Origin of the sequence: Cedecea sp., from assembly GCF_036500665.1 — a bacterium.
Classification (GTDB): domain Bacteria; phylum Pseudomonadota; class Gammaproteobacteria; order Enterobacterales; family Enterobacteriaceae; genus Cedecea.
Window position 1 is genome coordinate 1 of the sequence record NZ_DASYBS010000029.1, and the last position, 104514, is coordinate 104514.

The window sequence follows — 104514 nt, forward strand, 5'->3', positions numbered from 1 at the left end:
TCGAGAGAAACCACGCTTACGATGGTATTCAAACTGCTGCAGTCAGCACAAAAAAACTGGAACCGGCTTCCGGGATTTAATCTGCTAACGCTGGTAGTGAATAACGTCCCGTTTAAGGACGGGGTACAGGTCCACGAAACATCAGATCAGATCGTTGCCTGATTGCTCCGTACACCAGATTTGACAATAACTCCCGTCACAGTACCAGCATCACAGAAATTAGTCTTGATAACAGTGCAATTTCATGGGATCAGGACTTTCTTATGGCGTCACGAGGCAGCATTGTCAGTCCGGATAGGACCATGATTTACCTTATCAGTGAACAAAAAGCTGAGATTGTATCTTTGCCAGAAAGAAGAGTTATTGACGAAACACCTCATTTTATTGATGGTTTTGCTCCAGTCACTGATAACAATGGTGACATCTATGGAACAAAGTATGATGAGCTCTTACCACAACCAAAATTAATAATGGCTAAAATTCAACCATTTTCTTCCTCGCCGGGTAAACTGTTATGGCAAATGTCATATCCAGATACTGGTTCTTCAGCTTATAAGAAATTAGTCCCCGGACCCGACGGGGCAATTTATGTCGATGGAGTATCAGAAACTGAAGGTGCCGGGATTCTGGTTTTTGATCAGAAATCGAACATTAAAAAAACCTTTATTCCATTCCCACCGGAAAACACGGTTACTACACCTTATGCTGTATCTCCTGTTGTTTTCGATAAAAACACCGGCCAGGGATATAGCTTTTCCTATTCGTTAAAAGAGTCTGAAAATGCCAGGGAGCGTAGCTATACTGTCTGGTCGTTTTCTCCAGAAACGAAAAAAACAAAAATTGTCTCCACCTTTAATACAGGGGATCATTTCCCCAGAGCGTTTAACTTTATTAATAATAAACTGGTTCTTCTTATAGAAGATACACTCCATATCCTCCCGCTGAGTACAGCCGGCGAAGAGTATGCAGACACCGGACTGGCCATCAGTGGCACACTACCAGAAGAGCAGGGCACTCCACTTCACAGCCACCGACATATCACCTGGCAGGTAAATTCTGCGGATGGTAAACCTCTGGATTCCGGCTCCCTGACGCTGCCTGCCGCTGACCCGGACATGCTGGGTATTACGGCCTGGCCGTTACGTCTGGCGGAAGCCATTAACCGCAGCGGTGGAGTACTGAAAGCCGGAGAAATGGAAAACGGGGTTATTACGCCACTGGCCAGTTCATACCGAAACCATTTCTGGTTGCCTGGAGGTGAGAAATGGCAGGGGGTCACTGTCCAGCTGACATTCCTTCCGGCTGAGGCAGCTAATGAAAAATGGCGCCTGAACAACCGGGCTGACAGCACGCTACCTGTCAGCATAATCACCAGTGAGCAGTCGACACTACCTGAAAAAATAGTGTTTCAGTTATTCAATAAAAGAAGTGGAGCCAGTTTTCCGCTTGAAATTGATGGACTGAATACGATGAACCGTTTCACATGGGCAATGGAAGTGGCACAAAAAGTTAACGAGAAGTCTGACGCTATGAAAATAGGGGAACTGTCTGCGGAGTCAGTCAATCCGCTGGCAAGTCAGTACCGTAACCGTCTGTGGGTTACGAGTGATGGTGATATCTCAGTGGTGGGTTGTACGCCTGCAATCTTTTGTCAAAAGGGAAATTAAGTGCTTTGCGTTGCTCTCCTTACAAGGAGAGTAACGGCCCATTCCCAGTTGAAATACGACAAAGCGACTCACTGTCCAGTGGAGCGCCCCGGTTTTCCTGGATAGTATTTTGCCTGAGTATTCAGGCTGCCACATCCTGCAAAACCAAAAAAGCGTAATAGGAGTTTGAGGGCCAATCGTGTAAAAACCACGCTAAGAAGATAATTCATTGTTTAAATTGAAATCTAATGGCATTAATTCTCCTTTCAGAATATTCTCCGGCAGGGTAAAAGTATAATGCTCCAGCATATTGATATGACCATGCATCAGTGGTGACTGGCAGGCAATATGCTCATCCTCTGGCGTTTCACCTGTTGAGCGAAGGTGTGTAAGCGTTCCTGTATATACAGAGAGTTCCACAATACGACTGTGTTAGTGACCAGACCCAGTGCCCCCAACTGATCTTCTTGGCCCTCACGGTAACGCTTTCTGATCTCCATGCTGACCATAGCAAATGGCTCAGGCTACGGCATGACGCCCCTCTCCCTGGTTCAGTTGGAACAGTAGCCCGCCTGCGGCGGGAGCTAAGTCTTTGTCAGGGAATTCTTTTTTCAGCTGCTGTAGCACGTTATAATCCCGCGCATGTATATTCTCAGACCCGCAAAACTTCTCTTCCTGATTGATGATGGCTGGGGTCAGCTCCTCGCTAAACACGGTGATTCCATCCCTTAATGCGACAGAGCCAGATAAATATCTCAGTCGTTACGATAAGTCTATCCGCTATTGTCTGACTAATCGATGCACGGTGGGATATTTCTCATAATTGCTGCGGAATGGATTAATATCTAAACCACCTCTGCGCGTATACCTTGCGAAAACACTAAGTTTAGCAGGGCTGCAGTAACGACTAATATCGTTGAAAATGCGCTCAACGCATTGTTCATGAAACTCATTATGCATTCTGAATGATATAATGTAGCGAAGTAATTTCTCCTGATTAATTTTTTTTCCTTCATAAGTGATTATCACACTTCCCCAGTCTGGCTGGTTGGTGACCAGACAGTTAGATTTTAACAAATTAGAGGAGAGTGTCTCACTTACATTTTCAGTGTCGGTGGCATCGATGAGGTATTCAGGATTAAAATCATAATTGTCGACACTGATGTCCAGCTGATCAATGCAATTTCCCGGCAGGGTGGCGATGGTCTGTGGGTAGAGATCAGGTTCAGTAAAAATTTTTACCTTAACATCACCATCCGCAGCCCGGCTAAGATCCTTAACTAATGTTGATATGACTTCCTCTGTCGTGCTGAACTTAGATTGATTGAAGCTATTGAGGTACAGTTTGAATGATTTTGATTCGATCATATTGCGGCTTGTTGCAGGGATCACAAATTCTGCAATGGCAACAACCGGTTTACCTTTTTTGTTTAACCATGAAAGCTCAAATCCTGTCCATAAATCAAAACCTGAAAATGGCAGGCTATCGGGTTCAATACCTATCGAACTCCGGTTTCTCGAACGTGGTAGTGCTTCAAGCAATTCAGGAGTGTATTGCTGAATATACTCTGTTGTATTACCCAACAACGTAATTTCACCTTTAATTTTCATAAGCATTCCTTTCTGTTTTGTGAGTTGATGTAACGTCTGAATAATTCACGCGTTGCGTAGATAGGTCCGACACCGACAATGGCATAAACTAATTTTATGATAAACTGAGACGCTATCATTGTTTTTATTACATCCATGCTTAGCACGTTGTAAAATGCCAGCATGCAAAATATGATGCTATCAATTGCTGATGCCATCACGGTACTGGTAATGACACGAATGAAAAGATATCTGGAATTGGTCAGTTCTTTTATTTTACATAATAAAAATGAATTGATGTTTTCAGAAACCAGATAAGAAACTGATGAAGCAAAAAGTACAGAAATAATACTGTTAACGAAAGACGTGTAAGATGCGGCCAGTTCCCACTCTGGTAACGCCGGGATTGTACTGGTAAACCATAATCCAGTGACAAAAAACATATTTGCTATGAAGGATATGAAAATTGTTCTCCTGGCCATTTTCAGACCATAGAATTCGTTGAGAATATCAACCAGTATAAATGATACCGGGTAGAAAAATATTGCAGGGGGAATGATAAAGTTGAATACTGGCAGGTGCACCGGTTTTACACCGCTCACAGTACAAAGGATATAGACCACAGTTAATATAAGGCTAATAATTAAATAGGCGTACCAAGAACGTTCATGTCTGTCGCCCAGTTCATAGGAAGTTACAGTATCTGTTTCACTATATAGCCGACGATAGAGCGCTTTGAGTTCATTTCTGTTAAAATCATCAGTTATTGTACTACTTTCAAGCTCCGACAACCCGATAGTCATAGATTTTCCCGTTGCGATAACCATAACGTTAGCTGTTATAGTATCCGAGCGTTCAAATCCGGTAAGTTTGTATTTTTTATTATGATGCATATAATATTCATCCTTAAATATTTCTGGATTGTTTACATAATTCTCTCTTCTACTACAGCCCCAAGTAATAATTCGCCGGGTAAATGAGTGTGACTAACTGAAATACTGTCCTTTTTAAAGAAAATACCTTTCCCTTCTGAGTGAAAGAGTGCGAGTTGTTTTTTTTCTGGGATGGATTTTCGCTTTATTATTAATATATCTCCTGGGTGGAATATATTTTCAATATTCTTTTCTACTAGCAGGGCAATCATGTTTGACACATCTCCGAAATACCAGGTAAGGGGATACTGAGTGACAAGGTGTCCAATCCTGTTTTCCATATGTGCTACAAACTCAGACTGTGGGATGACGGGGATGGCTGCTGGATTTTTATCACCCTGCGGCGATAAGGTTTTCTCGATGGATTCAATATGTTCGAGATCACTGTTTTCAATGACTTCACAGGAAACACCAAAAAAGTCAGCGATTCGGGTTATGGTTGAATGCTGAACGTTACTGACCTTGCCCTCAAGAATTTTATATAATGTTGCACGCGTCACCCCTGTACGGTTGGCAAAAGAAGCCTTGGTTTCGCCGCGGCTCTTTATCAAATACTCTATGTTGTTAATTATGTTCTCTTTTCTTTGTAATCCAGAAACTTTCATCAAAGATCTTCCTTGGTTGGGGGGGCATCAAAACATAAAATTTTAATATATTTTCTTTATCCTGACGATCTAGTGCAAAAAGATAGCATATAAAGAAACAAATCGCATTGTTTTGTGTGTTGTTGTTGCATAAAAAATTATCAATCTTAATCAATAGATTGTTTAATAATTGCCAATTGTGGATGCATATTTTGCATCGTTGTGTATTTTTTTGTGTTGACTTTCTGGGGCGCTGTAGCTAATTTAACCGTATTATAAACAGTCAAACGGATATCAACGATACGCTAAACACCAGGTAACATGGCAACACTAGGGAACCACCAAAAAAATAAATTTATATAGCAGATCTGCACTTTTTTGTTTTTTTTTATATTGAGTAATAAAATATGCGGCTGAATTTCATGGTTTCGTGATAGCACCAGCTTAAATAAATCAGGAAAAATAAATTTATTCCCGCGGGAAAAGGTTTTCCCGTAGCGCATGACGTTATGACCGGCCCAGTATGATGGCTGGTCGGGTAACTATGGAGCGTTGCTGATGTCATATTCTGATACGCCTGAACAGGCGGCTGTTATCGGCTGGGCGGGATACCGTCTGGTGGTCAGCGCGTTCGCCGGCACGGGGAAAACCTCCACGCTGGTGCGTTACGCACTCGCCAATCCTGACAGCAGGATGCTGTACCTGGCTTATAACCGGGCGGTCAGGGATGAAGCTGAGCAAAAATTTCCGTTCAATGTTGAATGCCGGACCTCTCACCAGCTGGCCTGGCCCGGGTTTGGCCGCCACTATCAACGACGTCTGGCCGGTAACCTGCGCATTACCGACGCTGCCCGTCAGCTCAACACCCGCTACTGGCCGTTGGCCCGCATGGCTGTCGCCACGCTCAGTGCTTTTCTCAGCAGCGCGGATACTGAAATCAGTCTTCAGCACCTGCCCGCTGAGGATGAGCGCAGCGGCCTGTCGGCAGAGAAGATACTGACTGCCGCGCAGCAGCTGTGGCGCGAGTCGGCCCGCCAGGATGGCACCCTCCCGGTCACGCACGACGTTTACCTCAAGCTGTATCAGCTCTCCCTGCCCGATTTATCTGAGCGCTGGCAGACGCTGCTGTTCGATGAGGCACAGGATGCCAACCCGGTGACGCAGGCGCTGGTGCTGACCCAGTCCTGCAACGTGGTGCTGGTCGGCGACCGTCATCAGCAAATCTACCGTTTCCGCGGAGCCGAAAATGCCCTTGATGCGCCGCTGCTGGCCGATGCCGACCGGCTTTTTCTTACCCACAGTTTTCGCTTTGGCCCTGCCGTAGCCAGGGTAGCTAACCTGCTGCTGGCCCGCCAGGGGGAGGCGCATCAGGTCGTGGGGAACGGTGGTGAGGACTGCGTGGTGGAGTCCCTGCCAGAAGAAGCTGAGCAAGGGCATCGCGCCATACTGAGCCGGACCGTAGCCGGTGTTATCGGTGCCGCACTGCAGGCGAGCCTGGACGGCAAAAAGGTGTTCTGGGTCGGCGGCATTGACGGCTACAAAACCGGGGAGCTGGAAGACCTGTTCTGGTTTTCAGCAGATATGCCGGAGCGCATGCAGTCGCCGCAGCTCGGGCGCGATTACCGGGATTTTGACGAATACATCGCGGTGGCCAGGGCAACCAGAGATGCTGAGATGAATCAGGCGCTGCGGCTGCTGGACCAGTACTTTCCGTTACCGCAGAAGCTGCAGGTAATGCGTGAACATGCCGTGACGGATGAATGTCAGGCACAGGTGACTGTTTCAACCGCGCACCGCAGCAAAGGGCTTGAGTGGCCAGTGGTGATGCTGGACGATGACTTCGCCGATATTACGGACCCGCTGATGACTGCAGCAGAGCGCACCGATGAAACCAATTTACTGTATGTCGCTGTGACCCGGGCACGCCGCATGCTTGTGATTAATGAGCTGCTGCAAATACTGCTATCAGCGGATGGCGGTGACGAATCCACCGCAGGCACCGCAAATAATGACAGCACCGACGAACCACAGTTCGGGGACACGTCATGCTGAAGGTAATCAGGCAGCTGTTTGGCGGTGCAGGAAATGAAACGGAGCAGAATGTTGCGAACCTGCATTCTTCCCTGGAAATTGCAGGCTATTTTATGCCGCGCACGGCCGCAGAGCTTCTCGCTCCCCCTTCGCGCAAACAGTGCCTGCAGCAGCTGTGGGAAAGCTGCGCGTTACCGAAAGACCTGTATGAAAGCTTCTGGCTGCAGCCGCTGCACTCACTGGTGTCGCTGATGCAGACGCTGCCGGCGGCACCACGGGGGGAATATGCCCTGGAAGGAGGACTGGTTGAAGTCATGCTGCGCACCACTACCTTTGCCGTGCGTCTGGCCAAAGGCCATATGCTGCCGCCGGGCGCAGCGCCGGAAGAGCAGGCGGCGCAAAACGTGCTGTGGAATACGGTGGTGTTTTATGCGGGGCTGTTCCATTTTCTCCCGCTGCTCAGCCAGTTTGAAGGAGAATACCAGAGTGGGCGGGCCTGGCTGCCGGGCATAACGGTGCCGGATGAACCGTTCCGTTTTCGTTTTCATGTCAGCCAACTCCGGACTGAACTCTCAGCATGCCAGAGTGCACTGACAGCCGCACGGTTGCTGCCGGCCGGGGCTCTGGCGTGGCTGTCGACGCTGCCGGCCGCGGTGAATGCCCTGACGCTGACCGTTGCAAGACAACCAGGGCCGCTGTCGGTGATTGATGAGCTGGTACGTGAGGCCGTGAAACTGGCGGGGGGAGGTAACTTGTCCGTGATGCTCCCGCCTGCATTAACGGCAGCCAGTCCTGCCACCTTATCGCCATGTAATCCGGGTGCCCCTCAAATTAAGGCTGCACCCTCTGATGTTCTCCTGTCCACTCCGGTAAATAACCTGCCAGCAGCCGATCACGACCTGTCGGGTAATGAGCATCAGGCTGGGATCACATCTAGGGCTCCCCAGTCTGTTGCTGAATTACACCTGAGCTCAGCGTTAGATACACCGGCGAATGACAGACCGCTGGCTGAGATAACAGTGGTGTCAGGGCCAGCAGCTGATACGGACGACGAAACACTGGCGCTACTGTCGTTGATGGCCGCAGACATTTCAGCACCAGCCACGCCGGATCTGCAAAAGAAAGATGGCAACATTCAGGAAGGAAAGATCACGGATGTTGACCGCCAGGCCTCTGCACGCGCACAGGGTACGGCAACGGAAAATAAACCAGGTGTGACTGAGGCGAACGTTCACGAAACGGCCACGCTGGTGCAGAACCCCCTTAACGTAGTGGCTGCGCCGTTGTGTCGGCCAGTGCCTCCGGAAGAACAGAGTCGGCCGGCCACGACTTCAGATGCCGCCCCAAATTCGGGTGAAATATTCTGGCAATGGCTTGCTGATGGTCTTAACAGCGGTGGCATCGCCGTAAATACGGCTGAGGCTCGCGTCCATCTGGTCTCAGGGTTTGTGTTTCTTGATGTTCCCGGGATTTTTTATCTTTATCTCAAACAGTCTGCGCCGGGTGGAGAGCAGAGGGAGGTGGTGCAGGATGCCTTTGAACGCCTTGACCGACATCGTCGCGTCAGGGGAAAGCGTTTCTGGTTTGCACATCTTTATAAAGTATCGGGCAGTACGGGTCCGCATAAACGTACGAAAGGGTATCTCATTAAAGCAAGCCTGCTTTACCGCGGCAAAACCGCACCCGGTGACAGCCCGGTTCTGGTGATGCCGTGACGGTGAGTATTCATGCAGAGTAAGGTCATGTGTCTTTATGTGAATGGGAGCAGATAAGCAATGAGAAAAGAAAGACTGATGGACTGGGATACGTTACTTGATGAGTACTTTTTCTCAAAAGCACTGCGCCCGGAAACGGAGAAAAGTTATCGCCGGGTCGTGAAGGTATTTCGTAAGTTTATCGGGGAAGCAGTGTTGCCGGATGAGGTGAAGCACCGTGATTTTCTGCTCTGGCGCCGGGATATGCTGGCGCGTGAGCTCACCGCCAGTACCTGGAATAACAAAGTGCGTCATCTGCGGGCGTTATACCATCAGGGTATCAGGAAAAAGTGGCTGGCACTCACTGAAAATCCATTGAATGAAACTCAGGTACCAGTGGGCAATAAGCGAAAAAAAACGCTCAGTCGCGATCAGCTTGTGCGCATCAATCTGGTGCTGGATCACTTTGCCGCTCAGGAAGAAGTACTGGCGGACAGAAAGCAAACATGCGCGTTATTGCCGGTGTGGTACTGGCGAACGGTAATTGATGTTTTACGTTCGACGGGGATGCGGCAGAATCAACTGCTGCATATCCGGCTCATGGATGTTGATCTGATTAATTACTCCATGCTGTTGTGTAAGGAAGGGAGTAAGACTCATCGGGAGTGGCAGGTGCCGATAGTTCGTTTTGCGCGCGAGCGAATGCGAATACTGGTGGAGAAGGCCCTCGCGCTTGGTGCCAGACCGGTTGATTGTCTGTTCGAGGTTGCACGTTTTACCGGACCGGTTGCAGAGCTGCCATCTGAACCGGCTATTCAACAGGTTCGCTCATTTTTCCGTCGGTTATCAAAAGAGTGCGGTTTTGTCGTTTCACCGCACCGTTTCCGGCATACGCTGGCCACCGAGATGATGAAATCACCGGATCGCAATCTGGCGATGGTTAAAGGGTTGCTTGGGCACCGTAGCGTCGCGACGACAATGGAGTATGTCGAGATTGACATTGAGGTAACGGGGAAGGCACTGGAGGAGGAGCTGTCCCTGTATATGGACGAGGCAAGAGATTGAGTCCCTGTCACGCCTTGACATAATTTAGGTAAGCTGTAAAAATCATCAGTGATCGAGAAAAGGACACCTGTGCTCGAACACAGGCGTCCTTCCGAGAGGGTTTCATTTTTCAATGTCAGGGTGTGTATAGGAATAATCACCACGCCTGCATCTATTTCTGAACCTCTGTATTAACGCCCGTCAGGTTTCTCATTTCCTGACCAGCGTGCTTCGATGCGTGGTGCCCGGAGGCGGAATCGAACCACCGACACGGGGATTTTCAATCCCCTGCTCTACCGACTGAGCTATCCGGGCAACGGGGCGCATTAAACCGTAAACCCCATTCCGCGTCAATGGCTTTGTTGCACCGTACGGCTCGTTTGCGTGATTTATGTGCGGACTGTTACAGACTTCAGGTTGAACCCCATGGCAGAAGGTGCCATGATTGCGCCAATTTCTCATCCACTACGGGGCGCCTTGATGTTCACTCTCAATTCCCACGCATCTTTCGGGATGGCGCTCCTCCTTGCCGTGATTACCTTTCGAAGTCCCTTGCTCACCATGCGGTGAGGGCAACGTATGCTCGCTGCAGGATATCAGTAAGGTCAGGGATTGCCTGATTTTACTGATGTCTGGCGGTCGAAGTGGATTCACACCCTAAGACCCTCAGAACGCCTTCACCGGGGAATCTTCCCTTTGCCGTGCCGGTTGGCACTCACTCATCCTTGAAGACGGGGATTTGTGCTTATGAAATCACTGAAAATTGCCGCCAGCCACGATGTGGCTGCATTACTCTCAACGCATCGCGAAGTGGTCACGCTTGACGATACTGACTTCACCGATGTGGCGGCAGTTGTCATTTCCGTTGCGGATAGCCGCAGCGGTATTCTGGCTTTGCTTAAACGCACGGGTTTCAATCTGCCGGTGTTCATTTTTAGCGAAGTTGCCGTTGACGGCTTGCCTGCGGTAACCGGCGTGATAACCGGGAAAGCGCAGGATTATCTGGAGCTGGAAACCGCGGCCAGTGATTACGAGGAAGACCTGCTGCCGCCGTTCTTCAACACGCTGACAAAGTATGTTGCGATGGATAACAGCACCTTCGCCTGCCCCGGTCATCAACACGGTGAGTTCTTCAAAAAGCATCCGGCGGGGCGTCAGTTTTATGATTTCTTCGGTGAGAACGTGTTCCGTGCCGACATGTGTAACGCCGACGTCAAACTCGGGGATTTATTGATTCACGAAGGCTCCGCCAAGCACGCGCAGAAGTTTGCCGCTAAGATCTTCCATGCTGACAAAACCTATTTCGTGCTTAACGGCACTTCTGCGGCGAACAAAGTGGTGACCAACGCGCTGCTGACGCGCGGTGACCTGGTGTTATTTGACCGCAACAACCACAAATCAAACCACCACGGGGCGCTCATCCAGGCCGGTGCGACGCCGGTTTACCTGGAAGCTTCCCGTAATCCCTTTGGCTTTATCGGCGGCATTGACGCGCACTGTTTTGATGAGAAATACCTGCGGGAGCTGATTGCGGAAGTGGCGCCCGAGCGTGCCCAGGAAGCAAGGCCGTTCCGCCTGGCGGTTATCCAGCTAGGTACCTATGACGGCACGATTTATAACGCCCGCCAGGTGGTGGATAACATCGGCCATCTGTGCGATTACATCCTCTTCGACTCGGCATGGGTCGGCTACGAGCAGTTTATACCGATGATGGCGGACTGTTCGCCGCTGCTGCTGGATCTGAACGAAAACGATCCGGGGATCTTTGTTACCCAGTCGGTTCACAAGCAGCAGGCCGGGTTCTCCCAGACCTCGCAGATCCATAAGAAAGATAACCACCTTAGGGGCCAGGCGCGCTTCTGCCCGCACAAGCGGCTGAACAATGCTTTTATGCTCCATGCCTCAACCAGCCCGTTCTATCCGCTGTTTGCCGCGCTGGACATAAACGCCAAGATTCATGAGGGGGAAAGCGGCCGTCGCCTGTGGGCGGAATGCGTGGCAATGGGCATTGAGGCCCGCAAGGCGATTATCGCCAACTGTAAGATGATCAAGCCGTTTATTCCGCCGGAGGTGGCCGGGCGCCCGTGGCAGGATCATCCGACGGAGAAGATCGCTCAGGAGCGCCGTTTCTTCAGCTTTGAGCCGGGCGAGCGCTGGCACGGTTTTGAAGGCTATGCGAAAGACGAATACTTTGTCGATCCCTGCAAGCTGCTGTTAACCACGCCGGGTATTGATCCACAAACCGGCAGCTATACCGAGTTCGGTGTGCCCGCGGCGATCCTTGCTAACTATCTGCGTGAGAACGGCATTGTGCCGGAGAAATCGGATCTTAACTCGATCCTGTTCCTGCTTACTCCGGCAGAAAGCGCCGAGAAAATGGCTCAGTTGGTGGCGATGCTGGCGCAGTTTGAACAGCACATCGAGGACGACACGCCGCTGGCGGACGTGCTGCCAACGATTTATCAGAAATACCCGGTGCGCTACAAAGGCTACACGCTGCGTCAGCTTTGCCAGGAGATGCACGACCTGTACGTGAGCTTTGAAGTTAAAGAGCTGCAGAAGGCGATGTTCCGCAAGCAAAGCCTGCCTGCCGTGGTGATGAACCCGCAGGACGCCAACATCGAGTTTATTCGTGGCAACGTGGAGCTGGTGCGCCTGAGCGAGGCCGAAGGACGTATCGCGGCGGAAGGGGCATTGCCTTATCCACCAGGCGTGCTTTGTGTGGTGCCGGGAGAAGTATGGGGCGGGGCGGCGCTGCGTTATTTCCTCGCGCTGGAAGAGGGCGTGAACATGCTGCCGGGCTTCTCGCCTGAGCTGCAGGGCGTTTACAGTGAGACGGATGCGGACGGTATTAAGCGGCTGTACGGCTATATGTTGAAGTAAGAGGGAATGCCCCCTCACCCCGGCCCTCTCCCCAAGGGGGCGAGGGAGAAAATAAGGTAAAAATCCCCTCTCCCTTTTAGGGAGAGGGTTAGGGTGAGGATAAACTAGCGCCGACGGTAACTCTTCTGCGCGGTATTCACCTTATACAGATAACGACGAGACTCAGCGGAAGGGTGCCGCGTTGTCAGCGTCTGGTAGACGTCTCCCGGCCCCATGCTGTTAATCAGGCTGAATGCCTGAGTTTTGTCGTTTGAAAACACGCGCAGGACGCTGCCAGCACCGCCGTTATAAGCGGTAATCACCGCATAGCGACGTGACGTTGGGTTATCAATCTGCCCAAGATAGCTGTTCTGCAGAATCGCCAGATAAGCCGTACCGGTATCGATATTGCTTTCCGGATCGAACAGGAAGCTGCGGCTTGGTTTACCCCATTTTCCCTGAGCCTTAAACACATCAACCCCGGCGCTGTGCTGGACGACCTGCATCAGGCCCAGCGCATCCGCATGGCTTACCGCATACGGGTTAAAGCTCGATTCCGTCTGCATGATCGCCAGGATCAGCGACTCTTCTACGCCGTATTTTTTCGAGGCTTTACGCACCATGCCAAGGTACTTATGGGCACGTTTGTCGAGGTGGTTAGGCACAAGATTGATGGTGACGCTGTAGACGATTTTCAGCCCGGTGCTGCGCTTCTGCAGACGTGTTTGCAGCAGGTAGTCAGCAAACTTTGTCGCCCGGCCTTCCCAGCGAATCGGCTGGCCTGTGTTATCCACGACCTGCCCATAAAGGAATGGCTCTTTGGAAATCAGGACGTCGTTGGCGTCAGAATAGAGGTCAATTGAGCCAGGATCGTCACCCATCAGCAGGGTGGTAACGATCGCCTGGCGCAGATGCGCGGCCGGATCGGTTCCCGCGATGGTCTCAACGGTGATGGTACCTTCGTCGAAGTTAATGTGGCTACGTGTCAGATACTGGTCAGTATATTTGACGTAATCTTTCGGGCCTGCGATCAGGACTTCTTTGATACCCCAGATATTTTCAATGTTATTGGCAAATTGCCCCATCAAAATATCGAACCCGTTGGTGTCCTTGATAAACGCGTCGTTATAGGCGTCGTCGTTTTTTTTACTGGAACAGGAGATCAGCAACGGGGCCACGAGAGCCAGCGCGAGAAATTTTTTCATCATTCCGTGTATGCGTGTTGTGTTTGCAAAAAGGTGCCGACGATTACTGTTTGTCTGGCGGGGTGAAGCCTTCGATATGGACCTCTTTCCCTTCAAACAGGAAGTTGACCATCTCGTTTTCCAGCTCTTTGCGGTGCTCCGGGTTCATCATGCTCATTTTTCTTTCATTGATAAGCATAGTTTGCTTGGCCTGCCACAGTGCCCAGGCTTCTTTGGATATTTCGTTATAGATACGCTTGCCCAGCTCACCAGGGTAGAGCTGGAAATCCTGGCCTTCAGCATCGCGCTGCAGGTAAGTACAAAAAATCGTTCTGCTCATGACTATTCCTCTTCTTCGGCGCGAACGGGAGCTAAGGTAACCGGTTCGGCACGTAATTGTTGTAGCAGGCGCTCTACGGGAGCGGCCAGCCCGACAGATTGTGGCTGGGCTAAGTTATACCAGAGAGCGGTGCCTTCATCCATGCAGCCGCCCAGGGACGACACCGGAAGCCACATAGGCACAATATCCAGGTGGAAATGACTAAAGGTATGGCGAAAGGCGGTTAACTGCGTGAGATTATCAGCAGGAATACCGCGTTGCTCCAGCCAGTTATGCAGTTCCTGCTCGTCAGAGAATTGCGGGAAGCAAAATAACCCTCCCCACAGCCCCACCGCCGGACGCTGGGCGAGGAATACCTCATTGCCTTGCTGCATCATCAGCATATAGCCGGTGCGTTCCGGCAGCGTCACTTTTGGCTTTTTGCCTGGGTAGTTGGCCCAAGTGTGGTTAGCATAGGCTATGCAGCCGTTGCTCAGGGGGCAAAGCTCACACTTAGGTTTTGAACGTGTGCAGACCATGGCACCCAGATCCATCATGGCCTGGTTAAACTGGCTAACGCCCTGTGCGGGTGTGACCTGCTCACTTATCTCCCACAGGCGTTTTTCGACCTCTTTTTTACCCGGCCAGCCCGGCACCGCATAGCAACGGGCGAGCACACGCTTAACGTTGCCGTCGAGAATAGGGAAGTGCTTACCCAGTGAAAGAGACAAAATTGCGCCTGCGGTTGAGCGTCCAACGCCCGGCAAATCCGCGACTTCTTCATACGCTTGTGGGAAAACGCCACCGTGTTTATCGGCAACCTGTTGCGCGGCTTTATGCAGATTACGGGCGCGGGCGTAATAGCCCAAACCGGTCCACAGATGCAGCACTTCATCCAACGGCGCTTGAGCAAGATCGGTAACGGTGGGGAAGCGCGCCATAAAGCGCTCAAAGTAGGGAATAACCGTCGCGACCTGAGTTTGTTGCAACATCACTTCAGAGAGCCATACTTTATAAGGCGTTTTCTCCTGCTGCCACGGCAGGGTTTTACGCCCATATTTGTGGTACCAGTCGAGTACTTGTTGGGCAAATTGAGGTGCTTGCATCGTCAACGCGGGATATCCGGCAATGGTGTAATAAGGGTGCCGATTCCAGCACAGAGCCGTAAAGCTGTAAACCGGAACTTTCCGGTGCTTGCTTCTCACCCTTAACTTTGGATAATGCCCGTTTCCCGAACACTAAGCGAAGCGTTAAGAAAACCATGAAGAATGACGTCATTTCACCGGAATTTAATGAAGAAGGCCGTGTGCTGCGCCGTATCCGCAGCTTTGTCCGTCGCCAGGGGCGACTGACGAAAGGTCAGCAGCACGCGCTGGATAACTACTGGCCGGTGATGGGCGTTGAATTCCAGGCCGAACCTGCCGATTTGACCAAGATTTTTGGCCGCGAAGCGCCGGTCACGCTGGAAATCGGTTTTGGTATGGGTACTTCGCTGGTAGCCATGGCGGAAACCAATCCTCAGCACAACTACCTCGGCATCGAAGTGCACTCACCGGGCGTGGGCGCCTGCCTGAGCACCGCGCATGAAGCCAGCGTTGAGAACCTCCGTGTGATGTGCCACGACGCGGTGGAAGTGCTGGAAAACATGATTCCTGACAATTCTTTGAACATGGTTCAGCTGTTTTTCCCTGATCCATGGCATAAAGCACGTCATAATAAACGCCGTATCGTTCAGGTACCGTTTGCTGACCTTGTTAAGCGTAAGCTGAAGCTGGGCGGCGTGTTCCATATGGCAACCGACTGGGAACCTTATGCCGAACATATGCTCGAAGTGATGTCCTCTATCGAAGGGTATAAAAACCAGTCGGAGAGTAACGACTACGTACCGCGTCCGGACTCACGTCCGGTGACCAAATTTGAACAACGTGGCCATCGTCTTGGCCACGGCGTATGGGACTTAATGTTCGAGAGGGTGAAATAATGGCAAAGAATCGTAGCCGTCGTCTGCGTAAGAAAATGCATATTGAAGAGTTCCAGGAACTGGGATTCTCGATTGCCTGGCGCTTCCCGGAGGGCACTTCCGAAGAGCAAATCGATAAAACCGTTGATGAACTGATCGCCGAAGTGATTGCGCCGAACAAGCTGGCGTTTGACGGCAGCGGTTACCTGGTCTGGGAAGGCCTGGTGTGCATGGAAGAGATTGGTAAATGCACCGAAGAGCATCAGGCGCTGGTGCGTAAATGGTTAGAAGACCGCAAGCTCGAAGATGTTCGCATTAGCGATCTGTTCGACGTCTGGTGGGACTAAGCTTTAGCAAAAAACGGGCTGGTTAATTAACCGGCCTTTTTTTCAGGAGCTGATTTTTCAGGAGAAAATATGATCCGTAAGGTTCTTTTAGGCGCGCTACTGGTCACCGCTGCTTCTGCGCATGCTGACTACCAGTGCAGCGTAAATCCACGCGATGACGTGGTCATTAGCCCGCAGTCCGTTCAGGTTGTTGGTGAAAACGGCAATCTGGTGATTGCGCCTGACGGCAGCGTCAAATACAACGGCGCTCAGAAGACGTTGAGCGCCGGACAGCGCCAGCAGGCGTTGAATTACCAAAAAGCATTACGCACGGATTTACCGTGGATTGATAACGGTGCTCGTTCCCGAGTAGAAAAAAGCCGCGTAGCGCTGGACGGCATCATTGCGAAGCAGGTCGGGGAGAGCAGCAGCATGCGCGGCCGCCTGACCAAGCTGGATGCTCAGCTGAAAGATCAGATGAACCGCATTATTGAACATCGCCAGGATGGCCTGACGTTTCACTATAAAGCTATCGATCGGGTACGTGCTGATGGTCAACAGCTGGTGAATCAGGCGCTGGGCGGCATTTTGCAGGACAGCATTAATGAGATGGGCGCGCAGGCGGTGCTGAAAGGCGGCGGCAACCCGCTTCAGGGCGTGCTGGGAAGTCTGGGGGGCCTGCAAACGGCGATTCAGAATGAATGGAATAATCAGCAGGCTGATTTTGAGCAGTTCGGCCACGAGGTATGCAACCGTGTGGTGTCCCTGGAAAATCAGCGCAAAGGTCTTGTGGGCACGCTGAAGTAATTTTCCCCTCACCCTAACTCTCTCCCCACAGGGGAGAGGGTGCTACGATGGTTTTCTCCCTCTCCTTTCCAGGGAGAGTGCCGGGGGGAGGGTTAAACGACTCACGCCTCGTCAGCTAAAAACAGCTCCAGCAGGGAATTCAAAAACAGCTTCCCGTGCTCGGTTATCTGCCAGTACTCATCCGTCTCAGTCATATAGTTTTTTACCATCGCCTCATTCAGCTGCGGGCGAATCGTCGCTTCATCTAAGCCGGTATAGAGCGTGAACTCGCTGCGTGGCGCGGCTTCCAACAGGCGGAAGCGGTTCATAAAGAACTCGAACGGTTTATCTTCCTGCGCCACATCATGCTGGCGGTCGAGATATTTTCCTTCCATATAGCCGCGTGGGTGACGCGTTTTTGCCGTGCGCGTAATGCGCCCGTCCGGGAAAGTGATTTTACCGTGTGCGCCACAGCCAATCCCCAGATAGTCGCCAAAGCGCCAGTAGTTCAGGTTGTGCTGGCACTGGTAGCCCGGCTTCGCATAGGCGGAAGTTTCGTATTGCTGGTAGCCTGCTTCGGTGAGCAGTTTGTCGCCCTGCTCGAAGATATCCCACAATGCGTCGTCATCCGGCAGCTTTGGCGGACGTGAGCCAAAGAGCGTATTCGGCTCGATAGTCAGCTGATACCAGGACAGATGCGGAGGATTAAGAGCAATGGCCTGGCGCAGGTCGTCAAGCGCCTCTTCCAGGGACTGATCCGGCAGGCCATGCATTAAGTCCAGGTTAAAACTCCGCAGACCCAGGCTGCTTGCCAGGTTTGCGGCACGCTTAGCTTCACCTGAATCATGAATACGGCCAAGGCGCTTTAGTTTGGGCTCGCTAAAGCTCTGCACACCGATGGAAATACGGTTCACGCCCGCTTTCTGGTAGCCTACAAAGCGGTCAGCTTCAACCGTGCCGGGGTTGGCTTCCATGGTGATTTCCGCATCATCCGCAAGCGTTAAGCGCGAGCGTACGCCGTCCAGGAGCGTTTGCATTGCTTCGCTGGACAGCAGGCTTGGGGTACCACCACCAATAAAAATGGTCTTTATTTCACGTCCTTGAGCCAGCGGTACGTCGCGATCGAGATCGCGTAGCAGATGGCTTACATATTCGTCGTGCGGCACGTCGCCTTTTAGCGCGTGGGAATTGAAGTCACAGTACGGGCACTTCTGTACGCACCACGGGATGTGAATGTAGAGACTCAGAGGTGGCAAATTAGCCATTACGCATTGCTTCCAGTAACAGTTTCAGCGCTTGCCCACGGTGGGAAATCGCGCGCTTTTCATCACGGGTCAGCTCCGCCGCGGTTTTTCCCTCGGACGGAACATAGAAAATAGGATCGTAGCCAAAGCCACCTTGACCGGCGGGTGCGTGAGTAACCACACCCGGCCAGCAGCCGTGGAACACCAGCGGCGTTGGGTCTTCCGCGTGACGCATATAGACCAGTACGCAGTGGAATTGAGCCTGGCGTTTATCGTCCGGCACGCCTTTCAGCGCCTGCAGAAGCTTTTCGAGATTCTGCAGGTCACTCGCATCTTCGCCCGCATAGCGTGCGGAGTAGATACCCGGTGCGCCGCCCAGAGCATCGACCGCCAGGCCAGAGTCGTCGGCCAGCGCCGGAAGTCCGGTCACTTTAGCCGCATGGCGGGCCTTGAGAATGGCGTTCTCAATAAAGGTCAGGCCGGTCTCTTCTACCGACTCCACGTTTAGCTCGGTTTGCGCGACCACATCGAGGCCAAAATCCGCCAGTAAATCGGCGAGTTCACGCACTTTACCGGCGTTACCGGTAGCTAATACGACTTTTTGCATAGCCAGTCCTGTCGTTATTCGAGGGGTTCAATCAATGCCGCGACTTCCGTCGGGATCTGCTGTGGGTCGATAATTTTAACTTGCTTATGACGGCCAAGGTCACCTTTCTCGATAACCACCTGGCCTTTAGCGACCCGGAACTGCTTTGCCAGATATTTAACCAGGTGGGCGTTCGCCTGACCGTCAACCGGCGGCGCGGTGATGGCAACTTTTAATTCGTCGCCATGTACACCGACCAGACTGTCACGGCTGGCCTTCGGCTGGATATACAGCCGCAGCACCAGCCCATCGGGCAGTTGGGTCACTGGATTCAAAGCGCGTACCAGAGACCCGGGAACAGATCCATGCCGAGATAGTTCAGCGCGTAGAGGATCAGAATAACCACCATCGCCGAGAAATCAATGCCACCCATGGCTGGCAAAATACGGCGAATCGGCGCCATCATTGGCTCGGTCATCTGCATGAGCACGTATTCAATTGGGCTTCGGCCCTGGCTTATCCAGCTCATCAGAGAGCGGACAATAATCACCCAGAACACCAGTGTCCCGGCAGACTTCAGCAGCGACAGGACGCCAATCACTAAATTGAAGGGATCGAGCGACAGCCCGCCAGACTGGATCAGCAACAGGATCGGGAATTTCAGGGTGGTAAGGATAAATGCCACAAGAAGTGATGATGTATCGATAGGCCCAATTGACGGAAGCACGCGGCGAAGCGGCCCAACAACTGGCTGAGTGATTTTGACAATAAACTGGGCAAACGGATTATAGAAATCACAGCGTGCCCACTGCATCCAGATGCGGATAAGCAGCACCATTACGTACAGCTCAATCAGGGTTTTGACCAAAAAAGTCAACGTTAGCATGGTGTTCCTCAAAAATAATGGTGATTAACGAGCGGAATAATCCCGCGCGCCGAAAATAGCGGTTCCAATGCGCACCATGGTGCTGCCTGCGGCAATCGCGGCTTCCATGTCATCGGTCATGCCGAGAGACAACGTATCGACCGTTGTATAGCGGTCTTTGAGTGCATTCCAGGCCTCTGCCATTTTACGGCAAACGGCAAGCTGGCACTCATAATCCGGTTCCGGTGCAGGAATAGCCATCAATCCCCGCAGCGTCAAACCCGGTAAGGCCGCTACTTCAGCGGCCAGGGGGGCCAGTTCGCTTAACGCGATGCCGGATTTACTGTTTTCGTCGCTGATATTGATTTGAATCAGCACGTTTAGCGGCGGTCGCGTTGACGGGCGCTGCTCGCTTAATCTGCTGGCAATACGCAGCCGATCGACCGTATGACACCAGTCAAAATTCTCCGCTACCAGGCGACTTTTGTTCGACTGCAGCGGCCCGATAAAGTGCCATTCCAGTCCATCCACACCCTGCTCAGAGAAGTGGTGAATTTTATCCACGCCTTCTTGCACATAGTTTTCGCCAAAGGCACGCTGCCCGGCGGCGATCGCTTCTGCGATGGCGCTCGCAGGCTTAGTTTTGCTGACTGCAAGCAGAGTAACTTCTTCAGGACTTCTGCCGCAGCGTGCCGCCGCGGCTGAGATTTTCCCGTGAACCTGTGCCAGATTGTGCGCTATCTCATTCATGATCGTTGGAAGTGATATGGATATCGAAGAAATTGTGGCCCTTAGTGTAAAGCATAATGTCTCCGATCTACACCTGTGCGCACGCCAGGCGGCACGCTGGCGAAAGCGCGGCAGGTTGGCGCTGTGCCCGGAGGCTGCACCAGCAGTCGAAGAGGTGATTGACGCATGGCTTAATGAAGAGCAGAAGTCACAGCTCAAACGCGCCGGGCAGCTGGACTTTTCCCTTACGCTTGCGAGCGGCGTAAGGTTAAGGGGAAATGCCTTTTTGCACCGGGAAGGGCACTCGTTGGCGCTGAGATTGCTCGCGTCGTCTTGCCCGACGCTGGAAGCATTGAAAACGCCGGCTCATATTAACGGGTTGTTGCGCGAAAGCGAGGGGCTGATACTGGTTACCGGGGCCACCGGCAGCGGGAAATCTACAACGCTTGCCGCGATGATTAAGCACCTTAACCAGCAGCTTGATGGCCACGTGCTGACGCTGGAAGACCCCATCGAATTTATTCATTCCTCTGGCCGTTGCCTGATTCAGCAGCGTGAGCCGGGTCGCCACTGTGAAAGCTATGCCTCGGCTTTAAAAGCCGCTCTGAGGGAAGACCCTGACGTCATCCTGCTGGGGGAGCTGCGTGATAGCGAAACGATAAGCCTTGCGCTGACTGCGGCAGAAACAGGGCATTTAGTGCTGGCGACGTTGCATACGCGCGGCGCGGCTCAGGCCGTAGAGCGTCTGGTGGATGTGTTCCCCGCGCAAGATAAAAGCCTGATTCGCACCCAGCTTGCCGGGAGCCTTAAAGCCGTGCTGGCGCAGAAGCTGGTACCGTCTCGTGACGGTGGTCGGGTGGCACTTTACGAACTGCTGGTTAACACCTCCGCGGTGGCAAACCTGATTCGTGAAGGGAAAACGCATCAACTGCCTGGCGTGCTGCAAACCGGTCAGCAGCAAGGCATGCAAAGTTTCGCTCAAAGCGAGGCGCAGCGACTGCGTGAAGGCAGGATTGGCGAGGGCGACCTGGCAGTCATTGGGCCATGGGAGGTTCCACTTTGAACGCTCTTGTTGCTTCTGTGTGTGTTGGTGTGTATATTCCTTATCAGCCAGGGAGATCATGATGACCTCAGCCGAGCTAATTAAGGAATTGAGGGCCGCAGGGTGTGAACCCGTCAGGCGTTCCGGGGGGAGTCACTGGATCTGGTGGTCGCCCGCAACCGGAAAAACTTTCCCCATTCCGCATCCCAAAAAGGATTTGCCCATCGGTACCGTCAAATCCATACGCAAAATGGCAGGGATTTAGCCTGCACAGCCGGAGGTTAAAAATGTTTTTTTCTGTTGGTGTAGAGTTACCGGCAACTGAAAACGAAGCGTTTGGCCTGGTTGTACCCGCGCTATGCAACGATGACTTTGGCTGCGTATCCGCGGCGGATAGCCAGGCTGATATCGCACCGATGGTGCAGGACGCAGTGCTGTCGATTGTCGATTTAATGGTAGAAAGCGGAAAAGATATTACGCAGCTTCGTGATGCCGGGCCTTTTGCTTATGCCGTCGACCCGGAGTACGCCTACTGCCAGCAATGGCTGCTGGTTGATGTCGATTTATCTGCGCTGGAAGGAAGACAGCAGCGATTAAATATCACGCTGCCGGACGCGCTGCTGCGCCGTATTGATTCCCGTGTAAAGCAGCCTTCATCAGGCTACCGGGACCGCAGCCATTTTCTGGCGATTGCCGCGAGGCATGAGCTGCTGAGTGCAGGAAGCGAAGCCCCCAACAGCTAATTCCTTTACGGGTGATATTCGAACCAGCTCTCGAGGATGATAACGGCCGAAGCGGAGTCAATGCTGCCTTTGTTCAGGGCGCGGAAACCACCGTGTTCGAACAGTCCTGCGCGGGCCTCAACGGTGCTCAGGCGCTCGTCCTGCAGAGAAACCTTCACCCCAAAGCGGCCGTGCAGGCGGTTGGCGAATTTGCGGGCGCGTGCCGTCAGAGGTTGCTCGGTGCCGTCCATATTGAGCGGTAAACCAACCACCACTTCTTCCGGTTGCCACTCTTTCAGGATTTTTTCTACCGCGTTCCAGTCCGGTGTACCGTCCTGCGCTTTAAGCGCGGTCAAAGGCCGGGCTGTGCCGGTAATGCGCTGGCCGATAGCGACACCGATACTTTTGGTCCCGAAGTCAAAGGCCATTAAGGTTCCGCTGCTCATCAGGCATGCCCCGCTTCGCTTGGCATATTATGAATGTCGATGCCAATAAGACGCGCGGCTTCACGCCAGCGATCCGCGATTGGTGTATGGAACAGGATCTCCGCCGAAGCCGGTGCCGTTAGCCATGAGTTTTCCAGAATCTCTTGCTCAAGCTGGCCTTTTTCCCAGGAGGAGTAGCCCAGTGCCACAATGACCTCTTTCGGCTGCTTCGCCGTACCTAAGGTTTCCAGCACGTCGCGGGAAGTGGTAACCACCGTATCGTCGGAAATACGAATACTCGAGCCGAAGCTGTCCGGCGGGGAATGCAGGATAAAGCCGCGGTCATCTGCCAGCGGGCCACCAATAAACACGGGTTTATCCAGACGAATGGTGGTATCCCGAGGTTCGGGTTCAATTTTTAGCTTTTCAAGTACGCCTTCAACCTGAAGGTTTTCCAGCGGTTTATTGATGATAATCCCCATCGCGCCCTCATCGTTGTATTCGCAAATATAGACTACGGAGCGCTTAAATAAGGGGTCCTGAAGAGCCGGCATGGCAATAAGAAAGTGATGCTGTAAATTCATTGTCAGAGGTTCTGATCCCGGTTGATAAAAGCGGCAGTGGCTGCGCGAAGAGTAGCCAGCTTACCACTAATGAAGGAGGGTGGGCTACCCGGCCCGCCTGGAGCCATCGAAGGGTAGCGGCGGGTAATATGCTACCCGCCTTAGTGCTCTTAATGTGCGAGGCGTTTTTCGATGGCATCCAACAGCATACCGGTAATCGAAACCGGGAATTCGGCTTCGATTTCACGGATGCAGGTTGGGCTGGTGACATTAATCTCGGTCAGGCGATCGCCGATGATATCCAAGCCAACAAAAATCAGGCCCTTAGCCTTCAGCGTAGGCCCAACGCGGCGGGCAATTTCCCAGTCGCTTTCGGTCAGCGGACGAGGTTCGCCACGGCCACCGGCGGCCAGGTTGCCACGAGTCTCGCCGCCCTGCGGAATACGCGCCAGGCAGTAAGGCACCGGTTCGCCGTCTACAACCAGCACACGCTTGTCGCCGTCTTTAATCGCCGGCAGGTAGTTCTGCGCCATGCAGTAGCGGGTGCCCAGCTCGGTGAGGGTTTCGGCAATAACGCCGATGTTCGGGTCATCTTGTTTCACGCGGAAGATAGAGGCGCCGCCCATACCGTCCAGTGGTTTCATGATGATGTCGCCGTGCTGCTGCCAGAAGGCTTTAAGCTGCGCTTTGTTGCGGGTCACCAGGGTTTCCGGCGTAAGGTCGGCAAACCACGCGGTGAACAGTTTTTCGTTACAGTCTCGCAGGCTCTGTGGCTTGTTAACGATCAACGTGCCTTTCTCTTCCGCACGTTCAAGAATGTAAGTTGCGTAGATAAATTCAGTGTCAAACGGCGGGTCTTTACGCATCAAAACGACGTTAAGGTCGGCAAGAGCAATATCCTGCTCCGAGTCAAACTCGTACCACTTATCGTAGTTCTGCTCGACGCTGAGCAGACGAGTGCGCGCGCGAGCCTCACCGTTATTCAGATACAGATCGGCCATTTCCATGTAGTGCAGTTCGTAACCACGACGCTGCGCTTCCAGCAGCATGGCAAAGCTGGAGTCTTTTTTGATGTTGATGTGTGCGATGGGGTCCATCACGATGCCGAGCTTGATCATTGTTGTTCTCCTTTAGCCCAGGTCGCCAAAGCGCACCTGCAGTGCGGTGATGGCGGTGAGCGCGGTGGTCTCAGTACGCAGAACGCGCGGTCCCAAAAGAATATCAGTAAATTGGTGGTCAGCGGTCATGGCAATCTCATCCGCCGACAGGCCGCCTTCCGGGCCAATGAGCAAACGTACTCGCTCGACCGGCTGTGGCAGCGTGTTGATGCTGGCGCTGGCTCGCGGGTGGAGGTTGAGCCTCAGGGCTTCATCTGGTTCAGCGCACCAGGCTTCCAGCTCCATTGCCGGGCGGACTTCCGGAACCCGGTTACGACCGCATTGCTCGCAGGCGGCGATAGCAATCTTCTGCCACTGCTGGAGCTTTTTATTCAGCCTTTCGGTATCCAGTTTTACCCCACAGCGCTCGGAAAACAATGGGGTAATGACATTCACGCCCAGTTCCACCGCTTTCTGAATGGTAAATTCCATTTTTTCTCCGCGCGACATAACCTGGCCGAGATGGAGCCAGAGTGGGGACTCCCGATCGTCTTCGTTACCCGCCAGCACTTTTACGCGCACGGTTTTTTTATCCGCCTGAACAATTTCCGCGTCAAATACCTGATTGCTGCCGTCGAACAGCTGAATAGCCTGACCTGCGCCCATACGCAGTACCCGTCCTACATGGTTAGCAGAATCTTCGCTCAGGGCAACGTCCTGGCCAACGGAAAGATTTTCAGGATGGTGAATGCGGGGTATACGCATGAAGTTAGTTCCGATTAGTTGCGCTGCGATGCTCTTCCAGGAACGCCCTCTTCTTTTAAGGAGAGGGCGGGAGTGAGGATAAATCCTCGCAGCAAATAAAGAATTGCCGCTAGTGTAGGTTAGCTGTTTCGCGCCTGGCAAGCCCGTAGCACATATGGGTTATGGTTGCCCTGAACTCTCGCAATACGTTCATCTCGCTCGCACTCCCAGTCGTTAACCGGGTAGCGTTTGTCCCAGGCCAGGAATAGCTGGGTCTGCTGGCGCGAAAGCGAAAGCTGGTACTGGTCGCGCATATAGAAATAGGTACGGGCAATCGCGCCGCGAGCGCGTTCCGGCGGTTCGGCTACTTTATCTTTGAAATCAACCTTCATTGCACACTGGCCATATTGCCCTTCACCGCCGTTCCACTGGCTGTACATGAAGTTATTTCTGTCGGCGTTAACCTCGCCGACGGCAGGCTGCAGGTTGTGCATATCGCTTTCGATTTTGCGGTAGACAGGGTCTTTGGCGCAGTTTTTACGCCCGCCGTCCTGCCAGCATTGCAGCAGGTGCCCGAACTGCCAGGCCGGCATGACGTGCTCCCACTCAATGCGGGTGGCACGGTTTTCATTCTTCCGCACTTTATAGCCGCAGGATTCAAGATCCGGGATACCTTTTTTACCCTGCCAGCTGATTTTACAGCCGCAGTAGAAGTCGCCTGGAGCATCGGCGTTGACCTTTACGCCTGCGGTTTTGGCCTGGGCGAAGCTGTTGATGCCGGTGCTGAATGCGGGAAGCGAGCCGAGGGCTGCAACGAATGCAACAGCCCAAGAAATTTTGCGAGACATTTCCAGAATCCTTACTAAAACGTGCCCGCACCCTACCTGATCGAATATCCAGTTTCAATCGGCGATGGCGTAAAAATTCCAGAAATAAATGATTAATTACATGGGGTTGTAACGTCGGGTTTTAATAACTGGCCGCAATGAGTGCAGCGATATTCGGCTTCGCCACGCAGAACCCGATTGTGGCGGCGCACGGTGAGCTGATGCTGTTGGCAGGGGCAGCGGTAGGGGAAGGTATTTTTGCGTACCGAATCGACTTCAAACTTATGCGTGCGGCGGGCCGGGACGCCGAGCACGGTTTCCATCATCCATTTCCACTCTCTGCCGTGAGGGGCAACGCGGCCAAAATGCTTCCAGACCAGCAGATGAGCCAGTTCATGGGGCACAACTTCGTCGACAAAAGCCTGCTGATTTTCCATCAGCAGCACCGGATTGAGGCGAATTTCGTAGCTTTCCAGCCAGGCGGTTCCGGCGGCGGTGCCGCGCTGCTGATAGACCATTTTGGGCTCAGGATAATGGGTGCCTAAATGCGAGTTGGCCTGCTGAAGTTTTTCACGCAGGCAGCGCATCACGGCTTGCTGGATGGCGATAGGGAGTCGGGGGGCTTTCATAAAGGCAGAGAATAATGGGGCGGGAAGCGGGGTGCAAGCCCCTCCCGCTACCGGGAAGGGCCATTCGGGCTTAGTCGTGCGCGCCGATTTCGCGTAATTTACGGCCTTTCATCAGGTTACGTTCGATGTGTTCCAGCGAGACGTGTTTTGTCTCAGGAATAAGCCACAGCGTCAGGACGATGAAGAACAGGTTCAGCGCCGCATAAACCCAGAAGGTATTGGCGTTGCCCAGCGTGTTCAGCATGGTCAGGAAGGTGGCACCGACTATCATGTTGGCAATCCAGTTGGTGGCGGTGGAACAGGTGATGCCGAAATCACGCCCTTTGAGTGGCTGGATTTCGGAGCACAGTACCCAAATCAGCGGGCCTGCGCTCATGGCGAAGCCAACGATAAACATCAGCAGCATGGCAATCGCGAAGTACTGCGCGCCCTGAGAGTGGATACCGATGTGCAGCATGGTGCCCAACACGCCCATCCCAACGGCCATGACCAGGAAGCCGAGCACCAGCGTAGGTTTACGCCCCCAGCGATCCACCAGGCCGATAGCGATGAAGGTTGCCAGCACGTTAATCAGGCCGACGATCACGGTGCCCCACATTTGCTGCGTGGTGTTGGCGAATCCGGCAATTTCAAAGATTTTTGGCGCGTAGTACATGATGACGTTCATGCCGGTGAACTGCTGCATGACCTGCAGCAGCACGCCAAGAAAGACCGCACGACGGAAGTTAGCGTTGTCCTTAAATAACGCCCAGCCGCTCTGTTTGACCTTCAGGCTTTCGCGGATTTCTTCCAGCTCACGTTTCGCCTCTGCGCTGGTATCGCGCAGGCGCAGCAGCACGCGTTCAGCATCGTGGAAACGGCGCTTGGCGGCAAACCAGCGCGGACTGTCCGGCAGGAAGAAAACGCCGACAAGCAGCAGCAGAGCGGGAAGGGTGATCACGCCCAGCATCCAGCGCCAGGATTCGGTGTAGCTGAAAGCGGTATCGGAGAGATAGGCGCCCAGAATACCGATGGTGATCATCAGCTGGTACATGGAGATCATGCTGCCGCGGATCTTCTCCGGCGCAATTTCTGACAGGTAAAGCGGGGCGGTGTAGGAAGCGACGCCGACGGCCAGGCCCAGCAGAACTCGAGAAACGATTAACACTTCAACGTTGGGCGCAAAGGCCGAGAACAGGGAACCAAGCACAAACAGCACGGCACCGATCATCAGGCTGTATTTTCGCCCCAGTTTGAAGGAGAGCCAGCCGCTGCCGACGGCACCGACGGCAGCGCCGAACATCATCGAGCTCACCACCCATTCCTGGGTGTGGGAGGTGATGGCGAAGTCTTTGGCGATAAACGGCAGCGCACCGGCAATCACGCCGATATCCAGGCCAAACAGCAGGCCGGCGAGTGCGGCGAGGAAGCAGACGAAAAAGGTCATGCTTTTGTTTGAGCGCCCGGATTTTTTATTGTCAGGCATAACGCCCTCCACGTGGGTTATTCGGATTTGACGGTTTTAAGGGTAGGTCAGCGAAAGGCAAAAGTGTGTGATGATAATCACAGCTATGTAATCGGTTACACTAACAATACGGATTAAAAAGAGGCGGCATGATGATAAAACATGAGATTGATGGTGACTAAAGTCCATGGCACGGTCAAAAATCAGCTTAATCTGAAGCGTTATGTAACAAATGATGTGTCTGAGCTGAAGGCCGATCAAAAGGGATGGCAGAAGTCTTTATTTTTGGGTGTAATCGGTTTCACGATGACGGGGAACGACTAGGGGAACGGGAAAAAAGAGGCGTGCTGACGCAGCGCCAGAAAGCAAAAGGCCAGCATAAGCTGGCCTTTAAAGCACAAAGCGGTGGCGAGTTATTTCAGGCCAGCGGCTTCACGCAGCAGTGCGGCTTTGTCGGTTTTTTCCCATGGGAAATGTTCACGACCAAAGTGACCGTAAGCGGCGGTCTCTTTGTAGATTGGGTGCAGCAGATCCAGCATCTGGATCAGGCCGTACGGACGCAGGTCGAAGAACTCGCGTACCAACAGAGTCAGCTGCTCGGTAGAGATTTTTTCGGTACCGAAGGTTTCCACCATGATGGAGGTCGGTTCTGCCACGCCGATAGCGTAGGACACCTGAATCTCACAGCGGTCAGCCAGGCCTGCAGCCACGATGTTTTTCGCAACATAACGCGCAGCGTAGGCAGCAGAACGGTCTACTTTAGACGGATCTTTACCGGAGAATGCGCCGCCACCGTGGCGAGCCATGCCGCCGTAGGTATCAACGATGATTTTACGCCCGGTCAGACCGCAGTCACCCATTGGGCCGCCGATAACAAAACGGCCGGTTGGGTTGATGTGGTATTTGGTGGATGCATTCAGCCACTCGCCCGGCAGAACAGGTTTGATGATCTCTTCCATCACCGCTTCCTGCAGGTCTTTCAGCGCGACGTCTTCGGAATGCTGAGTAGACAGCACCACCGCATCGATACCGACGATTTTACCGTCGTCATACTGGAAGGTGATCTGGCTTTTCGCATCCGGACGCAGCCAAGGCAGGGAGCCGTTTTTACGCACTTCAGCCTGACGCTGCACCAGACGGTGGGCGTAGGTGATTGGCGCCGGCATCAGCACGTCGGTTTCGTTAGTCGCGTAGCCAAACATCAGGCCCTGGTCGCCCGCGCCCTGCTCCAGCGGATCGGTACGGTCAACGCCCTGGTTGATGTCCGGGGATTGCTTACCAATCGCGCTCAGAACGGCACAGGAGTTGGCATCAAAGCCCATATCTGAATGCACATAGCCGATCTCACGCACAGTGTTGCGGGTGATTTCTTCGATATCAACCCACGCGCTGGTGGTGATTTCGCCGCCAACCAGAACCATGCCGGTTTTAACGTAGGTCTCACAGGCTACGCGTGCTTTCGGATCCTGCTCGAGGATAGCGTCAAGGACGGCGTCGGAGATTTGGTCAGCGATTTTATCAGGATGCCCTTCAGATACAGACTCGGACGTAAAAAGGTGTTTAGCCATATTTTCTTCACCCTAAAAGGATTTATTTAGTTCAGGCTGCTGCTCTGCGCCGGAATTGCGGCGAGATAGACCAACCCGGGAACTTATTGCCACAGATTGAAAAACAGGCAGTCTAACAGTTAATCAGTATAGATGGATTAACATCTGGACGGCCATTTTAGATTAGACAATCGGCAGATAGCCAGATTTTTTTAAGCTAACGGCAACATGTGATAAATCTTAGGTGGAAAGTGTTGCTGACACTGCTGGCAATTTACGCATTTTTGTTTTGCTTTTTACCCCTTATATGGGTATAAAGCGGCGCGCGCGGCTTACATCAAAAGCACACGATTTGTGTTGCCCACTTCCAGCCGGGTTGAGCAATTATTTAGAGCCTGTCAGGTACAGTGTTCGCAGCTTTGGCTTGTCGCATACATGTTCAACGTATGCGTGGAGGTGATACGAGTAATGAACCGCCGTCATTCAATTAACCTGGCCCGCCGTTCTGGCGCGCATATGCTCCTCGCAGCCTGCATCTCATGTTTTCAAACTTGCCGATGTTTTACCCATCTCGGCGCTTCTCAGGATCCCCGGGCCGGTCTGTAATCCGCCGTGGTCACTGAACAAGGGCGCTCTTGTAATACAAGAGTTTTCTCGTGGTTTCGCCGTCCTGTCATACAGGGTTCGGATACGTGTTTTACAATGATATGAAAATGAAACCGGTCGCACAGCCTGGCTGTCAGCGTCTTGTGCTGTCAATACGCGCTGTTAATGGGTTGTTATTGCAGGATACCCCTGCGATAGTAGTCAACTGTTTTGCACAATCGACAAAATTTGAGGTTCGCCATGACTGACAAAATCACTTCTGTTTCGGGTTCGTCAGTGGGCGAGCAGGATGTACATCGTTCCATTCAGGAGGTTGCCATGAGCTCCGAGGAAGCCAGCAAGATGCTGCGTACATACAATATTGCCTGGTGGGGCAATAACTATTACGACGTCAACGAACTGGGCCACATCAGCGTTTGCCCGGATCCGGACGTTCCTGAAGCTCGCGTGGATCTCGCCGAGCTGGTGAAAGCCCGCGAAGCTCAGGGCCAGCGCCTACCTGCGCTGTTCTGCTTCCCACAGATCCTGCAGCACCGCCTGCGTTCAATTAACGCCGCCTTTAAGCGTGCGCGTGAATCCTACGGCTATAACGGCGATTACTTCCTGGTTTACCCGATCAAAGTTAACCAGCACCGCCGCGTAATTGAGTCACTGATCCATTCCGGCGAGCCGCTGGGCCTGGAAGCAGGCTCTAAAGCCGAGCTGATGGCGGTGCTGGCGCACGCTGGCATGACCCGTTCTGTTATTGTTTGTAACGGCTATAAAGACCGCGAATACATCCGCCTGGCGCTGATCGGCGAGAAGATGGGCCACAAGGTCTACCTGGTTATCGAGAAGATGTCCGAGATAGGGATCGTGCTCGAAGAAGCTGAGCGCCTGAACGTAATTCCTCGCCTGGGCGTTCGTGCACGTCTGGCTTCCCAGGGCTCCGGTAAGTGGCAGTCCTCCGGCGGTGAGAAATCCAAATTCGGCCTGGCGGCAAACCAGGTTCTGCAACTGGTGGAAATCCTGCGTGAACGCGGCCGCCTGGACAGCATTCAGCTTCTGCACTTCCACCTCGGTTCGCAGATGGCGAACATTCGCGATATCGCCACCGGCGTTCGTGAGTCCGCGCGTTTCTACGTTGAGCTGCATAAGCTGGGCGTGAACATCCAGTGCTTCGACGTTGGCGGTGGCCTGGGCGTGGACTACGAAGGGACGCGTTCCCAGTCCGATTGCTCCGTTAACTACGGCCTGAATGAATACGCGAACAACATTATTTGGGCAATCGGCGATGCCTGCGAAGAGAATGGCCTGCCGCACCCGACGGTGATTACCGAGTCCGGCCGCGCCGTGACCGCGCACCACACCGTACTGGTTTCCAACATCATCGGCGTTGAGCGTAACGAATACACCGAAGCGACCCCGCCTGCGGATGACGCGCCGCGCGCGCTGCAAAGCATGTGGGAAACCTGGCTTGAAATGCACCAGCCGGGCACGCGCCGTTCGCTGCGTGAATGGTTGCACGACAGCCAGATGGACCTGCACGATATTCACGTCGGCTACTCCTCCGGGGCGTATAGCCTGCAGGAACGTGCCTGGGCCGAGCAGCTCTACCTGAACATGTGCCACGACGTGCAGAAGCAGCTTGATCCGAGCAACCGCGCGCATCGTCCAATCATCGACGAGCTGCAGGAGCGCATGGCGGACAAAATGTACGTCAACTTCTCGCTGTTCCAGTCGATGCCGGACGCATGGGGCATCGATCAGCTGTTCCCGGTGATGCCACTGGAAGGGCTGAACCACGCGCCTGAGCGCCGTGCCGTGCTGCTGGATATCACCTGTGACTCCGACGGTGCAATCGACCACTATGTGGACGGCGACGGTATCGCAACGACCATGCCAATGCCGGAATACGACCCGGAGAACCCGCCAATGCTGGGCTTCTTTATGGTAGGCGCGTATCAGGAAATTTTGGGCAACATGCACAACCTGTTCGGCGACACCGAAGCGGTGGACGTCTTCGTCTTCCCTGACGGTTCTGTGGAAGTTGAGCTGTCCGACGAAGGCGATACCGTGGCGGATATGCTGCAGTACGTGCAGCTCGATCCGAACAAACTGTTGACCCAGTTCCGTGACCAGGTGAAGAACACCGGCCTTGACGATGCGCTGCAGCAGCAGTTCCTCGAAGAGTTTGAAGCCGGCCTGTACGGTTATACGTATCTGGAAGACGAGTAAGTTATCGCTTTCCCTCTCCTCTTTGAGGAGAGGGGCAAAGACGGTTCGATAGCCTATACTCTCTTGAACCCGTATGAATTAGCGGCGATAATCCGCTCAATAAATAGCAGTCCCCCAATCCAATCCCTTCCTCGTCGGGTTTAACGACGCGGAGGGGATTTTTTTTAGGCTTTTTTAACCCCAACCGAGAGGTCAGACAATGAGCACCTTAGGCCACAAATACGATAACTCCCTGGTATCTAATGCCTTTGGTTTTTTACGTTTCCCGCTGAACTTCCAGCCGTACGATAGCGATGCAGACTGGGTGATCACCGGCGTTCCGTTTGATGCGGCAACTTCCGGTCGCGCAGGTGGCCGCCACGGCCCGGCAGCGATTCGTCAGGTGTCTACCAACCTGGCATGGGAAGGCAACCGCTTCCCGTGGAACTTCGACATGCGCGAGCGTCTGAACGTTGTGGACTGCGGCGACCTGGTCTACGCCTTCGGCGATGCCCGTGAAATGAGCGAAAATCTCCAGGCGCACGCCGAGCGTCTGCTGGCTGCCGGCAAGCGTATGCTCTCCTTCGGTGGTGACCACTTCGTCACTCTGCCGCTGCTGCGCGCGCACGCTAAGCACTTCGGCAAAATGGCGCTGGTTCACTTCGATGCCCACACCGATACCTACGCGAACGGCTGCGAGTTCGACCACGGCACCATGTTCTACACTGCGCCAAACGAAGGCCTGATCGATCCGAATCACTCCGTGCAGATCGGTATTCGCACCGAGTTCGACAAAGATAACGGCTTCACCGTGCTGGATGCCTGCCAGGTTAACGATCGTGGCGTAGACGATATCATTGCCCAGGTTAAGCAGATCGTCGGTGACATGCCGGTTTACCTGACCTTCGACATCGACTGCTTGGATCCCGCGTTTGCGCCAGGTACTGGTACGCCGGTGATTGGCGGCCTGACCTCTGACCGTGCTATCAAGCTGGTTCGTGGTCTGAAAGATCTGAGCATCGTGGGGATGGACGTGGTGGAAGTGGCTCCGGCCTACGACCAGTCTGAAATCACCGCGTTGGCTGCGGCAACTCTGGCACTGGAAATGTTGTATATCCAGGCAGCCAAGAAAGGCGAATAAGCCCTACGCGCTGATTGCTGCTGCGCAGGGCCTGTGCAGCAGCATTCCGGGATATCACTCTCATGCAGTGGCACCCGCCGCCACTGTGTGCTGAGCAGCCAGTTCTGTGGCATGGCTTAACAGCAAGGCGCTGGCTCTCGGAACCAGCAATATCCTGACTATGCTATTCGCCGTATTTTTCTTTCAGGCGAGCAATAATTCTATCCATCGCCTCGCGCTCTCGGGCAAAGCTTTGTGCATAGCGAGTTTTCCCCTGCAGCCCCAGCATTGGCCGCCAGACCTGCGGTGGGTTATGTTCCGCTCCTTTGTTGACCGGGTCGTTTACATCCGGCTGACAGGCTGCAGCCACCTCCGCTGGCCATACCGGAATTTTACTGGTCGCCATCACCAGCCAGCGCGGAAAACTGATCACAAAGAAAACGGGCAACTGAAGAGCATTCACCAGCAGACCAAGCCGCCCGAACAGCTGCTTGCTGAGATAGAGCAGCCCAAACAGCCAGCCCTCTTTCTGTTTTTCCACCGGTGAGCACCAGGGAACGGTATCCACCAGGTCCGGGAGATACTCATCGCCTTCTTCCATATAACAGCGGATAAATTCCCAGTACATGAGCATGACCTCAGGCCCCTGGCTCAAATCAATCGGAAGGGGAATCGCCTTCGCGACCGTGTCCCCGTCCTCTTCCGTGGTACATCCCACAATGGTCCATTGTGTTGAGAATCCCATCTTTGCTGAAGTCAGGACAAAGTGGATATCCCTCCACGGTACAGACAGCACCGTTCCGCCGGACTGATATACATACACCATCCCGTTTTTACGGTTGAAACGGATCGGATAGTAGGTACTGAAAAACGCCTCAGATGTCATTACTCGATATGCTACCCAAGAGAGCGGAAGTGATATTAAGCACCAGACCACAATCAAACATATCCAGGTCTGCAGCGGATACCCACCCTCCCAGAGCATAGGAACTATCAATGAGAGAAAGGTGCCTATAAATATCAGACAAAAAAAGAATGCCCCTGCCAGCGTCCATGTTCCGCGCCAGTTATAAAACCGATCAACCAGTTCTAGGTACGTCGAGTTCAGCCGCACCACGCTGTCAAATCCAGAAATTCCTTTCACATCCGTGTCGCCTGTTTTCTGTGAATAAACCCGGGAGACGCCTTTATCACTGAGACGAAGAAAACCTTTGTTGAACCGCTTTGACGGGTCAGCTGGAAGTCGCTTCAGAGGATTAAACATGCGCCGCCCCCTGTGCGTTCAGGGCCATATAGCCGTCCTTTTCCATACGTGCATCCGGATAGATACCCGGAATATCACCCTCGTCCGGTGGCATCCGCCGCCACTGCGTGCTGAGCAGCCAGTTCTGTATGTTGTTCCGGGTATGGCTTAACAGCCAGGCGCTGGCTCCCAGAACCATCCTGACTATGCTATTCGCCATATTTTGTCTTCAGACGAGCAATAATTCTATCCATCGCCTCGCGCTCTCGGGCAAAGCTTTGTGCATAGCGAGTTTTCCCCTGCAGCCCCAGCATTGGGCGCCAGACCTGCGGTGGGTTATGCTCCGCCCCTTTGTTGACCGGGTCGTTTACATCCGGCTGACAGGCAGCAGTCACCTCCGCTGGCCATACCGGAATCTTACTGGTCGCCATCACCAGCCAGCGTGGAAAACTGATCACAAAAAAAACAGGCAACTGCAGCGCATTCACCAGCAGACCAAGCCGCCCGAACAGCTGCTTGCTGAGATAGAGCAGCCCGAACAGCCAGCCCTCTTTCTGTTTTTCCACCGGTGGGCACCAGGGAACGGTATCCACCAGGTCCGGGAGATACTCATCGCCTTCTTCCATATAACAGCGGATAAATTCCCAGTACATGAGCATGACCTCTGGCCCCTGGCTCAAATCAATCGGAAGGGGAATCGCCTTCGCGACCGTGTCTCCGTCCTCTTCCGTGGTACACCCCACAATGGTCCACTGCGTTGATAATGGCATCTTTGCTGAAGTCAGGACAAAATGAAGCTCCTGCCACGGTACAGACAACACCGTTCCGCCGGACTGGTACACATACACCATCCCGTTTTTACGGTTAAAGCGGATCGGATAGTAGGCACTGAAAAATAACTCGGAGGTCATCATCCGGTATGTGAGTAAAGAAGCTGGCAATGTAATAACCCACGTTAAAATAGCCGCAAACCAAATGCCAAAACTATATCCCCCCCATCCCAGAAGTACTCCGATGGTGCCGTAACAAAACAAACCAAAGAACATGCAAAAAAAGAAGGCTCCTGCCAGCGTCCATGTTCCGCGCCAGTTGTAGGATCGGTCAACCAGTTCCAGATAGGTCGAGTTCAGCCGCACTACGCTGTCAAATCCGGAAATCCCTTTCACATCCGGGTCGCCTGTTTTCTGTGAATAAACCCTGGAGACGCCTTTATCACTGAGACGAAGAAAGCCTTTGTAGAACCGCCCTGAAGATGGATCAACAGGGAATCGCTTAAAAGGATTAAACATGTGCCGCTCCCTGTGCGTTCAGGGCCATATAGCCGTCCTTTTCCATACGTGCATCCGGATAGACAGCCGGGATATCGCTCTCACCAGGCGGCACCCGCCGCCACTGGGTGCTGAGCAGCCAGTTCTGTATGTCGTTCCGGGCCTGGCTTAACAGCCAGGCGCTGGATCCCAGAACCAGCAGCATCCCGACAAATATTCCCGCTGGCCCCAGAAAGAACGCTGCCACAGACCCCGCCAGAGTGGCATCTGCCACCCCAAACAAGGAAAAGATAGCGATTGTTATTCTGCTGCCCCCTCCAATTGTCATCATCCCGACACCTACGGAATTAATCAAATGCCCCAGACCAATACCTAATTTTCCGTCGAGGGCATCAGATAGCCCATTCCAAAACTCAATAACGGAATAAGTTAAACCTCCACCATACCCTAACCAGCTCCAGATACCCGCTCCCACAACCTTCATGGCACCGTTCCTGATTGCCGATAAGGCCGATGGCAGCGCTAGAGACATCAGCGGCGTCATCGCCAGCCTTAGCGCCTCCGCCATGGACGCCACTGCCATGCTGGCATTCGCTGCAAACACCGCCTGAGCTTTGCCCCCGGACGGCAGGCCGCTTTCTTTCACCCCATAATGCAAAATCATCCACTGGAAGTACGCCGAGAACACCGTTCCGCCAAACGTCATGCCTTTCGCCGCCATTTCCGTCGCCAGCGCGCCGGGTTTCATTCCGCTCAGCTTTGCCACCGATGAATTCAGTGAAGACGGGAACAGCATCCGCGCCAGTTCATCCTCCGTGAGCATCGCCGTGCTGAGCTTCGCCAGCCGCTCTTTCACCGGCAGGGCTGCCAGCGCCTTTGCCGCCGTCACGTCCAGGATGCGCGGCAGCGCTATCTGTCCAGCTGCATTCTTCGGCTGCTCTTTCACAAGCCGTTCAGCCAGCTTGCGCATTGCGGTGTACAGCTGGCCGCCGCTTTTCCCGCTCATGTCCAGCAGCCCGGCTATCCCCCGGGTCATCGCCCCGACAAAGTTTTTTGTTCCCGGCTGCACACTGACCGCCGAGAACGCCTTGCCCTGCATCGCCAGTATCCCGATAGCAAAGCGTACCGGCGTGCCTTTCACCATCAGGTCTATCGACTTCATCATCGCCTCAGACCACAAGAGACTGAGTTTTTCCAGCCCCGTCAGAATGGCCCCGGCATAGTTGCCGCTGTATTCCTTCGCACCGTCTGCCAGACGGTCCCAGCTCATCCCCAGCCACCAGTCCGGGCCACCGGTTTTCAGCTCAGAACCCACCTGTGCTATCCACCCGTCATGATTAAAAAATGCCGCCCGCTGCAGAAAGTTCTCCGGGGTCAACGGGGCCTGATTCAGCTGCTGGTCGATGTGGGTGATGACGCCGCCCTTGTCATTCATCCCGGCCAGTATTTTCGCTACCGTCTGGATATAACGGCCACCACTGTGTGAGCAGGTCGGATCAAAATGCTGTACAAAGTAATCGGCCATCACCGGCCCCTGCAGCCAGGCCAGGTACATTCGGGTGACGGGAATGACGGAGTTGTTGTCATACTCCGTTAACCAGTCTTTAAGGGTCTGGCTGAACGCTCGCTCTTGTGTCCGGTCGATGTATTTTTCATAGCCGTTCTGCCAGGTCTCATCCACCCGGTCAGCCCGGCTGGCGTCGTTCAGGACGCGCATTCGGTCAGCCACATCTGGAGCCGGGAAATGTGGCCCCGCCGGGCTATCCCAGCCGTAACGCATCTTCTGCTCAAAACGCGCATCGCCGGTTTCTGCTGAAAGGTAAAAATGATTACGCATCGCCAGCTCAACGCTGCCAAGCATGGTCTGCAGTGCAATCCCCCGGCTTAGCGACTGATCGGTGGCAATGGCCTGCTGCATACGGTAACGCGCCAGCGCTGAAATCTCTGTCGCCACCCCGACTGGGTCGGCAAGTATCAGAATCGCGCCGTTTCCGGCGTTCAGGGCTTCTGCGGCTTGCTGCAGGTCGGTCGCGGAGTGGCTGCCGATCGTTTTGAGAGGGGAGGGGGTCCAGTTTTTAAGGGTACTGCTGTTTAGCCCCGGACTGTATTCGGCCACGCTGCTGAGTTGGCTAAACGGCAGCGCCTGCTGCCCGCTGTGGTTCCGGAACCACGCATCCATATCAAATTTCTGCATGTACCGGCTGCGAAAAGTCTCCACCTCATGCTGCTGGCGGACTGCCGGTGTCCATTGCTCTTCTGACCATGCAAACCAGTACACCCCGTTCGGCATACCTGCCGGTTTTACCGGCAGCGTCACCAGCGACGCGGCCGCCAGCTCCGCTGGCTGGGTGATACACGGTTTCATCTCACCGCATTCAACACGAGGCGGTACAATGCCATTTTCCGGTAAGGGATAAAAATAGCCGTCTCCGGTCGCGTAATAATTTATCCAGCGCCGTGAACGCTCAGCCCAGATATACAGATAACCCTGCCGCATCAGGCGAGCGGCATACTCAGCCCCGCCTTCAGCCATTACCGGCATACTAATATTATTGGGGAGTACAGGCAGCGTATCGCCTTTTTCTATGACCGCCGGTCGCACCGGTAATATGGGTAAACCGTAACGACGGCAAAATGTGCATCCTTTTTCGTTGCTCATAGTGAAGAAATTCCTTTTCCTGTCAAAGGGGGGGCTATCCGACAGCCCGGAAAGTTTTAACCCTTATTCTTTAGTGGTTATTTCCGCATCATACACTGAGAGTGACATAACCAAAATTCCTTATGTGGTGTATGGTGTTAGATAATCTCTGACTGCCCCGGAGACTCTCGCTGAAAGACAAATAGCCGACTATTGCCTAAGGCAAAAGGCTGGTGGCGTTTCAGGTGTATCTTGAGTAAAAAAAGTTAGCGAAGGTGCATGGTCTGGTTCAGGGGAGCTTTGCTTACACATCCCTCTCCTTATGAGAGGGATGAAAATTTGGATAGTGGGGGGCGCTTTACTTTATCCCGTCCGCCGCCATGCGGTCGCGGATATGCTGGGCACGAGCGGCCGAGGCCGGGTGATCGTCCAGCATGGAGCTTTGGCGACCTTCGTCGAGCTTAGCCAGTTTCTCGAAGCTGGTGGCAAGACCGGTCGGGTTGATGCCGCGTTTGCGCAACAGATCGTAAGAGTAGTCATCCGCCTCGGACTCCTGGCGCTGGGAGAACTGAGCGTTCACCAGTTTTTCGCCTAACTCCCCAAGCTGAGACTGCGACAGGTTGCCTATCACGCCGCCCGCAGAAGCCGCTGCAACACGTGCTGCGTTAGCGCCAAGCGCGACCTGCATGCCTTTTTTCACGTGACCGAGCGCGACGTGTCCCATTTCGTGGCCAATCACCGCTTCGACTTCGTTGTCATCCATTATGTCCATCAGGCCGCTGTAGACGCGGATGCAGCCGTTCGCCATCGCGAAGGCGTTGACGTCCTTGGTGACGTATACCTTGTAGTTGACCGGCAGGCCGTTGATGTTATCGCCCAGCGCGGAGGCAATTTTGTTCAGCCGCTGGGTATAAGGGCTGTCTGCCGGAGCAATCGTGGCTTTGCTGTCCTGCTGCTTACAGGCGTCATCGCTCAGGGTTTTGACCTGGGCATCGCTTAGCGTGTAGGCCTGGAAAGCTTCGGCTCCGGAGGTAAGTAGCCCGTTGGAGTCCATTCCCTGGCAGCCGCTCAGCAGGGCCGCGACGCTCAGGCTCAACAATATTGGGCGCATCTTCATGGCCATTTTTCCTTTCTTTATAATAGGTAAAAACAGAATCGGATTTACCGCAGGCGAGGCGGCTCCACACTCAGTATAAAGAAGAATAAATAGCCTGCGCATCAGGTTGCGCAACTTGCGAGCGTTATCCAGAGATTTCTTACCCTGTCAACGGCGCACCGCATGTACATGACCATTCCCCTGGTGTACATTGTTGTCACATTTTCGGGCGTAGCCCATAACGCATCGTAGTCAAGGCGCGATCTTCAACCATCCGATCTGGAGTCAAAATGTCCTCTCGTAAAGAGCTTGCCAATGCTATTCGTGCGCTCAGCATGGACGCAGTACAAAAAGCCAAATCCGGTCACCCGGGTGCCCCTATGGGCATGGCCGACATTGCCGAAGTCCTGTGGCGTGATTTCCTGAACCATAACCCACAGAACCCGTTATGGGCCGATCGTGACCGCTTCGTGCTGTCCAACGGCCACGGTTCTATGCTGATTTACAGCCTGCTGCACCTCAGCGGTTATGACCTGCCGATTGAACAACTGAAAAACTTCCGTCAGCTGCATTCTCAGACTCCGGGCCACCCGGAAGTGGGCTACACCGCAGGTGTTGAAACCACGACTGGCCCTCTGGGTCAGGGTATCGCGAACGCGGTCGGTATGGCTATCGCAGAGAAAACGCTGGCGGCGCAGTTCAACCGCCCAGGACACGACATCGTGGATCACTTCACTTATGCCTTCATGGGTGATGGCTGCATGATGGAAGGCATCTCTCACGAGGTTTGCTCTCTGGCCGGTACCCTGAAACTGGGTAAACTGGTTGCGTTCTATGACGACAACGGCATCTCCATCGACGGCCACGTTGAAGGCTGGTTCACCGACGATACCGCGAAACGCTTTGAAGCCTACGGCTGGCACGTGGTGCGTGGCGTTGACGGTCACGATGCAGCCGCTATCAAACGTGCGGTAGAAGAAGCACGCGCTGTTACCGACAAACCTTCCCTGCTGATGTGCAAAACCATCATCGGTTTCGGTTCCCCGAACAAAGCGGGTACCCACGACTCACACGGCGCGCCGCTGGGTGATGCAGAAATCGCCCTGACTCGCGAGCAGCTTGGCTGGAACCACGCGCCGTTCGAAATCCCTTCTGACATCTATGCTCAGTGGGATGCGAAAGAAGCCGGTCAGGCTAAAGAAGCGGCATGGAACGAGAAGTTTGCTGCCTACGCGAAAGCCTTCCCGCAGGAAGCCGCCGAATTTATTCGCCGCGTGAAAGGTGAAATGCCGGCTGACTTCGATGCAAAAGCAAACGAATTCATCGCTAAGCTGCAGGCTAACCCATCCAAAATTGCCAGCCGTAAAGCGTCTCAGAACGCGATTGAAGCGTTCGGCCCGCTGTTGCCAGAATTCCTGGGCGGCTCCGCTGACCTGGCGCCTTCTAACCTGACTATCTGGTCCGGCTCTAAAGCGATTAACGAAGATACCGCCGGGAACTACATCCACTACGGCGTGCGTGAATTCGGTATGACCGCTATCGCCAACGGTATCTCCCTGCACGGCGGTTTCCTGCCGTACACTTCTACCTTCCTGATGTTCGTAGAATATGCCCGTAACGCGGTGCGTATGGCTGCGCTGATGAAACAGCGTCAGGTAATGGTTTACACCCATGACTCCATCGGCCTGGGCGAAGATGGCCCGACTCACCAGCCGGTTGAGCAGGTTGCTTCCCTGCGTGTGACCCCGAACATGAGCACCTGGCGCCCATGTGACCAGGTTGAGTCTGCGGTGGCGTGGAAATACGGCGTTGAGCGCCACGACGGTCCGACCGCACTGATCCTTTCCCGTCAGAACCTGGCTCAGCAGGATCGTACCGAGCAGCAGCTGAAAGACATCGCTCGCGGTGGCTACGTGCTGAAAGACTGCGCGGGTCAACCTGAGCTTATCTTCATCGCCACCGGTTCCGAAGTTGAACTTGCCGTTGGGGCATGGGACAAGCTGGCTGCCGAAGGCGTGAAGGCGCGCGTGGTTTCCATGCCTTCTACCGACGCGTTTGACAAGCAGGATGCTGCTTACCGTGAATCCGTGCTGCCGAAAGCCGTTACTGCTCGCGTGGCTATCGAAGCCGGCATCGCCGACTACTGGTACAAATACGTTGGCCTGAACGGCGCTATCGTTGGCATGACCACCTTCGGTGAGTCTGCGCCAGCGGAACTGCTGTTCGAAGAGTTTGGCTTCACCGTTGAAAACGTGGTGAAACAGGCTAAAGCGATTCTGTAATCGCGGGCTAGTTAAAAAAGGCGCTTCGGCGCCTTTTTTTATGCCGATTATTCCACTTATGCCCTGTTCTTTATTCCACCACTGCGGCGCTCAGTTGCAGTTATTCCACCAAAACTGTGATGTGCGTCAGAAGTTGAGCGGAGCATAATGGGGTATCGTTCCTTTTATTCCCGCTTTCGCTTAACATAGCTGAAGCGTTTCAGTCGAATAAATGTTCGACAATTAAGCAAACAAGTGCAGTTTCATGAGTGCGAGGATTCCCCTCAGGCGGTTGCTGGATTACTCTGTCAGCCACTTAATCCCAGGGATTCTGGCAGGAGAGATATGACCGTACGCATCGCTATTAATGGCTTCGGTCGCATTGGGCGCAACGTGGTACGTGCTTTGTACGAATCCGGTCGCCGTGCGGAAATTACCGTGGTAGCAATCAACGAACTGGCAGATGCTGCGGGTATTGCACATCTGTTGAAGTATGATACCAGCCACGGACGTTTTGCCTGGGATGTGCGCCAGGAGCGCGAAGTTCTGTTTGTGGGTGATGACAGTATTCGTCTGCTGCACGAACCGACTATTGCAGCGCTGCCGTGGAGAGAATTGGGCGTTGATATCGTTCTGGACTGTACCGGCGTCTTCGGGTCCCGCGCGGATGGCGAAGCGCATCTCGCCGCAGGGGCAAAAAAAGTCCTTTTCTCGCATCCTGGCGGCAACGATCTCGATACCACCGTTGTTTATGGAGTTAACCACGAACTGGTGGAAGATAGCCACCGCATCGTCTCCAATGCCTCCTGCACCACAAACTGTATTATTCCTATTATTAAACTGCTGGATGAAGCGTTTGGCATTGAGTCCGGGACGGTCACTACCATCCACTCGGCCATGCACGATCAGCAGGTTATTGACGCTTACCACCCTGATTTGCGACGCACTCGCGCGGCGAGTCAGTCGATCATTCCGGTGGATACGCGTCTTGCGGCCGGTATCACGCGTATTTTCCCACAATTTAATGACCGTTTTGAGGCGATCGCAGTGCGCGTTCCCACGATAAACGTGACGGCCATTGATTTGAGCGTGACGGTCAGAAATTCAGTAAATGCATGTGAAGTCAACCACTTGCTGCAAAAAGCGGCACAGGAAGCATTTCATGGTATAGTTGACTATACGGAATTACCGTTGGTCTCGACTGATTTTAACCACGATCCGCACAGTGCCATCGTCGACGGCACGCAAACGCGGGTCAGTGGGCAACATCTGATTAAAACTCTAGTCTGGTGTGATAACGAATGGGGCTTTGCCAACAGGATGCTCGATACCACGTTGGTTATGGCTCAATGGATTTCAGGTAAGGCGCACGTTGCGTCTGCAAAACTTTAAGAATCAACGAGAGGATTCACCATGTCTGTAATTAAGATGACCGATCTGGATCTGGCGGGCAAACGCGTTTTCATCCGTGCCGATCTGAACGTGCCGGTTAAAGACGGGAAAGTCACCAGCGACGCGCGTATTCGTGCTTCTCTGCCGACCATTGAACTGGCTCTGAAACAGGGCGCTAAAGTCATGGTTACTTCTCACCTGGGTCGTCCAACCGAAGGTGAGTACAATGAAGAATTCTCTCTGCTGCCAGTGGTTAACTACCTGAAAGACAAACTGTCCAACCCGGTTCGTCTGGTAAAAGATTACCTGGACGGCGTGGAAGTGGCTGCAGGTGAACTGGTTGTTCTGGAAAACGTTCGCTTCAACAAAGGCGAGAAAAAAGACGACGAAGCGCTGTCCAAAAAATACGCGGCACTGTGCGACGTGTTCGTGATGGATGCATTCGGCACTGCTCACCGTGCGCAGGCTTCTACCCACGGCATCGCTAAATTTGCTGACGTTGCCTGTGCAGGCCCGCTGCTGGCAGACGAACTGGAAGCGCTGGGCAAAGCCCTGAAAGAACCTGCTCGCCCAATGGTTGCTATCGTTGGCGGTTCTAAAGTTTCTACCAAACTGACCGTGCTGGACTCCCTGTCCAAAATCGCTGACCAGCTGATCGTTGGCGGCGGCATCGCGAACACCTTCGTTGCCGCCCAGGGCCACAACGTGGGTAAATCCCTGTACGAAGCAGACCTGGTTGATACCGCTAAAGAACTGCTGACCCGTTGCGATATCCCGGTACCAACCGACGTTCGTGTTGCCACCGAGTTCTCCGAAACTGCGACCGCAACCCTGAAGTCCGTTAACGACATCAAAGACGAAGAGCAGATTCTGGATATGGGCGACGTTTCCGCTGAGAAACTGGCTGAAATCCTGAAAAACGCGAAAACCATTCTGTGGAACGGCCCGGTGGGCGTGTTCGAATTCCCTAACTTCCGTAAAGGGACCGAAATCGTTGCTCGCGCTATTGCCGACAGCGAAGCCTTCTCCATCGCAGGCGGCGGTGACACTCTGGCGGCTATCGATCTGTTCGGTATCGCAGACAAAATTTCCTACATCTCCACCGGCGGCGGCGCATTCCTCGAGTTCGTGGAAGGCAAAGTACTGCCAGCAGTCGCCATGCTTGAAGAGCGCGCTAAGAAGTAATTCCTACGGGCAGGGTATCCTGCCCGTTGATTTATTGCCGCCCGGCAAGTCTCAGGACGGTAATTCGATTTTTCCAAGGCCTACAGGACACATCAACATGTCTAAAATTTTTGATTTCGTAAAACCAGGTGTTGTAACTGGCGACGACGTACAGAAAATCTTCCAGGTAGCAAAAGAGAACAACTTTGCTCTGCCTGCCGTTAACTGCGTCGGTACCGACTCTATTAACGCCGTACTGGAAACCGCTGCGAAAGTTAAATCTCCGGTTATCGTTCAGTTCTCCAACGGCGGTGCTGCTTTCATCGCTGGTAAAGGCGTGAAAACTGATGTTCCACAGGGTGCTGCTATCCTGGGCGCAATCTCTGGCGCACACCACGTTCACCAGATGGCTGAACACTACGGCGTGCCGGTTATCCTGCACACTGACCACTGCGCTAAGAAACTGCTGCCGTGGATCGATGGCCTGCTGGATGCGGGTGAAAAACACTTTGCCGCTACCGGTAAACCACTGTTCTCTTCCCACATGATTGACCTGTCCGAAGAGTCTCTGGAAGAAAACATCGAAATCAGCTCTAAATACCTGGCGCGTATGTCCAAACTGGGCATGACCCTGGAAATCGAACTGGGCTGCACCGGCGGCGAAGAAGATGGCGTGGACAACAGCCACATGGACGCTTCTGCTCTGTACACCCAGCCAGAAGACGTTGATTACGCTTACACCGAGCTGAGCAAAATCAGCCCACGCTTCACCATCGCGGCGTCCTTCGGTAACGTGCACGGCGTGTACAAACCAGGTAACGTGGTTCTGACTCCAACCATCCTGCGCGACTCTCAGGAATATGTTTCTAAGAAACACAACCTGCCGCACAACAGCCTGAACTTCGTCTTCCACGGCGGTTCCGGTTCTTCCGCTCAGGAAATCAAAGACTCTGTAAGCTACGGTGTTATCAAAATGAACATCGATACCGACACCCAATGGGCGACCTGGGAAGGTATTCTGAACTACTACAAAGAAAACGAAGCTTACCTGCAGGGTCAGCTGGGCAACCCGAAAGGCGCTGACCAGCCGAACAAAAAATACTACGATCCACGCGTCTGGCTGCGTGCAGCACAGAGCTCCATGATCGTTCGCCTGGAGCAGGCATTCAAAGAGCTGAACGCGGTAGACGTTCTGTAATTTGAGCTTTTTTGTTCAAGACTGAGCCCGCCTTGTGCGGGCTTTTTTGTTACTAAACGATCTCGATTTTGTGATCTATTTGGCAAAAGCACAGGTTTTTGTTTACCCTTTGCAGTTAAACTCCTCTTTCAGGGCATAGAGATTTGGCCCTGTGGGCATCTATCTGACAAGGAACAGTAAATGGAAGATCTCAACGTAGTAGACAGTATTCATAATGCCGGAGGCTGGCTGGTGCGAAACCAGGAACTCCTGTTGAGTTACGTGGTTAACATCGTCGCCGCAGTTGCCATTCTTATTGTCGGGATGATCGTAGCTCGACTGATCTCCGGCACGGTTAACCGCCTTATGCTGGCCCGTGGTATCGACAGTACCGTAGCCGACTTCCTCTCTGCGCTCGTGCGCTATGGCATTATCGCCTTCACGCTGATTGCTGCCTTGAGCCGGGTCGGGGTGCAGACCGCATCTGTTATCGCGGTACTGGGTGCTGCCGGTTTGGCCGTGGGTCTGGCGTTGCAGGGGTCTCTGTCCAACCTTGCGGCAGGCGTGCTGCTGGTGACCTTCCGTCCGTTCCGGACCGGTGAATATGTTGATCTGGGCGGAATTGCCGGTACCGTGCTCAATGTACAAATTTTCTCGACGACGATGCGCACCGTGGACGGCAAAATCGTGGTCGTGCCGAACGGTAAAATTATTGCTGGTAACATCATTAACTTCTCACGTGAGCCGGTACGTCGTAATGAATTTATTATTGGCGTCTCCTACGACGCGGACATTGACCAGGTTAAGCAGATCCTCACCGACATCGTTAGCCGTGACGAGCGTGTGCTTAAAGATCGCGATATCATCGTGCGTGTTAACGAACTGGGGCCTTCTTCCGTAAACTTTATTGTGCGCGCCTGGAGCAAGAGTGGCGACCTGCAAAATGTTTACTGGGACGTTCTCGAGCAGATTAAGAAGGGGCTGGATGCCAACGGCATCGGTATTCCTTACCCGCAGATGGACGTTCACGTTCGCAAAATTAAAGATACTGAAAACGCGTAATCCTCCGGGCCGGCTTTTGTCGGCCTTTCTTTTACCTTTCATAATTAGTTTTTCTTATTGGTTATTAAAATTATCAATTTCCTCTAATAATTTTTGCGCATTACACTCACGCACAACGATGAATATTTGAAGGGTACAGACCGTGTTATCTTTTTATTTTCAGGGTATTGCATTAGGGGCAGCACTGATTTTGCCGCTGGGGCCGCAAAATGCTTTTGTGCTGAACCAGGGGATCCGCCGCCAGTATCATTTGATGATAGCCTCGCTGTGTGCGTTGAGTGACATCATTCTGATTTGTGGCGGTATCTTTGGCGGTAGTGCGATCCTGATGCAGTCTCCCTGGCTGCTGGCGCTGGTCACCTGGGGCGGAGTGGCTTTTTTACTGTGGTACGGTTGGGGCGCATTGCGTACGGCGATGAGCAGCAATCTTGAGCTTGCGTCGGCGGAAGTGTTAAAGCAGGGGCGCTGGAAAATCGTCGTCACTATGCTGGCGGTGACCTGGCTCAACCCACACGTTTATCTGGATACTTTTGTGGTGCTTGGCAGTCTGGGGGGCCAGCTGGCTGATGAACCAAAGCGCTGGTTTGCTTTGGGTACCATTAGCGCCTCCATTCTTTGGTTTTACGGCCTGGCGATTCTTGCCGCCTGGCTTGCTCCGCTTCTGCGCACGGCGAAAGCCCAGCGTATTATCAATGGTGTGGTCGGCGTGGTGATGTGGTTTATCGCCGCTCAGCTGGCGTGGGACGGCATGCAGCATATCGCGGCCCTCGTGCGTTAATTCGCCATAATCTGATAGACAAGTTACTATTACAGGCTAAGCTTGCTGGCAGACGCCGGAAGTTTATTTTCCGACGTAATCACAGTGGAACGTAGTACGGAGGAGTTACAGTGAAGTTTAAAATTTTAGCATTAGCCGCGTTAATGGGATTAGGTTCTGTTTCGGTTCAGGCAGGCGAGTTGCCAAACGGACCGCACGTGGTCACCTCCGGGACAGCCAGCGTCGATGCAGTTCCTGATATTGCCACGCTTGCCATTGAAGTGAATGTATCAGCTAAGGACGCGGCTTCCGCCAAAAAACAGGCTGACGATCGCGTTGCGCAATACCTGACTTTCCTGCAGAAAAATGGCATCGAGAAGAAAGATATCAATGCTGCCAACCTGCGTACACAGCCAGAATATGACTACCTGAAAGACGGGAAAACCCAGCTGAAGGGTTACCGCGCGGTACGCCAGGTAGAAGTCACCCTGCGTCAGCTGGATAAAATGAATGAATTGCTGGATGGCGCGCTGAAATCCGGTCTGAACGAAATTCGCTCCGTGTCGTTGGGCGTTGCGCATCCTGAAGAGTACAAGGACAAAGCTCGTAAAGAGGCGATTAACGACGCCACTCGTCAGGCGAAGCTGCTGGCCGAAGGCTTTAACAGCAAGCTGGGGTCGGTATACAGCGTGCGTTACCACGTTTCTAACTACCAGCCAGCGCCAATGGTACGCATGATGAAAGCGGATGCGGCTGCACCGGTTTCCGCCCAGGATACCTACGATCAGCAAACTATCCAGTTTGACGATCAGGTTGATGTGGTGTTTGAGCTGCAGGGCGCACAGGCTCCGGCGGCTCCCGCTCAGTAAGATTTGACTTCACCTACCCCTACCCCTCGCAGCTCGTTGGCGAGGGGTAAGGAAAAGCGTTACTCCGTATCCTGCCTCAACACTTTGTGTCCATAATCCAGTAAGGCATCCGTCACGTTGCGCATCATGCGGCTTTCCGGCGCAAAGCGGTGCCAGTAAAGCATGCGGCGCTGCAGCAGGCCCGGCGTCAGGTCGATCAATTCCCCGCTCTTCAGTTCTCGCTCGATTTGCAGGTGAGGGATCATACAGCAGGTTGTGCCCTGGCGAGCCAGCTGCACGAAAGCTTCCGAAGAGTTAACGATATGGCACGGCACGCTACCCGGCGACAGGTCGAAGTTCTGCTGTAAAAACGCCTGATGCATGTCATCGAGATGGTCAAAGGCGACTGCCGGCGCTTTCAGCAGCGCCGAACGCGTGACGCCGTTCGGGAAATAGCGCTCGGCAAAATCTTTCGACCCAACGAACAGGTAGTCCAGCGCTCCCAGGCGATCAACCAGACAGCTCGGGAGCGGCTGAGGCTGAATGGAAACCGCGCCGACCACTTCGCCGCGACGGAGGCGTTCCTGGGTCCGGGTTTCATCTTCAACCTGAAGGTTCAGGCGAATAGGGGAGTCGGCTAACACCGGAGCCAGGGCAGGCAGCAGCCACGTTGCCAGGCTATCGGCGTTGACGGCCAGAGACAGCAGCAGCGGCGTGGAGCCGGTTTGCTCGTCGCCCAGCCACTCTTCTTCCAGCAGCTCGACCTGGCGTAAAAGCGCCAGCAGCTTTTGGCCCTGTTCGGTGGGACGAGGCGGGACGGTACGCACCAACAATGGCTGGCCGAACATCGTTTCCAGTTGCTTAATACGTTGTGATACCGCCGACTGAGTAATGCACAGCTTCTGCGCCGCGCGCTCAAATCCTCGTTCACGAATTACCGCATCAAGCGCCTGCAGCGTTCTGTAGTCCGGGCGTTTCATTGTTGTTCATTTGCTCCCTGTTTCGTCGTGCAGTCACTATGACATAAATTTGCCGTTGATTCAGACCAAATCGGCAAACATCCATTACGTTCGAACGTGATGACGTCGGCATTGCCGCAATCCCGGGGACATTTTTCCGACGCATGCTCTATAATGCGCGTCAGTTTCCACATCACAGGCATAAAATTATGACGCAGGATGAACTGAAAAAAGCAGTCGGATGGGCAGCACTCCAGTACGTGCAGCCGGGCACCATTGTGGGCGTAGGCACCGGCTCAACCGCCGCACACTTCATTGATGCTCTGGGGACGATTAAGCACCAGATTGAAGGCGCGGTGTCCAGCTCTGATGCCTCTACCGCGAAACTGAAAAGCCTTGGGATTACCGTTTTCGATCTCAACGAGGTGGACTCATTAGGCGTTTATGTTGACGGTGCCGATGAGATTAACAACCAGATGCAGATGATCAAAGGCGGTGGTGCCGCGCTGACCCGTGAGAAAATTATCGCCTCCGTTGCAGAGACGTTTGTTTGCATCGCGGACTCGTCCAAGCAGGTCGATATTCTTGGTAACTTCCCGCTGCCGGTTGAGGTTATCCCGATGGCGCGCAGCGCCGTAGCGCGTGAGCTGGTGAAGCTGGGCGGCCGCCCGGAATATCGCCAGGGCGTGGTAACGGATAACGGCAACATTATCCTTGATGTGCATGGCCTGAGCATCATGGAGCCGATTAAGCTGGAAAATACCATCAACGGTATTCCAGGCGTAGTGACCGTTGGTCTGTTTGCGAACCGCGGGGCTGACGTGGCGCTGATCGGTACTACAGATGGTGTGAAAACCATCGTGAAATGATCTGACCGGGGCGCATTCCGCGCCCCAAAAATCCGTATAAAAAATGACAAATTATTTTAACGGCATATTTGGTGACATATATCACATTTTTGTAACAGTCCTATGATTCATTCCTGGTTATTCCTCCCTCCCAGCATTTTATTCTGACACCTGCCGTCTTATTCCCTCCTGACGAGACGGCGACGCAATCGTTCATATTGCCCCAAACGTAGATTTTGATATTTTGACAGAAGGGTAACTTATAGGCGGTGGCGCATCACCGCCCAGAAACGCACACAACAGCACTGAAATAGGGTCGGGGAAATGGCAAAAGTATCACTGGATAAAGACAGAATTAAATTCCTGCTTGTCGAAGGCGTACACCAAAAAGCGGTGGATAATCTTCGCGCGGCGGGATACACCAACATTGAATTCCATAAAGGCGCGCTGGATTCCGAAGCGCTCAAAGAGTCGATCCGTGATGCTCACTTCATTGGCCTGCGTTCCCGCACCCATTTGACCGAAGAGATCTTTGCCGCAGCCGAGAAGCTGGTGGCGGTTGGCTGTTTCTGCATTGGCACAAACCAGGTTGACCTGGATGCCGCCGCGAAGCGTGGGATCCCGGTGTTCAACGCCCCGTTCTCTAACACCCGTTCCGTTGCTGAGCTGGTGATTGGTGAACTGCTGCTGCTGCTGCGGGGTATTCCGGAGGCTAACGCCAAAGCGCACCGCGGCGTGTGGAACAAGCTGGCCGTGGGTTCTTACGAGGCTCGTGGTAAAAAGCTGGGCATTATCGGTTACGGCCATATCGGCACGCAGCTGGGGATTCTGGCCGAATCACTGGGGATGCACGTCTTCTTCTACGACATCGAAAACAAGCTACCGCTCGGCAATGCAACCCAGGTTCAGCATCTCTCCGACCTGCTGAATATGAGCGATGTTGTTAGCCTGCACGTGCCGGAAAACGCCTCAACGAAGAACATGATTGGCGCTAACGAACTGGCCCTGATGAAGCCGGGTTCGCTGCTGATCAACGCCTCTCGCGGCACGGTGGTGGATATTCCTGCTCTGTGCGGCGCGCTTTCCAGCAAACATCTGTCCGGTGCAGCAATTGACGTATTCCCGACCGAACCGGCCACTAACAGCGATCCGTTTAACTCGCCGCTGTGTGAGTTTGACAACGTGATCCTGACGCCACACATCGGTGGTTCAACTCAGGAAGCACAGGAAAACATCGGTCTGGAAGTGGCGGGCAAGCTGGCGAAGTACTCTGACAACGGCTCTACGCTGTCCGCGGTTAACTTCCCTGAAGTTTCTCTACCGCTGCACGGTGGAACGACCAGCCGTCTGCTGCATATTCATGAGAACCGCCCGGGGATCCTAACCGCGCTTAACCAGATCTTTGCCGAACAGGGTATCAACATTGCCGCCCAGTTCCTGCAGACTACGCCGCACATGGGTTACGTGGTTATTGATATTGATGCGTCGGAAGACGTTGCGGAGAAAGCGCTGAAATCAATGAAAGCAATTCCGGGCACCATCCGCGCCCGCCTGCTGTACTGATAGACCCGGTTGCCTCTTCCTCTGAGGGGGAAGGGGCACTACCACTGCCAGAGGCGCGACGGCGTGACCACAGCAGGTAAGGGAATATCCCACTGTTCAACCGGCAATATATCTACCTGCTGGCAATCATGCGCCAGGCCAACGGGGTAAAGGCCGTGCTGCTGCCAGTGCTGTAGCGTTCTGTCGTAGAACCCGCCACCCATCCCCAAACGTTGCCCGTTTGCATCAAAGGCAACCAGCGGCGCGATCAGTACATCCAGCTTATTCAGCGGCAACACGTCGCGAACGTCCAGCTTAGGTTCAAGAATTTTCAGGCGATTCGTCACCAGGTTACTCTGCGGCGTATAGCGCAAAAACAGCAGGTTGCCGGTGCTAAAAGGGTGAAGAACCGGAAGATAAACCTCTTTTCCCGCCTGCCACAATGCCTTAATCAGCGGCGTGGTATTGAGCTCGCCGTCGAAGGAAAGAAAGAGTGCTACGGTTTGCGCGTGAATAACCGGCTCAAACGCCAGCATGCGTTCAGCTGCCTGTACGGCAAAGATTTCTTGTTCAGCGGGAGTGAGCGACCGGCGTCGTTGCCGGATGGTCTGGCGAATGTCCTGACGAAGCGTTGAAACTAACGGGGTATGCGTCATGATGGCCGGGTAGTAAAGAGGGAATCTCCGAGATGCCGCCGCAGGCTGTAACCCTTGAACCCTTGGTTCAAGGTGAGTGTGTCGTCATGGTCTTAAGGCTTCTCGGACGGACCGAGCATGCTCACCGACCGCGGAGCGCCACACTCTTGTGGTATGAAATATCGGCTCAGGGGACTGGCCCGCTTGCAAACATCTCAGAGAAATTTTGTCTTCGAAGTTACTCTACCATAGTCAACTGCGAAGTGTTATTCAAACTTTGTCCCCGGTCGGTCTGCAACGCGACCCTGTTCAAGCAAGGCTTGCTCAATGGTCTGCTGTAGCATCCGAATACGCTCTTCCATATTGGCGGCGTAGTCACGGGTTTTCGACTTTTCCTGAGCCAGTTCGTAGCAAATGTTCAGTGCTGCGATGAATACCAACTGCTCGGTATTTGTGACTCTAGTGCGAACTTTTAAATCTTGCAACCGCTGATTCAGCTCTTCCGCAGCCTGATTCAGCGCATCCTGTTGTTCAGGCGGACAATTCACGCGCAATGAACGACCGAAAATTTGAATATCGACTGGTTGTGCAGACATGCCACCTTCCTGCTGTTTACTCGCCTGCCTTAACGCTACCGGTCCAGGTAACGGAAGGGGCGCCACTATAGCCATCCCGATATCAAGATACAAGCCCTTTTCTGGTATCTGCGGGGGTCCTGGTGGTAGCATAACACACACTATTCCTGCCAACGATGACGAATGCGCATGTCTATACAGAACGCAATGCCTGGCTACGATGCAGTAGGCCAACTTTTGAACCAACAGGGTGTGGGTCTGACGCCTGCAGAAATGCACGGCTTAATCAGCGGCATGCTGTGCGGTGGTAACAAAGACAGCAGTTGGCAAACGCTGCTGCACGACCTGACCAACGAAGGCCTGGCTTTTAGCCAGAACCTTGCCGATACGCTGCGCCAGATGCACGGTGCGACGGGGGATGCGCTGGAAGACGAAGGCTTTTTATTCCAGCTCTATTTACCGGAAGGTGACGATGTTTCGGTCTTTGATCGCGCCGACGCGCTCTCTGGTTGGGTAAACCATTTCCTGCTGGGGCTGGGTGTCACGCAGAGTAAACTGGATAAAGTCACCGGTGAAACCGGTGAAGCGATTGACGATCTGCGTAACATCGCCCAACTGGGTTATGACGAAGATGAAGACCAGGAAGAGCTGGAGATGTCGCTGGAAGAAATTATCGAGTATGTGCGCGTTGCCGCTTTGCTGTGCCACGACACCTTTACTCGCGCGGTGCCGACGGCTCCCGAGGTACGCAAGCCAACGCTCCACTAACGATAAAAATGTCAGGAGGTGTGATGAATCAGCAGGCATTTCTCCGTCGCCGTCAGGCGCTACTGGCTAAGATGGTGCCGGGCAGCGCTGCGCTTATTTTTGCGGCCCCCGAAGTTATCCGCAATGCGGACAGCGAATACGCTTATCGACAGAGTAGCGATTTTTGGTACTTTACCGGCTTCAATGAGTCGGAAGCGGTGCTGGTGCTCATTAAAAGCGATACCTCGCATAATCACAGTGTGCTGTTTAACCGCGTGCGGGATAAGAGCGCTGAGATCTGGTCTGGTCGTCGACTGGGCCAGGAGGCTGCGCCACAGAAACTGGGCGTGGACCGTGCACTGGCTTTTACGGAAATCGGCGAACAGCTACACCTCCTGTTAAACGGTCTGGATGTGGTTTACCACGCTCAGGGCGAGTACGAATACGCGGATAGCATCGTTTTTGCCGCGCTGGACAAGCTGCGCCGTGGTTCGCGTCAAAACCTGGCCGCGCCAGCAACGCTGACGGACTGGCGCCCGACGGTGCACGAACTGCGCCTCTTCAAATCAGAAGAGGAAATTGCAGTTATGCGCCGCGCCGGGGAAATCACCGCGCTGGCGCATACTCGTGCCATGCAGGCCTGCCGCCCGGGAATGTTTGAATATCAGCTCGAAGGTGAAATTCATCACGAATTTACTCGTCACGGTGCGCGTTATCCTTCGTACACCACCATCGTCGGCGGCGGTGAAAACGGTTGTATTCTGCATTACACCGAAAACGAAAGTGAGCTGCGCGACGGCGATCTGGTGCTGATTGACGCCGGGTGTGAATACCAAAGCTATGCCGGAGACATCACGCGTACCTTCCCGGTGAACGGGAAATTCAGCCCGGCCCAGCGTGAGATTTACGACATCGTCCTGGAGTCCCTCGAAACCTCGCTAAAACTCTACCGCCCAGGCACCTCCATGCAGGAAGTCACGGCGGAAGTCGTACGCATCATGGTTAAGGGGCTGGTGAAACTCGGCATTCTGAAAGGCGAGGTCGATCATCTGATAGCCAATAACGCCCACCGTGCCTTCTTCATGCATGGCCTGAGCCACTGGCTGGGGTTGGACGTTCACGACGTTGGTTTCTATGGCCCGGACAAGTCGCGTGTGCTGGAGCCGGGTATGGTCATAACCGTTGAGCCGGGGCTTTATATCGCGCCGGATGCGGACGTGCCCGCGCAGTACCGTGGCATTGGCATCCGCATTGAGGACGACATCGTTATCACCAACGATGGCAATGAAAATCTGACCGCCAGCGTGGTGAAATCCGCAGACGATATTGAAGCGCTGATGGCTGCGGCGCGTCAGCAATGAGCGTAATCATTGTTGGCGGCGGGATGGCGGGGGCAACGCTGGCGCTGGCTATCTCAACGCTCACTCGCGGTAAGCTGCCGGTTAGCCTGATTGAAGCCGTAGCGCCTGATTCCACCGCGCATCCGGGGTTTGATGCTCGCGCAATTGCGTTAGCAAAAGGCACCTGCCAACAGCTTGACCGCATTGGTATCTGGCCTGCTATTGCCGACTGTGCAACGGCGATTAAAACCGTGCACGTTAGCGATCGGGGCCACGCTGGGTTTGTCACGCTCGAAGCTGAAGATTATAAGATTGATGCGCTCGGGCATGTGGTGGAGCTGCATGACATCGGGCTGCGCCTGTTTGGCCTGCTGCGTAAGGCGCCGGGCGTAACGCTGCACTGTCCGCAGCGTGTGGCGTCTTTCTCCCGGAATGAACATCGCGTAAACGTTGTGCTGGATAACGGCGTCGAGCTGCAGGGTAACGTGCTGGTCGCGGCGGATGGCACTAGCTCTAAGCTTGCCGCGCAGTGCGGCGTTACCTGGCAGCCGCAGAGCTACCAGCAAATCGCCGTGATTGCCAACGTCACCACCTCCGAGCCCCATCATGGCCGGGCGTTTGAGCGTTTTACCGGGCACGGGCCGATTGCCATGTTGCCGATGTCCGACGGGCGCTGCTCGCTGGTCTGGTGCCACGCGCTGGACGCCCGTGAGGAAGTTGAAAGCTGGAGTGAAGCCGAGTTTTGCCAACAGCTTCAGCGAGCCTTTGGCTGGCGGCTGGGGCGAATTACCCATGCAGGTATTCGACATCACTATCCGCTGGCGCTGCAGCAGGCTTCGCAGACCGTATCCCATCGCCTGGCGCTGGTCGGTAATGCCGCGCAAACGCTGCATCCGATAGCCGGACAGGGGTTCAATCTTGGCTTGCGCGACGTTATGTCTTTGGCTGAAGGGCTGGCAGAGGCGCATGCCACAGGTACAGATGTCGGCAGTTTCCCGGTGCTGGCTGCTTATCAGCAGCGCCGGGCCGCAGATAAAGCGGCAACTATCGGCGTCACTGACGGGTTGGTTCAGCTGTTTGCCAACCGTTGGGCACCGCTGGTGGCGGGCCGTAACCTTGGCCTGATGGCGATGGAACATTTTACCCCGGCACGAGACGTGCTGGCTCAGCGCACCCTGGGTTGGGTCGCGCGTTAAAGGAGAGTCAATTTGCAAAGCGTAGATGTGGCGATTGTCGGCGGCGGCATGGTGGGGCTGGCGGTAGCCTGTGGGCTCCAGGGCAGCGGCCTGCGCGTTGCGGTCATTGAAAGTCACCTTCCTCAGCCGCTTGCGCCTGATGCCGCGCCTGAACTGCGTGTTTCGGCGATCAATGCGGCCAGTGAAAAACTGCTGACGCATCTTGGCGTGTGGCCAAAAATTAGCGAGCGGGCCAGCTGCTATCACGGGATGGAAGTCTGGGAGCGAGACAGCTTCGGGCAAATCGCCTTTGATGACAAGAGCTTTGGTTTCAGCCATCTGGGGCACATCATCGAAAACTCGGTGATCCACCGGGCGCTTTGGCAGCGAGCGGAGCAATGCAGCGATATCACCCTGATGGCACCGGCGGAAATTAACCAGGTTGCCTGGGGGGAAAACGACGCGTTTCTGACCCTCAAAGACGGCGCGATGTTGACCGCACGGCTGGTCGTCGGCGCTGATGGCGCCAACTCCTGGCTGCGCGATAAAGCGGACATTCCGCTGACCTTCTGGGACTACAATCACCATGCGCTGGTGGCGACGATTCGTACCGCCGAGCCACATCAGGCCGTCGCCAGGCAGGCGTTTCACGGAGAAGGTATTCTGGCGTTTCTGCCGCTCTCGGACCCGCATCTGTGCTCTATTGTCTGGTCACTGCCGCCGGAAGAAGCGGCGCGTATGCAGCAGGTGGACGATGAAGCCTTTAATCAGGCGCTTTCCGTAGCCTTTAATATGCGCCTCGGCCTGTGTACCGTGGAAAGCGAGCGCCGCGTCTTCCCGCTGACGGGTCGCTACGCCCGCAGCTTTGCCGGTCACCGCCTGGCGCTGGTGGGCGATGCCGCCCATACCATTCATCCGCTGGCCGGGCAGGGCGTCAACCTGGGCTTTATGGATGCCGCAGAATTAATTGCTGAAATTCGCCGCCTGCATCGTGAAGGTAAAGACTTTGGGCAGCATCTCTATCTGCGTCGCTATGAGCGCAGCCGCAAGCACAGTGCGGCGGTGATGCTTGCCAGTATGCAAGGGTTCCGCGACCTGTTTGCCGGCAGCAACCCGGCTAAAAAGCTTTTCAGAGACATTGGCCTGAAGCTTGCCGACACGCTGCCGGGTGTGAAGCCTCAGCTAATTCGTCAGGCGATGGGGCTGCAAGATCTGCCGTCGTGGCTACGTTGAATCTCTAAGTGATAACCCCGTCACATTTCCCTTCCCGATGACCGGGAAGGGCACCTTCGCCCTCGTTTGAAATATTCTAATCTCAGGACAAATCTCGGATTACATTTTCTAATCTTACAATTTTAGCGATGTAGTTAATTTGTTTCTGAAATGGTCGTAAATGTTAGCTAGTGCTAAATTCGACATTAAATACCTGCTGTTAATGTGGGGTGTATCGCATTTTTTCAGTGAATTACTCTGCACACTTCCTCTCCCATTTTGGTCATAAGCTAATGCAATGACCGTTTTTCGCTTATGGTTTACGCCCCCGTTCAGTGGTAAGTTCAGGCCAAAGGTAACGTTTGCGTCGCTATCGTGGAGCGGTGGCGGTGCCGGGTTTCGTCTGACGGTTGGCAAAGCCAAATCCGCTTTGCAACCAGATGGTTAAAGAGGAAAAGATGACTCAACAGACCCCCTTATTTGAACAGCACACGCTTTGTGGCGCCCGCATGGTTGATTTCCACGGCTGGATGATGCCGCTGCACTACGGCTCGCAAATTGATGAACACCACGCGGTACGCACCGACGCCGGTATGTTCGACGTTTCCCACATGACCATCGTCGACCTGCAGGGCAGCCGTACTCGCGAATTCCTGCGTTATTTGGTCGCCAATGACGTCGCCAAACTGACTCAGCCAGGCAAAGCGCTTTACACCGCCATGCTCAATGCTTCCGGCGGCGTAATTGATGACCTGATTATCTACTTCTTCACCGAAGACAGCTTCCGCCTCGTGGTTAACTCCGCCACCCGTGAAAAAGACCTTGCCTGGATTAACCAACATGCTGAGACGTATGGCGTGTCCGTTACCGTGCGCGATGACCTGTCGCTGATTGCCGTTCAGGGCCCGAACGCGAAGGCCAAAGCCGCCACGCTGTTTAGCGAAGAACAACGTAAAGCCGTTGAAGGCATGAAGCCGTTCTTTGGCGTGCAGTCCGGCGATTTGTTCATCGCCACGACCGGCTACACCGGCGAAGCGGGCTATGAAATTGCGATGCCTAACGAAAAGGCCGCAGAGTTCTGGGCGCAGCTGGTTGAAGCCGGCGTTAAGCCTTGCGGGCTGGGCGCTCGCGACACGCTGCGCCTGGAAGCGGGTATGAACCTCTACGGCCAGGACATGGACGAAGGTGTTTCTCCGCTGGCTGCCAATATGGGCTGGACTATCGCCTGGCAGCCGGAAGATCGTGATTTCATCGGCCGTGAAGCGCTGGAAGCGCAGCGCGCCAGCGGCACTGAGCAGCTGGTTGGCTTGATCATGACCGAAAAAGGCGTATTACGTAATGAGCTGCCGGTACGGTTTATCGACGCGCAGGGTAATACTCACGAAGGTGCTATTACCAGCGGCACCTTCTCGCCTACGCTCGGTTATAGCATTGCGCTGGCCCGCGTACCGGCCGGCATCGGTGAAACGGCGATTGTGCAGATCCGCAACCGCGAAATGCCGGTCAAAGTCACCAAACCTATTTTTGTTCGCGCCGGTAAGCCGGTTGCGCTTTAAATTTTGAAATCAGGTATCAGGAGAAAACAATGAGCAATGTGCCGAACGAACTGAAATACAGCAAAGAGCACGAATGGCTGCGTAAAGAAGCTGACGGCAGCTACACCGTGGGCATCACCGAACACGCGCAGGAACTGCTGGGCGACATGGTGTTTGTGGACCTGCCTGAAGTGGGTGCCACCGTTTCTGCCGGCGATGATTGTGCCGTTGCCGAATCCGTGAAAGCGGCTTCTGACATCTACGCCCCAATCAGCGGTGAAATCGTCGCGGTTAACGACGCGCTGAGCGACAGCCCGGAGCTTGTCAACAGCGAGCCTTACGGAGAAGGCTGGATCTTCAAAATTAAAGCCAGCGACGAAGCACAGGTTGCCGCGCTGCTGGATGCTTCTGCCTATGAAGCGCTGTTAGAAGACGAGTAATTTTTAAACCCCTCTCCCCGGCGAGAGGGGAAAACATTTCAGGAATCACCGCTCATGACCCAGTCTTTACGTCAGTTAGAGAATCACGAAGCGTTTATCGACCGTCACATTGGCCCGAACGCGCAGCAGCAGCAAGAAATGCTGGACACCGTCGGGGCGAAGACGCTCAACGACCTGATCGCCAGCATCGTTCCGCAGGACATTCAGCTTGCCGAGCCGCCTCAGATTGGCGCCGCTGCGACCGAATTTGCCGCGCTGGCTGAATTAAAAGCCATCGCCAGCCGCAATAAACGCTTCAAAACTTACATTGGCATGGGTTACACCGCGGTACAAACGCCGCCGGTGATTCTGCGTAACATGCTGGAAAACCCGGGCTGGTACACCGCCTACACGCCTTATCAGCCGGAAGTTTCCCAGGGCCGTCTTGAAGCGTTGCTGAACTTCCAGCAGGTCACGCTTGACCTGACCGGCATGGACATCGCTTCTGCTTCGCTGCTTGATGAAGCCACCGCGGCGGCAGAAGCTATGGCGATGGCCAAACGCGTCAGCAAGCTGAAAAACGCTAACCGCTTCTTTGTGGCGTCCGACGTTCATCCACAAACGCTGGACGTTGTGCGTACCCGCGCGGAAACCTTCGGTTTTGACGTCATTGTTGATGACGCAGCGAAAGTGCTGGATCACCAGGACGTGTTTGGCGTGCTCCTGCAGCAGGTTGGCACTACCGGTGAAGTGCATGATTACACCGCGCTGATTGCCGAGCTGAAACAGCGCAAAGTGGTGGTGAGCGTTGCCGCAGACTTTATGTCGCTGGTCATGCTGACCGCACCGGGCAAACAGGGCGCGGACATCGTGTTTGGCTCCGCGCAGCGCTTCGGCGTACCGATGGGTTACGGCGGCCCGCACGCGGCGTTTTTCGGTGCACGTGACGAATTTAAGCGTTCCATGCCTGGCCGTATTATCGGCGTCTCCCGCGATGCCGCCGGCCGCACCGCGCTGCGCATGGCGATGCAAACCCGCGAGCAGCACATCCGCCGCGAGAAAGCGAACTCCAACATCTGTACTTCTCAGGTTCTGCTGGCGAACATTGCCAGCCTGTATGCGGTCTTCCACGGCCCGGCCGGGCTGAAGCGCATTGCAGGCCGCATTCACCGCCTGACCGACATTCTGGCCGCTGGCCTGCAGCAGAAAGGCCTGGTCCTGCGCCACAAGCACTGGTTCGACACCCTTTGTGTTGAAGTTGCCGATAAAGCCGCCGTGCTGGCGCGTGCCGAAGCGCGTGAAATCAACCTGCGCAGCGACATCCTGAACGCGGTGGGCATCACCCTTGATGAAGCCACCACCCGTGAAGACGTTGTGGCCCTGTTCGACGTGCTGCTGGGCGATGCTCACGGCCTGGACATCGACAAGCTGGATCGCGACGTTGCCAACGACAGCCAATCCATTCCGGCACCGATGCTGCGCGACGACGAAATTCTGACTCACCCGGTCTTTAACCGTTATCACAGCGAAACCGAGATGATGCGCTACATGCACTCTCTTGAGCGCAAAGACCTGGCGCTCAACCAGGCGATGATCCCGCTCGGCTCCTGCACCATGAAGCTGAACGCCGCCGCCGAAATGATCCCGATCACCTGGCCGGAATTTGCTGAACTGCATCCGTTCTGCCCGGCAAACCAGGCTGAAGGTTATCACCAGATGATCGCCCAGCTGTCCGACTGGCTGGTGAAACTGACCGGTTACGATGCGCTTTGCATGCAGCCGAACTCCGGCGCGCAGGGCGAATATGCAGGCCTGCTGGCTATCCGCCGCTACCACGAAAGCCGCAACGAAGGCAGTCGTAATATCTGCCTGATCCCAAGCTCCGCGCACGGTACCAACCCGGCCTCCGCGCAGATGGCGGGCATGGAAGTGATCGTCGTGGCCTGTGATAAACAAGGCAACATCGATCTGCAGGATCTGCGTGCTAAAGCCGAACAGGCTGGCGAAGCGCTCTCCTGCATCATGGTGACCTACCCGTCGACCCACGGCGTGTATGAAGAAACCATTCGCGAAGTTTGCCAGATTGTTCACCAGTTCGGCGGCCAGGTGTACCTGGACGGGGCGAACATGAATGCCCAGGTCGGGATCACCACGCCGGGCTACATTGGCGCAGATGTTTCGCACCTCAACCTGCACAAAACCTTCTGTATTCCACACGGCGGTGGCGGCCCGGGCATGGGCCCAATCGGCGTGAAAGCGCATCTGGCTCCGTTTGTGCCAGGCCACAGCGTGGTGCAGATTGAAGAGATGCTGACCCAGCAGGGCGCGGTTTCCGCGGCTCCGTTCGGCAGTGCCTCTATCCTGCCAATCAGCTGGATGTACATTCGCATGATGGGCGCGGATGGCCTGAAGAAAGCCAGCTCCGTGGCGATTCTGAACGCCAACTACATCGCGACTCGCCTCAAGTCCGCTTACCCGGTGCTGTACACCGGCGCGAACGGCCGCGTGGCTCACGAATGTATTCTGGATATTCGTCCGCTGAAAGAAGAAACTGGTATCAGCGAGCTGGACATCGCCAAGCGCCTGATCGACTTCGGCTTCCATGCGCCAACCATGTCGTTCCCGGTGGCGGGCACGCTGATGGTTGAGCCGACCGAATCCGAAGGCAAAGTGGAGCTGGACCGCTTCATCGACGCCATGCTCTCTATCCGCAGCGAAATTGACCGCGTGGTAGCCGGCGAATGGACGCTGGAAGACAACCCGCTGGTGAACGCGCCGCACACTCAGGACGAAATCGTTGCCGAGTGGGCGCATCCGTACACCCGCGAGCTGGCTGTGTTCCCGGCAGGCCACGGCAACAAATACTGGCCAACCGTGAAGCGCCTCGATGACGTTTACGGCGACCGTAACCTGTTCTGCTCCTGCGTGCCGATGAGCGAGTACGAATAGTTTTAACAACTTGATGAGGGGCACTTCGGTGCCCTTTCTTGTTTCTGGAGAGTCGCATGAAGATAGCTCTGGTCACCGGCGGCAGCCGGGGAATCGGCAAAGCCACCTCGCTTTTGCTGGCCCGGCATGGCTATAAAGTTGTGGTTAACTACCTTCGCAATAAGCAGGCTGCGGATGAAGTGGTAAATACGATAATTGCCAACGGCGGCGAAGCGCTGGCGCTGCGGGCGGATATTGCCGATGAGCTTCAGGTGATGGCGATGTTTGCTGAAATCGATAACGCGTTTGGGCCGGTGACCGCGCTGGTGAACAATGCCGGGATCCTGTTTCAACAATCGACGATTGAGAACCTGACGGCGGACCGTATTAACCGCGTGCTGGCCACTAACGTCACCGGATATTTTCTCTGCTGCCGGGAAGCGGTGAAACGCATGGCATACCGCCACGGCGGGGAAGGCGGGGCGATTGTTAACGTTTCTTCTGCCGCGGCCCGTTTAGGGGCTGCTGGGGAATATGTTGATTATGCAGCGTCTAAAGGGGCGGTCGATACGTTGACCACCGGGCTGGCGGTTGAAGTTGCCGCACAGGGCATCCGCGTGAACGGCGTGCGGCCGGGCTTTATTTATACCGAAATGCATGCCTCCGGCGGAGAAGCGGGGCGAGTTGATCGGGTGAAAACGGCATTGCCGATGCAGCGCGGCGGCCAGCCGGAAGAAATAGCAGAAGCCATTGTTTGGCTGCTGAGCGAGAAGGCTTCTTACGTGACCGGTACGTTTATTGATGCGGCAGGTGGGAAATAAGATCGCTACGCCAGAAGAGGGTGAGACTGGCGTAGCGTAAGGCTTATTGCTTGCTCATGCTGTCTTTAGCCATACCGTCTTTGGCCATGCTGTCTTTGCCCATATGGTCTTTGCTCATGCCGTCTTTCTTCATCCCATCTTTGGACATGCAGTCTTTCTTCATGCTGTCCTTGTTCATGCCGTCTTTACAGGTGTGGGTCATTTTGCCCATCCCGTCTTTGGCCATAGAATCTTTGCTCATCGAGTCGGCCGCGTTGGCACCGGCAATCCCGAACAGCATGGTGGAGCACAGCAGGGCAGCGTAGATCTTTTTCATTTTTTGATTCCTTACGTTCACAGTGAGAGACAGAGAATTAACTACCGCCGAACCAGTTATAGCCCTGGTCTTCCCAGTAGCCGCCGGGGTAGCGATTGGTGACTTCAATGACCTGAATATGCTTCGGGTTCTTGTAGCCGAGTTTGGTTGGGATGCGCAGTTTCATCGGGTAGCCGTATTTGCGCGGCAGGACTTTGCCATCCCAGGTTAAAGCAATCAGCGTTTGCGGGTGCAGCGCAGTGGCCATATCGATGCTGGTGTAGTAATCATCCGCACATTTAAAGCTGACGTATTTAGCCCGCAGATCCGCGCCAATACCTTTCAGGAACAGGGCAAAGGGCACGCCGCCCCACTTGCCGATGGCGCTCCAGCCTTCAACGCAGATGTGGCGAGTGACCTGGCTCACCTGTGCCATTTGGTGAAGCTGTGCCAGGGTCCACGGACGCTTGTCGGTAATCAGCCCGGCAAGCTCAAGGCGATAGCTGTCGCCGTTGATATCCGGCGCTTCGTCCTCGCCGTAAAAGGCGTTAAACGGGAAGTTAAGGTCGATCATGCTTTCCGGGTAAACCGGTGCCAACTGGCTGCCGTTAAACAGCCAGGCCTGAATTCGGTCGTTAAAACGTGAAATCTTGCCGAGCGAGCTTTCAACCGTGGCGTTATCGCTAATATCACAGCCGGTTAGCATCGCGACGCCGCCGAGCGTTAAGCCCTGCTTTAAAAAACGACGGCGGCCTTCCTGCGAGAGCTGCTTATTAATCAGCTGCGTCGCTTCTTTAATGATTTCGTTTTTATCGCTCATGTTTCTTCCTCAGCGGCCACGGAGCATGGCGAGCAACGTGCGGGGTACCAGCGCCACCATCAGCAGATGAATCACCACGAAACCGACCAGCGCGGACATAGCGTAAAAGTGGATAAACCTCGCCGTGTCGTAGCCGCCAAGCAATTCTCGCAGCAGGGCAAACTGCACGGACTTCCACACCACCAGGCCGGAAACAACCAGCAGCAGACAGTCGGTGATAACAAACAGATAGGCCGCCTTTTGCACCATGTTGTAATGGCTCAGGTCGGCGTGGGCTAATTTCCCCCGTAGCGCCGCCAGGGCATCCTGGAAGAATTCACGAGGTGATAAAGGCCAATATTTCTGCTTAAAGCGGCCGCTGAAGAGGTTGCACAGCAGGTAAATCACGCCGTTGACCGCAAACAGCCACATCCCGGCGAAGTGCCACTGCAGCGCGCCACCCAGCCAGCCGCCGAGGGTGAGTTCGTTGGCAAACTGGAAATGAAACAGCGGAGAGGCGTTATAAATGCGCCAGCCGCTGGTGACCATAATCAGTATCGCCAGCGCATTCAGCCAGTGGCAAAGCCTCAGCCATAGCGGGTGAATGAGCGTTGGGGCGGTATGCAGCGTTGAGCTTTCCATCGTCCGGCTTCCTCGTGATTCGATGCAGCGAGTATTGGCCGGATTTGTTCCCCATTGCCTCACGCAAAGTTAAATTAAATGTGACAACTTAACCGACGCGAGTTGTGTAAACTTTGGCTATGCCAGGCGTGTGGGGACGGACAAAGTGAATCAGGCAAAAAAAATCTTAATCGTGGAAGACGACGAAAATATCGCCGAGCTTTTGCAACTGCATTTGCGGGAAGAAGGCTTTGAGATTGTGCATGCCGCCGACGGCAATGTCGGGCTGGAAAAGTTGAGACAGGGCGGCTGGGATGCGTTGATTCTCGATCTCATGCTGCCCGGCGTCGATGGCCTCGAGATTTGCCGTTTTGCCAGAAGCATGACGCGCTACACGCCGATTATCATGATCAGCGCCCGCTCCAGCGAAACGCACCGCGTGCTTGGGCTTGAGCTGGGCGCGGACGACTACCTGGCGAAACCGTTTTCAATGCTTGAGCTGGTGGCCCGCGTGAAGGCGCTGTTCCGCCGCCAGGAAGCCATGAGCCAGAACCTTAAGATAGATGCCGGGACTTTGACCTTTGGCACTCTTTCTATTGACCCTCTGGCCAGAGACGTTCGCCTGAATCAACTACCGGTAGAGCTAACTCCGCGAGAGTTTGACCTGCTTTATTTCTTTGCCCGTAATCCGGACAAAGTGTTTTCGCGGCTGAATCTGCTCAACCAGGTTTGGGGTTACCAGCACGAAGGCTACGAGCACACCGTTAACACCCATATCAACCGCCTGCGCATTAAGATTGAAGACAACCCGGCGGAGCCGAATTTCATCCGCACCGTGTGGGGTAAAGGCTACAAATTTACCGCCCAGATACGTGAGTAACCCTATGCGAATCCTTACGCTTTCCCGGCGCCTGACGCTGGTTTTCGCCGTGCTGCTGCTGACCGCCTGCGCCTTTTTGGGCTGGCTGCAGGTCCGTACCAGCACGCAGTACAGCCAGGCCGTTATCCAGCAGCTTTCCGGTGACCTGGCTCAGCACATCAACCAAAGCTACCCGCTGCTTGGGCAGGACGGGCTGAACAAAGACTCGGTGCGAACGTTGTTTGATCACCTGATGGCGGTGAATCCCAGCGTGGAGGTTTACCTGCTGGATAAGCAAGGCAATATCATTGGTGACGCAGCGCCGGATGGGCATATAAAGCGTCACCAGGTCGATCTCACGCCGCTTCAGGCCGCGCTGAAAGGCGGTAAGTTCCCGCTTTACGGCGATGACCCACGCAGCCTCGATGGGCAAAAGGTATTTAGCGTGGCGCCGATGCTGCGCGACGGCAAGCTGGAGGGCTATCTCTATGTTGTGCTGCTGGGGGAAACCTATAATCAGCTCGCCAACAGCGCCCAGTTTGATGCTGTACTGAAGCTCAGCCTGCTGTTGTTGAGCCTGATCTGCGTGCTGGGGCTGGTGGTTGGCGGCCTGGCATTCCGTTGGATCACGCGCCCGCTACGCGAACTTTCGCAGCACGTTAAGGCCCTGGAATCGGGCGGTATGGCAGAAATGCAGGCGATGGCGGCGCTCCCGCAAAATCCACAGCAGAACGGTGATGAGCTTGCCCAACTCCGTCACGGGGTGATTGCCATGGCGGGGCGAATCTCCGAGCAGTGGCATAGCCTGACGCAGCAGGATCAGCTGCGGCGCGAGTTTATCGCCAATATTTCTCATGACCTGCGTACTCCGCTGACGTCGCTGCACGGCTATCTTGAAAGCCTGTCGGTAATGTCTGCCACCCTGAGCGAGGCCGATAAAAAGCGTTATCTGGATATTGCCCTCGCGCAAAGCCAGAAGGTGGGCTCGCTGGCGCAGTCGCTGTTTGAGCTGGCCCGCCTGGAATATGGCGTGGTGAAGCCGCACAAGGAGAGTTTCTCTATCAGCGAACTGCTGCAGGATGTTTTCCAGAAATTTGAGCTGCCGGCGCAGACTCGCCAGCTTGAGCTTTTGGCTGACATTCAGCCTGGATTGCCGCTGATTGAAGCCGATGTCAGCATGATTGAGCGTGTGTTGACCAATCTGTTGGACAATGCGATCCGCCATACGCCGGACAAAGGCGTGATTTCGGTGCGGTTATGGAAGGAGCTGGATAAAGTGATGGTGCAGGTTAGCGACAGCGGGCCGGGTATTCCGCAGGAGCTAAAAGAAGGGCTGTTTGTAAGGCCTTCGATTGTGCATCAGTCCCGACTCAGGGTCGGCGGGCTTGGCCTGATGATCGTCAGACAAATGCTGCAACTGCACGGCAGCGATATTTCCCTGGTCGACCTGCCGCAGCGCGGAGCCTGCTTCCGGTTTGGCCTGCCTGTTTAAGTAAAAAAGGCGCCATAAAGGCGCCCTTAAGGTTGATGACAAACAGCCGAAAAACGTGGTTTTCGACTGTTTGGGGCAAACCAGAGAACATTATTCATTGTTTTTATTAGACCTGGGTTCGGACTTTTTTAGAACAATGAACTTTGTCAGCGGTCTCAAGGCGCCATAAAAGCGCCTTTTGCTTAGAGATTCTCGCCGTTGCTGGCTATCACTTCTTTGTACCAGTTGAAGCTCTTCTTGCGGGAGCGAGACATATCGCCGGTGCCGTCGTCGTGTTTGTTCACGTAGATAAAGCCGTAGCGCTTGCTGTACTGGCCGGTGGTAAACGACACACAGTCGATGCAGCCCCACGGCGTATAACCCATCAGGTCCACTCCATCGTAGGTCACGGCTTTTTTCAATTCTTCAACGTGAGCACGCAGGTAATCAATACGGTAGTCATCGTTGATGGAGCCGTCGGCTTCGACCTTGTCGTAAGCGCCAAAGCCGTTTTCTACGATGAACAGCGGCTTCTGATAACGCTCATACAGTTCGCACAGCGCATAGCGTAGGCCAACCGGGTCAATCTGCCAGCCCCAGTCGGAGGCTTTGACATGCGGGTTCGGCACGCTACCCTGGAAGCCGGAAAGTGCATCGCCGCTGCCGCCCTCGGCCTGAACGGCATTAGTCATGTAGTAGCTAAACCCGAGGTAATCGCAAACACCCTCGCGCAGGATCTGCTCGTCACCGGCTTCCATTTTGATGTTGAATTCGCGGCGTTCCCACTCGTTCAGCACGTAAGAAGGGTAATAGCCACGCAGCTGAACGTCGGTAAACACGTAACGCTCGCGCATCGACTCCTGGGCGTACATCTGATCTTCTGGCTTACAGGAGAAGGCGTACAGCGGCACCATCGCCAGCATGCAGCCAATCTTCATTTCCGGGTTGATGCGGTGGCCGATTTTCACCGCCATTGCGCTCGCCACAAACTGGTGGTGCAGCACCTGGTACATCACCTCTTCCGGGTTGTCGTGCTCGGTGTAAACCACGCCAGAGCAGCAGTAGCCGAACAGCGGCGCGCGCCAGTTACGCTGGTTGTTGATTTCGTTAAACGTCATCCAGTACTTCACTTTGCTCTTGTAGCGCTCGAACACGACCTCGGCGAAACGAACAAAGAAATCGACCACTTTACGGCTGGTCCAGCCGCCGTATTCGGTGACCAGATGGTGCGGCATTTCGAAGTGGGAGAGGGTGATGACCGGCTCGATGTTGTATTTCAGCAGCTCATCAAACATATCGTCGTAAAATTTCAGGCCAGCTTCATTAGGCTGGCGTTCGTCGCCATTAGGGAAAATACGGGTCCAGGCAATCGAGGTGCGGAAGCACTTGAAGCCCATTTCGGCGAAAAGCTTGATGTCTTCTTTGTAGCGGCCATGAAAATCAATTGCGTCATGGTTTGGATAATATTTACCGGGTACAACCTGCTGTGTTATCTCGCGCGGTACGCCGTGGGCGCCGCCCGTCAGTACATCACAAATGCTCGGGCCTTTACCGTCTTTGTTCCAGCCACCTTCCACCTGGTGAGCGGCAACCGCGCCGCCCCATAAAAAGTCCTTCGGTAACTTCAGTTGTTTCATATTATTTCATCTCATCGTTAGCGCAGGAGATAATGTGCGTTGAATCACACTGTGGCGCTGAATTTATTATTTCTGTTTTGGAGTCTAACAAATGAAATGGGATTGTCACGATATAACAAATAGCGTGAGTTGTGATTTGTCACAAATAAAAAACAGGATGTTTTTTATAGCATTCTTTTCGCCAAACGGCGGCCAATGGTTTCAAGAATATAAATAACGGGAATTTGTGTAGTGATGTCATAAACTCCGGCAATACGTACCGGTGGAATATGCCAGGAAATATTAAAGTCAGCTAACTTAGCCAGCGACGAGTTCTCATGGCTGGTGATAGACATCACTTTACAGTGATGGAGGCTGAACTGGCTGGCAAAGCGTAAGATCTCTTCCGTCTCGCCGGAAACCGAAAGTACAATAGCCAACGCGTTACGTGCCATATCGTTGGTAACCGGGAAATAAGGATCATCGATATGGTTACTGAATTTACCGACGTTAGAAAAGAAGCGTGCGCCGTATTTTGCTAATGCACCTGAAGTTCCCGCACCGACAAAAATAATACGCTCAGATGAACATATAATATCTACCGCGTGGTCGATGAGAGTATCAAATTCTTCGTTATTGGTGCTTTTAAAAAAGCTGATGATTTCGCTGCTGCCGAAATTAGCTGGCTGTGATTCCGTTTGCTCCAGATATAATTTAAAGCGAACGCGAAACTCGGAATACCCCTCACAGTTGAGCTTGCGGCAAAAACGCAGCACGGTGGTGGTGGAGACGCCTGCGGCATCTGCCAGCTCACGGATGGTCATGTACATCACTTTGTCTTTGTTTTTAATGACAAAGTTGTAGACCATCATTTCCAGACCGTTCAGGTTGGCGATTGCCGCGTGGGTAAACATACTCTCTCTTCCTGCTGAGTCGACTTTTGCTAACGGCCAGGGCTAACGCAGCCAGCCTTTCTCGTGTGCCAGATATAATTGGCGTTCGACATGTTGCCATAATTCCGGCCAGCTTTCTCCCACCTGTGCGTTGCGGGTTAATACCTGCTGCAGGGAAATATTATTCTCCCGCCAGCTTTGCCCTTCGTTATGCAGATTCAGCAGGATAGGCAAAATACGATCCAGCGCTCCGGCAAAACGCGCATCAGGGCTGGTGCCCGACTCATATTCTTCCCACAGCGCGAGGAATTGTGGCCCTTGTGGCGCGGGTAATAAACCAAACAGGCGGCGTGCGGCCGCGGCTTCTTTGTCGGCAATGGCTTCACGGGCGGCAATGTCGTAAACCAGTACATCGCCAACGTCGATCTCCACGATGTCATGCAGCAGCGCCATCTGAATCACTCGCTGGATATTCACGTCTTCCCTGGCCCAGGGCGCAAGGCTCATCGCCGCCAGGGCAAAATGCCAGCTGTGCTCCGCGGAATTTTCATGGCGTTCATGGCCGATGATTTTGGTACGGCGCTGAACCAGCTTGAGCTTATCGATCTCCATCAAAAAATGGATGACCTCACTCATCTCGCCAAATGCCTGTTGCATCGTGTTTTTTCCTGTTTTTTACGCTGTCGTTTGATTGTAAAAGAAATCATCCAAACTGACGAACCGAGGTCGTCACAGGCGCTCACACATTTATTTTAGCTTACATGTGTTCACTGGAATCATTCTCAGTTAGGCTAGTGGTGCTGCTTTATTCTTCTATATCTCCGGGAGGAGCCAGATGGCTCGCAAACCACTTATCGCGCATGGATATTCTCTGGCTGAGGAAGTAGCCAACAGCATCAGCCACGGTATTGGGCTGGTGTTCGGCATCGTTGGCCTGGTATTGCTGCTGGTGCAGGCGGTTGACGCCAACGCCAGCGTGACAGCGATTACCAGCTACAGCCTTTACGGCGGCAGCATGATCCTGCTGTTTCTTGCCTCAACGCTCTACCACGCCATCCCGCACGAGCGGGCTAAACGATGGCTGAAAAAGTTCGACCATTGCGCCATCTATCTGCTTATTGCCGGTACCTACACGCCTTTTTTACTGGTGGGGCTCAACTCGCCGCTGTCAAAAGGGCTGATGATTGTTATCTGGGGCCTGGCGCTGGCCGGGATCCTGTTCAAGCTCACTATCGCCCACCGGTTTAAGGTGCTGTCGCTGGTGACTTATCTGCTGATGGGCTGGCTGTCGCTGGTGGTTATCTACCAGATGGTGGTCAAGCTGGCGCCGGGCAGCGTGACGCTACTGGCGATTGGCGGCATCGTTTATTCGCTTGGGGTTATTTTCTACGTCTGCAAACGCATTCCGTACAACCATGCTATCTGGCACGGGTTTGTGCTGGGCGGCAGCGTTTGTCACTTCCTCGCGATTTATCTCTATATCCGCTAAAACGCTCAACCCGCGATAAAACAAAGCCCCCTGTTTTAGGGGGCTGAGACTGCTGACAAAGTTCATTGTTCTAAAAAAGTCCGAACCCAGGTCTAATAAAAACAATGAATAATGTTCTCTGGTTTGCCCCAAACAGTCGAAAACCACGTTTTTCGGCTGTTTGTCATCAAGCTGAGCCCCCTGTTTTAGGGGGCTCAGCTTTCGATTAACTTTCTTCCAGAGAATAAGGCAGCGGCTCAAGTGCCAGCCTGCCGCTGGCATCGTCACGCACGCGCAAAACGCTGTCCGGTTCGAGATCGTTATTCAACACTGCCTGCAACAGCAAGCGACCATCGTCTAACAGTCCGGCAGCAAGCACGGTGCCGGTACGACGCCAGTTCTCACCCATCTGCAGCTCAAGGTCTTCCCCGGTTTCCGGGACGCGGCCTGCGGTACCGGTCAACAGCCAGAGGGCTCGTTTGTTCGCCCCCCGAAACTTCGCACGGGCGACCATTTCCTGGCCAGTGTAGCAGCCCTTTTTGAAGCTAATGCCGCCCAGCGCCTGAAGGTTGGTCGCCTGTGGAATAAACTGCGCGCTGTTGGCGCAATCGATAACCGGCAAACCACCTTCGATTTCCAGCGTCAGCCACTGCTGGCTGTCATTGAGCTGGGCTTCGCCGCGCAGTTTCTCGGTCAGGCTCTGTGCCGTTTCTTCATCGGTAACAATCAGGAAGCGTTCCGCAGGCAGGTTCAGCCATAACAATGTTGTTGCGCCATGCTGAACAACTTGAGTCTGTTCGTCCGGCAACGTATCGAAAACGACAGCAAGCGCAGAACGTGCCTGGAAACCGGCCAATCCTAACAGGACGCTGGTGTCATCCGTGGTGAAGGTCACTTTGGAGAAGACGGCATATTTCTTCAGCTCCGTCAGTTGGGCATCCCGCAGGTTGCGGCGCTCAATAAAAGTGAAGCCTTCACCGCGGCGGAACAGGCGAAGGTTACTCCACATCTTCCCTTTGGCATCGCAATGGGCACACAGCAGATGCTGGCCCGCATCAAGCTTAGCCACGTCAGCGGTGACCTGACCCTGCAGATATTTCTCTGCGTCTGCACCTACGGCGGTGACGAGAGCCCAGTCATCAAGCGTCATCAGCGTCAGCGGCAGACGGGCTGCGGCACTGGGCTGGCGAGGAGGAAACGGATTAAAAGCCATAACAAAGATCCCGGGTTATCCAACGGTTTAATCTCTCAATGGTAAAAGAGCCAGAGGGCAATGCAAGCAGTTTGATAACGCCATTCGTGCGTTTACGAGCAACCCCGAGGAATCTTGTGCAATCGATGCTGTTACATAGGTTTGTGCCGGGAAAGTGCGCACAATGGAACATTCCGGTAATCCTGGTGACGAAAACACGTTACACTAACTCCGTACCCAACTTGATGGCTAAGCAGGAAAGAGCACATGGATATCAATAATAAAGCCCGAATTCACTGGGCGTGCCGCCGTGGAATGCGCGAGCTCGATATTTCGATTATGCCGTTCTTCGAACATGAATACGAAACGCTCAGCGACAGCGACAAACGGCTGTTTGTCCGCCTGTTGGAGTCTGACGATCCTGACCTGTTTAACTGGTTGATGAACCACGGTAAACCTGCGGATACGGAACTCCAGCGTATGGTTACCCTGATTCAGACTCGGAATAAAGAACGTGGTCCTGTGGCAATCTGATCTTCGGGTTTCCTGGCGAGCGCAGTGGCTTTCATTGCTCCTCCATGGCCTGGTGGCGCTACTTGTGCTGCTGATGCCGTGGCCGATGAGCTACACGCTCATCTGGATGCTGCTGCTCTCTCTTGTGGTTTTCGACAGCGTGCGCAGCCAGCGCCGTATTCACGCACGTCAGGGTGAAATCAAACTGTTGACGGATTTTCGTCTGCGTTGGCAAGGGCGTGACTGGGATATTGTCGGTAATCCGTGGGTGATAGATAGCGGCGTGATGCTAAGACTGCGTCGGCCGGGTAAGCACCGTTGCCAGCATCTTTGGCTGGCCGCTGACAGCATGGATATCGGTGAATGGCGTGATTTACGCCGCCTGCTGATGCAACAACAGGCGAGCAGAAGCGGGCAGGTTTAGGCGAAACGCTCGGCCATTTCGCCAAGAATTTGCTCGCACCAGGTTTCAATGCGTTCGTCGCTCAGGTCGTACTGGTTGGTTTCATCCAGCGCCAGGCCAACAAACAGCTGCCCGTCTGCAATAACCGGTTTGGGACTGGTAAATTCGTAACCTTCGGTTGGCCAGTAGCCAATAAACTGTGCACCGCGAGGCGCCAGCTTGTCGTGCAGCATACCAAGCGCGTCAAGGAACCATTCACCATAGCCAAGCTGGTCACCCATTCCGTACAACGCCACGAGTTTACCATCCAGATTCAGCTCATCTAACTGTGGCCAAACGGCTTCCCAGTCTTCCTGTAGCTCGCCAAAGTCCCAGGTCGGGATGCCGAGGATCAAAACATCATACTGCTCCATCATGGCCGGAGTATCGTCTTTCAGGTTATGCAGCGTCACCAGCTCCGGACCAATGATGTCGCGAATTTTTTCGGCCGCCATTTCGGTGTAGCAGGTGCTGGAGCCGTAAAAAAGACCAATGTTCATAACAGTAACAACTCATTTTAATAGCGTACAGATGGCCAAGTGTACCAGATCCCGCCCGCCATCATGCATAATGGACACAATTCGCCAAAGTGGGAGTCGAGAGTGGAGCAGGATAAGACCCGTATCGAACAATTTCTGGATGCGCTATGGCTGGAGAGAAATCTGGCTGAAAATACGCTCAGTTCTTATCGTCGCGATCTCACTATGGTGGCAGAGTGGCTGCAGCGTCAGCAGCGCAGTTTTTTAACCGTTCAGGCTGCGGATTTACAGGCGCTGCTTGCGGAGCGTATTGAGGGCGGTTATAAAGCCACCAGCTCTGCGCGGTTACTGAGCGCCATGCGGCGATTATTTCAGTATCTGTATCGTGAAAAAATGCGCGAGGACGATCCCAGCGCGCTGCTTTCATCCCCTAAACTGCCCCAGCGCTTGCCGAAAGATTTAAGTGAGGCGCAGGTCGAGCGGCTGTTGCAGTCTCCCTGCACCGACCAGCCCATTGAGCTGCGCGATAAAGCGATGCTTGAAGTGCTTTACGCAACGGGGCTGCGCGTGTCGGAGCTGGTTGGGCTAACGATGAGCGATATCAGCCTGCGGCAGGGCGTGGTTCGCGTGCTCGGTAAAGGCAATAAAGAGCGTCTGGTGCCGCTGGGCGAGGAGGCTGTTTACTGGATTGAGCAATACCTGAAGTATGGCCGCCTGGAAATGCTTAACGGGCAGTCGCTGGACGTTTTGTTCCCCAGCAGTCGTGCCCAGCAGATGACGCGGCAAACCTTCTGGCATCGCATTAAGCACTATGCCGTATTGGCTGGCATCGACAGTGAAAAATTGTCTCCGCACGTTTTGCGGCACGCTTTTGCCACCCACCTGCTGAACCATGGCGCGGATCTTCGTGTCGTACAGATGCTGCTGGGCCATAGTGATTTGTCCACCACACAAATTTATACACATGTAGCGACGGCGCGTTTACGTCAGCTTCATCAACAGCACCACCCTCGAGCGTGAGTGCCACAAGAGATAAAGGAATCCTCATGAAAAAAGGTTTTTGGCTGCTTTCGCTGCTGGCCGCTTCAGTTTCCGGTTTTGCCCACGCGGATGACGCCGCCATTAAACAATCACTGGCGAAGCTGGGCGTACAGGGATCAGACATCCAGGCTGCGCCGGTTGCCGGGATGAAAACCGTGCTCACCGACAGCGGCGTGCTCTACGTCACCGAAGACGGCAAGCATGTGATTCAGGGGCCGCTTTACGATGTGAGCGGCGCGCAGCCGATCAATGTGACTAACCAGCTGCTGGTTGGCAAGCTGAACGCGCTGGAAAAAGAGATGATTATCTATAAAGCGCCGAAGGAACAGCACGTGATTACGGTATTCACTGATATCACCTGCGGTTACTGTCACAAGCTGCACGAAGAGATGAGCGACTATAACGCGCTCGGGATCACCGTGCGCTATCTGGCCTTCCCGCGTCAGGGGCTGAAAAGCCAGGCTGAAAGCGATATGAAGTCCATCTGGTGCGCAAAAGACCGCAACAAAGCGTTTGATGCCGCAATGAAGGGCGGCGACGTTGCTCCGGCAAGCTGCGACATCAACCTGGCTAACCACTACAACCTCGGCGTACAGCTTGGCGTGCAGGGGACGCCGGCGATTGTCCTGAGTAACGGCAGCATGATCCCTGGCTATCAGGGGCCGAAAGAAATGAAACAGATGCTGGATGCCCACAAACAGCTGATGAAAACAGGTGGTTAATCTCGGGTGAAACAGCAAACGCAACTCCGCCGCCGGGCTATAGACAGCTCGGTGGCGCTTCCGGCTACGCTGCCTTCTCTGTTACAGCGGTTATATGCCAGCCGTGGCGTACGCGATGAGCAGGATCTCGAACGTGGTGTTAAAGGGATGCTGCCGTGGCAGCAGCTCAGCGGTGTCGAGCAGGCTGTCGCCATGCTTTACGGCGCCTTTCGCGAAGGGCTGCGCATTATTGTGGTGGGTGACTTTGACGCCGACGGGGCGACCAGTACCGCGCTAAGCGTCCTGGCACTGCGCAGCATGGGCGCTGAGAATATTGGTTATCTTGTACCCAACCGTTTTGAAGATGGTTATGGACTTAGCCCGGAAGTGGTCGATCAGGCTCACGCCCGCGGCGCGCAGATGATAGTGACCGTCGACAACGGGATCTCCTCTCATGCGGGCGTTGAGCGAGCCCATGCGCTGGGTATCCCGGTGCTGGTTACCGATCACCATCTGCCGGGGGAAACACTTCCCGCCGCCGAAGCGATCATTAACCCGAATCTCGCAGACTGCGAGTTTCCGTCTAAATCTCTGGCCGGTGTCGGCGTCGCGTTTTATCTGATGCTGGCGCTGCGCACGCATCTGCGTGATAACGGCTGGTTCGAACAGCGTGGGCTGGCCATTCCTAATCTGGCCGAGCTGCTCGATTTGGTGGCGCTGGGCACCGTGGCAGACGTGGTGCCGCTGGATGCCAACAACCGTATTCTGACTTGGCAGGGACTAAGCCGCATTCGCGCGGGTAAATGCCGCCCAGGCATTCGGGCACTGCTTGAAGTGGCGAATCGTGAACCGCAAAAAATTGCCGCCAGCGATTTAGGGTTTGCGCTGGGACCGCGGCTTAACGCCGCTGGAAGACTGGACGACATGTCGGTTGGCGTGGCGCTGCTGCTCAGCGAAAACATTGGTGAAGCGCGAATGCTTGCCAATGAACTTGATGCGTTGAATCAGACACGCAAAGAGATTGAGCAGGGGATGCAGGTTGAAGCACTGACGCTTTGTGAACAGCTGGAGCGCAGCAGCGAAACGCTGCCCTACGGGCTGGCGATGTATCATCCGGAGTGGCACCAGGGCGTGGTCGGTATCCTTGCTTCGCGCATTAAAGAGCGGTTCCATCGTCCAGTGATTGCATTTGCACCCGCCGGGGACGGCACATTAAAGGGTTCTGGCCGTTCGGTGCAGGGGCTGCATATGCGCGATGCGTTAGAGCGCCTCGACACGCTCTATCCAGGCCTGATGCTAAAATTTGGCGGTCATGCGATGGCCGCAGGGCTGTCGCTGGAAGAGGCTCGCTTTGAGGAGTTCCGCCAGCGCTTCGGAGACCTGGTTGGTGAGTGGCTGGACCCCGCGCTATTGCAGGGGGAAATCTGGTCCGATGGCCCGCTTTCTGCGCAAGAGATGACGCTTGAAGTCGCTGAGATGCTGCGCGATGCCGGGCCGTGGGGGCAAATGTTCCCGGAGCCGCTGTTTGACGGCAAGTTCCGAATTCTTCAGCAGCGGCTGGTAGGCGAGCGGCACCTCAAGGTGATGGTGGAGCCGATTGGCGGTGGTCCACTGCTTGACGGTATCGCCTTTAATGTTGATACCACCTGCTGGCCGGACAACGGCGTGCGTGAAGTTGAGCTGGCCTACAAGCTGGACGTGAACGAGTTTCGCGGTAACCGAAGCGTGCAGTTGCTCATCGATCACCTCTGGCCAATATAGTCTGCATTCTTGACGTTACCGCGGCGTTAACTGCTCTCGCTCTCCCGAATCACTTACACAGGTATGTGATTCGGGATGCGTCCATTGCCGCCTTGCTGCAATGCTAATTACTTGGCTATATGTCAGGGACAATGCTACAAAATGCGGCGTAGATCCGGTAAACTTTCCGGTTTACGACCGCATTTCGTCTTCTGAAATCAACATAAGAAATTAAGCATGTTTGAAATTAACCCGGTAAAAAGCCGCATCCAGGACCTCACAGAGCGCAGCGACGTTCTTAGGGGGTATCTTTGACTACGATGCCAAGAAAGAGCGCCTCGAAGAAGTAAACGCCGAGCTGGAACAGCCCGATGTCTGGAACGAACCTGAACGCGCACAGGCGCTGGGTAAAGAACGTTCCGCGCTGGAAGCGATTGTCGACACCTTAGATCAAATGGCTCAGGGCCTTGAAGATGTTTCCGGCTTGCTGGAGCTGGCGGTAGAGGCCGACGACGAAGAGACCTTTAACGAGGCCGTTGCCGAGCTGGATCTGCTGGACGCCAAGCTGGCACAGCTTGAATTCCGCCGCATGTTCTCTGGCGAGTACGACAGCGCTGACTGCTACATCGATATCCAGGCAGGTTCCGGCGGTACGGAAGCGCAAGACTGGGCGAGCATGCTTGAGCGTATGTACCTGCGCTGGGCAGAAGCTCGTGGTTTTAAAACCGAAATTATTGAAGAGTCCGAAGGCGAAGTCGCGGGTATCAAATCCGTGACTATCCGTATTCAGGGCGATTACGCTTTTGGCTGGCTGCGTACTGAAACCGGCGTGCATCGCCTGGTGCGTAAGAGTCCGTTTGACTCCGGTGGCCGCCGCCATACTTCGTTCAGCTCCGCGTTTGTTTACCCGGAAGTGGACGACGACATTGATATTGACATCAACCCGGCGGATCTGCGCATCGACGTTTATCGCGCGTCCGGGGCGGGTGGTCAGCACGTTAACCGTACGGAATCTGCGGTGCGTATTACCCACGTCCCAACCGGTACCGTTACCCAGTGTCAGAACGACCGTTCGCAGCATAAGAACAAAGATCAGGCCATGAAGCAGATGAAAGCGAAGCTGTACGAGCTGGAAATGCAGAAAAAGAATGCTGAGAAGCAGGCGCTGGAAGACAACAAATCGGATATCGGCTGGGGCAGCCAGATTCGTTCTTACGTCCTCGACGACTCCCGTATTAAAGATCTGCGTACCGGGGTTGAAACCCGCAACACGCAGGCGGTACTGGACGGCGATCTGGACAAATTTATCGAAGCAAGTTTGAAAGCAGGGTTATGAGGAACCAACATGTCTGAACAACAAGCACAGGGCGTAGACGCGGCAGTCGATCTTAATAATGAACTGAAAGCGCGCCGCGAGAAGCTGGCTGCTCTGCGTGAGCAGGGCATCGCTTTCCCGAACGACTTCCGTCGTGACCACACCTCAGACCAACTGCATGCTGACTTCGACACGAAAGAGAACGAAGAGCTGGAAGCACTGGGTGTAGAAGTTTGCGTTGCTGGTCGTATGATGACTCGCCGTATTATGGGCAAAGCGTCCTTTGTGACCCTGCAGGATGTTGGCGGCCGCATTCAGCTGTACGTTTCCCGCGACGACCTGCCGGAAGGTATCTACAACGAACAGTTCAAAAAGTGGGACCTGGGCGATATCCTCGGCGCCCGCGGTAAGCTGTTCAAAACCAAAACCGGCGAGCTGTCCATTCACTGTACCGAACTGCGTTTGCTGACCAAGGCACTGCGCCCGCTGCCGGATAAATTCCACGGCCTGGCCGATCAGGAAACTCGCTACCGCCAGCGTTACCTTGACCTCATCTCTAACGATGACTCCCGTAACACTTTCAAAGTGCGTTCGCAGATCATGGCCGGCATCCGTAAATTCATGGTTGGCCGCGACTTTATGGAAGTCGAAACCCCGATGATGCAGGTGATCCCTGGCGGCGCGTCCGCGCGTCCGTTCATCACTCATCATAATGCGCTGGACATCGATATGTACCTGCGTATTGCGCCTGAGCTGTACCTGAAGCGCCTGGTGGTGGGGGGGTTCGATCGCGTATTCGAGATCAACCGTAACTTCCGTAACGAAGGTATCTCTCCGCGCCATAACCCAGAGTTCACTATGATGGAACTCTACATGGCTTATGCGGATTACAAAGATCTGATTGAACTGACTGAATCCCTGTTCCGCACCCTGGCGCAGGACGTTCTGGGTACCACCGAAGTGAAATACGGTGAAGAGATCTTCGATTTCGGCAAGCCGTTTGAAAAACTCACTATGCGTGAGGCCATCAAAAAACACCGCCCTGAAACCAATATCGACGACCTTGACGATATGAACAAGGCCGTGGCGATTGCACAATCCATCGGTATCAAAATCGAGAAGAGCTGGGGTCTGGGCCGTGTTGTGACGGAGATCTTCGAAGAAGTGGCAGAAAGCCACCTGATTCAGCCGACCTTCATCACCGAATACCCGGCAGAAGTCTCTCCGCTGGCGCGCCGTAACGACGTGAATCCAGAAATCACCGATCGCTTTGAGTTCTTCATCGGCGGCCGTGAAATCGGTAACGGCTTCTCCGAGCTGAACGATGCGGAAGACCAGGCTCAGCGCTTTGCGGACCAGGTTGCGGCGAAAGATGCAGGCGACGACGAAGCGATGTTCTTCGACGAAGACTACGTCACCGCGCTGGAACACGGCCTGCCACCAACGGCGGGTCTGGGCATCGGTATCGACCGTATGGTTATGCTGTTTACCAACAGCCACACCATTCGCGACGTTATCCTGTTCCCGGCTCTGCGCCCGACGAAGTAATACCCTCATCCCTCCCCACCGGGGAGGGAATACTCTCTAGTTAACCGACGTTTCCGGGGACTGGTTTGCGCAAGGAAAGCATCTTTAAACGCTGGCACATAACGGCTTTGATTATCATGATGAGCCTGCTGCTGACGGCCTGCTCCTCCTCAAAATCGACGAAAAGCACCCGAAACGAAGGCACCTTCAGCGGCGCGGTTTACACCGTGAAACGGGGGGATACGCTCTCTAAAATCTCCCGAATGTCCGGCAGTAGCGTGGGCGAACTCGCCCGGCTGAACGGTATTTCTGCGCCTTATACTCTGCAGGTTGGCCAGCGGATTCGCGTGAAAGGTTCTGCATCGGCGAGCAGGCCTAAAAATACCGCGACGGCAAAAAGCACCTCTGCACCGTCACGTTCCCAAAACACCGCTATTGCCAAAGCTGCGCCGCCGCCGGTGGGGGCGCGTTGCTGGCTGTGGCCGACGAAGGGGAACATTGTTGAGCCGTTCTCAAGCAGCGATGGTGGAAACAAAGGCATCGACATTTCAGGCTCTCGCGGGCAGCCAATTTATGCCTCGGCTGCCGGAACGGTGGTTTACGTAGGCAACCAGCTGCGCGGCTATGGCAATCTGATAATGATTAAGCACAGCGAAGAGTACATCACCGCCTATGCTCACAATGATACGATGCTGGTCAATACCGGTGAGAAAGTCCGGGCCGGGCAGAAGATATCTACTATGGGTAACACGGGGGCGGACTCGGTTCGCTTACACTTCCAGATTCGCTATCGCGCCACGGCGATCGACCCGCAGCGCTACCTTAAACCGTCGTGTTAATACAAAAAGTGCTTGAAAAACCATCACCTGGAAGGAAAGGCACTTGCCAGCGCGGACTGAAAGTCTATAATGCCTAACGCACCTCAAAGCGGGCGTAGTTCAATGGTAGAACGAGAGCTTCCCAAGCTCTATACGAGGGTTCGATTCCCTTCGCCCGCTCCAGAATTTCCCTAACGTATTAATTCCTCAATGTTTTTCTAAACCATACGTGACGGCGCTCGTGATCCTCCTACAACGGAGTGATACAGCCGATGGCTCAGCGTGATAATCTTTATCGACGTTCCAGTGGGATCTACGTTCTGCGGATCACCGCTCCGGTAATATCGGGTTCGTAGTCAATCAGAATTTATTCATGCAGTTAGTGTAAATAAACGCGGCTGAAACCTTACCGTCTTGTTTAGGATGGGCATACACGTAGTCGACGAAGCTTTTATAAAGCGCGATTATCTGGGGAGTGACATCTGATTTGCTATTCATATTATCAAGTCGCTGATAATACTCATTTTTGGTCATTCCATCGTTTCGGCCTTCGGTTACGTTTGCGGTGAATTGAGCCATACCCATACACATCTGCTCTGTTTGATTGGTTACTTTGGCAGGCCGAAGCGCACCTTCAAGCATTTTGTCTCCCGAGATAACGTGCTGCGCCCAGGTGGAATTGTTGGCGATAAACTTTTGAGACCCCGTGGCAATCGCATACTCAACGCGAATCCCCTTGTCGCGATAGCTGCCATTTGGGTCTTTTGTTGCCAGTTTTAAAGAGACACGACAACCGGGAAGCGTTTTGTGTTCTTGAACAGAAACGATAACCGTATCCACGTCACAATCAGCAAAACTGTATTCAGGATCGATGTAAGCATTTGTTTTAAGCAGCAGCCCGGTTAAACCGTTTTTGTATCCCTTTGCTGGAAGCGTTATAAATGCGTTGCGATCTCCTTTTTTGATCGCATCCCGAAAATGGTCCATACCGATGCGTGTCGCCAGTTGATCAATACTTTCGGCTGCGTAGGATGCTGTCGTTGTTGTGACGATCGCGACGGCAAGCAGCGACTTGCCCAAAAAGCCTGTTTGCTTAAGCTGTGTTTTTAACATCTTGCTATTTCCTCGAAATTCATCCCAGCGGTGTTAGTCACCGCATCATAGTCTCTTGATACTAAATATCACGAACAAAGCGAGGCTCCTCGGTGAGCATCTGCACAAATTTAGCGGATAAAAGGGCCATTTTCAGCGCGTCTCTTAATGTGATTGAGGTGCTGTCAATTATTTGCGAGGCTTCATACAGGGTCGGTGATAAACCGCTCAGAACTGTTTGGTACCTTTTACGAAGCACTTGAATACTTCATCTCATGGCGATGACAACGTGTGTGGGCCTAATCCTGGTCGTCATTGTGGCATTGTATCTGCGGTCAAATGGGATAGGCTGAAGAGGGAATAGAGCAATGACAGTGAGTTGAACACAAATGACTCTGAGAATGAACGGTTGGCGGATGCGGTAAATGACAGCCCGTTTTATTTCGAGCTAATAACGATAAGCATTTCTGAAACATCGAAACACAGGTGTTTTTCACAGGCGTTACGGCGGCATTTCATCTTCGCCGGGGAGAGATATTTTGCAAAAAATCCATTCAATATCAGAGCATTTTCTAACCTCGTTGAGCAATCTCGAGTTATTGTCACTTCATTCCGAGATTTTAACGCAGCTGCGCTCAAGGGGCGTAATTCGCACGTTGAATAATCCTGTTGGAGATTATGCCGAGTGGCTAGTTTCTCACGCGCTGGGAATGACGCTGCTCAATAACTCGTCGGCAGGGGCTGATGCCATTGATGCTGATGGCATGAAAGTGCAGATCAAAGCCAGGAGAGTCACGCCGGAAAGTCCTTCCCGCCAACTTAGTGCGTTACGTAACTACGAGGCCGCCGATTTTGATTATCTGATCGCCGTGATTTTCGGTGAGCATTACAACGTTCTTGATGCTTACAAAATCCCCCATGAAGTGATCCGGGATTACGCTCGGCATAGCGATTACGTTAATGCTCATATTGTTATCCTCAAGGGGGCAATTCTTTCTGATCCCCGAGTCATTTCCATTAAATCGCACCTGATTGTCTGTCATTCCGCGCCAATAAATGAAGTCTCTACTGAAACCTCCTCGCTCGAAGCGATGACGGATGATTCGAACAAGCAAGAGAAGATAGCGAATGGCGCTGCCCTGACCGTGCTCCTCAAGGCTATCGGGATGACGTGTTTCGTTACCTACTACCCTCGTTTTGCCGATCCGCATTTATCTGATGCGGATATCATTGAACAACTGCATACGCACGAGGGATATACCGAGAAAAGTTGCCGGAGCCGTCTCAGTAAAGCGCGCAAAATAATCAGGGACGGCCTGAGTATTGAAGCATTGACGCTGATCGCGGCTTCCGGGCGAACACAAGATTCAGTCAGAGATGTTGCGCTTAAACTTATCAGCTCCCTTAGGTAATGCAGCTTTGTGGCTTTGTCGTGCCTCCTGCAAGACTCTCCTTCATTGGCGTCAATCTATAGGGTTACGACATTTCTGGCGCGGCAGAATGCTGATAACTTCCTCATACTCAAAATATTGGCGTTGCCCTGACGACTGTCAGATACGCCTGTACCGTAACGCAAGGCACCATGCGGTATGCCAATGAGCGGCAAGAAAACACCCAAAAAATATTTGGGTGTGGAGCGGTAAACTAGCGGGCGCGGATATTAAGCCATTCGAACAGCATGCTGGCGGTGGCGATGAGCTTGATATTGTTGTTGTAAACATCGTGTTCGGCGTTTACGGCAGCAATATGGTTGTTGTAACGGTCATTTTCCGCGGTGAGCACATCCAGCAGCGTGCGCTTGCCCAGGCGTAGCCACTGTTCGTAATAAATCTTACTGACCTCGTCCGTCTCATTGCTGAGTTTTTTATACTCCCTCGCTTGTACTTCGGCGGCGTCCCGACTCTGGGTCAGGTTCTGAATCTGATACTCCATATCAATACGTGATTGGGTGTACTGCGACTTACTGGCTGAGGCGCGGGCGGATGAAGCCTGAATCGCCGCTCTGTCTGAGCCGCCAGAGAAGAGGTTCCACTGCACGCTCAGGCCGGTGTACCACTGCTCATCATTGCCGTAGCTGTCTTTCGACGTATTCTTGGAAATTACCCAGTTAATTTGCGGCAGGCTACTCGCTTTAACGGCGGCAGCCTGGTGCTCTGAGGCGCTGGCCTCTGCCTGCGCTTTCAGCAAGAAGGGATGGTCCATAATCCTGCTCATCACCAGTGAGGGGGGGATTGGGCGCATGGTCCAGTCGAACTTTTCCGGTAGCGTCACGGCGTTTCCGGTCAGGCGAAAGAGCTTTATTTCCGACTGCCGAAGCTGCTCTTTGACTCTTTGCATCGTGGTTTCTGCCGCCAGCAGCTTCGCCCTGGCCTGCACCAACTCACTATATCTGCCCGCATCCGTTTCGGTGATGTCGCTCAGCATATTCACCAACTTACGCATACGTTCAACGTAATGCAGCGTAATGGTTTGGTTCTGTCTGTAGCGGCTGAAATCAATTAATTCGGTTACCGTGCTAAAGGCAATTTGCTGACGGGTATAGTCATATTGATGCATGGATGCCCTGGCCTGCTGCGTCGCGCTGTCAACGCTTTCGCTATTTCTGCCCCAGTCAAAAATGGGGGTGGTGACGCTAACGGCAAGGCTGCTGTCACCCGGGTGTTTTTGGCCCGGCGTCGAACCGCTGCCAAAAGAGGCCAATGGCGCGGTGGTGCCAAGCTGTACCTGCGGCCAGCGCTGTCCCTTAACCTGATCGATGTCGTAATGTGCCGCGCTGCTGTCCGCGCCTGCAACTTTCACTTCCGGGCTGTAAGCCAGCGCCTGATTGATCGTTTGCTCAAGGTAAGCGCGGGTAGCACTATGGATAAGAGTATCCCGGCTGTGCGGATCGTTTGCCGCCAGCGAGGCGGCGCAGTTGAAGCTCATCGCTATGAGACTTAAGACAAAAATGTTCTTTCGCATCGCATTATCTCTCCCTGAATGCTTCACGCGCTTTTAAAACTGGTTTTAGCAGGTAGGACAGAATGGTTTTCTCCCCTGTTTTAATCTCCACGCTTGCCGTCATTCCCGGGATAATCGGGAAGCTTTTGTCCTTAACATGCAAATTAGAGCCATGGGTTCTGATATACACCCGGTAGTAGGTTGTATCCTCACGTCCCGAGCGAGCTTTGGTTTCATCAATAATCGTATCCGGGCTGATGCTTTCAATCACCCCGCTAAGACCGCCATAGATGGAAAAGTCGTAGGCCGAGATTTTTACCGTTGCCGCAAGTCCCGGGTGCAGGAAAGCGACTTCTGAAGGCTTGATTTTGGTCTCCAGCAGCAAATTATCTTCTGCGGGGATAAGCGACATAATTTGCGTCCCGCGGGCGATAACGCCATCGATGGTGGTGGTTTTAATGCTGTTAATCGTTCCCTTAACCGGTGCCGTAATCAGCGCGTGCTTGATCACGTCCTTACGTCCGACCAGTCTTGCCTCAGCCTGTGCCAGGTCTGATTCAAGACGTGTCAGTTCGCTGTTGGCGTCGGAATGGTATTTGTTGGTGCGGTCCGCAATTTGCAGGCGCAGATCGTTGGCCTGACGGCGTAGACGTAAGATCTCCATATCGGAAATTAAGCCGCGCCTTGCCAGCGGTTCAGAAAGATTGACCTCCTTCTCCGCGAGCATCAAGTTGTGCGAGAGGGCGCTGATACTCTCATCCAGCAGTTTGCGGCGAGTTTGATAGGCTTTTGTCTCATCCTGAACGATGGTATGGAAGTCTTTGATCCCTTCCGGGAAGGTCAGCGGTAAATCATAGGCTTCAGCGCGAGCGCGGGAGATTGCGCCCTTAAGACCGTAGGTTTTTGATAGCTCCTCCTGATAGCTTGCCTCTGAACGGGTAGAGTCAAGTTTAAGCAGCGGCTGTCCTTTTTCGACGAGCTGGCCTTCTTTTACGAACAGCTTTTCAAGCGTGCCATCTTCAAAGCTTTCAATGATCTGTTCGTGGCTGGCGGGGATGACTTTGGCATCGCCTTTGGTTATCTCTTCTACGCGAGCAAAATGAGACCATACCAGCGTTGAGATAACGACGACCGCCATTAGCCACAGGACAATCATGCTCCTCGGGTGCTTCTGTATGACGATAGCGTTTTGCAGATCGTCGAGAAACTGCATGTCCCCTGGCTGTATTTTGGATTGATTACGCATTGGCTGCTGCCTCCTGCCTGGCAGTTACCCCAGAAGCGGCGTGGACTGGGGCCGGTTTACGTGGAGGCTGGCGAAGTTTCGCCATGATGGATTCCTTCGTCCCATCTGCCAGGATCTTGCCGTCTTCCAGCACGATAATGCGATCGACCAGCTCCAGCACCGCCGTGCGGTGGGTAACAATTATCAGCGTTTTGTCCTGGGTAACTATTTTAAGCTGGGCGATAAACCGTGCTTCAGAAGCCGTGTCCATCGAGCTTGTCGGTTCGTCCATCAGCAGAATAGTGGGATCCAACAGGAGGCATCTGGCAAGTGACACCTGTTGGCGCTGGCCGCCTGAAAGCCCTTGCCCCATTTCGCCTATCGGCATGTCATAGCCTGCTGGATGACGGCGCGCGAGTGCATCGATCCCCGTAAGCCTGGCGACTTCCAGGAAGCGTTCCGTGCTAACGGCAGGATCCCCCATCACAATATTGTGGCGTAGCGTGCCCTGAAATAGCCGATTGTCCTGGCATACATAGCCGCAGGCGGTGCGCCAGTCGGCGGGATCAATCTGATTAACGTCCAGCCCGTCCATTGTCATCTGTCCCTGAGTTGGCAGGTACAGGCGGGCCAGAATTTTTAATAGCGTCGACTTACCGCTACCAATACTGCCTAAAATTGCCACCCGTTCACCGGGGCGAATCTGCAAATTCAGGGCGTGCAGAATTTGCTGCGGCTCCTGGACACCGATTTTTGGATAGTGAAAACCGGTCTGATTAAGCTTAATTTCACCTTTAAGCGGTGGGGTCGGTAAAAAATGGGCCTGCTTGTCGCGTTCCGTTGGCATTGCCATCAGCTGATTAAGAGAGGTTAATGCGGTTTTAGCCTGCTGAAAGCGAATTGCCAGGTTAACCACTGCCGCCAGCGGCGACAGCGACCGTCCAGAGAGGATCACCATCCCGACCAGCGCACCCATAGTGAGTTCTCCGGCGTGGATGAGATAGACTCCCCACAGCACGATAAGCACGGTACACACCTGCTGAACGTAGCTGACAAAGTTGCTGGTCAGGCTGGAAAGATAACGTGTTTTCATTGATGACGCGGCGGCAAGGGCGCTGAAGTCATCCCAGCGTTTTTGCATCATGCCTTCTCCCTTCGCCGCTTTAAGGGTTTCAAGGCCAACGATGGTTTCGATAACCAGACCCTGCTTCTGCGAAATTTCGCTGATGTTTTCCTTCATGTATCGCGACAGCGGCCACTGAATAATGACCCCGGCGATAATGATTACCGGTACCGCCAGTATGGGAATGATGACCAACTGGCCGCCAATCATGAACATCACGCTCAGGAACAGCAGGCAGAAAGGGAGATCGGAGAGCGTTGCCAGCGTCGCTGAAGAGAGGAAATCCCGGACGGATTCAAACTCGCGCAGCTGGTTGGCAAAGGAGCCAGCCGAACGTGGTTTGCACTCCATTCTGATAGCGAGCGTCTTACGAAATAGCCGTGAGCCTACGAGAAGATCGGCTTTTTTGCCCGCAGTATCCACGAGGTATGTTCTGATCTGGCGGGAGATAAATTCGAAACTGATGGCGATGAGTACGCCAATCGCTAATGACCATAAAGTGGCATAGGCACCGGTGGGCACAACGCGGTCATAAACGTTCATGGTGAAAAACGTTGTCGACAGCGTCAGAATATTCGCCAGCAGCGCCGCCAGAGCGGCACTGTAAAAATATTGGCGGTAGCGCCAGAGGGTGGAAAACAGCCAGTGACCGGCCTGAGAGGCATCGGGCAAAATGTCGTCATCCGCTCGGGCGGATGGTCTAACAATTGTCTTTGATAATAGAGCATATCCGGCATAGCACTCGCTAAGTTCTGTGGACGTCAGGTGGTTTATTTCTTCTTCCACTGGATCCAGCAGTATGAAGCGCTCACCGTCTTTGCCGAGAAGAAGAGTGTAATCACCTGCAGTGGTTGCAATAATTGCCGGAAAGAGGTCGTCCGGCAGCGTCAGAAGATCTCTCTTCATCCATCCGGCATGAATGCCTGTCTGCTCTAGCATCCTGACGGCAACAGCAGGCGTTAATATTTCACCTCGCGGCAACCCGGCATAGAGGACATCCTGGCTCACCGTTTTGCCATGCTCATTCACTAACCAGGTGACCGCGTTGAGCAGGGTGTCCTTCCCCGCAGGCGCGGCTGAGTGCGTGCTGTTGTGCTCTTTCATAATAGGATTTCGAATCTCTGAAGGTTGGTAATTCCGTTACCTTTATTTATAGGGCAACCCCTGGTAGTACTAATTAAAAAAGAAATAACATTAATGGTTTTTTTTCTTTAGCCGATTTGTCTAATTGTGATTGAGAATGTTCTCTATCATTTTTGTTAGCAGTATTAAGATTTTGTTGTCCCGAAATAATTCAGAAGAGTAAAGATATATTTGCGGCGGCGAAATAATAAAGAATGCCTTGGGTTAATGCATGTGATTAATTTATGAAATCACTGTGAAGATCGTGATTTTCATTATAAGTGCTTATTAATCAATTGATTGTGTTTTCATTCTGAGGCGAGGGTCTGCGCTGCTCTGGTCGCAATCAGATATTTTTCATAGTTATAGTGGTTGAGAAATATATCAATGTTTTTATGCGCAATTTAGTATTAAGCGCAGGCGAGATGATTTGTCGAAACGCCTGATTTTGTATTTCTCTATGGGACTCCATAGCAAAATGATTGAAACTTGTAACCAGGGATAGATTATGACGACCTCATCACACAGTGAAAGTATGCTGACGCATGCTGCAAATATTATTACTGATAAAAGTAATGTTGTTATTGAAGTTGAACCATTAACGCAATTAACCATTCAGGCCCCAGCCCACGGAAGTATTATCCTTAAAAGCGGTGAGGGGCTTGCGGCTGTTAAAAACCTAAAATTCTCGCGCCATGGTGAAAATTTAGAGATCTCTACCCCGCACGGGCATCATCCCGCCGTGGTGATTGAAGGCTACTATGCACAAGAGCAGCCTGCTGACATTTACGGTATGGATGATAAGGATAATCTCTATACCTGGTCTGGCGTGGACAAAACTTCGCAGGCCAGCACCCTGGGCGATGGAGAGAGCAGTATTGCTCAGGCCGAACCTGCGCAGGACAGTTCTGTACCGGTGGGCGAGCCATTGGCAGCAGAGGTTGAAGGGCTGCAGGATGATGATGATGATGACAAAGGCGCTGCTGGCCTGTTTGGTATGTCCGGTTGGGCGGCGGCTGCTGCGGGTCTTGCCACTGCAGCCATTGCCGGTGGCGTCATTGCGGCTTCCCGGCACGACGGTCATTCAGACAGCGATGATAGCGCCACGGCTTCACGGCCCGACAGCGCGAGCAATCTTCAGCTTACGGATAATAAAGGCAACAGCGTTGCGGCTAATACCACGATCGAAGAGTCACACCTGTTGATAAGCGGGCAGGCGACGCCGGGCTGTTCAGTCGTCGTAAAAAACGGTGAAACCGTTGTTGGCACCGCTCCTGTGGATGAAAATGGTTATTGGGAGCTGCCGCTGGAACCGGGAAATGGCAGTCACCACCTTATCACTGAAGTCGTCGATACCGGCGGTAATATCAGCGACCCGACAGACCCCATCACTATTCACGTTGTGCCGGACCTGACCCCGCCGGACGTAGCGCACGATATTACGATTACCGATAAAGACGGTAATATTCTCGAAGGTTCAACGACCAACGACAGTACGCCGACTATCCACGGTAAAGCCGAGGCGGGCACCACGGTTACCATTAAGGATGGCGATCGTGTTATTGGTTCCGCTGACGTTGACCAGAACGGCGACTGGCAAATTACACCAGACCAAACGCTGCCCGAAGGGGGAAGCGACCTGGTTATTGAAGTGACCGACGATGCGGGTAACAGTGCCTCATCCGATCTAAACATCACCGTTGATACTATCCCTCCTCCTGGCCTCATCACGGACATTCAGCTCACCAACGACAGCCAACCGGACAACCCGCAGCCGATCGCGAATGGCATCAGTAACGACAATACGCCGGTGCTGAGCGGATCTGTTAGCGGTGCAGAAGTGGGCGATCGCGTCGTGATTAAAGACGGTGGTGTAACGGTCGGTCATGCTGATATTGGCGCAGACGGGTCCTGGTCATTTACGCCTGAGCTGCCACTGACTGAAGGTGCTCATCATCTGACGGCTGAACTGCAGGACAGCGTCGGTAATGTGGGCGACGCCCAGCCGGTTGAGGTAATCATCGACACCACTGCACCTGATGCAGTACACGATATTATTGTCACGGACCGGGACGATAACCTTCTCGATGGCTCCGCCACCAACGACAACACGCCGACTATCCACGGCAAAGCCGAGCCAGGCACCACGGTAACCATTAAGGATGGCGATCGGGTTATTGGCTCTGCCGACGTGGATCAAAACGGCGACTGGCAGATAACGCCGGACAGCGCGCTGGCTGATGGTGATAACAACCTGACGATTGATGTGGCAGACGACGCGGGCAATAGCACAACGTCGCATATGGTTGTGGTCGTTGATACCACGCCGCCTCAGGGCACAACGGGCGTAACAATCACTAACGATGCGGGTCTGCCCATCGATGCCACCCATCCGACCAACGACAGAACCCCAACCCTCAGCGGACACGTGGATGGCGCTGAGCCGGGTGACAAGGTGGTGATCAAGGATAACGGCACGGTGCTCGGCAGTGCCGCGATTGGCGGCGACGGCAACTGGACGTTCACCCCGGAAACCGACCTCACCGACGGGGCGCACAGCATCACGGCGACCGTAACCGACGCGGCAGGCAACGCCGGGACGCCATCCGCCGGCGTGGATTACACCCAGGACACCGTGGCACCGGGCGGGACCACCAGCGTGGGCATTACCAACGATAACGGCGACGTTATCGACGCCACCCATCCGACCAACGACAGAACGCCGACGGTCAGCGGTCACGTGGACGGCGCTGAGCCGGGGGACAAGGTGGTGATCAAGGATAACGGCACCGTGCTGGGCGAGGCGACCATCGGCGGCGACGGCAGCTGGACGTTCACCCCGGAAACCGAGCTTACCGACGGGGCGCACAGTATCACGGCGACCGTAACCGACGCGGCGGGCAACGCCGGGACGCCATCCGCCGGCGTGGATTACACCCAGGACACCGTGGCGCCGGGCGGGACCACCAGCGTGGGTCTGACCAACGATAACGGCGACGCTATCGACGCCACCCATCCGACCAACGACAGAACCCCAACCCTCAGCGGCCACGTGGACGGCGCCGAGCCGGGGGATAAAGTGGTGATCAAGGACAACGGCACGGTGCTGGGCGAGGCGACCATCGGCGGCGACGGCAGCTGGACGTTCACCCCGGAAACCGACCTCACCGACGGGGCGCACAGCATCACGGCGACCGTGACGGACGCGGCGGGCAACGCCGGGACGCCATCCGCCGGCGTGGATTACACCCAGGACACCGTGGCGCCGGGCGGGACCACCAGCGTGGGCATTAGCAACGATAACGGCGACGTTATCGACGCCACCCATCCGACCAACGACAGAACGCCGACGGTCAGCGGTCACGTTGAGGGTGCGCAGGCGGGTGACAAGGTGGTGATCAAGGACAACGGCACCGTGCTGGGCGAGGCGACCATCGGCAATGACGGTAAGTGGACATTCACCCCGGGAACTGACCTAACCGACGGGGTGCACAACATCACGGCGACCGTGACCGACGCGGCGGGCAATAGCGGGACGCCATCCGTCGGCGTGGATTACACCCAGGATACGACCAACGGCAATAGTACGTCGATCGGTATGTCCTCCGGGGGCATCTCTACCGCTGACAGTACGCCACAATTTGTAGGAACTGTGAATGCCTCAGATGGCGATAGCTACAGCGATCTGACGGTGACTATTTTTGATGACAAAAACAACGACGGCAAAATTGATAGTGGCGAGTTGTTGGCCAGTAAGGTGATCGTCAATGATGACGGTAGCTGGAGCTACGAGCTGGAAGATAACCAGGCTCTGGAGGACGGTGCTCACCATATCAAAGCGGTGGTGGTGGATGCTGTCGGTAATGATTCGGCAGCTTCCGGGCTAAACGGTTCGCCGGATGGCAATCTCGCGGTACATGCAAAACCAGCCTCGGTAACCGGAGAGCAGAATCATGATTTCTTTGGCTATTCAGTTATCAACTCGAAGAGCTTCGCTTCTGCAGATGGTCACGATACATTGGTCTTTTCTGCTCCAAGAGCCCCGTCTTCTGTAGGAGGAGAAGGAGGGGCACAGTATGTGATTCTGGATACGACTAAGCTTGCCGGTGGTAAGAGTATTGAGGATCTACTGGCCAGTGACGCATCAATTGGCTTTAAGATCAACGCGACAACCAAGGACCTGCCTGGTCAGGAGCCAAATTATACCGATAACCGTCTTGGTACCTATCTGGCGGTGGGCGATATTGATGGCGATGGTGTGGATGATTTGCTGATCGCAGGACAGCAAAACGGGGTTTGCTTCCTGCTTAACGGTGCGGCTATCCGCGATCACCTGGATGCCATTCAGGCCGCTGGTGGTATTAATCTTGATGACATTATTGATGGCAGAAGCCCTTATGGGTGTGCCATTTACGTTAAGGATGAGTTCTGGTTTGGCGCTTCAGCGACTTTTGTCCCGCATAAAGATGGTCACGGTAGCGATCTATTGATCGGCGATATTTCCAGCGCATGGGGGGATGAACGTGGTATCGCAACAGGCATCCGAGGCGGCTCCCAGTGGACGTGGGAAAACATTATGCTGCAACGCAGCGATGTGCTTGATAAGGATAATGCTAAAGATGGAGCCTACGGCGGCGAATGGATCTGGGAGAACCATGAAGACCAGACATTTACCATTCAGCATGATAGGCCTAATGACTCAAATGAGCAGGCCGTGGCAAATGGCACCGTAAGTCAGAACTTTGCCGATGAAATTCAGGTTGTTGGCGATGTGAATGGCGATGGCAATAGCGATATCATCTTTGTCGACCCTTATGCTATTCATGGCGGTGTTGATACGGGGACGGTCTATCTTTATTTCGGCGATGCTGACGGTTTAGATAGTTCCAGAATTTCTGATTTATCTACAGACCAGCTGGTTCGTATCAATAACTCTGGGGTAGGTCATCTGGGACAGTGGGATGGCGGGATTATGAACTCAGGCTTATCGGGGGAATGGTCTCCAAACCATGCAGTTGCGGGACTTGGAAATTTCAGTGGAAAAAACAGCAGTTTTGCCATTGGATCGCCAGGGGACGTGAGTGAGGGAGCCTGCGGCAAGCTATGGGTTATTTTCGGCGGTGAAAATATCGGCGGAGGTGATGGCGTCTTAAATACCAGTGAAATTAACGGCAGCAACGGATTCTCAATTGTCAGTAAAAATCATAGCGGTGGTGGGTTCGGCGTCAACGTACTCAGTGCAGATATGAACGCTGATGGTCATCAGGATCTTATCTTTGCCGATATCAATGCTAAAAACCCTGCAGGGATACAAACCGGCGCCGTGTATATTGCTGATGGCAGTAAGGATTTCGCAGCCCTGGCAGCAGATGCCAACCATCATGGGGTGCTAACGCTTCAGGAGCTGATTGATAAAGGTTGGGTTACTGCGGTGTATGGCTCCGTTGCAGGTCAGCAGTTTGGTTCTTCACTCGCGACTATAGATCTGGATCATAATGGCGTTCTTGATCTGTCAGTGGGATCGGTAAAAGTGAACGCGTCTGGTGTTCTGGAAAATGGTTATGGACAACAAAACTTTGTTTATGACCCACTCAGCCCGGCCCCTCTCTCCCGGTCTATGTCCTTCTCTGAAGAGGATGACAGTCACTCGCCTTATCTGCTCGATGGCGATCACCAGAATGTCGATCTTGCCAATCTGACAGCGGCGCTGAAGGGGACGCATAATCTGGATATGTCGGACAGCAACACGACCCTGACTATGGACAACCGCACCGTAGACAGCATGGCCAACGAAAACGGCGAAGATCATTCGCCGCTGATGGTCACTGGAGAAAACGGAAACGTTGAGCTTAGCGGCGGCGCGGAAAACTGGCATTCCAGCGGTACGGTGACCGTTGATGGCACGGTATATCAGGAATTCCAGAGTAGCGGACAGTCTGAGGTATTAATTGAGGATCGTATTCACGTCACTATCCTTTAACATTTAGCACCGGGGCATAGCGTGCACGCTATGCCCTTTTATTCTCCTCGCCCATGCATTTATCTCCATACTGCTTATCTACAAGAAATACCTATATCCATACTGTCTTTATCCTTATTGTTTGATTTTATTTTTATTATTAACTTTCTATTATTTTCTTAACCATGGAACTGTTATTTATGAAAATAAAAAGTCTTTCGTTAGCGATTTCCTTCTTTATTGCAGGTAATGCTTTCGCTACAGAAAATATAACTCTGGATATGTATCGTCAGCTGCTTCCTAAAAACACTGCGGGGCAAGTTGATTATGATTTACATCTCTCTGATAAATTATCTCTGCCTTACCACTGTAATATAAAAAAAGATAATGAAGGCCGTTTTGAAATTGACCTGGGCAGTTGTGAACATTACAGCCTGGACTGGAAAAAAGAGCGTGCCGGGCTCGTCAATCTAAGTTTGTCTGGTGACCCCTCTGGGGAAAAAATAACTGAACACAAACTGTGGGCAATGGCGTTTGCACAGGCATATGTCAGTACCATGATTCAAATGCAATACGGTTTGGGGAAGGAGAACGGAACCTTTGATCTTCATCGTCCATTTGGCAGCGGTGAAAGTTTTGGCAACTATTTTTCCCGTAATATGGGGCCGAACTATTTTGTCTCTAAAGGGCTACAGGAGAGTTCATTAGGCCGGGATTTACCTGCCCCGGCAGATGAAGGTGATGATGGTGTTTTACAGATTGAGTATCCAGGGAGCGCATGGAGTGAGTTACAGGGGTCTGGCGGCGGCGGTTTCCCGCGTATTTTTGGTACCATGCAGCCTAAAAAAATACTCGATTCTTTCTCTGGCCCTGCACGCAATATTATCGGCTCTGCGGTGACCAGCGGTTTCTACAATGGCTCCGTTATTGGGATTAATACCGGGTCTCTACCATGGGATAAAGATAAAACAGGCACTCAGGTTCGCATTCATGAATTTATTCAGGGTAGCCAGGATAAAGATGCGCTCTCTATGGTCATGAGCTATATGTACAACCGCGGTCCTTATTCGGTTAAAGAACTGCTGCTTAAAAGTGAGCAGAGCTTCAACCACTGTATGGCGCAGCAGGACCACCTGGAAAGCGACCCCGCTTGCTTTGTTCAGCTCAATGACTTCGGCACCCGCTACATTCGCCAGATCCCTTATGTTACGCAACTGCTCAATGAGGCAGGGAAAAAGCCGGAACACCATTACGATACAGACCTGAACCGCAGTGATATCAGTAACTATATCGATCTGTTAGCGCGGTATGGTTTTTACAGCAAAAAAGAGATAGAGAAAGCTAAGCCTGCGGCGATGACGAGATTTGATGAAATGCAGAAAAACGGTTCGATTTCCTACGCGCACGATTTTGGTAAAGTCCTTGAAACACTGATGGTCCAGCTTCCGGTGACACAATTCTCAGAGAAGTCGGCTATTGATGAGTCTCTGATTTCCACGCTGACTAACGCAGATGAAAAACGCCTGTTTCTCTCGGTTGCCGATAATGTCGGTACCATTATTTCTCACGACTGGCTTGAGCCGGGACACAAAATTGCCCTGATGCCGGGCAGCAAGGTTCAACAGGCGGTTTATGAAAATGCCGCTGGTCATGACTGCGCGACGGCCATTCAGGACCAGATTGAGGGAATGGGGGGGAACGGACCGGCTCACCTGACCTTAAAAATGATGGATGGCCAGTGTCAGGTAAACCAGGTCAGTGAAGAGGAAGCGCAAAAGCCGGTGGCCGTGGCGGGGGATAATTTCACGGTGCTTGCCAGGAATGTCTCAGCGGGCTATGAGCTGAACGGGCTGGCAAGTCAGAATGCCGAGACGTTCAAATGGACAATCGTCAAAGGCCAGAAGCACTTCTGGTTGCAGGAAGCCGAAGGCAGCGAGTGGGGGAGCGAGATTAACCAGCCAAAGGCCAGGGCGCTCATTCCGGCGAATACCACCGGTGAGGTCACCTACCGTCTGACGGTCACCAATAAGAACGGGCAAACCGACACCAGTGACATCACGGTAACGGTAAAGGATGAACACGCCAAACCTGATGAAGCAGCGTGGGACAGCCGTACTACCTATGATAAACCGTGCCAAAAGGTCACCTACAATGGCAGCAGTTGGATGAACGGTTGGTGGACTCAGGGGGAGGCTCCAGGGAGCGATGGGGAGCATGGCGTCTGGCGAAAAGCTGGTTCAGACAACATGCATGGCGCCTGTAAAAAATAGTCTGCCGCAATTGAAACGTGGTGTGTAAAAACCTTCTTCTCAGGCCGTGGCCTGAGAAGAGGTTACTTTCCGTCGTGCTACAGGTGTATTCCAACGTACCGCTCATAGCGGCTCTTTTTCAGGAACGTTAAATCAACCAATACCAGCCCATCAACGCAATTATTGAAGGCAGGATCGCTGCCGAAATCGATAAACTGCACGCCGCCCGGTTCGCAGAGTTCTGAATATTGTTTATAAAGCGTTGGAATGCCACAGCCGAGGTTGCTAAGCAGGGATTTTAAGCGCGTAAGATCTTCACCGTAGTCTTCGCCTTTAAACTGCGCCAGCACATCGGGGAGGCTTGCCGGGAAGGGACTACGGGAACAGGCAAGCGTATGGCTCGCCGGGAACCATAAGCGGTAAAATGCGACCAGCAGATCGCGCGCATCCGGCGGCAGACCGCCAGAAATAGACACCGGGCCGAACAGATAGCGATACTGCGGGTAACGGGCGAGGTAAGCGCCAATACCCGACCAAAGATAGTCCAGGCCACGTCGGCCCCAGTAGCGAGGCTGAATAAAGCTGCGCCCAAGTTCAATGCCGTGCTGCAGGACAGCCTCCATTTTCTCGTCGTAGCGGAATAAGCTGTGGCTGTACAGCCCGTTTACGCCGCGTTTTTCAAGCTGCTGCGCGGTAGGTATAAAGCGGTAAGCACCAACAATCTCCAAATCCTGTTCATCCCAGAGGATCAAATGCAGGTAATCATCATCATACCGATCGAGATCCCGACGTTTACCGCCCCCTTCCCCTACGGCGCGGAAAGCAATTTCTCGTAGCCGACCCAGCTCACGCAGCAGCGGAGCCTCTTCCTTTGAGTCGCGGCGCTGCCAAAGATAAATCATTTTATCGTCGGCGGTGCGGCCCAGACACTCCGCTTTTGCCAGCTCCCGGCGCAGCGTTGCCCGGTCTTCCGCTCGGGCAATTGCGCTTTCCGTCGTGAACTTGCCTGACAGGCCTTTACCCAGCCGTTGAACATGCTGGCGGCATTTTTTCGCCAGCTCGCGCGGGATCTGCTGTGGGTTATGCCAGCTTTCCCAGGGAATGCGCTGGCCTAACGTGACCGGGAGGGTGGAGTTGCGGCGGCGGAACATTTGCTGCATCAGCAGCAGCATCGGCAACGCCGGGGAAATCATCGCGCTGGCGTAAAACAGCATGATGTTATGGGCATGAATAAAGGCTGGCAGCAGCGGTACGCGGTATTTCGCCGCAAGTTTAATAAAGCCGGTGTGCCAGTGCCCGTCGGCAATGCCCTGGCGAGTCAGACGAGACACTTCGCCCGCAGGGAAGAAGATCAGCACGCCGCCGTTTTGCAACTGTTGCTCCATCAGGACAAAGGAAGATTTCGGCGTACGCCCGTTGATATTGTCTACCGGGATAAACAGCGAACTCAGCGGTTCGAGATGATTAAGCAGGCGGTTGGTCACCACTTTGACATCACGGCGAACGCGGGAAACGGCGTACAGCAGCGCCAGCCCATCAAGGGTGCCGGTTGGGTGGTTGGCCATCATCACTACGGGGCCGCTTTCGGGGATGTTTTCTAATTCTCGGGGAGAGATATTGCAGCGGATGTGTAGGTGGTCAAGGACTTGTTCGATCATATCCAGCCCGCGAAGGTGTGGATGGTTTTCGGCAAAGGCCTGAAATTCTTCCTCATGCAGCAGGCGTCTTAACAGGTTTTTTTGCCAGGGCGCAGGACTTGCCTGAGGCCAAAGGTCGTCAAGTACGTTATCGAGACTAAACATATTCGCTCCTCTTACCGTTCTGCGCACGACGGTAGAAGATCAATATGAAAATTGCGTGTCAGCGAGGTGACGTTTCAGGGATTCGGCAGGCCGAAAGAGCCTGCGTTGATTTTTTATCCTCGCTGCATAGGGAGATGGGCAAATAGCGCGTTTTTGGGCTTGGGTGACAGAGTAAACCCTGACGAATAGTAGGTAAAATCGAGTTATTGCATGAAAGAAAGTAAGTTTTATTTAATTTATTGTTTTTAATGGTATTTATTTGAAGTGTTCGGTTGTTTTGCTGTCAAGCATTAAGCGCATTTAATGAAAGTTTTATCGCGTAAAATGAGAGTTAAATCGACTTTTAATCTAAAAAACACTAATTATGCAATAAACTTGCTCTACCCCTTGCTGATTTTTCGACGATCTACGCTAAAGTAGCCGCCGCTGGCGGAATGCCAGCCTATGACTAAAAAGCAGCAACAGAACGCCGGGAGCGGCGTTTTTATCAACACCGCATCAAAAGAGACAACCTATGGGAGTTCACAGATGAGTCACTCTGCGACGAAAACAAAAACATTTTTCGGGCATCCGTACCCGTTAAGTTCGCTATTCCTCACCGAAATGTGGGAACGTTTTTCCTTCTACGGGGTTCGCCCGCTGCTCATTCTGTTTATGAGTGCGGCCCTGCTTCAGGGCGGGATGGGGCTGCCGATCGAGCAGGCTTCCGCGATTGTCGGTATTTTCGCCGGCGGCGTATACATCACCTCTTTACCGGGCGGCTGGTTGGCCGATAACTGGCTTGGGCAGCGGCGAGCCGTCTGGTATGGGTCGCTTATCATTGCGCTCGGCCACCTCTCGATTGCCCTGTCGGCATTCGTGGGCAACACCTTCTTCTTTGTTGGCCTTCTGCTGATAGTCCTGGGTACCGGGTTGTTCAAAACCTGTATTACCGTGATGGTAGGGACGCTGTACAAAAAAGAAGATACCCGCCGCGATGGGGGCTTCTCGCTGTTTTACATGGGCATCAACATGGGGTCGTTTATTGCCCCGCTGATCATCGGCCCGATGCATGAGAAATACGGCTGGCACATGGGCTTTGGCCTGGGCGGGTTGGGCATGCTGATTGCCCTGTTCATCTTCCGCTTCTATGCCATTCCGCAAATGCGCCGCTACGATAAAGAAGTCGGGCTGGACTCCACCTGGAACCGCCCGACGACCGAGCGTAAAAACGTCGGTAAATGGGTAACGCTTGCGATGGTGCTGCTAGCCGGGCTGGTGGTGCTGATCGCCAACGGGACAATTCCATTCAACCCGACGGCGATCGCCAAAAGTTCTGCGTACATTATTTCCACCTGCGTTGGTCTCTACTTCCTGTTCATGTTCTTCTTTGCCGGGCTAACCAGCAGCGAGCGTTCACGCCTGCTGGCCTGCCTGATCCTGCTGGTTGCGGCGGCATTCTTCTGGTCTGCCTTCGAGCAGAAGCCGACCTCCTTCAACATCTTTGCGCGCGACTACACCGACCGCCAGATGGGCAGCTTTGAAATCCCGACCATTTGGTTCCAGTCGATCAACGCGCTGTTTATTATCCTGCTGGCGCCGGTGTTTAGCTGGTTCTGGCCGTCGCTGGCTAAGCGCAATTTAAATCCGAGCAGCATGACGAAGTTCGTTATCGGCATTTTGTTTGCGGCGGCAGGTTTTGCGGTAATGATGGCGGCAGCAAACCAGGTGCTGGCGACGCAGAGCGGCGTTTCTCCGTTCTGGCTGGTGGGAAGCATCCTGCTGCTGACGTTGGGCGAGCTTTGCCTTAGCCCGATTGGCCTGGCAACCATGACGTTGCTGGCGCCGCAGAAAATGCGCGGCCAGGTGATGGGGCTGTGGTTCTGCGCCAGCGCGCTGGGCAACCTGGCAGCCGGTATCATGGGCGGGCATATCAAAAAAGACCAGCTTAGCTCGATGCCGGAGCTGTTCTCTCACGTGTCTATCGCCCTGGTCATCTGCGCCATTGTGCTGGCCGCGCTGATTATTCCGGTGAGAAACATGCTGAGAAATGCGGACGCCAACGAAGCCAAATAACGGCTTTTAAGCATCTCGCCCGGTAACCTTCTGCGGGTTACCGGGCTTTTTTATTTCCGGTTTTTGCGACTGCCCGTCGGTCAAACGGCTTGCCGTTTCCCCTCGTGGACTTAGTAACTGTACTTCTTATCCAGGACACGGCTGGTCGTATAGGCTCCGGCGGCGCACAGCAGCGCAGGGGCAAAATAGCTGTGATCCATATGGGTGAACTCCATTACCAGCGCTACGGCGGTGACCGGCATCTGCATCGAAGCGGCCAAAAACGCGGCCCCGCCGACCAGCGCGAAGCTGCCCACGTCTCCACCCGGGAAGACAAACTGCCAGACCGCCGCCAGCAGCAGGCTAAGCAGCGCACCCACCGTTAAGCCCGGCGTCAACAGGCCGCCCTCGGCGCCGCCGCGCAGGACGGCGAGGATCACCAGCATCTTCAGCGCCAGCAGTATTGCAGCGTTGTCAACGTTCAGGCCGTTGCTGATGGCCAGCTGCATCGGACCTTTGCCGTTCCCCGGCAGCTGCGGGAACCACAGGCTTAGCGCGGCCAGTATCGCAAAGGCCAACAGGCAAAAGACCGGCATCTGCCAGTTGGTTTTTACCTGAGTTCTCACTTTGGTTGTCGCTTTGCGAAACAGCCAGGCGGCATAGCCGAGCAGAGGGCTTGCCACAATAGCCCAGCCGATAAACGCGTGGGGAAGCGCAAAAGAGGTGAAGTGGTACTGCGATTCATCCCCCAGCCCAAGCGTCGCAATCCAGGCCGCCGCCGCAGAGGTGATGACCGCCGCCAGCGCTTTCTCCCAGCTAAACGAAAGCAGCAGCACTTCCAGCGTGAAAAGGGCCCCGGCGAGGGGAACGTTATACACAGCGGCCAGGCCAGCACCTGCGCCGCAGGCAATCAGCGTTCGGGTTTCGTCCGGCTGCAGGCTGAACTTCCTCGCGAGCAGCCCCGCCGCCAGCGCGCCCATTTCCCGAGGCGCAACTTCACGCCCCAGAGGTGAACCGAGCGCGACGGTGACAATTTGCAGTAAGGCATGAATCGTGGTGGTGCCCGTAGGCATTGGCACGGCAGGGTTCGCTACGGCGGCGGCAATAGACACTCTTTTCTTGCCATAACGCGCCAGCAGCCACCAGCCAAATCCGGCAACGGCGCCGCCGCCAAGAATCGCGGCTACCCGGCGCAGATACGAGGCGTCTGTGACGCCCTGAAGAAACGTCTCGCTCCCCACCAGCTGGTCGATGCTGTAGCCGAAAGCCAGATGCTGTATAGCGTGTAAAATTAGCGCGAGAAGCATGCCCGCTATGCCGGCGAAGATACCGGTAAGTACGACAGCAACCAGGCGCACAAGGTAGTTTTTAGCGTCAGCCTGTTCAGTTTGCTGGGTCATGTCGGGATCCTTAACGCGGGGAAAACTGGATGATAAGGGAGAAGAATTAAACATTTAGTATAAATGTAGCATTCATCCCGCGTGAATCATCCCGTCCTTTTCCGGCGCAAAATCCCTCATCCTCAGCGCGCTTTCTGGCACGCGGCTATCAGCATGCCTGCCACAGCAGCACCGCACAGCAACCGGAAGGCCGTAGCCCAGTCGCCCATATCAGGGGCCTGCCCGAGAACAACCGAGAGTACCGCCAGCATCATTGCCCCCGCCATATACTGGCTGGTGGCCATCAGCGCGCTGGCGCGTCCCTGCTGGGCGAGCGGAGTGGCTGAAAGACCGACGGCGAACATCGCGGGGAAAATTAACCCGTGGCCAATCCCGCTGAGCGCAATCCCGCCGATGAAGACAGCAGACAGCGGCGACGCTAAGCCGACGGAAATCAGCCACAGCCCCAGCGCCGAACAGGCGAACCCGGCGGCCAATACGGTTGCGTTGGCGTAGCGGGCGGTCAGGCGGGTATACAGCGCATTGCCCGCCACGATCAGCAGCGCGAGCGGCGTGAACATCAGCCCGGTGGTGACGGCATCCTGCTGCAAAGTCTGCTGCCAAAGTAGGGTCATGGCGTAAAACTGGCTGCCAACGCTTGCCATATAGCAGGCGCTGCTGAGCCAGCCTGTTTGCAAGCCCGGCAGGGTGCGAAGCGAGCGGGCCAGTAATGGCTGAGGCGCATAGCGCTCGTGCAGGATAAACAAGACTCCCATGGCAACGGCGATGCGGTTAGCCAGATAGTCGGCCTGCCCGGTTTCGCCATAGCGCATCAGCGCCCATACCAGCGCTCCGGCGGCGAAACAGCCCACCAGCGAACCCACACCCGGTCGCTGCGCTTCACCTTGTGGGCCGAGCGGTAAATAATCCCGGCGAACCAGCCAGAGTGCGATAAGTCCCGGCGGCACGTTAATAAAGAAAATGGTTCGCCAGTCCAGCGCGGCCAGTATGCCGCCCAGCATTACGCCCGCGACAAGCCCAAGGGCGCCGATAGCGCTCCAGATTGCCAGCGCCCGCCGATGCGCCTCACCGTGGAACCGCTGCGCCATCAGCGCCAGAACCGCAGGCTGCAGCAAGGCCGCCGCCATCCCTTGCCCGCAGCGGGCGGCGAGCAACAGCGTGCCGTTTTGCGCCAGCCCGCCCAGCGCCGAAGAGAGCAAAAATAGCGCCATACCAAGGCTGAACATGCGGCGAGCGCCCAGCCGGTCACACAGACTGCCGCCTGCAAGCAAAAGCGCGGCAAACGTCAGGCCATAGAGAGAGACAACCCACTGCATCTCGCTGAGTGAAAGGTTCAGATCCTGCGCCAGCGTCGGCAGCGCGACGTAAACAATCGCATAGTCCAGCGCGATCAGCGCCTGCGCTATTCCCGGCGCGAACAAAGCGCTATAGCGCCCGGAGGCGGCGGCGGGTATCGCATGAGTTTGTGTCATCGGCGTTTCCTGCTATTTTCTTTTAGATGAATCATTTTCATCAGTTAATGTGCATAGGTAACAGGCTACGCCTTTATTTATGGTGCAATCAAAATCATATTATTCAGCAAGAGATGAGTTAAATTCATTCATGAGAAGTCGTCGACTCCCGCCGCTTGCGGCCATTCGTGCTTTTGACGCCGTGGCCCGCCACGCCAGTTTCAAAGCGGCGGCTGAAGAAATTGGCGTCACGCCTACCGCCATCAGCCACCAAATACGCCTGCTGGAAGACTCGCTTGCACAGCGATTATTCACCCGCTCAGCTCGCGGCGTTGCGCTAACCCAGGCGGGAGACATTCTGTTTCGTGCTTCCGGGAACATTTTCACCACGCTGCGGGACGCCGTTGAGTCTATTGACAGGCAATCCCTGCCCGGAACATTGACGCTCAGCACCACCTCGAATTTCCTGACTAACTGGCTGGTGCCGCGTTTGCCTGCTTTGCATCAGCGCCATCCCTCGCTGGAACTGCGCTTTCACAGCAGCGTGGCGCTGGCCGATCTCAACGGCACCATGGCGGATTGCGCCGTGCGTTACAGCATGCAGGCAGATGAATCTCTGGACAGTACGCTGCTGTATAGCGACAGGTTTGTGCTGGTGGCCAGCCCGCAGCTGAAGCTCAGGAGCGGGAAGGATCTGCAGGGGGTGACGCTCTTTCACATTGAGAACCGTCATGTACCCAGCCCGGAGCCAAGCTGGCAGCACTGGAAATCGGTATTTGGACCTGAGGACCTGGACGTGCAGAGCGGTATTCGCTTTGACGATGAAACGCATGCTATTCAGGCGGCCATTGCAGGGCAGGGAGTATTGCTGGCCAGCGGGCTGCTGATTCGCCGTGCGCTGCAGCAGGGGCTATTGCATATCGCGCTGCCGGGCGTGCTGCCCGGGGCGAATTACTACTTTGTTAGCAGTCGCGACAAGGCCAGCAGAGAGGACGTACAGCAGGTTAAGGCGTGGCTGAAGCAGGAATTTGAGGCGAAAGAGTAGCGTTGCCCCTCACCCTTTTTTGCCTCTTTGTCACAAATATCCATGATTATGCAGGACTGGTTAATATTCCGTTCACTTCCAGCCTTGTTTTATATGCAGCAGCCGCACCGGTGAACGTGTCCGGGGGATAACGCCATCCCCCGGACAGCCCCGGCGCCCGGCGAGCTCATCGCCGCTGAAGCGGTAAACCCACCGGCTATCACCCAAACAGTCGGGGTCGTTCGCGATTCGTTCCCGACGATCGCTCTCTTTCGCTGCTCCCGGCAGCTCAACCCCGCCTGAGTTGGGTCATAACC

The 104514-nt window shown here is 54.1% G+C and carries 91 protein-coding genes, 2 tRNA genes, 1 other RNA gene and 2 pseudogenes; 50 read left to right on the forward strand and 46 right to left on the reverse strand.

Annotated features, from left to right (window positions below):
• Together VGM55_RS04540 and VGM55_RS04545 are read left to right on the forward strand one after the other, a co-directional pair.
• A pseudogene (locus VGM55_RS04540) lies at positions 1 to 162 on the forward strand (IS256 family transposase); the annotation flags it as partial.
• A gap of 140 nt (positions 163 to 302) precedes the next feature.
• The gene (locus VGM55_RS04545) at positions 303 to 1667 is read left to right on the forward strand and encodes a hypothetical protein (RefSeq protein ID WP_331634729.1); all 1365 of its coding nucleotides are present in this window, start codon (positions 303 to 305) and stop codon (positions 1665 to 1667) included.
• 192 nt (positions 1668 to 1859) lie between these two features.
• Here VGM55_RS04545 and VGM55_RS04550 read toward each other — a convergent pair.
• From VGM55_RS04550 to VGM55_RS04565, 4 genes and pseudogenes are all read right to left on the reverse strand, one after another.
• Positions 1860 to 2213: pseudogene (locus VGM55_RS04550) on the reverse strand (Tn3 family transposase); the annotation flags it as partial.
• 213 nt (positions 2214 to 2426) lie between these two features.
• On the reverse strand, positions 2427 to 3263 hold the full coding sequence (queF, locus tag VGM55_RS04555) for an NADPH-dependent 7-cyano-7-deazaguanine reductase QueF (RefSeq protein ID WP_331634730.1): 837 nt from the start codon (positions 3261 to 3263) through the stop codon (positions 2427 to 2429).
• Positions 3254 to 4129, reverse strand: a complete 876-nt coding sequence (locus tag VGM55_RS04560; protein ID WP_331634731.1) for a queuosine precursor transporter — start codon at positions 4127 to 4129, stop codon at positions 3254 to 3256. Before VGM55_RS04560 ends, queF begins: the two co-directional genes overlap by 10 nt.
• 32 nt (positions 4130 to 4161) lie before the next feature.
• The gene (locus tag VGM55_RS04565; RefSeq protein WP_331634732.1) at positions 4162 to 4773 is read right to left on the reverse strand and encodes a helix-turn-helix domain-containing protein; all 612 of its coding nucleotides are present in this window, start codon (positions 4771 to 4773) and stop codon (positions 4162 to 4164) included.
• Between the two features lie 537 nt (positions 4774 to 5310).
• Between VGM55_RS04565 and VGM55_RS04570 the strand changes: the two genes are divergently transcribed.
• From VGM55_RS04570 to VGM55_RS04580, 3 genes are read left to right on the forward strand one after another with little or no spacing between them, the layout of a single operon-like run.
• Positions 5311 to 6804 (forward strand): UvrD-helicase domain-containing protein, encoded by a 1494-nt coding sequence (locus tag VGM55_RS04570; protein ID WP_331634733.1) that lies wholly within the window; start codon positions 5311 to 5313, stop codon positions 6802 to 6804.
• The gene (locus VGM55_RS04575) at positions 6798 to 8498 is read left to right on the forward strand and encodes a TraI domain-containing protein (RefSeq protein ID WP_331634734.1); all 1701 of its coding nucleotides are present in this window, start codon (positions 6798 to 6800) and stop codon (positions 8496 to 8498) included. The genes VGM55_RS04570 and VGM55_RS04575 overlap by 7 nt, the downstream gene beginning before the upstream one ends.
• A 60-nt stretch (positions 8499 to 8558) precedes the next feature.
• Complete coding sequence (locus tag VGM55_RS04580; protein WP_331634735.1) at positions 8559 to 9542, forward strand: site-specific integrase; 984 nt, start codon at positions 8559 to 8561, stop codon at positions 9540 to 9542.
• A 218-nt stretch (positions 9543 to 9760) separates the two neighbouring features.
• Here VGM55_RS04580 and VGM55_RS04585 read toward each other — a convergent pair.
• Positions 9761 to 9836: transfer RNA gene (locus VGM55_RS04585), tRNA-Phe, on the reverse strand.
• Between the two features lie 432 nt (positions 9837 to 10268).
• Here VGM55_RS04585 and VGM55_RS04590 point away from each other — a divergent pair.
• Positions 10269 to 12404 carry an ornithine decarboxylase gene (locus VGM55_RS04590; protein WP_331634736.1) on the forward strand — a complete coding sequence of 712 codons (2136 nt, stop codon included), beginning with the start codon at positions 10269 to 10271 and terminating at the stop codon, positions 12402 to 12404.
• Positions 12405 to 12508: 104 nt separating this feature from the next.
• Here VGM55_RS04590 and mltC read toward each other — a convergent pair whose 3' ends face one another.
• From mltC to mutY, 3 genes are read right to left on the reverse strand one after another with little or no spacing between them, the layout of a single operon-like run.
• On the reverse strand, positions 12509 to 13588 hold the full coding sequence (mltC, locus tag VGM55_RS04595) for a membrane-bound lytic murein transglycosylase MltC (RefSeq protein ID WP_331634784.1): 1080 nt from the start codon (positions 13586 to 13588) through the stop codon (positions 12509 to 12511).
• Positions 13589 to 13631: 43 nt separating this feature from the next.
• Positions 13632 to 13907, reverse strand: coding sequence for an oxidative damage protection protein (locus tag VGM55_RS04600; RefSeq protein WP_154189343.1), 276 nt, complete (start codon positions 13905 to 13907; stop codon positions 13632 to 13634).
• A 2-nt stretch (positions 13908 to 13909) separates the two neighbouring features.
• Complete coding sequence (mutY, locus tag VGM55_RS04605; RefSeq protein ID WP_331634738.1) at positions 13910 to 14998, reverse strand: A/G-specific adenine glycosylase; 1089 nt, start codon at positions 14996 to 14998, stop codon at positions 13910 to 13912.
• Between the two features lie 149 nt (positions 14999 to 15147).
• On the opposite strand from mutY, the gene trmB reads away from it, so the two are divergent.
• The 3 genes from trmB (at position 15148) to VGM55_RS04620 (ending at position 16979) form a co-directional block, all read left to right on the forward strand.
• Complete coding sequence (trmB, locus tag VGM55_RS04610; protein WP_154189341.1) at positions 15148 to 15867, forward strand: tRNA (guanosine(46)-N7)-methyltransferase TrmB; 720 nt, start codon at positions 15148 to 15150, stop codon at positions 15865 to 15867.
• The gene (locus VGM55_RS04615; RefSeq protein ID WP_008461534.1) at positions 15867 to 16193 is read left to right on the forward strand and encodes a YggL family protein; all 327 of its coding nucleotides are present in this window, start codon (positions 15867 to 15869) and stop codon (positions 16191 to 16193) included. Before trmB ends, VGM55_RS04615 begins: the two co-directional genes overlap by 1 nt.
• Before the next feature lie 69 nt (positions 16194 to 16262).
• The gene (locus tag VGM55_RS04620; RefSeq protein WP_154189340.1) at positions 16263 to 16979 is read left to right on the forward strand and encodes a DUF2884 domain-containing protein; all 717 of its coding nucleotides are present in this window, start codon (positions 16263 to 16265) and stop codon (positions 16977 to 16979) included.
• 101 nt (positions 16980 to 17080) lie between these two features.
• On the opposite strand, the gene hemW is transcribed toward VGM55_RS04620, so the two are convergent.
• From hemW to VGM55_RS04645, 5 genes are read right to left on the reverse strand one after another with little or no spacing between them, the layout of a single operon-like run.
• A complete protein-coding gene (gene hemW / locus VGM55_RS04625; protein ID WP_154189339.1) occupies positions 17081 to 18223 on the reverse strand; it encodes a radical SAM family heme chaperone HemW in 1143 nt (380 codons plus the stop codon).
• The gene (locus VGM55_RS04630; protein WP_154189338.1) at positions 18216 to 18809 is read right to left on the reverse strand and encodes an XTP/dITP diphosphatase; all 594 of its coding nucleotides are present in this window, start codon (positions 18807 to 18809) and stop codon (positions 18216 to 18218) included. The genes hemW and VGM55_RS04630 overlap by 8 nt, the downstream gene beginning before the upstream one ends.
• A gap of 14 nt (positions 18810 to 18823) precedes the next feature.
• Complete coding sequence (gene yggU / locus VGM55_RS04635; RefSeq protein WP_154189337.1) at positions 18824 to 19123, reverse strand: DUF167 family protein YggU; 300 nt, start codon at positions 19121 to 19123, stop codon at positions 18824 to 18826.
• Positions 19120 to 19674, reverse strand: coding sequence for a YggT family protein (locus VGM55_RS04640; protein ID WP_154189336.1), 555 nt, complete (start codon positions 19672 to 19674; stop codon positions 19120 to 19122). The genes yggU and VGM55_RS04640 overlap by 4 nt, the downstream gene beginning before the upstream one ends.
• A 24-nt stretch (positions 19675 to 19698) precedes the next feature.
• Complete coding sequence (locus tag VGM55_RS04645) at positions 19699 to 20403, reverse strand: YggS family pyridoxal phosphate-dependent enzyme (RefSeq protein ID WP_154189335.1); 705 nt, start codon at positions 20401 to 20403, stop codon at positions 19699 to 19701.
• Positions 20404 to 20419: 16 nt separating this feature from the next.
• On the opposite strand from VGM55_RS04645, the gene VGM55_RS04650 reads away from it, so the two are divergent.
• From VGM55_RS04650 to VGM55_RS04660, 3 genes are all read left to right on the forward strand, one after another.
• A complete protein-coding gene (locus VGM55_RS04650) occupies positions 20420 to 21445 on the forward strand; it encodes a type IV pilus twitching motility protein PilT (protein WP_331634740.1) in 1026 nt (341 codons plus the stop codon).
• Between the two features lie 61 nt (positions 21446 to 21506).
• Entirely contained in the window at positions 21507 to 21689 is a 183-nt protein-coding gene (locus VGM55_RS04655; RefSeq protein ID WP_154189352.1) for a type II toxin-antitoxin system HicA family toxin, read from the forward strand.
• Between the two features lie 22 nt (positions 21690 to 21711).
• Positions 21712 to 22167 carry a type II toxin-antitoxin system HicB family antitoxin gene (locus VGM55_RS04660; protein ID WP_154189333.1) on the forward strand — a complete coding sequence of 152 codons (456 nt, stop codon included), beginning with the start codon at positions 21712 to 21714 and terminating at the stop codon, positions 22165 to 22167.
• A 5-nt stretch (positions 22168 to 22172) separates the two neighbouring features.
• On the opposite strand, the gene ruvX is transcribed toward VGM55_RS04660, so the two are convergent.
• The 8 genes from ruvX to metK form a co-directional block, all read right to left on the reverse strand.
• Positions 22173 to 22592: a Holliday junction resolvase RuvX gene (gene ruvX, locus VGM55_RS04665; protein WP_008461550.1), complete on the reverse strand. Its 420-nt coding sequence runs from the start codon at positions 22590 to 22592 to the stop codon at positions 22173 to 22175.
• Entirely contained in the window at positions 22592 to 23155 is a 564-nt protein-coding gene (locus tag VGM55_RS04670; protein ID WP_331634741.1) for a YqgE/AlgH family protein, read from the reverse strand. Before VGM55_RS04670 ends, ruvX begins: the two co-directional genes overlap by 1 nt.
• Positions 23156 to 23304: 149 nt before the next feature.
• Positions 23305 to 24252 carry a glutathione synthase gene (gshB, locus tag VGM55_RS04675; RefSeq protein ID WP_331634743.1) on the reverse strand — a complete coding sequence of 316 codons (948 nt, stop codon included), beginning with the start codon at positions 24250 to 24252 and terminating at the stop codon, positions 23305 to 23307.
• A gap of 12 nt (positions 24253 to 24264) precedes the next feature.
• On the reverse strand, positions 24265 to 24996 hold the full coding sequence (gene rsmE / locus VGM55_RS04680; protein WP_331634744.1) for a 16S rRNA (uracil(1498)-N(3))-methyltransferase: 732 nt from the start codon (positions 24994 to 24996) through the stop codon (positions 24265 to 24267).
• A 119-nt stretch (positions 24997 to 25115) separates the two neighbouring features.
• Complete coding sequence (gene endA / locus VGM55_RS04685; protein ID WP_331634745.1) at positions 25116 to 25823, reverse strand: deoxyribonuclease I; 708 nt, start codon at positions 25821 to 25823, stop codon at positions 25116 to 25118.
• Positions 25824 to 25915: 92 nt separating this feature from the next.
• Positions 25916 to 26431 carry a SprT family zinc-dependent metalloprotease gene (locus VGM55_RS04690; RefSeq protein WP_154189327.1) on the reverse strand — a complete coding sequence of 172 codons (516 nt, stop codon included), beginning with the start codon at positions 26429 to 26431 and terminating at the stop codon, positions 25916 to 25918.
• 70 nt (positions 26432 to 26501) lie between these two features.
• Positions 26502 to 27896: a sugar porter family MFS transporter gene (locus VGM55_RS04695; RefSeq protein ID WP_331634746.1), complete on the reverse strand. Its 1395-nt coding sequence runs from the start codon at positions 27894 to 27896 to the stop codon at positions 26502 to 26504.
• A 392-nt stretch (positions 27897 to 28288) separates the two neighbouring features.
• Positions 28289 to 29443, reverse strand: a complete 1155-nt coding sequence (gene metK / locus VGM55_RS04700) for a methionine adenosyltransferase (protein ID WP_331634748.1) — start codon at positions 29441 to 29443, stop codon at positions 28289 to 28291.
• A gap of 447 nt (positions 29444 to 29890) precedes the next feature.
• Here metK and VGM55_RS27590 point away from each other — a divergent pair, with 447 nt between their 5' ends.
• The 4 genes from VGM55_RS27590 to speB all read left to right on the forward strand — a co-directional run bounded on the left by VGM55_RS27590 (position 29891) and on the right by speB (position 33365).
• Positions 29891 to 30028 carry a hypothetical protein gene (locus tag VGM55_RS27590; RefSeq protein WP_422653162.1) on the forward strand — a complete coding sequence of 46 codons (138 nt, stop codon included), beginning with the start codon at positions 29891 to 29893 and terminating at the stop codon, positions 30026 to 30028.
• 107 nt (positions 30029 to 30135) lie between these two features.
• The gene (yqgB, locus tag VGM55_RS04705; protein WP_370527354.1) at positions 30136 to 30276 is read left to right on the forward strand and encodes an acid stress response protein YqgB; all 141 of its coding nucleotides are present in this window, start codon (positions 30136 to 30138) and stop codon (positions 30274 to 30276) included.
• Positions 30269 to 32245, forward strand: coding sequence for a biosynthetic arginine decarboxylase (gene speA / locus VGM55_RS04710; RefSeq protein WP_331634749.1), 1977 nt, complete (start codon positions 30269 to 30271; stop codon positions 32243 to 32245). Before yqgB ends, speA begins: the two co-directional genes overlap by 8 nt.
• A gap of 199 nt (positions 32246 to 32444) precedes the next feature.
• Positions 32445 to 33365 carry an agmatinase gene (gene speB, locus VGM55_RS04715; protein ID WP_331634751.1) on the forward strand — a complete coding sequence of 307 codons (921 nt, stop codon included), beginning with the start codon at positions 32445 to 32447 and terminating at the stop codon, positions 33363 to 33365.
• Between the two features lie 163 nt (positions 33366 to 33528).
• On the opposite strand, the gene VGM55_RS04720 is transcribed toward speB, so the two are convergent.
• The 5 genes from VGM55_RS04720 to VGM55_RS04740 form a co-directional block, all read right to left on the reverse strand.
• Positions 33529 to 34608, reverse strand: coding sequence for a DUF6708 domain-containing protein (locus VGM55_RS04720; RefSeq protein ID WP_331634752.1), 1080 nt, complete (start codon positions 34606 to 34608; stop codon positions 33529 to 33531).
• Positions 34601 to 34807, reverse strand: coding sequence for a hypothetical protein (locus VGM55_RS04725; protein ID WP_331634754.1), 207 nt, complete (start codon positions 34805 to 34807; stop codon positions 34601 to 34603). Before VGM55_RS04725 ends, VGM55_RS04720 begins: the two co-directional genes overlap by 8 nt.
• On the reverse strand, positions 34797 to 35876 hold the full coding sequence (locus VGM55_RS04730; RefSeq protein ID WP_331634755.1) for a DUF6708 domain-containing protein: 1080 nt from the start codon (positions 35874 to 35876) through the stop codon (positions 34797 to 34799). Before VGM55_RS04730 ends, VGM55_RS04725 begins: the two co-directional genes overlap by 11 nt.
• Entirely contained in the window at positions 35869 to 38514 is a 2646-nt protein-coding gene (locus VGM55_RS04735; protein WP_331634756.1) for a T6SS effector BTH_I2691 family protein, read from the reverse strand. Before VGM55_RS04735 ends, VGM55_RS04730 begins: the two co-directional genes overlap by 8 nt.
• 337 nt (positions 38515 to 38851) lie before the next feature.
• Positions 38852 to 39610 carry a M48 family metallopeptidase gene (locus tag VGM55_RS04740; protein ID WP_331634758.1) on the reverse strand — a complete coding sequence of 253 codons (759 nt, stop codon included), beginning with the start codon at positions 39608 to 39610 and terminating at the stop codon, positions 38852 to 38854.
• A gap of 269 nt (positions 39611 to 39879) precedes the next feature.
• Between VGM55_RS04740 and tkt the strand changes: the two genes are divergently transcribed.
• The 7 genes from tkt (at position 39880) to VGM55_RS04775 (ending at position 48271) form a co-directional block, all read left to right on the forward strand.
• Positions 39880 to 41871, forward strand: coding sequence for a transketolase (gene tkt / locus VGM55_RS04745; RefSeq protein WP_154189324.1), 1992 nt, complete (start codon positions 39880 to 39882; stop codon positions 41869 to 41871).
• A gap of 324 nt (positions 41872 to 42195) precedes the next feature.
• Positions 42196 to 43242 (forward strand): erythrose-4-phosphate dehydrogenase, encoded by a 1047-nt coding sequence (gene epd, locus VGM55_RS04750; RefSeq protein WP_331634760.1) that lies wholly within the window; start codon positions 42196 to 42198, stop codon positions 43240 to 43242.
• Positions 43243 to 43263: 21 nt separating this feature from the next.
• Positions 43264 to 44427, forward strand: a complete 1164-nt coding sequence (pgk, locus tag VGM55_RS04755; protein ID WP_038479059.1) for a phosphoglycerate kinase — start codon at positions 43264 to 43266, stop codon at positions 44425 to 44427.
• 97 nt (positions 44428 to 44524) lie between these two features.
• Positions 44525 to 45604 carry a class II fructose-bisphosphate aldolase gene (gene fbaA, locus VGM55_RS04760; protein WP_331634761.1) on the forward strand — a complete coding sequence of 360 codons (1080 nt, stop codon included), beginning with the start codon at positions 44525 to 44527 and terminating at the stop codon, positions 45602 to 45604.
• 180 nt (positions 45605 to 45784) lie between these two features.
• Positions 45785 to 46645, forward strand: a complete 861-nt coding sequence (gene mscS, locus VGM55_RS04765; RefSeq protein WP_154189321.1) for a small-conductance mechanosensitive channel MscS — start codon at positions 45785 to 45787, stop codon at positions 46643 to 46645.
• Positions 46646 to 46787: 142 nt separating this feature from the next.
• Complete coding sequence (gene argO / locus VGM55_RS04770) at positions 46788 to 47423, forward strand: arginine exporter ArgO (RefSeq protein WP_331634763.1); 636 nt, start codon at positions 46788 to 46790, stop codon at positions 47421 to 47423.
• Positions 47424 to 47533: 110 nt separating this feature from the next.
• The gene (locus VGM55_RS04775) at positions 47534 to 48271 is read left to right on the forward strand and encodes an oxidative stress defense protein (RefSeq protein ID WP_331634764.1); all 738 of its coding nucleotides are present in this window, start codon (positions 47534 to 47536) and stop codon (positions 48269 to 48271) included.
• 59 nt (positions 48272 to 48330) lie between these two features.
• Here VGM55_RS04775 and argP read toward each other — a convergent pair whose 3' ends face one another.
• On the reverse strand, positions 48331 to 49230 hold the full coding sequence (gene argP, locus VGM55_RS04780; protein ID WP_154189320.1) for a DNA-binding transcriptional regulator ArgP: 900 nt from the start codon (positions 49228 to 49230) through the stop codon (positions 48331 to 48333).
• Positions 49231 to 49418: 188 nt separating this feature from the next.
• On the opposite strand from argP, the gene rpiA reads away from it, so the two are divergent.
• Both rpiA and serA read left to right on the forward strand, forming a co-directional pair.
• The gene (gene rpiA, locus VGM55_RS04785; RefSeq protein ID WP_154189319.1) at positions 49419 to 50078 is read left to right on the forward strand and encodes a ribose-5-phosphate isomerase RpiA; all 660 of its coding nucleotides are present in this window, start codon (positions 49419 to 49421) and stop codon (positions 50076 to 50078) included.
• Between the two features lie 303 nt (positions 50079 to 50381).
• On the forward strand, positions 50382 to 51620 hold the full coding sequence (serA, locus tag VGM55_RS04790) for a phosphoglycerate dehydrogenase (RefSeq protein WP_154189318.1): 1239 nt from the start codon (positions 50382 to 50384) through the stop codon (positions 51618 to 51620).
• 38 nt (positions 51621 to 51658) lie between these two features.
• Here serA and VGM55_RS04795 read toward each other — a convergent pair whose 3' ends face one another.
• The 3 genes from VGM55_RS04795 to zapA all read right to left on the reverse strand — a co-directional run bounded on the left by VGM55_RS04795 (position 51659) and on the right by zapA (position 52830).
• Positions 51659 to 52255 (reverse strand): 5-formyltetrahydrofolate cyclo-ligase, encoded by a 597-nt coding sequence (locus VGM55_RS04795; protein ID WP_154189317.1) that lies wholly within the window; start codon positions 52253 to 52255, stop codon positions 51659 to 51661.
• Positions 52256 to 52275: 20 nt separating this feature from the next.
• A non-coding RNA gene (ssrS, locus tag VGM55_RS04800) (6S RNA) lies at positions 52276 to 52459 on the reverse strand.
• Between the two features lie 41 nt (positions 52460 to 52500).
• Positions 52501 to 52830, reverse strand: a complete 330-nt coding sequence (gene zapA / locus VGM55_RS04805; RefSeq protein WP_154189316.1) for a cell division protein ZapA — start codon at positions 52828 to 52830, stop codon at positions 52501 to 52503.
• A 168-nt stretch (positions 52831 to 52998) separates the two neighbouring features.
• On the opposite strand from zapA, the gene VGM55_RS04810 reads away from it, so the two are divergent.
• From VGM55_RS04810 to VGM55_RS04845, 8 genes are all read left to right on the forward strand, one after another.
• Positions 52999 to 53577 (forward strand): YecA family protein, encoded by a 579-nt coding sequence (locus tag VGM55_RS04810; RefSeq protein ID WP_154189315.1) that lies wholly within the window; start codon positions 52999 to 53001, stop codon positions 53575 to 53577.
• A gap of 23 nt (positions 53578 to 53600) precedes the next feature.
• A complete protein-coding gene (gene pepP, locus VGM55_RS04815) occupies positions 53601 to 54917 on the forward strand; it encodes a Xaa-Pro aminopeptidase (protein WP_331634766.1) in 1317 nt (438 codons plus the stop codon).
• Positions 54914 to 56092 (forward strand): 2-octaprenyl-6-methoxyphenyl hydroxylase, encoded by a 1179-nt coding sequence (gene ubiH / locus VGM55_RS04820; RefSeq protein WP_331634767.1) that lies wholly within the window; start codon positions 54914 to 54916, stop codon positions 56090 to 56092. Before pepP ends, ubiH begins: the two co-directional genes overlap by 4 nt.
• A gap of 12 nt (positions 56093 to 56104) precedes the next feature.
• Positions 56105 to 57304, forward strand: a complete 1200-nt coding sequence (ubiI, locus tag VGM55_RS04825; RefSeq protein WP_331634768.1) for an FAD-dependent 2-octaprenylphenol hydroxylase — start codon at positions 56105 to 56107, stop codon at positions 57302 to 57304.
• Between the two features lie 437 nt (positions 57305 to 57741).
• Complete coding sequence (gene gcvT, locus VGM55_RS04830; protein WP_154189311.1) at positions 57742 to 58839, forward strand: glycine cleavage system aminomethyltransferase GcvT; 1098 nt, start codon at positions 57742 to 57744, stop codon at positions 58837 to 58839.
• A gap of 29 nt (positions 58840 to 58868) precedes the next feature.
• A complete protein-coding gene (gene gcvH, locus VGM55_RS04835) occupies positions 58869 to 59258 on the forward strand; it encodes a glycine cleavage system protein GcvH (RefSeq protein WP_008461608.1) in 390 nt (129 codons plus the stop codon).
• A gap of 54 nt (positions 59259 to 59312) precedes the next feature.
• Positions 59313 to 62186 (forward strand): aminomethyl-transferring glycine dehydrogenase, encoded by a 2874-nt coding sequence (gene gcvP, locus VGM55_RS04840; RefSeq protein WP_154189310.1) that lies wholly within the window; start codon positions 59313 to 59315, stop codon positions 62184 to 62186.
• Positions 62187 to 62242: 56 nt separating this feature from the next.
• Positions 62243 to 62986 (forward strand): SDR family oxidoreductase, encoded by a 744-nt coding sequence (locus VGM55_RS04845; protein ID WP_154189309.1) that lies wholly within the window; start codon positions 62243 to 62245, stop codon positions 62984 to 62986.
• A 43-nt stretch (positions 62987 to 63029) separates the two neighbouring features.
• Here the strand turns inward: VGM55_RS04845 and VGM55_RS04850 are convergent, their stop codons facing one another.
• The 3 genes from VGM55_RS04850 to VGM55_RS04860 are packed head-to-tail and all read right to left on the reverse strand — an operon-like array spanning position 63030 to position 64722.
• Positions 63030 to 63302: a pentapeptide MXKDX repeat protein gene (locus VGM55_RS04850; RefSeq protein WP_331634770.1), complete on the reverse strand. Its 273-nt coding sequence runs from the start codon at positions 63300 to 63302 to the stop codon at positions 63030 to 63032.
• Positions 63303 to 63339: 37 nt separating this feature from the next.
• On the reverse strand, positions 63340 to 64101 hold the full coding sequence (locus VGM55_RS04855) for a molybdopterin-dependent oxidoreductase (RefSeq protein WP_154189308.1): 762 nt from the start codon (positions 64099 to 64101) through the stop codon (positions 63340 to 63342).
• A gap of 9 nt (positions 64102 to 64110) precedes the next feature.
• Positions 64111 to 64722, reverse strand: a complete 612-nt coding sequence (locus VGM55_RS04860; protein WP_154189307.1) for a cytochrome b/b6 domain-containing protein — start codon at positions 64720 to 64722, stop codon at positions 64111 to 64113.
• 145 nt (positions 64723 to 64867) lie between these two features.
• Here VGM55_RS04860 and VGM55_RS04865 point away from each other — a divergent pair, with 145 nt between their 5' ends.
• Entirely contained in the window at positions 64868 to 65581 is a 714-nt protein-coding gene (locus VGM55_RS04865; protein ID WP_061275694.1) for a response regulator transcription factor, read from the forward strand.
• A 4-nt stretch (positions 65582 to 65585) separates the two neighbouring features.
• Positions 65586 to 67052: a sensor histidine kinase gene (locus tag VGM55_RS04870; RefSeq protein ID WP_154189306.1), complete on the forward strand. Its 1467-nt coding sequence runs from the start codon at positions 65586 to 65588 to the stop codon at positions 67050 to 67052.
• Positions 67053 to 67234: 182 nt separating this feature from the next.
• Here VGM55_RS04870 and VGM55_RS04875 read toward each other — a convergent pair whose 3' ends face one another.
• The 3 genes from VGM55_RS04875 to VGM55_RS04885 all read right to left on the reverse strand — a co-directional run bounded on the left by VGM55_RS04875 (position 67235) and on the right by VGM55_RS04885 (position 70197).
• Positions 67235 to 68668 carry a 6-phospho-beta-glucosidase gene (locus VGM55_RS04875; protein WP_331634771.1) on the reverse strand — a complete coding sequence of 478 codons (1434 nt, stop codon included), beginning with the start codon at positions 68666 to 68668 and terminating at the stop codon, positions 67235 to 67237.
• A gap of 164 nt (positions 68669 to 68832) precedes the next feature.
• Positions 68833 to 69561 carry a MurR/RpiR family transcriptional regulator gene (locus tag VGM55_RS04880; RefSeq protein ID WP_038479136.1) on the reverse strand — a complete coding sequence of 243 codons (729 nt, stop codon included), beginning with the start codon at positions 69559 to 69561 and terminating at the stop codon, positions 68833 to 68835.
• 42 nt (positions 69562 to 69603) lie between these two features.
• Entirely contained in the window at positions 69604 to 70197 is a 594-nt protein-coding gene (locus VGM55_RS04885) for an HD domain-containing protein (protein ID WP_154189303.1), read from the reverse strand.
• A gap of 178 nt (positions 70198 to 70375) precedes the next feature.
• Between VGM55_RS04885 and trhA the strand changes: the two genes are divergently transcribed.
• A complete protein-coding gene (gene trhA / locus VGM55_RS04890; protein WP_154189302.1) occupies positions 70376 to 71029 on the forward strand; it encodes a PAQR family membrane homeostasis protein TrhA in 654 nt (217 codons plus the stop codon).
• Positions 71030 to 71234: 205 nt separating this feature from the next.
• Here trhA and ygfZ read toward each other — a convergent pair whose 3' ends face one another.
• A complete protein-coding gene (gene ygfZ, locus VGM55_RS04895; RefSeq protein ID WP_331634772.1) occupies positions 71235 to 72221 on the reverse strand; it encodes a tRNA-modifying protein YgfZ in 987 nt (328 codons plus the stop codon).
• Positions 72222 to 72467: 246 nt separating this feature from the next.
• On the opposite strand from ygfZ, the gene sdhE reads away from it, so the two are divergent.
• Positions 72468 to 72734 carry an FAD assembly factor SdhE gene (sdhE, locus tag VGM55_RS04900; RefSeq protein ID WP_154189300.1) on the forward strand — a complete coding sequence of 89 codons (267 nt, stop codon included), beginning with the start codon at positions 72468 to 72470 and terminating at the stop codon, positions 72732 to 72734.
• Positions 72715 to 73137 carry a protein YgfX gene (locus tag VGM55_RS04905; RefSeq protein WP_331634773.1) on the forward strand — a complete coding sequence of 141 codons (423 nt, stop codon included), beginning with the start codon at positions 72715 to 72717 and terminating at the stop codon, positions 73135 to 73137. The genes sdhE and VGM55_RS04905 overlap by 20 nt, the downstream gene beginning before the upstream one ends.
• On the opposite strand, the gene fldB is transcribed toward VGM55_RS04905, so the two are convergent.
• Positions 73134 to 73655: a flavodoxin FldB gene (gene fldB / locus VGM55_RS04910; protein WP_154189299.1), complete on the reverse strand. Its 522-nt coding sequence runs from the start codon at positions 73653 to 73655 to the stop codon at positions 73134 to 73136. The genes VGM55_RS04905 and fldB overlap by 4 nt on opposite strands.
• 102 nt (positions 73656 to 73757) lie before the next feature.
• On the opposite strand from fldB, the gene xerD reads away from it, so the two are divergent.
• From xerD to VGM55_RS04945, 7 genes are all read left to right on the forward strand, one after another.
• Positions 73758 to 74654 (forward strand): site-specific tyrosine recombinase XerD, encoded by an 897-nt coding sequence (gene xerD, locus VGM55_RS04915; protein WP_331634774.1) that lies wholly within the window; start codon positions 73758 to 73760, stop codon positions 74652 to 74654.
• Positions 74655 to 74680: 26 nt separating this feature from the next.
• Positions 74681 to 75397 carry a bifunctional protein-disulfide isomerase/oxidoreductase DsbC gene (dsbC, locus tag VGM55_RS04920; RefSeq protein ID WP_154189298.1) on the forward strand — a complete coding sequence of 239 codons (717 nt, stop codon included), beginning with the start codon at positions 74681 to 74683 and terminating at the stop codon, positions 75395 to 75397.
• Between the two features lie 6 nt (positions 75398 to 75403).
• Positions 75404 to 77137 carry a single-stranded-DNA-specific exonuclease RecJ gene (gene recJ / locus VGM55_RS04925; RefSeq protein WP_331634776.1) on the forward strand — a complete coding sequence of 578 codons (1734 nt, stop codon included), beginning with the start codon at positions 75404 to 75406 and terminating at the stop codon, positions 77135 to 77137.
• Between the two features lie 216 nt (positions 77138 to 77353).
• A protein-coding gene (gene prfB / locus VGM55_RS04930) for a peptide chain release factor 2 (protein ID WP_154189297.1) occupies positions 77354 to 78452 on the forward strand; the annotation gives its coding sequence in 2 pieces (ribosomal slippage) (positions 77354 to 77428 and positions 77430 to 78452; 1098 coding nt in all).
• Between the two features lie 9 nt (positions 78453 to 78461).
• Positions 78462 to 79979 carry a lysine--tRNA ligase gene (lysS, locus tag VGM55_RS04935; RefSeq protein WP_154189296.1) on the forward strand — a complete coding sequence of 506 codons (1518 nt, stop codon included), beginning with the start codon at positions 78462 to 78464 and terminating at the stop codon, positions 79977 to 79979.
• Positions 79980 to 80044: 65 nt separating this feature from the next.
• Positions 80045 to 80797 (forward strand): amidase activator ActS, encoded by a 753-nt coding sequence (actS, locus tag VGM55_RS04940; RefSeq protein WP_331634777.1) that lies wholly within the window; start codon positions 80045 to 80047, stop codon positions 80795 to 80797.
• Between the two features lie 88 nt (positions 80798 to 80885).
• Positions 80886 to 80959: transfer RNA gene (locus tag VGM55_RS04945), tRNA-Gly, on the forward strand.
• Positions 80960 to 81136: 177 nt separating this feature from the next.
• On the opposite strand, the gene VGM55_RS04950 is transcribed toward VGM55_RS04945, so the two are convergent.
• A complete protein-coding gene (locus tag VGM55_RS04950; RefSeq protein WP_331634778.1) occupies positions 81137 to 81889 on the reverse strand; it encodes a hypothetical protein in 753 nt (250 codons plus the stop codon).
• Positions 81890 to 82407: 518 nt separating this feature from the next.
• Here VGM55_RS04950 and VGM55_RS04955 point away from each other — a divergent pair.
• A complete protein-coding gene (locus VGM55_RS04955; protein WP_154189294.1) occupies positions 82408 to 83280 on the forward strand; it encodes a DUF6998 domain-containing protein in 873 nt (290 codons plus the stop codon).
• Positions 83281 to 83512: 232 nt separating this feature from the next.
• Here the strand turns inward: VGM55_RS04955 and VGM55_RS04960 are convergent, their stop codons facing one another.
• From VGM55_RS04960 to VGM55_RS04970, 3 genes are read right to left on the reverse strand one after another with little or no spacing between them, the layout of a single operon-like run.
• Positions 83513 to 84829 (reverse strand): TolC family protein, encoded by a 1317-nt coding sequence (locus tag VGM55_RS04960; RefSeq protein WP_154189293.1) that lies wholly within the window; start codon positions 84827 to 84829, stop codon positions 83513 to 83515.
• A gap of 4 nt (positions 84830 to 84833) precedes the next feature.
• Positions 84834 to 86054, reverse strand: coding sequence for an HlyD family efflux transporter periplasmic adaptor subunit (locus VGM55_RS04965; RefSeq protein ID WP_154189292.1), 1221 nt, complete (start codon positions 86052 to 86054; stop codon positions 84834 to 84836).
• Positions 86047 to 88260, reverse strand: a complete 2214-nt coding sequence (locus VGM55_RS04970) for a type I secretion system permease/ATPase (RefSeq protein ID WP_154189291.1) — start codon at positions 88258 to 88260, stop codon at positions 86047 to 86049. Before VGM55_RS04970 ends, VGM55_RS04965 begins: the two co-directional genes overlap by 8 nt.
• 526 nt (positions 88261 to 88786) lie before the next feature.
• Here VGM55_RS04970 and VGM55_RS04975 point away from each other — a divergent pair.
• Positions 88787 to 94258 carry an Ig-like domain-containing protein gene (locus VGM55_RS04975; RefSeq protein WP_331634779.1) on the forward strand — a complete coding sequence of 1824 codons (5472 nt, stop codon included), beginning with the start codon at positions 88787 to 88789 and terminating at the stop codon, positions 94256 to 94258.
• A 179-nt stretch (positions 94259 to 94437) separates the two neighbouring features.
• Positions 94438 to 96507 (forward strand): hypothetical protein, encoded by a 2070-nt coding sequence (locus tag VGM55_RS04980; protein ID WP_331634780.1) that lies wholly within the window; start codon positions 94438 to 94440, stop codon positions 96505 to 96507.
• A 77-nt stretch (positions 96508 to 96584) separates the two neighbouring features.
• Here VGM55_RS04980 and VGM55_RS04985 read toward each other — a convergent pair whose 3' ends face one another.
• Positions 96585 to 98288, reverse strand: a complete 1704-nt coding sequence (locus tag VGM55_RS04985) for a lysophospholipid acyltransferase family protein (protein WP_331634781.1) — start codon at positions 98286 to 98288, stop codon at positions 96585 to 96587.
• 528 nt (positions 98289 to 98816) lie between these two features.
• On the opposite strand from VGM55_RS04985, the gene VGM55_RS04990 reads away from it, so the two are divergent.
• The gene (locus VGM55_RS04990) at positions 98817 to 100343 is read left to right on the forward strand and encodes a peptide MFS transporter (RefSeq protein WP_331634785.1); all 1527 of its coding nucleotides are present in this window, start codon (positions 98817 to 98819) and stop codon (positions 100341 to 100343) included.
• A 110-nt stretch (positions 100344 to 100453) separates the two neighbouring features.
• Here VGM55_RS04990 and VGM55_RS04995 read toward each other — a convergent pair whose 3' ends face one another.
• Complete coding sequence (locus VGM55_RS04995; protein ID WP_154188158.1) at positions 100454 to 101722, reverse strand: chloride channel protein; 1269 nt, start codon at positions 101720 to 101722, stop codon at positions 100454 to 100456.
• 122 nt (positions 101723 to 101844) lie between these two features.
• Entirely contained in the window at positions 101845 to 103194 is a 1350-nt protein-coding gene (locus VGM55_RS05000) for an MFS transporter (RefSeq protein ID WP_154188159.1), read from the reverse strand.
• 130 nt (positions 103195 to 103324) lie between these two features.
• Here VGM55_RS05000 and VGM55_RS05005 point away from each other — a divergent pair, with 130 nt between their 5' ends.
• Positions 103325 to 104218, forward strand: a complete 894-nt coding sequence (locus VGM55_RS05005) for a LysR substrate-binding domain-containing protein (RefSeq protein ID WP_154188160.1) — start codon at positions 103325 to 103327, stop codon at positions 104216 to 104218.
• An 89-nt stretch (positions 104219 to 104307) separates the two neighbouring features.
• Here VGM55_RS05005 and VGM55_RS05010 read toward each other — a convergent pair.
• A partial coding sequence (locus VGM55_RS05010; RefSeq protein ID WP_331634783.1) for a hypothetical protein occupies positions 104308 to 104514 on the reverse strand: 207 nt, incomplete at its 5' end.

Coding starts and splice junctions, on each gene's coding strand:
- VGM55_RS04880 (WP_038479136.1), bottom strand. CDS start 69,561: ATGTTTACCCACGCGGCAATCGCCAACCTGAACGGTCTGGAAATGATG.
- gcvH (WP_008461608.1), top strand. CDS start 58,869: ATGAGCAATGTGCCGAACGAACTGAAATACAGCAAAGAGCACGAATGG.
- VGM55_RS04970 (WP_154189291.1), bottom strand. CDS start 88,260: ATGAAAGAGCACAACAGCACGCACTCAGCCGCGCCTGCGGGGAAGGAC.
- yqgB (WP_370527354.1), top strand. CDS start 30,136: ATGAAACCGGTCGCACAGCCTGGCTGTCAGCGTCTTGTGCTGTCAATA.
- zapA (WP_154189316.1), bottom strand. CDS start 52,830: ATGTCTGCACAACCAGTCGATATTCAAATTTTCGGTCGTTCATTGCGC.
- pgk (WP_038479059.1), top strand. CDS start 43,264: ATGTCTGTAATTAAGATGACCGATCTGGATCTGGCGGGCAAACGCGTT.
- VGM55_RS04990 (WP_331634785.1), top strand. CDS start 98,817: ATGAGTCACTCTGCGACGAAAACAAAAACATTTTTCGGGCATCCGTAC.
- VGM55_RS04670 (WP_331634741.1), bottom strand. CDS start 23,155: ATGAATTTACAGCATCACTTTCTTATTGCCATGCCGGCTCTTCAGGAC.
- queF (WP_331634730.1), bottom strand. CDS start 3,263: ATGCTTATGAAAATTAAAGGTGAAATTACGTTGTTGGGTAATACAACA.
- metK (WP_331634748.1), bottom strand. CDS start 29,443: ATGGCTAAACACCTTTTTACGTCCGAGTCTGTATCTGAAGGGCATCCT.
- epd (WP_331634760.1), top strand. CDS start 42,196: ATGACCGTACGCATCGCTATTAATGGCTTCGGTCGCATTGGGCGCAAC.
- VGM55_RS04735 (WP_331634756.1), bottom strand. CDS start 38,514: ATGAGCAACGAAAAAGGATGCACATTTTGCCGTCGTTACGGTTTACCC.
- VGM55_RS04565 (WP_331634732.1), bottom strand. CDS start 4,773: ATGAAAGTTTCTGGATTACAAAGAAAAGAGAACATAATTAACAACATA.
- VGM55_RS04655 (WP_154189352.1), top strand. CDS start 21,507: ATGACCTCAGCCGAGCTAATTAAGGAATTGAGGGCCGCAGGGTGTGAA.
- VGM55_RS04650 (WP_331634740.1), top strand. CDS start 20,420: ATGGATATCGAAGAAATTGTGGCCCTTAGTGTAAAGCATAATGTCTCC.
- VGM55_RS04740 (WP_331634758.1), bottom strand. CDS start 39,610: ATGAAGATGCGCCCAATATTGTTGAGCCTGAGCGTCGCGGCCCTGCTG.
- VGM55_RS04720 (WP_331634752.1), bottom strand. CDS start 34,608: ATGTTTAATCCTCTGAAGCGACTTCCAGCTGACCCGTCAAAGCGGTTC.
- VGM55_RS04850 (WP_331634770.1), bottom strand. CDS start 63,302: ATGAAAAAGATCTACGCTGCCCTGCTGTGCTCCACCATGCTGTTCGGG.
- hemW (WP_154189339.1), bottom strand. CDS start 18,223: ATGGCTAATTTGCCACCTCTGAGTCTCTACATTCACATCCCGTGGTGC.
- fbaA (WP_331634761.1), top strand. CDS start 44,525: ATGTCTAAAATTTTTGATTTCGTAAAACCAGGTGTTGTAACTGGCGAC.
- VGM55_RS04870 (WP_154189306.1), top strand. CDS start 65,586: ATGCGAATCCTTACGCTTTCCCGGCGCCTGACGCTGGTTTTCGCCGTG.
- VGM55_RS04580 (WP_331634735.1), top strand. CDS start 8,559: ATGAGAAAAGAAAGACTGATGGACTGGGATACGTTACTTGATGAGTAC.
- VGM55_RS04975 (WP_331634779.1), top strand. CDS start 88,787: ATGACGACCTCATCACACAGTGAAAGTATGCTGACGCATGCTGCAAAT.
- VGM55_RS04810 (WP_154189315.1), top strand. CDS start 52,999: ATGTCTATACAGAACGCAATGCCTGGCTACGATGCAGTAGGCCAACTT.
- VGM55_RS04660 (WP_154189333.1), top strand. CDS start 21,712: ATGTTTTTTTCTGTTGGTGTAGAGTTACCGGCAACTGAAAACGAAGCG.
- VGM55_RS04690 (WP_154189327.1), bottom strand. CDS start 26,431: ATGAAAGCCCCCCGACTCCCTATCGCCATCCAGCAAGCCGTGATGCGC.
- endA (WP_331634745.1), bottom strand. CDS start 25,823: ATGTCTCGCAAAATTTCTTGGGCTGTTGCATTCGTTGCAGCCCTCGGC.
- speA (WP_331634749.1), top strand. CDS start 30,269: ATGACTGACAAAATCACTTCTGTTTCGGGTTCGTCAGTGGGCGAGCAG.
- VGM55_RS04570 (WP_331634733.1), top strand. CDS start 5,311: ATGTCATATTCTGATACGCCTGAACAGGCGGCTGTTATCGGCTGGGCG.
- VGM55_RS04640 (WP_154189336.1), bottom strand. CDS start 19,674: ATGCTAACGTTGACTTTTTTGGTCAAAACCCTGATTGAGCTGTACGTA.
- argP (WP_154189320.1), bottom strand. CDS start 49,230: ATGAAACGCCCGGACTACAGAACGCTGCAGGCGCTTGATGCGGTAATT.
- VGM55_RS04875 (WP_331634771.1), bottom strand. CDS start 68,668: ATGAAACAACTGAAGTTACCGAAGGACTTTTTATGGGGCGGCGCGGTT.
- lysS (WP_154189296.1), top strand. CDS start 78,462: ATGTCTGAACAACAAGCACAGGGCGTAGACGCGGCAGTCGATCTTAAT.
- VGM55_RS05005 (WP_154188160.1), top strand. CDS start 103,325: ATGAGAAGTCGTCGACTCCCGCCGCTTGCGGCCATTCGTGCTTTTGAC.
- VGM55_RS04860 (WP_154189307.1), bottom strand. CDS start 64,722: ATGGAAAGCTCAACGCTGCATACCGCCCCAACGCTCATTCACCCGCTA.
- fldB (WP_154189299.1), bottom strand. CDS start 73,655: ATGAACATTGGTCTTTTTTACGGCTCCAGCACCTGCTACACCGAAATG.
- gshB (WP_331634743.1), bottom strand. CDS start 24,252: ATGATCAAGCTCGGCATCGTGATGGACCCCATCGCACACATCAACATC.
- pepP (WP_331634766.1), top strand. CDS start 53,601: ATGAATCAGCAGGCATTTCTCCGTCGCCGTCAGGCGCTACTGGCTAAG.
- VGM55_RS04985 (WP_331634781.1), bottom strand. CDS start 98,288: ATGTTTAGTCTCGATAACGTACTTGACGACCTTTGGCCTCAGGCAAGT.
- tkt (WP_154189324.1), top strand. CDS start 39,880: ATGTCCTCTCGTAAAGAGCTTGCCAATGCTATTCGTGCGCTCAGCATG.
- trhA (WP_154189302.1), top strand. CDS start 70,376: ATGGCTCGCAAACCACTTATCGCGCATGGATATTCTCTGGCTGAGGAA.
- VGM55_RS04725 (WP_331634754.1), bottom strand. CDS start 34,807: ATGGCGAATAGCATAGTCAGGATGGTTCTGGGAGCCAGCGCCTGGCTG.
- dsbC (WP_154189298.1), top strand. CDS start 74,681: ATGAAAAAAGGTTTTTGGCTGCTTTCGCTGCTGGCCGCTTCAGTTTCC.
- VGM55_RS04730 (WP_331634755.1), bottom strand. CDS start 35,876: ATGTTTAATCCTTTTAAGCGATTCCCTGTTGATCCATCTTCAGGGCGG.
- VGM55_RS04855 (WP_154189308.1), bottom strand. CDS start 64,101: ATGAGCGATAAAAACGAAATCATTAAAGAAGCGACGCAGCTGATTAAT.
- VGM55_RS04980 (WP_331634780.1), top strand. CDS start 94,438: ATGAAAATAAAAAGTCTTTCGTTAGCGATTTCCTTCTTTATTGCAGGT.
- serA (WP_154189318.1), top strand. CDS start 50,382: ATGGCAAAAGTATCACTGGATAAAGACAGAATTAAATTCCTGCTTGTC.
- VGM55_RS04560 (WP_331634731.1), bottom strand. CDS start 4,129: ATGCATCATAATAAAAAATACAAACTTACCGGATTTGAACGCTCGGAT.
- VGM55_RS04995 (WP_154188158.1), bottom strand. CDS start 101,722: ATGACCCAGCAAACTGAACAGGCTGACGCTAAAAACTACCTTGTGCGC.
- speB (WP_331634751.1), top strand. CDS start 32,445: ATGAGCACCTTAGGCCACAAATACGATAACTCCCTGGTATCTAATGCC.
- VGM55_RS04620 (WP_154189340.1), top strand. CDS start 16,263: ATGATCCGTAAGGTTCTTTTAGGCGCGCTACTGGTCACCGCTGCTTCT.
- VGM55_RS04575 (WP_331634734.1), top strand. CDS start 6,798: ATGCTGAAGGTAATCAGGCAGCTGTTTGGCGGTGCAGGAAATGAAACG.
- ubiH (WP_331634767.1), top strand. CDS start 54,914: ATGAGCGTAATCATTGTTGGCGGCGGGATGGCGGGGGCAACGCTGGCG.
- trmB (WP_154189341.1), top strand. CDS start 15,148: ATGAAGAATGACGTCATTTCACCGGAATTTAATGAAGAAGGCCGTGTG.
- VGM55_RS04885 (WP_154189303.1), bottom strand. CDS start 70,197: ATGCAACAGGCATTTGGCGAGATGAGTGAGGTCATCCATTTTTTGATG.
- ruvX (WP_008461550.1), bottom strand. CDS start 22,592: ATGAGCAGCGGAACCTTAATGGCCTTTGACTTCGGGACCAAAAGTATC.
- VGM55_RS27590 (WP_422653162.1), top strand. CDS start 29,891: ATGAACCGCCGTCATTCAATTAACCTGGCCCGCCGTTCTGGCGCGCAT.
- mscS (WP_154189321.1), top strand. CDS start 45,785: ATGGAAGATCTCAACGTAGTAGACAGTATTCATAATGCCGGAGGCTGG.
- VGM55_RS04960 (WP_154189293.1), bottom strand. CDS start 84,829: ATGCGAAAGAACATTTTTGTCTTAAGTCTCATAGCGATGAGCTTCAAC.
- sdhE (WP_154189300.1), top strand. CDS start 72,468: ATGGATATCAATAATAAAGCCCGAATTCACTGGGCGTGCCGCCGTGGA.
- VGM55_RS04795 (WP_154189317.1), bottom strand. CDS start 52,255: ATGACGCATACCCCGTTAGTTTCAACGCTTCGTCAGGACATTCGCCAG.
- VGM55_RS04965 (WP_154189292.1), bottom strand. CDS start 86,054: ATGCGTAATCAATCCAAAATACAGCCAGGGGACATGCAGTTTCTCGAC.
- gcvT (WP_154189311.1), top strand. CDS start 57,742: ATGACTCAACAGACCCCCTTATTTGAACAGCACACGCTTTGTGGCGCC.
- mltC (WP_331634784.1), bottom strand. CDS start 13,588: ATGAAAAAATTTCTCGCGCTGGCTCTCGTGGCCCCGTTGCTGATCTCC.
- VGM55_RS04590 (WP_331634736.1), top strand. CDS start 10,269: ATGAAATCACTGAAAATTGCCGCCAGCCACGATGTGGCTGCATTACTC.
- ygfZ (WP_331634772.1), bottom strand. CDS start 72,221: ATGGCTTTTAATCCGTTTCCTCCTCGCCAGCCCAGTGCCGCAGCCCGT.
- VGM55_RS04600 (WP_154189343.1), bottom strand. CDS start 13,907: ATGAGCAGAACGATTTTTTGTACTTACCTGCAGCGCGATGCTGAAGGC.
- VGM55_RS04545 (WP_331634729.1), top strand. CDS start 303: ATGATTTACCTTATCAGTGAACAAAAAGCTGAGATTGTATCTTTGCCA.
- VGM55_RS04845 (WP_154189309.1), top strand. CDS start 62,243: ATGAAGATAGCTCTGGTCACCGGCGGCAGCCGGGGAATCGGCAAAGCC.
- VGM55_RS04695 (WP_331634746.1), bottom strand. CDS start 27,896: ATGCCTGACAATAAAAAATCCGGGCGCTCAAACAAAAGCATGACCTTT.
- VGM55_RS04645 (WP_154189335.1), bottom strand. CDS start 20,403: ATGAATGAGATAGCGCACAATCTGGCACAGGTTCACGGGAAAATCTCA.
- VGM55_RS04630 (WP_154189338.1), bottom strand. CDS start 18,809: ATGCAAAAAGTCGTATTAGCTACCGGTAACGCCGGTAAAGTGCGTGAA.
- rpiA (WP_154189319.1), top strand. CDS start 49,419: ATGACGCAGGATGAACTGAAAAAAGCAGTCGGATGGGCAGCACTCCAG.
- VGM55_RS05000 (WP_154188159.1), bottom strand. CDS start 103,194: ATGACACAAACTCATGCGATACCCGCCGCCGCCTCCGGGCGCTATAGC.
- VGM55_RS04615 (WP_008461534.1), top strand. CDS start 15,867: ATGGCAAAGAATCGTAGCCGTCGTCTGCGTAAGAAAATGCATATTGAA.
- rsmE (WP_331634744.1), bottom strand. CDS start 24,996: ATGCGTATACCCCGCATTCACCATCCTGAAAATCTTTCCGTTGGCCAG.
- VGM55_RS04950 (WP_331634778.1), bottom strand. CDS start 81,889: ATGTTAAAAACACAGCTTAAGCAAACAGGCTTTTTGGGCAAGTCGCTG.
- gcvP (WP_154189310.1), top strand. CDS start 59,313: ATGACCCAGTCTTTACGTCAGTTAGAGAATCACGAAGCGTTTATCGAC.